This window comes from Ancylobacter sp. TW_SC_1 (assembly GCF_056836805.1).
In genome coordinates, this window is sequence record NZ_CM166365.1 from 2,314,595 (window position 1) to 2,428,343 (window position 113,749).

Consider the following 113,749-nt stretch of genomic DNA (forward strand, 5'->3'; position numbering starts at 1 on the left):
GATGCGCTTGTAGACCGGGCGCACGTCGAGGGCGCGGCGCTGGGCGGACACCTCGGCCTCGTGCAGGCGGGCGAGGCCGGCGAGACGCGAATCCGAGAAGCCCATGGCCTTCAGCTTGCGGAAGGCGCCGGCGGTCTTGGGCAGGCCGTGCGCGCGCACCTTGGCCTCAACATCGACGATCTCGCGGATCTGTTCGAGGAACCACGGGTCGATCTTGCAGCCGGCGTGGATCGCCGCGTCGTCGAGGCCCAGGCGCATGGCCTGGGCCACCTTCAGCAGCCGGTCCGGCGTCGGCGTGCCGAGGGCGGCGCGCACGGCGTTCTTGTCGTCGCCGAGGCCGAGGCCCTCGATCTCGATCTCGTCGAGGCCGGTGAGGCCGGTCTCCAGCGAGCGCAGCGCCTTCTGCAGCGATTCCTGGAAGGTGCGGCCGATCGCCATCGCCTCGCCCACCGACTTCATCGAGGTGGTGAGGATCGGCTCGGCGCCGGGGAACTTCTCGAAGGCGAAGCGCGGGATCTTGGTGACGACGTAGTCGATGGTCGGCTCGAACGAGGCCGGGGTGGCGCCGCCGGTGATGTCGTTGGCGATCTCGTCCAGCGTGTAGCCGACCGCCAGGCGCGCGGCGACCTTGGCGATCGGGAAGCCCGTCGCCTTCGACGCCAGCGCCGAGGAGCGCGAGACGCGCGGATTCATCTCGATGACGATCATCCGGCCGGTTTCCGGGTCGATCGCGAACTGCACGTTGGAGCCGCCGGTCTCGACGCCGATCTCGCGCAGCACGGCGAGCGAGGCGTCGCGCATGCGCTGATATTCCTTGTCGGTCAGCGTCAGCGCCGGGGCGACGGTGATGGAATCGCCGGTGTGGACGCCCATCGGGTCGATGTTCTCGATGGAGCAGATGATGATGCAGTTGTCCGCCTTGTCGCGGACGACCTCCATCTCGTACTCCTTCCAGCCCAGCACGCTTTCTTCCACCAGCACCTCGTTGGTGGGGGAGGCGTCGATGCCGCGCTCGATGATCTCGATGTATTCGGACTTGTTGTAGGCGATGCCGCCGCCCTGGCCGCCCATGGTGAAGGACGGGCGGATGATGGCCGGCAGGCCGATCTCGTCCAGCGCCTCCAGCGCCTGCGGCAGGGTCTTGATCTGGCGCGAGCGCGGCGTGTCGAGGCCGATCTTGGTCATCGCGTCGCGGAACAGCTCGCGGTCCTCGGCCTTGTCGATGGCTTCCGCCGTCGCGCCGATCATCTCGACGTCGTATTCGTCGAGCACGCCCATCTTGCGCAGCGACAGCGCGCAGTTGAGCGCGGTCTGGCCGCCCATGGTCGGCAGCAGCGCGAAGCCGCCGGGGAGGACGTGGCGCTCCTTGGCGATGATCTTGGCGACGATCTCGGGGGTGATCGGCTCGATATAGGTGGCGTCGGCCAGATCCGGGTCGGTCATGATCGTCGCCGGATTGGAATTGACGAGGACGACGCGGTAGCCCTCGGCCTTGAGCGTCTTGCACGCCTGGGTGCCGGAATAGTCGAACTCGCAGGCCTGGCCGATGACGATGGGGCCGGCGCCGACGATGAGGATGGTGGAGATGTCTGTGCGTTTCGGCATCGGATCCCGTGCGGCTCGCGCATTTGTCCGGGCACACGAAAAAGGACGCGTCGAGAACGCGTCCTTGGGCGGACCCGGATTGAACTTTCTGGGCGAGGGCGGCCCCCGCAATTGGGGGCTTCCCTTAAACCAGATTCCCTCGGGGGGGAAGGGCGCCCGGCGCGGGCGTCCGTCCCGGCGGCGGCAGGAGGCGGCTCAGGCCGCCTTCTTGGTGCGGGCGATCAGCTCGACGAAGCGGTCGAACAGATAGTGGCTGTCCTGCGGGCCGGGGCTGGCCTCGGGGTGGTACTGCACCGAGAAGACCGGCTTGTCGGTGAGCGCGATGCCGGCATTCGAGCCGTCGAACAGCGAGACATGGGTCTCCTGCGCGCGCACCGGCAGGCTGTCGCGGTCGACCGCGAAGCCGTGATTCATCGAGGTGATCTCGACCTTGCCGGTGGTCATGTCCTTCACCGGATGGTTCGCGCCGTGATGGCCCTGGTGCATCTTCACCGTGCGCCCGCCGACGGCGAGGCCGATCATCTGGTGGCCGAGGCAGATGCCGAAGGTCGGCACGCCGGCGTCGATGATCTCGCGGATCACCGGCACGGCATATTCGCCCGTCGCCGCCGGGTCGCCGGGGCCGTTGGAGAGGAACACGCCGTCCGGCGCCAGCGCGAGGATCTCCTGCGCCGAGGTGGTGGCCGGCACGACCGTGACCTTGCAGCCGGCGCGGGCGAGCAGGCGCAGGATGTTGCGCTTGATGCCGTAGTCGACGGCGACGACATGGTGCGCCGGCGCGGTCTGCTGGCCGTAGCCGTCCGGCCAGCTCCAGGTGGTCTCGTCCCAGTTGAAGCGCTGGGCGGAGGTGACCATCGGCACGAGGTCCATGCCGACGAGGCCGGGCCATGCGGCGGCTTCCTGCTTCAGCGCCGGCAGATCGAACTGGCCTTTCGCGGAATGGGCGATGACCGCGTTCGGCATGCCGCCGTCGCGGATCAGCGCGGTCAGCGCGCGGGTGTCGATGCCGGAAATGGCGATGATGCCGCGGGCCTTCAGCCAGGCATCGAAATGGCGGGTGGCGCGGTAGTTCGACGGATCGGTGATGGCCGAGTGCAGCACCACGCCGCGCACGCCGGAGGCGCCGGCCATCGAGACGGTCTCGACGTCTTCCTCATTGGTGCCGACATTGCCGATATGCGGGAAGGTGAAGGTGATGATCTGCCCGGCATAGGACGGATCGGTCAGCACTTCCTGATAGCCGGTCATGGCGGTGTTGAAGCACACCTCGCCGACGGCGTGGCCCGTCGCGCCGAGGCCGAAGCCTTCCAGCACCGTGCCGTCTGCCAGCACGAGAAGGGCGGTCGGGAGGGGCTCGGCCCACACGTCGTCGCCGGAATGCGGCTCAGCGCTACCGTTCATTGATCTTGTTCCCTGTCGTTGTGTGCCCTAATTAGTCGGTTGCCGCGCCGGATGCCAGCCTCCCCGCTGCGTATCTGTGCCTCGAATTGCGGATGGCTGTGCCGGAGGGACGGCGCGGTCCGCGCAGGCAGGCGCGACGACCCGCCAAAATGGGTGGGATCCCATGGGCGGACAATCATCGAAGCGCGAGCGGCGGTGCGGCCAGGAATTACGGCATTCCGGCGCGCCGTCTCGCGAACTGCAGGAAGGCATAACGAACGTGTTGCGCGACGAGATCAATACCTCGCTCAAAGAAGCCATGAAGGCACAGGACAAGCGGCGCCTCGGCACGCTGCGCCTCGTCAATGCCGCGATCAAGGACCGCGACATCGAGGCGCGCGGCCACGGCAAGGATCCGCTGTCCAACGACGAACTGCTCGGCCTGCTCGCCAAGATGATCAAGCAGCGCGAGGAATCCGCGAAGGTCTATGAGGAAGCCGGTCGCGTGGACCTCGCCACGCAGGAGCGCGAGGAAATCGCGGTCATCCAGTCCTTCCTGCCGGCGCAGATGAGCGAGGCCGAATCACAGGCCGCCATCGCCACCGTGATCGCCGAGATCGACGCGCACGGCCTCAAGGACATGGGCCGCACCATGGCGGCGCTGAAGGAGCGCTATACCGGCGTGATGGACTTCGGCAAGGCCAGCGGCACGGTGAAGGCGCTGCTGACCTTCGGCTGATCCATTTCCGCCGCGCCGCACACCACGTGTCGTCCTTCCATCCGCGTGTCCGCCATGCCGCCAGCTTCCGAACCACGCCCGCACGGGGCCACGCTGACCTGGGCAGGCTGCTGGCGCGGGGCGCGGGCGATTCTCGCCGTCCTCCCCCCGGTCTTCGTGTTCGGCGTCGCCTTCGGCATCGCCGCGCGCGGCGTCGGGCTTGAAGGCTGGGTCGCGGCGCTGATGAGCGTGGTGGTCTTCGCCGGCGCGTCGCAATTCGCCGTGCTGGACCTGTGGACGGCGCCGGTGCCGTGGCTGCCGCTGCTGGTGGCGACCTTCGCCATCAATGCGCGGCACATCCTGCTCGGCGCCTCCCTGCGGGCGCTGTGCCGGGGGCTGGCGCCGTGGAAGGTCTACGGCGCGATGACGCTGCTCAGCGATCTCAACTGGGCGGCGCTGATCGCTGCCGAGCGGCGTGGCGAGCGCGATCTCGGCTATCTCGTCGGCGGCGGCGCCATGATGTGGGCGACGTGGGTGGCGGCGACCGTGATCGGCGCGGTCGCCGGCGGCCTGACGCTCGACGACGTGAAGACCTATGCGCTCGACCTCGTGCTCGTGACCTTCTTCGCCACGACGCTGGTAGGCCTGCGGCGCGGGCGGATCGACGACCTGCCCTGGCTGGTGGCCGGGCTGGCGGCGATGGGCGCCGTCTGGTTCCTGCCGCCCAACTGGCACGTCATGGTCGGCGGGCTGGCCGGCGGCATCGCCGGTCTCGTGCGCGACGAGATGAAGCGGCCATGAGCACCACCGACGCCCTGCTCGTCATCTTCGCCATGGCGCTCGTCACCTATGCGACGCGGGCGGGCGGCATCTTCCTGGTCGGCTTCGTGCCGATGTCGGCGCGGACGGAGGCGTTCCTGCGCTACCTCGCCGGCTCGGTGCTGGTGGCGCTGGTGGTGCCGGCGACGGTGCGCGGCGGGCCCGAGGGCTATGTCGCGGTCGGCGTCGCGATCCTCGGCACGCTGGTGCTGCGCAAGGCTTTGCCGGCGATCGCGCTCGGCATCCTCGCCGCCGCGCTGTGGCGCGCCTATATGGGGGCGAGCTGAGGGCTGGGGACAGCGGGGACGACGCCGACCCCGGCATGCGATTCGCGGTCGGTGCGCCCGCGAGGCGCCGACGCCCTGCTATGATGCCCGACCGGCCTCTTACGGTGAGTCCACCCCGCCATGCGCTTCCCGCCCTCGTTCCTCGACGAGATTCGCACCCGCCTCCCGGTCTCGGAGGTGGTGGGAAAGCGCGTGCAGCTGAAGAAGCAGGGGCGGGAATGGCGCGGCCTGTCGCCGTTCAATCCCGAGAAGACGCCGTCCTTCTACGTCAACGACCAGAAGGGTTTCTATCACTGCTTCTCCTCCGGCAAGCACGGCGACCAGTTCGACTTCCTGATGGAGGTCGAGGGCCTGCCCTTCCCGGAGGCGGTGGAGCGCCTCGCCTCGATGGCGGGCGTGCCGATGCCGGTACAGTCGCGCGAGGAGGAGCAGCGCGAGACCCGGCGCAAGACGCTGCACGAGGTGATGGACCTGGCCGCGCGCTATTACGAGGCGGTGCTGCAGAGCCGCGCCGGCGCCAAGGGGCGCGGCTATCTCGCCGATCGCGGCCTCGGCCCGGCGACGCAGGGCCGCTTCCGTATCGGCTATGCGCTGCCCGAGCGTTTTGCGCTCAAGGAGGCGCTCGGCGGCAAGGGCGTGCCGGTCGAGGACATGGTCGAGGCGGGGCTGCTGATCGCCGCCGAGGACGTCGCGCTGCCCTATGACCGCTTCCGCGACCGGGTGATGTTTCCCATCACCGACCTGCGCGGGCGCGTCGTCGCCTTTGGCGGCCGGGCGCTGGAGAAGGACGTTCCGGCCAAGTACCTCAACTCGCCGGAGACCCCGCTCTTCCACAAGGGCGCGCTGCTCTACAACGCCTTCAACGCCCGCGCCGCCGCGCATAATGGCGCGCCGGTGATCGCCGCCGAGGGCTATGTCGACGTCATCGCGCTGGTCGAGGCCGGCTTTCCCGGCGCGGTGGCGCCGCTCGGCACGGCGCTGACCGAGGAGCAGCTCGCGCTTTTGTGGAAGATGGCGCCCGAGCCGGTGCTGCTGTTCGACGGCGACAAGGCCGGCCGGCGGGCGGCCTATCGCGCCATCGACCTCGCCCTGCCGCATCTCAAGCCGGGCGTCAGCCTGTCCTTCGGCGCGCTGCCCGAGGGGCAGGACCCGGACGACCTCGTGCGGGCCGGCGGGCGCGAGGCGGTCGACGCCGTGCTGGCGCAGGCCCGCCCGCTGGCGGACGTGCTGTGGGCGCGCGAGATGGAGACGGCGAGCGTCGACACGCCCGAGCGCCGCGCTGCGCTGGAGGCGCGCATCGGCGAGATCGTCCGCGTCATCGCCGACGAGACCGTGCGCAAGCACTACCGCGGCGAATTGATGGACCGTTTCCGCCGGCTGTTCGCGCCGGTGCCGGTGCAGGGCGACGCCCCGCGCCGCGCCTCCGGCGACTATCAGGGCCGCTTCCAGGGGCGCAACGGGCGCCGTCCCAGCAACGGAGCGCGCGGCCAGCCCGGCGCGGCGGCGGGCGAGGCGATGCGCCGCTCGGCGCTGGTGCGCGGCGCGGCGGCGGAAATTCCGCGCAACGAGGCGCTGCTGCTCTTCGCGGTGATCAACCATCCCTGGCTGCTCGACCAGTTCGCCGAGGAGCTGGCCGACATGCCGTTCCAGAACAAGGAAGCCGCCGAACTGCGCCGCGCGCTGCTCGACGCCCATATGGACGGCGACACCGAGGACGCGGCGCGTTTCGCCGCCCGGCTGGAGGCGCAGGGCCACGCCCCGTTCGCCGCCCGGCTCGCCCGCGCGGCCATCGCACGCTATGACTGGCCCGCCTTCGCCGATGCCGGGCGGGCGGATGTCGAGCTGTGGTGGCATCAGCGTCTGGTCTTGCACCGGCGCGGCCACGCCCTATCTAAGGACCTGAAAGAAGCCGAGAAACGCCTCGCCGAGGAGCCCACCGACATGAATTGGGCGCGCTTTCTCGACGTACAAAGACAGCTCGCGGCACTTGACGGAACCGAAGCTTTGGTAGAGGGGTTCGGCGCTGCGTCGGGTCGTCCGGCGCGGTCGATGTAGGAGTCCCCTGGGCTGCTCGCCCACGCGTTTCGTGCGCGTGGCGTGCGTAGCCCTGTTTGCGTCTCTCGCCCGTCGGTGCGAGGCGCACTGGGTTGAACGATCGAAGAGACGGCGCCGCAAGGACCGCCGTCGCACGCCGGGGCAACGAGCCGGACGGCGCTTGAGGAGCACACGCATGGCGAAGCAGGCAGCGGAAGCGACGGAAGCCCCCGAGAAGGATGGCGATACGCCGGACAGCCCGTTGCTCGACCTTTCGGACGCCGCCGTCCGGAAGTTGATCAAGCTCGCCAAGAAGCGCGGCTATGTGACCTATGACGAGCTGAACGAGGTTCTCCCCTCCGAGCAGAACACCTCGGACCAGATCGAGGACATCTACGCGATGCTCAACGAGATGGGCATCAACGTCGTCGAGTCCGAGGAGGCCGAGGCCGAGGCGGAAGCCGAGGAGAGCCCCGAGGCCAACGAGGAAGAGGAAGAGAGCGGCGGCGAGCTGGCCGAGGCGAGCCCGCGCGCGGTCATCCGCTCCGAGACCAAGTCGGAGCCGGGCGAGCGCACGGACGATCCCGTCCGCATGTATCTGCGCGAGATGGGTTCGGTCGAGCTGCTGTCCCGCGAGGGCGAGATCGCTATCGCCAAGCGCATCGAGGCCGGCCGCGAGGCGATGATCGCCGGGCTCTGCGAGAGCCCGCTGACCTTCCAGGCCATCATCATCTGGCGCGACGAGCTGGTGGAGGGCAAGGTGCTCCTCCGCGACATCATCGACCTCGAAGCGACCTATGCCGGCCCCGAGGCCAAGAACGGCCCGATCGTCGAAGGCGGCACGCTCGCCCCGGAAGCCGAGGAAGAGCGCGAGCCCACGATCGGCGAGAGCATCGCCAATGACGACGACGACGACATGGAGAACTCCCTGTCGCTCGCGGCGATGGAAGCCGAGATCAAGCCGAAGGTGCTCGAGACCTTCGACCGCATCGCCGACGCCTACAAGAAGCTGCGCCGCCTGCAGGACCAGAACGTCGAGTCCAAGCTGAAGAACGAGAGCCTCTCGCCCTCGCAGGACCGCAAGTACAAGAGCCTGAAGGACGCGCTGATCGTCGACGTGAAGTCGCTGTCGCTCAACCAGGCGCGCATCGACAACCTCGTCGAGCAGCTCTACGACATCAACAAGCGCCTCGTCTCGCTCGAAGGCCGGCTGATGCGCCTGGCCGAGAGCTTCGGCGTTTCCCGCGAGGACTTCCTCAAGCAGTATCAGGGCTCGGAGCTCGACCCGAAATGGGTCGCCCGGGTGAAGAACCTGACCTCGCGCGGCTGGAAGGGCTTCGTCGGTCAGGAACTCGACGGCATCAAGGATCTGCGCTCGGAAATCCACGCGCTGGCCACCGAGACCGGGCTGGAGATCCAGGAATTCCGCAAGATCGTCCAGATGGTGCAGAAGGGCGAGAAGGAAGCCCGTCAGGCCAAGAAGGAAATGGTCGAGGCGAACCTGCGCCTCGTCATCTCCATCGCCAAGAAGTACACGAACCGCGGCCTGCAGTTCCTCGACCTCATCCAGGAAGGCAATATCGGCCTGATGAAGGCGGTCGACAAGTTCGAGTACCGCCGCGGCTACAAGTTCTCGACCTATGCGACGTGGTGGATCCGGCAGGCGATCACCCGCAGCATCGCGGATCAGGCAAGGACCATCCGCATTCCCGTGCACATGATCGAGACGATCAACAAGATCGTGCGCACCTCGCGCCAGATGTTGCACGAGATCGGCCGCGAGCCGACGCCGGAGGAACTCGCCGAGAAGCTCGGCATGCCGCTGGAGAAGGTGCGCAAGGTCCTCAAGATCGCCAAGGAGCCGATCTCGCTGGAAACGCCGATCGGCGACGAGGAAGACAGCCATCTCGGCGACTTCATCGAGGACAAGAACGCCATCCTGCCGATCGACGCGGCGATCCAGTCCAATCTGCGCGAGACCACGACGCGTGTGCTGGCCTCGCTGACGCCGCGCGAAGAGCGCGTGCTGCGCATGCGCTTCGGCATCGGCATGAACACCGATCACACGCTGGAAGAGGTCGGCCAGCAGTTCTCGGTGACGCGCGAGCGCATCCGCCAGATCGAGGCCAAGGCGCTGCGCAAGCTCAAGCACCCCTCGCGCTCGCGCAAGCTGCGCTCGTTCCTCGACAACTGAGCGCACGCGCGAACGACATGCGAAAGGGCGGCCTGCGGGCCGCCCTTTTCTTTTGTCTCAGCGGCCGGGTCGACCTCTCGGACCCCTCTTCCGCACGGCCGGTGATCGCCTTGCGCGTATACGCCCGCCCGCCTGCGCGCACACAACTTAAATGATGCGTATGCGACGTATAAAATCTAGAGTTGTAAGAATGTAGATCGGTGTTAACCTTCCCAAAGGTAACTGGGGGGTCGGCATGTCACATCATGGCTGGGTTGACGTCATCAACCCGAAAACACTGGCCCCGGAGGGGCTGAAGGCGCCGTTCGGACGGCTCTTCGCGTCCGAGGATCATTCGTACAATTCGCTGGCCCTTGCCCTGTTCGCGGGACCCATGGGACCATTGCACAGGCTGACGCCGTTGCCGGCGGGCGGAAAGCCGGCCAACCTCTCCGGCTTCACCTTTCTCGGCCAGTTCATCGACCACGACGTCACCGAGTTCCGGGTGATCGGGTCCGAATTCGGCATCGTCCCGCAGAACCCGACCATCGGCCAGCGCCAGCATGTTCTGGAGGATGTGCGCGACCCGACGCAGGATCTGCCCTCCACGACGAATGGACGCTCGGGCCAGCTCGATCTGGATTCGGTCTATGGCCTGCTTGGTGCGCCGCAGCCCGAGCTCTACGACGCGGACGGGCTGTTCCTGCTGTACCAGCCCGGCGCCGGTACGACCGTGTCGAAATACCAGCACGATCCGAACGTCGTGCCCGACATCTGGCGCGGCAGCGGCTTTCGCAACAAGCGCCTGATCGCCGATCCGCGCAACGACGAGAACAAGCTGATCCTGCAAGTGCACATGCTGTTCCAGCGCCTGCACAACAAGATCCACGCCGCCCGGACGGACGTTCCCCGCGCCCCGAGCAGCGCCGCCTTCAAGGACACGCGCCGGCAGGTGGAGGAAGCCTATCGTCGCATCGTGCTGTTCGACTATCTGCCGCGCATCGTTCAGGCCGCGCATATCATCGCGGTACTGGAAAAGTTCCAGCAGCAGGCCACGCTGTTCCAGGCCATGAACGCGCGCAATGACGCGATCCTGCGCAGGCTCGGGGTCGGCGAGAAGGTCATCGCCGGGGCGGTGGCGATTCCGGTGGAGTTCTCGCACGCGGTGTTCCGGCTCGGGCACACGCAGTTGCGCAACGGCTATTTCCTCCGGGAGAATGAATCGGCGCCGCTCTTCGATACGTCGCGGCGGGGGTTCGACCTGCGCGGCGACCAGCCGCTGCTTTCCCATGTGGTCGACCCCACGACGGGCGCGCTGACCATTCGCGACTTCCATGTCGACTGGAGGCTGTTCTTCCAGACCGCCCCCCAGATGACGTTCACCGATCCCCAAGGCGTCGCGCACGACGTTCCCCAGCATGGCGAGCCGCTGGACGCCCACCTGCCGCCCGCCATCTTCCGCCTGCCGCCGCCGTCCATCGGCGAGCCGCCGCAATCGCTGGCCGAGCGCAACCTTCGTCGCGGCGTCGATTTCGGGCTGCCCTCCGGCCAGTCGGTCGCCGGCCAGCTTGCCGCCGTCTACGGCTTCATTCCGCCACTAGGCCGTGACGAACTGTTTCCGTCAGCCGATTTCCAGACGTTCGAGGAACTCTTCGCGCTGGAGCCGTCGCTGCTCTGGAACACGCCGCTCTGGTTCTACATGCTGCAGGACGCGGCGGTGTTAACCGAACACCCGCAGCTTGGCGCGGTCGGCGGCTATATCGTCGCCGAGACCTTGATCGGCGCGTTGCTGGAGGCGTCGGTCGACAAGGTGGACGATCCGTCGAACCCGCCCGTCCGCGCCCCGGCCATCGCTGCCGAGGCCGGCAAACGTCTGGGCCAGTTCAAGGAGCACCGGCCGACCGGCACGGATGTCACCGACGCGGCGTCGCAGCTCTACTGGGACAAGACGGTGACGACCTCGGACGACATCTTCACCATGAGCCAGCTCGTCCGCTTCGTGACGCAGGGCGAGGTGGCGCCAACTCCGCCGTCGCCTTGCCCGTAGGAACCCGCCCGTAGGAAGATGAACTCCCGCCGCTCCGGCAGGCGTCGCGGGGGACGAAGGCGGTGGCCGCCTCTGCCGCTCACTCGCCCGGGATCGGGTGGTTCTTGCGGCGGGTCTGCTTGGTGGACGCATCCACCCAGGCGATGGTGAGAGCCAGACCGCTGAAGGCGATCACGGTCGCGGCGACGAAAATGATGGTTTCGATCGGCATGGACATCCTCCTTCGTTTTCACGGGAGGCTAGTCCGATGGCGGAGGGGTGCCTTGCGCCATGTCAATGCAGGGTGCGAAACCGCGCCTCGGCGACGTCAGGGCATCGACACCGCCTGGTCGACCAGCATGGCGAGGCCGATCAGCAGCAGGAAGCCGAGAAAGAACAGGGCGAACAGCACCAGGGAGAGGGCGCGCGCCAGCTTCGAGACGTTGGTGAGGCCCACGGCCCCGGCGACGAGGGAGACGAGGAGGAAGAGGAGGGCGTATCTGAACATGCGCGGCGTGTCCCGTTATGCGGCCTCAACCGCCGGCCGGGCCGGCCGGTTCCATGGCGCCGGCCCACCTCGCGCGACGCCGCGTCTCAGGCGCCGTCCGAGCGCCCATCCTGCTCGTCCGGGAAGGGGGCGTCGGTCGTGTCCTTGCCGGCGCCGTCCTTGCCCGCCGGGGGCGGGGGAGCCGGCCGGGGCTGCGGCTTGACCGCCGGTGCCGCGCGGCGCCAGCGCCTGAGCCGCGAGACGGGCGGCTCCGGCTCGGGCCGGGGGAGGGTGCCCGTGGCCGCGGAGGCCATCGGTTCGCTCACCGGCTCGCTCGGGCGCGCGTCCGTTCGCATGGTCATGCGCCAGACCACGAAAAGCAGCAGGAACGCATAGGCGGCGGCGGTGAAGAAGAACAGCGCGCCCGGTCCGTAATGCTGCATGCCGAGGGAGGCGAGGGCGGGGCCCACCACCGAGCCGATGCCGTAGAGCAGCAGCAGGCCCGCCGCCGTCTCCACCGCGTCGGCGGCGTGGGTGCGGTCATAGGCATGGGCGGCGGCGAGCGAATAGGCGGGCAGCGACAGCGCGCCGTAGAACAGGCCCAGCACGCTGAGGCCGACGAGATCGAACTGCAGCGCCCCCAGCGCGAGGCCCGCGAGCATCGCGCCGACCATCAGCGCGCCGAGGATGCGCCGCCGGTCCATGCGGTCGGAGAGGAAGCCGATCGGCCATTGCGCCAGCGCGCCCGCCACGACCACGGCGCTCATGAAGGTCGCCGCGCCGTCGGCGGTCAGCCCCCGGCCGATGCCGAAGATCGGGCCAAGCGACCAGAGCGAGCCGTTGGTGATGCCGATCACGAAGCAGCCGACCATCGCCACCGGGGCGGCGCGGAACAGGCGCGGCAGCCGGATGCGGGCGGTCTCGATCGGCGCCGGCTGGCCGCTCGAGGTGATCGCCACCGGCAGGGTGGCGAGCGAGAACAGGATGGCGGCGAGCGCGAAAAGCTCGAAGCCGCGCACCGGGTAGAGCGTGATCATCATCTGGCCGGCCGTGAGCGCCGCGTAGTCGACGATGACATAGGCACTCATGACGAAGCCGCGCGTCTGGTTGGTGGCGCGGTCGTTCAGCCAGCTTTCGATGACGAGGTAGAGGCCGGCGAAGCAGAAGCCGGTGATGCCGCGCAGGGCGAACCAGAACAGCGGCTCGATGAAGAGCGGATGCGCGATCATCGTCGCCACGACGCACGAGGTCAGCGCCGCGAAGGCCCGGATATGGCCGGAGCGCCGCACCAGATGCGGCACGACCAGGCAACCGACGACGAAGCCGAGATAGTAGCTCGATCCCAGAATGCCGAGATTGATGGCGCTGAAGCCCTCGAAGGCGCCGCGCAGCGGCAGCAGCGTGTTCTGCAGGCCGCTGCCCGTCACCAGGAAGAAGACCCCCAGAAGGAGCGCGGCGACAGGGCCGAGAGTCTGGGACATGATGGGTCCGGGCGGCGAGAGGCTTCGGGGGACGGCTGACGCGGCAGAGTCTCGAATCCGCAAGGATTCGGTTAACCTTGATCGTGCGCGATGTCGAGACGGGGATTGGTATGGGCGACGCAGTGGTGAAACTGAAATCGGGCTTTCTCGCGGTGGAGATCGCGCCGCTCGGCGCCGAGATGGTGCGGCTGACCGACGAGAACGGCCGCGACCTGCTGTGGAACGGCGATGCCGCCTTCTGGACCGGGCACGCGCCGCTGCTCTTTCCCATCGTCGGCCGGCTTCCCAACGACCAGCTGGTGCACCGGGGCACGGTCTATCCGATGGCGCAGCACGGCATCGCCCGCCGCCGCGTCTTCACGCTGGAGGAGGCCACGGACTCGGGCGTCCGCTTCGCGCTGCACGCCGACGAGGAGACGCGCAAGCAATACCCGTTCGATTTCTCGCTGACCGTCACCTACACGCTGATCGAGGCGACGCTGACCATCGAGGCGGTGGTGAGCAATCCCGGCGCCGAGCCGCTGCCGGCGAGCTTCGGCTTCCACCCCGCCTTCCGCTGGCCGCTGCCCTATGGCGGCACGCGGGCCGACCACCGGCTGGTGTTCGAGAAGGCGGAGGTCGAGCCGGTGCACCGCCCGGTCGGCGGGCTGCTCTCCACGCAGACCGAGGCCAACCCGGCGGTGGATGCGATCATCGAGCCGACCGACGCGATGTTCGAGCGCGATGCGCTGATCTTCCTCGGCCTGCGTTCGCACCATGTGCGCTTCGGCGTGCCGGGCGAACCGGGGCTGGAGGTCGCCTTCCCCGGCATGCCGCAGCTCGGGCTCTGGTCGAAGCCGGGGGCGCCCTTCCTGTGCATCGAGCCGTGGTCGGGCTACGCGACGCCGCAGCAGGCGCCGGTCGAGTTCCTCGACAAGCCGGGCCTGTCGCTCATCGCGCCGGGCGGCGCGAAGAGCTTCGCCATGTCGCTGCGCTGGCTGCCGGATGTCGGGCGCCTGATCGGGCCGCACGAGGCCGGGCAGTAGAGGGGCGCCGGCGCCTTTTTCGCGAGAGTGGAGCGGCTTCCGCGCCTGGGGAATGCTGCGGATTGTTGAATCCCGCGCGCTTGCCTGTCGGTCGGGCGGGGCGCCGGCCGGGTGATGTCCGCCGCATCGGGATGCCCTGCGCGGACAAGGGCTCGTGCCGAGGCATCAGATATGACGGCTGCCCTTCTCGGGTCCGGTCGCATCCGCGAACTGGCCGACGCCGCTCGACAGTTCGGTAATGAAGTTCTCGCACCAGGTGTGGATGGTGTTGCTCTCAACCCTGCGCATGTTGGTTTGCCAGCGTTCGCGGCGCTCGTCGAGCGGCATGATCAGCGCGGCGTGGAAAGCCTCCGCCATGCCCTCGACGTCGTAGGGATTGACGATCAGCGCGCCGGTCAGCTCGTCCGCCGCACCGGCGAAGCGCGAGAGGACCAATACGCCGGGATCGTCGGGATCCTGCGCCGCGACATATTCCTTGGCGACGAGATTCATGCCGTCGCGCAGCGGCGTGACAATGCCGATCCGCGCCATGCGGTAGATGGCGGCGAGCGTCGCGCGCTGGAACGGCCGGTTGAGATAGCGCAGCGGCACCCAGTCGAACTCGGCGTATTCGCCGTTGATCGCGCCGCCCAGCTCCTCCAGCTCGCGCCGCAGCGCCCGGTATTCGGCGACCTCGCCGCGCGAGACCGGCGCGATCTGCATCATCGTCACCTGGGAGCGGTGCTCGGGATAGCGGCTGAGCAACTCGCCGAAGGCGGCGAACTTGCCGGGCAGCCCCTTGGAATAGTCGAGCCGGTCGACGCCGACGGCCAGCACGCGGCCGGCGAGGCTCTCCTGCAGCCGGCGCTCCTCGTCGCTGCCGACGGAGGCACGGGCGTCCCTGACGAAGGCGTCCACGTCGATGCCGATCGGGAAGGCGGCGACGCGGAAGCGCCGCTGGCGCAGCCCCACCACGCCGCCCGGCGCGATCCAGCCGCGCACCTCGGAGGAAATGTAGGTGAGCAGCGCGCGCACGTCGTTCTCGGTCTGCAGGCCGACGAGGTCGTAATGCGACAGATCGTGCACCAGCGCGGCGTGCGAGGGCAGGCTGAGGAACACTTCCGACGTCGGCCACGGTATGTGGTGGAAATAGCCGATCCGCCCCTCGAAGCCGAGCTTGCGCAGTTCCGCGGCGAGCGGGATGAAGTGGTAGTCGTGAACCCAGATGATGTCGTCGGGCTTCAGCAGCGGCAGCAGCGAGCGGGCGAAGTGTTCGTTGACCCGGCGGTAGCCTTCCCAGTCGGCGCGGCGGAAGGTGAGCAGGCCGAGCCGGTAATGGCACAGCGGCCAGAGCGTGCCGTTGGCGTAGCCCGCATAATGGGCGCGCTGGTCCTCCGGATCGAGCGTCTGCAGCGCGTAGGTCACGCGGCCGGAGCGGAAGACCTTCGGCGCATCGGGCGGGTTGATCTCGGTCTCGCCGCTCCAGCCGAACCACAGGCCGCCGCGCTTGCCGAGTGCCTCGCGCAGCGCGACCGCCAGCCCTCCCGCCTTGGCCGCCCGCTCCCGGGGCGACGCCACGCGGTTCGATACGACTACGAGCCTCGCCAGAACGCTTCCTCCCATGTCTTGGACAACCGCATCGCCGTGTCGATGAGTCCGACCATCGAGTAGGTCTGCGGGATGTTACCCCACAGCTCGAGGGTCTGGTTGTCGATGTCCTCGGAGAGCAGCCCGGCCTCGTTGCGGCGCTCGAGCAGGCTCGTGAACATCTCGCGCGCCTCGTCGCGGCGGCCGATCAGGTCGAGCGCTCCCGCGTACCAGAACGAGCAGATGGTGAAGGAGGTTTCCGGCAGGCCGAAATCATCCTCGCCGGCATAGCGCATCATGTAGCCGTTGCGCTTCAGCTCGCGGCCGATGGTCTCGACGGTGGCGACGTAGCGCGGGTCGTCCGGCCGCACGAAGCCGAGCTCGGCGAGCAGCAGCAGGCTGGCGTCGAGCTGGCCCTCCTCCTGCGCGTCGACGAAGCTGCCGAGCTTCTCGTCCCAGGCGAAGGCGAGGATGCGGGCGCGGATCTCGTTGGCATGCCCGGCCCAGAACTGGGCGCGGTCGGGAAGCTCCAGCACGCGGGCGATGCGCGCCAGCCGGTCGCAGGCGGCCCAGCTCATCACCGCCGAGAAGGTGTGCACGCGGCGCCGGCCGCGCAGCTCCCACAGCCCGGCATCGGGCTCGAAGGCGAACTCGACCGCCCGCGCGCCGACGCCTTCGAGCAGGTTGAACAGCGCCATGTCGCCGCGGTTCGGCAGCCGCTCGTCGAAGAACATCTGCGCGGCGGCGAGCACGACATGGCCATAGCCGTCATTCTGCACCTGCTCGGCGGCCTGGTTTCCCACCCGCACCGGCCCCATGCCGTGGAAGCCGGGCAGGGCGGCGGCGAAGCGCTCCTCCAGCGGCGTGCCGGGGACGATGGAATAGACCGGCGCCAGCCGCCCCGACGGCTCGGAGGCGATCACCGTCGTAAGGTAGCGGATATAGTCCTCCATCGTGCGCGTGGCGCCGAGCAGGTTCAGCGCGCGCACGGTGAAGTAGGAATCGCGCAGCCAGCAGTGCCGGTAGTCCCAGTTGCGAATCGAATGCGGCGCCTCCGGGATCGAGGTGGTGAGCGCCGCGACGATGCCGCCGGTTTCCTCGAAGGCGCACAGCTTCAGCGAGATGGCCGCGCGGATCACCGCGTCCTGCCATTCGAAGGGCACCGAGAGGTAGCGCACCCAGTCCTGCCAGTAGTCGCGGGTCTTCTCCTCGAAGCTGCGCGCGGTGTCGGTGATGCTGGCGGGGAAGGGCTCGTCCGGGCCGAGCACGATGGTCGCCGCCTTGCTGAGCACGAAGGGGCGCTCCTCCATCACATAGACGATGGGCAGGTCGGTGGTGGCGCGCAGGGTGAAGTCGTCGCCGGTGAAGCGCATGTGGTTCGAGCCGCGTACCGGGGTCGGGCGCTGCTCGCCCCAGGCGAAATGCGGGCGCAGCCGCAAGGTGACGCGGCACATGCCGTTCAGCGGCTCGATGCGGCGCACCAGCGTCGCCGGACGGTAGATGCGGTCATAGAGCTTGAAGCGCGGCGCGAAATCGGTGATCCGCAGCCTGGCGCCCTGGTCGTTCTCCAGAGTGGTTTCGATGATGGCGGTGTTGGGCTGGTAGCGCCGCGTCGCCTTGACCTGGCCGTCCAGCACCACGTCGAAGAAGCCGGCTTCCGGCTCGGTGCCGCCGAGCAGCGACGAGAACACCGGGTCGCCGTCGATGCGCGGCCAGCAGCACCAGGCGATGCGCCCGTTGCGGTCGATCAGCGCGGCGATGGTGCCGTTGCCGATCGCGGCGAGGTCGAGATTTGCCGTCACGAAGCCACGCCCTCCAGAGCCTTGGGAATATCGGCCAGCCAGCGGCGCACGTCGGCCGGCGTCGCCAGCCGCCAGTCCGCCTGCAGGGTCGGGCGCGGGCCGACGGCGACGGCGAGGCCACCGGCGGCGCGGACGGCGCGGAAGCCGTCCTCGTCGGTCACGTCGTCGCCGAGGAAGACCGGCCGGCGCCCGGCGAACAGGGCCGACTTCATCAGTTCCTCCACCGCGGTGCCCTTGTTGCGCCCGGCCTGCCGGACCTCGATGACGCAGCGGCCCTTGAGAAATTCGATGCCGGAGTCGAGCCCGGAGCCGATGTCGATCACCGTCTGCGTGATCTCCTCGCCGAATTGCGGCACGGCGCGGAAATGCACGGCCAGCGACAGCGGCTTGTGCTCGAGGAAGACGCCGGGCCAGCTCGCCAGCGCATGGTCGAGCGCGGTCTCCAGCGGCGCGCGCCATCTCGGCCGCGGGATGGGCACCGAGGGCAGGTCGGGCGCCAGACGGACCTCCGCGCCGTGCTGGCCCGAGGCGGCGAGCCGGGCGGGCGCGAAGCGCTTGTCCATCCATTCGATGGTGCGGCCGGAAACCAGCGCGACGGCGCCGTCGAGCGCCAGCTGGAGCTGTCCCAGCAGGTCGGGCATGTCGAGCGGGATGTCGACGCCCTCGGGATGGTCTGCGTGCTCGATCAGGGTGCCGTCAATATCGAGGAACAGGGCCCAGTCGGGTTCAGGTAGCGGGTGAATGCCGTTGCCTGATGCGGTTCGTGTTCTCGCCATACTGTCGGTATACCCGCCCCGTTCCGAATAACTGAGGTAATAGGGTAGCCATCATCGTCCGGCCGCCCGTTCCGGCATGCTCCTAACGCATGACTGCGGGAGGCGTTCCAATACCCCCGGGGAAATAATGACCGTCGGCGGGGGCAGGTGGAGCACGCTCCTCAACGTTCGGCGAGGCTCTCGTCGCGCTTGAACAGCTTCACGCCGTTGCGGCCTCCCTGCTTGACGGCGTAGAGCGCCTGGTCCGCCCCGTCGATCAGCTCGGTGCGAATCTGGGCGACGGGCATGGCGGGCGCGTCAGGCAGGCGGCTGGCCACGCCGATGCTCACGGTGAGGCGGCCGAGAAGGCTGTCCTCATGGGGAATGGCGATGGCCGCGATGGCCCTCTGGAGATTCGCCGCGACGACCATGGCGTCGTTCGGGCCGGTCGACGGCAGCACGACGAGGAATTCCTCGCCACCATAGCGCGCCACCATGTCGCCGGGGCGCTTCAGGGCCTCGCCCATGGCATGCGCGACGGCATGGAGCGCTTCGTCGCCGGCAAGGTGCCCGTAATGGTCGTTGTAGCGCTTGAAATGGTCGATATCGACCATCAGCACCGACAGCGGCGTGCGCTCGCGCAGGCTGCGGCCGATCTCCCAGGGCAGCAGTTCCTCAAGCGCGTGCCGGTTCCACAGGCCGGTCAGCGCATCGGTGCGCGCGGCCTCGGTGAGCTTGTGGTTGGCCTCGCTGAGCTGGCGGTTGGCGAGTTCGAGCTTCTCCTCCAGCAATTTGCGTTCGGTGATGTCGATCATCACGACATGAATGGCGAGGACGCGGCCGCCCGGTTCCCGCCGGTCGGGGCGCGTCGCCACGAGATAGGTCTTGCCGAGCGCCTCGAATTCGTGAGTGGGGACCGTTTCGCCGGCATCGAAGGCGGCGAAGTCGCGCGCGATATTCCGCTGTGCCTGCGGGCCGAACAGTTCGGCGGCCGCCCGGCCGATCATCTCGGCACCGGGGCTCCCGGTCAGGCGGGCCTCTTCCTCATTGACCGCGATGAAACAGCCATCCCAGCCGATGACGCAGGCCGGAGTCGGAAAGTTGACATAGAGGTTGCGCAGTTCGGCGTCTGAAATTCGGGACAGCATGCGAGGTCGGCTCTTCTGGCGGCGTGAGGACCGGCAACATGCTTCTACGCCTCCGGGTTGCGCAGGTTAACACGACACGTGACGTCAGGGTACCTGACTGAGGTGGGGCCGACCGCTGCGGCCTTGCCGCTGAACGGTGCAACCGCTACATAACGGCCAACCCCACACCCGCATCACGACCGGACTTTGCGGCCCGACCTTCGGCTCCGTCCGCACGCGCAGGAATTCGACATGGCTTCCTATCAGTACGTCTACCACATGCACGGCATGTCCAAGGCCTATCCGGGCGGCAAGAAGGTGCTCGACAACGTGCACCTCTCCTTCTACCCGGATGCCAAGATCGGCATTCTCGGCCCCAATGGCTCGGGCAAGTCCACCCTGCTCAAGATCATGGCGGGCCTCGACAAGGACTTCTCCGGCGAGGCCTGGGTCGCGGAAGGCGCGCGCGTGGGCTACCTGCCGCAGGAGCCGCTGCTCGACCCGAAGCTCTCCGTCCGCGAGAACGTGATGCTCGGCGTCGCCCGGCAGAAGGCGATCCTCGACCGCTACAACGAACTCGCCATGAACTACTCGGACGAGACCGCGGACGAGATGACCGCGCTGCAGGACGAGATCGAGGGCCAGGGCCTGTGGGATCTCGACAGCAAGGTCGACCAGGCGATGGACGCCCTCGGCTGCCCGGAAGAAGGCGCCGACGTCTCGAAGCTCTCCGGCGGCGAGCGCCGCCGCGTCGCGCTGTGCCAGCTGCTGCTCTCGCAGCCCGAGCTGCTGCTGCTCGACGAGCCGACCAACCATCTCGACGCCGAGACCACCAACTGGCTGGAAGGCCATCTGCGCAACTATCCGGGCGCGATCCTGATCGTCACCCATGACCGCTACTTCCTCGACAATGTGACCGGCTGGATCCTCGAGCTCGATCGCGGCCGCGGCATTCCTTATGAGGGCAACTATTCCTCCTGGCTGACGCAGAAGACCAAGCGGATGCAGCAGGAGAACCGCGAGGACGAAGCCCGCCAGCGCGCGCTCGCCTCCGAGCAGGAATGGATGGCGGCATCCCCGAAGGCGCGCCAGGCCAAGAACAAGGCGCGTATCCAGCGCTATGACGAACTGGTCAAGAAGGCCTCCGAGAAGGCGCCGACCACCGCCCAGATCGTCATCCCGGTGTCCGAGCGGCTCGGCAACAACGTCATCGCTTTCGAGGGCCTGTCGAAGTCGTTCGGCGACAAGCTGCTGATCGACAACCTGTCGTTCAAGCTGCCGCCGGGCGGCATCGTCGGCGTCATCGGGCCGAACGGCGCCGGCAAGACCACGCTGTTCCGCATGATCACCGGGCTGGAGAAGCCCGATGCCGGCACCATCACCATCGGCGACAGCGTGCAGCTCGGCTATGTCGACCAGAACCGCGACGCACTCGACGACAAGAAGACGGTGTGGGAGGAAATCTCCGGCGGCAACGAGATCCTCTATCTCGGCAAGCGCGAGATCAATTCGCGCGCCTATTGCGGCGCCTTCAACTTCAAGGGCGGCGACCAGCAGAAGAAGGTCGGCATGCTCTCGGGCGGCGAGCGCAACCGCGTCCACCTCGCCCGTATCCTCCAGCAGGGTGCCAACGTCCTGCTGCTCGACGAGCCGACCAACGACCTCGACGTCGAGACGCTGCGCGCGCTGGAAGAGGCGCTGGAGGATTTCGCCGGCTGCGCGGTCATCATCTCGCATGACCGCTTCTTCCTCGATCGCATCGCCACCCACATGCTCGCCTATGAGGATGAGGGCCATGTCGAATGGTTCGAGGGCAACTTCCACGACTACGAGGAAGACAAGAAGCGCCGCCTCGGCGTCGACGCCATCATCCCGCACCGGATGAAGCACAAGAAGCTGACGCGCTGAGCGACGCGCGTGCTCGATCACAAGAAGCCGGCCGGAGCGATCCGCGCCGGCTTCTTGTTTGGGCCGCGTCGCGCGCCACGCCGCGATGCGGGCGGCGGGGCCGTCGTTTCCGGGCTCTTGGCGTGGCCTCACCGATGCGGCATGGTCGCGCCCGCTCGATGAGGGAACGACCATGCGCAGTGTTTCGGAAGACTGGAACCCCGCCCTCTATCTGAAGTTCGAGGACGAGCGCACCCGACCGCCGCGCGAGCTGCTGGCGCGGGTGCCGCTGGAGCGTCCGCGCCGCGTCGTCGACCTCGGCTGCGGACCGGGCAACTCGACCGAGCTGCTGGCCGGGCGCTGGCCCGGGGCCGAGGTGATCGGCGTCGACAACTCGCCCGCCATGATCGAGCAGGCCCGCGCGCGCCTGCCCGCCGCGCGGTTCGAGCTGGGCGACCTCGCGACCTGGCAGCCGCCGGCGCAGACCGACCTTCTGTTCGGCAACGCCGTGTTCCAGTGGGTGCCGGACCATATCGACGTGCTGGCGCGGCTCGTGGAGGCGCTGCCCGAGGGCGGCGTCCTCGCGGTGCAGATGCCCGACAATGTCGAGGAGCCCTCGCACCGTCTGATGCGGGAGACGGCCGCGGCCGGCCCCTGGGCGGCGCAGCTCGCCGGCGCGGCGCGCGACGTGCTGCCTTCCGTCGGTGCGTATTACGACCGGTTGGCGCCGCTCGCCCGCCATGTCGACATCTGGCACACCTACTATAATCACCCGCTCGCCGGAGCGCCGGCCATCGCCGAGTGGTTCCGCTCCACCGGGCTGCGCACCTATCTCGCCCCGCTCGGCGAGGAAGAGCGCGCCGCCTTCCTCAAAGACTACACGGAGCGGCTCGCCCGCGCCTATCCGCCGCGCGTCGACGGCAAGGTGCTGCTGCGCTTTCCGCGACTTTTCATCGTCGCGGTGCGGTGAGGCTCAGGGCTTGAGGGCATAGGCCACGATGGCGTTCGGCGGCTGTCCGGGCGAAGTGAAGTCCTCCCAGAACTTCCCCATGAGCACCGACGGGTTCGTCGTCGCCATCAGGAAGAGGTTGCGGCCATTGGTGGTGAAGCTGAAGCCGCTTCCCACCGGCCGGGCATTCACCAGCCGGCAGTCGGCCTTGTAGCAGTAGACCAGCCGGTTCGGCCCGGTGAACTGGATGAAGCTGATATTCTTGGGATCCCGCTTGTTCTTGAGGGCGCCCTGCCAGACCCAGCGGCCCTGATAGTGCGCGACACCACGATTGATGGAGGGGCCTGCCTGTGCCGGCGCGGCCGAAATGGCGAGAACAAGGCTGGCTGCCGCCGCCATCAGCCCGACGAATTGCTTCGACATCATGGGATTGTCCCGGATGGGGATGCTTGGCGCGCCCCATGCGCGATGGCATCATGATACGGTACCGAGGTTCTGATTGCTGCGAAAGTCGAAATTTCCCTTCGTGCGGCCGGTGCCGCGGGAAAGCGCCGCCCCGGTTCACAGGCGGGCGCGATTTGGCTATCCCAAGGGGATGAACGCTTTCGCCGCCCGCCTGCTTCCGCCGTTGGCTGCCCTGATCGGGACGATGCTGGCGATTCTTCCCGCCGCCGCCGATGCCGGCTTCGATCGCTGGCTCGCTGCGCAATGGCCGGCGGCGCAGGCGATGGGCATCTCCCGCGCCACTTTCGAGCGCGAGACGCGGGGGCTGGAGCCGGACTATGCGCTGCCCGACCTCGCCATCCCCGGCAAGCCGAAGGCGCCGGACCGGCAGGCCGAGTTCGTGCAGACGCCCGCCGCCTATGTCTCCGACAAGGCCATCGCCACCTATGCCGCGCGCGGACGCAAGCTGGCGACGCAGTACCGCGCGGAACTCGCCGCGATTGAACAGCAGTTCGGCGTGCCGGGGCCGATCCTGCTCGCCATCTGGGCGCGCGAGACCTCCTATGGCGGCGCCAAGCTGAACCATGACGCGCTGCGCGTGCTGGCGACGCAGGCCTATGTCGGCCGCCGCAAGGACGATTTCCGCGCCGAGTTCCTCGCCGCGCTCAAGATCCTCGACGAGGGCCACGTCACCCGGGCGCAGATGAAGAGCTCCTGGGCCGGCGCCATGGGGCTGACGCAGTTCCTGCCGACCGGCTATCTCACCTATGGCGTCGACCTCGACGGCGACGGCACCGCCAATATCTGGACCGACGTGCCCGAGGCGCTGGCCGCCACCGCGAGCCTGCTGCGCGAGAAGGGCTGGCAGAAGGGCAAGCGCTGGGCCTACGAGGTCTCGCTCCCGGCGGGTTTCGACTGCAGCCGGGCCGAGCCCGAGGTGACGGCGCCGATCGGCGAATGGCTGAAGCGCGGGGTGAAGGTCATCGACGGGCGCCGCGTGCCGCCCTCGGCGATGAAGGACCCGGCCTCGATCATCATGCCGGCCGGTCCGTATGGTCCGGTTTTCCTTTTGCCGGCCAACTATTTCGTCCTCAAGAGCTACAATTTCGCCGACCTCTACGTGCTCTATGTCGGCCATCTCGCCGACCGCATCGAGGACGACCGGCCCTTCGCGCGCGGCTGGGCGGACATCGCGCTGGTGAAGACGCGCGACCTCGAATTCATGCAGAAGGTGCTGACGCGCGAGGGCTACTATGCCGACAAGATCGACGGCAAGGCCGGCATGAAGACCCGTGCGGCGCTCGGCGCCTATCAGAAGGCCAACGGTCTCGCCCTCGACTGCTGGCCCGACGCGCAGGTGCTGGAGCACATGAAGCGCGGCGGGTGAGGCCCGCCATCCTGGCCGGAGCGCCACGCAGAGCCGGGACGCCCGACCTTCAGGAGCGTGGGCAGCCGATCCCGGACACGGCCTGCGGCCGTTCCGGGACGACGGCACGCGATCACCGCGGCATGCGGCTGATGATGCGGATGTCGGCGCCGTTTCCGGCGAGGTCGGCGGCGGAGAGCCAGAACACCTCGCCCTCGCTGTCCTCGGTGTCGAGCCAGAGGAAGGGGAGGTTGGGATACTCGGCCTCCAATATCTCCTTGCCGGTGCCGATCTCGCAGATCAGCCCGCCCTGCGCCGAGAGATGCTTCGGCGCATCGGCCAGGATGCGGCGCACGATGTCGAGCCCGTCCGGCCCGCCGGCGAAGGCGAGGCTCGGCTCGTGGCGGTATTCCTCCGGCAGCGCCGCCATCGCCTCGGCATCGACATAGGGCGGGTTGGTGATGATGAGGTCGTAGACCTCGCCCGCCAGCGGGGCGAAGAGGTCGCCCTGCAGCAGCCGCACGGTGTCGCCCATCTCGTGTTCGGCGACGTTCTCGGCGGCGAGCGCCAGTGCCTCGGGCGACAGGTCGACCGCGTCGACGGTGGCGCTGGGGAAGGTCATCGCGGCGAGGATGGCGAGGCAGCCCGAGCCGGTGCACAGGTCGAGCACGCGGCCGACGGAGTGCGGGTCCGGCACCAGCGAGAAATCCTTGCCCTCGAACAGCTCGCCGGCCATCAGCTCGCCGACGAAGGAGCGCGGCACGATCGCCCGCCGGTCGGAGCGGAAGGGCACGCCGCGAATATAGGTTCGCCCCAGGAGATAGGCCGCCGGCTCGCGCGTCGCGCAGCGCCGGTCGATCAGCTCGGCGAGGCGGGTGCGCTCGGGCGCCGTCAGCTTCGCCTCGAGCCAGGGGGACAGCTCGTCGACCGGCAGGTGCAGGGCTTCCAGCACCATGAAGGCGGCCTCGTCCAGCGCCGTGGTGGTGCCGTGGCCGAAGACGAGCCCGGCCTCGTTGAAGCGGCTCACCGCGTAGCGCAGGAAATCCCTGACCGTGCTCAGCTCGTCCGCCGCTGCCATTGTGTCCTCCTCCGGCTCGCCGCAAGCGACAGCACGGTGCGCCGGGGAAAGCAAGCCGGCACGTCGGTGGCCGCTTGTAATCAGATCGTCACGGATCAATAGGATGGAGACCACTCACGCATGGGGAACGGCGCATGGCCGAGGCGGCGAACGACGAAATCAACCTGGTCATCGACCGCTCGGTCGCGGTGGTGCTGTTCGAGTTCCTCTCCCGCACCGTGGACGACGCGGATGGCGAGGCGCTGGCCGACTTCGTCGAGGACGAGGCGGAGATCCCCGCGCTGTGGGCGTTGCTCGCCGGGCTGGAGAGCGTGCTGACCGAGCCGATGGCCGAAGATTACGAGCGCCGCGTCCTCGCCGCCCGCGAGGCGGTGATGAAGCGCTTCGGCGGCGCCTTCTCGGGCAAGGGCGACGACTGAGCCGACGATGCATCAAGAGGCGGGGGCGATGACACAGAAACTGTGGACGGCGGTCGACGACTACATCGCCGACGCCCTCGTGCCGCCGGACGCGGCGCTCGACGGCGCCCTGGCGGCGAGCGAGGCGGCCGGCCTGCCGGCGATCAACGTCGCCCCCAACCAGGGCAAGCTGCTGATGCTGCTGGCCCGCATGGCCGGCGCGCGGCGCATTCTCGAAATCGGCACGCTGGGCGGCTATTCCACCATCTGGCTCGCCCGCGCGCTCCCGGCGGATGGGCGGCTGGTGACGCTGGAGCACGCGCCGGCCCATGCCGTCGTCGCCGGCCGCAACATCGCGGCGGCGGGGCTGGACGGGCTGGTCGAGATCCGCGTCGGGCCGGCCCTGGAGAGCCTCGCGGCGCTGCAGGTGCAAGGCGAGGCACCGTTCGACCTCGTCTTCATCGATGCCGACAAGCCCAACAACCCGCTTTATCTCGACTGGGCGCTGCGCCTGGCACGTGTCGGCACCGTCATCGTCGCGGACAATGTGGTGCGCGAGGGCGCGGTGATCGACGCCGCGCATCCCGATCCGCGCGTGCAGGGCGTGCGCGCCACCTATGACTGGTTCGCGCGCGAGCCGCGGGTGAGCGCGACGGCGGTGCAGACGGTCGGCGCCAAGGGCTATGACGGCTTGGCGGTCGGCCTCGTGACCGCGTGAGCCCGATCAGGGCAGGGCGGTCGTGACGGCGGTCGTGACGCCGGCCGGCGCTGCCGGAACAGCCTTCGCGGCCTTGCCGTTCGGGGTGACGTCGGCCGAACGCTGCTGCGCCTCGATATTGGCGATCACGCTGCGGCCGAGGTCGCGGGCGAAGCAGTTGTAGCCCCAGTCGTTCATGTGGAAGCGGTCCTTCCAGAGGAAGGACTCGAAGCCCATGCCGGCCTTCTCGTGCCATTCCCGCATCAGCGCGAAGCGGTGATAGACGCCGACGCCCTTCGCGGCGGCGACGGTGTCGATGAGGTTCACCATCGGGCCGGAATCGGCGTCGGCGAGCACGCGCGGGGCGTATTGCGGATCGACCAGCACGAGGTCGGCACCGATCGCCTGCACGCGGTCGATGGCCTCGACGAACAGGCGCTCGGCCGAGGCGAGGCCGTTGTCGCGGAACAGCGCGTTCACGCCCGACTGCCAGATCACCAGCGTCGGCTTGTAGGTGGCGACGTCGGTGTCGAAGCGCGCCAGCATCTCCGGCGCGTCCTGCCCGTTGACGCCGCGATTGACCACGGTGATGTCGGCGCCCGGGAAGCGCTCGCGCAGCATGGCCTGCAGCCGGTTGGGATAGGCCGCGTCGGGCGTGCTGGCGCCGGCGCCGGCGGTCGAGGAGGAGCCGATGGCGACGATCACCAGCGGTTCGCCGGCGCGCAGCTTCGCCGCGGTGCGGGCGAGCGGCACGCTGAGCCGGGCGAGCGATTTCGACGAGGGGCAGCCGGCGGGGATCAGCGTCTGGGCCATGGCCGGCAGGGGCGTCGATAGGCAGAGCGCGGCGAGGGCCAGGGAGCGGGCAAAGGGCAGATGGAGCATGTCAGCGGGAACCGAGGGCGCGCATTTCGACGCCGTCGACGATCATGCCGACCAGCAGCCGGCCGATGCATCGATGGACGTCGTCGAAAAGGGAGGGCGAGGGACGTGCGCTGTCGAAGTCGAAGATGCCTTCGTCTTCCCAGAAGCGCATGACGTTGTAGCGGTCGAAGAACGGCACGCCGGCCGAGCGCGCGGCCCAGTGCAGGGCATTGTTGTAGGGCGCGACGTCGAAGGCGAAGGCGGTGCGCGGGCTGTATTGCGGGCTGACGATGATCACGTCGGCACCGGCGTCGTGGGCGTAGCCGATGCCGGTATCCACCGCGTCCGAGAAGGCGGAGACGTCGGCGCCGAGGATGGCGTCATAGGTGCCGGTCTGCCAGATCATCAGCGCCGGCCTGGTCCGCTCCAGCGCCTCCGGCAACTCGTCGAGGATGGCCTCGGCGGTGGCGCGCGGCTCGTTGTGGGTGGTCACGACGACGCCGCCATCGGGGTAGCGGGCGCGCAGCGTCTCCTCGATGTAGCTCGGGAAGCTGCGCGGCATCGCGTCCTTCTCCGCCCCCGGCTTGGCCGCCTTCTTGGCCAGGGTGGAGCTGTTCAGCACCAGTATGGCGGTCGGCGTCTTCTTTTCCAGCGAGCGGGCGAGGCGCGGCAGCGGGAAGCCCGCCTTGGTGAGCGAGGAGGGGGCGGCGCACACGTTCGCGCTTTCGGCGAAGGCGCTGGACGCCACCGCCGAGGCAACAACCGTTGCGAGAATGACACCCCACATCCGCCGTATCACGATGAACCGTGCCGATCAGCCATCTTACGCGTCGCAATATCGCGCTCGACGCGAGCATACCACGACAGCAATGCCGAGAGAGTTACCATTAAGGCGATGCCGGCGACGCTGAGCGTCAACTGCATGGTCAGCGAGCCGGTCACCTCGTTCAGCACGAAATGTGCGGCAAAAGAGAGGAAGACTCCGAAGCAGAATACTTCGAGCGAATGCTGGCCGCACAAAATCAACGGCCACATCGCCCGCCAGCGCAGCATCAGCGAATCTATGGGTATCAACCGTACCACCACGACGGCGAGCGCCAGAAAATGCAGCAGGCGCAGCGGCGACAGGTCCGTCTTGCTGATCGGGTAGATGAACTCGCCGATTGCCTCGGGCACCAGCCCCTCGAGCGGGGGCCACCACCAGCTGATCACCACCAGCAGCGAGACGGCGAGGTAGAGCATCGCCACGACCAGGACGACCGGCGACTGGATGAGGCCGCCGAGCCGGTCGCTGCCGCCGAGACCGCACCAGCCGCCGAACACGAACAGGAACTGCCAGGCGAAGGGATTGAAGAACCACATCCGGTCCTCCGGATAGGCCGGCAGGTTGATGCCCCAGTGATTGGCGGCGCCCCACAGCAGCGCCGAGGCGGCGAGGGTGACGTCCGGCCGCCATTTCAGCGCGAACAGGATCGGCGGGAAGGTGGCGAGCAGGACGATGTAGAGCGGCAGCACGTCCATGTTGGCCGGGCGGAATTTCAGCAGCAGCGCCTCGACCAGCGCCACGTCCGGCTCGGCCAGGAACTGCAGCGCGCCCATCTCCTCGGCATAGAGCGGGTTTTCGAAACTGCCGACGACGTAGGAGATTTCCGCGAGATAGATGACGAAGAGAAAGATGAAGGCGACGTAGAGCTGCCAGGCGCGGCGCAATATGCGCGCCGAGGTGACGATCGACCCGCTGGTGTCGATCTGTCGGCCATAGACCATGGCGGCGGTGTAGCCGGAGATGAAGACGAAGATCTCGGTGGCGTCGGAGAAGCCGAAATTCCGGTTGGTGATCCAGTTCGCCACATTGTTGGGGACGTGGTTCAGGAAGATGAACCACAGCGCCAGCCCGCGGAACAGATCGAGCCGCAGGTCGCGGCCGGAGGCGGCGGATGGAGCCGGCCTTGCGGTCGGCTCCACAGCGTTGTCCGCCATGCCGGCGGGCGTCGCCGTCACTGCGAGAAGCTCACTTCTTCAGCCCGAAGCCGAGGAAGAGCACGGCGACGCCGTTGAAGATCAGGTCGATGCCGAGCAGCAGGCCGAGCACCCACAGGCCGCTCACCGGCCAGCCGGCGATGATCTCGATGCCGAGCAGGACGGCGATGACCGCCGAAAAGGCGATCCAGCCCCAGCCGTCGGCCGGACGGAGCTGGAAGGCCGCCACCAGACGGAACGCGCCGCCGATGATCAGCGAGATGCCCAGCAGCAGGGTCAGCATTTCGGCCGCGACCATCGGCACGACGATGGCGATGATGCCGGCGGCGAGGAACAGCAGGCCGTCCAGCAGCCAGAAGATGAAGGCGCCCCAGGTCTTCACCTGGAAGGCATGGACGATCTGCGCGCCGCCCGAGATCGCCATCAGCACGCCGATATAGAGCACCGAGACGACGGTGCTCAGCACGAGATTGCCGAGGGCAATCGCGCCGGCGATGATCATGAGCAGGCCGAGGGCGACGAACCACCCCCATTTGGCGCGCAGTTCGGAAAGATGTCCGGCGACCATGCCGCCGGGCGTCGGCGTCATCGAATCGGTGGGGAGAGACATGTGGTCGATCCTCTTCCTTGCTCGCCACGCCGGCAGCGCGGTAACGACTTCCCGCCCCCGGAGTTCCAGCGACTCGTCAGGCGACGAGCGGCCCATCGTATAGGGATGCCCGGCGTACCAGTAGTCGGGGAAAGACGGGATCGCGGTCTCGCGGCCCAGCCGGGTCCACAACGCACTGATTGACCAGCCACAGGTGCCCCATGCCAACCTCTTCCGACATGCCAACCTCTGCCGACATGCCGGTCGTTCCCGACACGGCGGCACACGCGCCGTCCGCCGACCTTTTCGGCGCGCCGGTGGCCGTGCCGGCGCAGCGTTTCGTCGCGCGCCTCGCCCGCACCCTCATCGCCGACGGCGCGGGTTTCGCCACGCGCGAGGTGCCGCAGCTTGCCGTGACGCTGGAAGGCGTGCCGGGCGACCGTCATGCCGGTCATGCCCGCGCGGCGGATGCGCGCGTGCCGTGGTATCGGCGCGGCACGCCGATCCGCAATGCGCGGCAGGTGTCCATCGTGGCGGCGGACGAACTCAGCGAGATCGCCCGCCGCCTCGGCGTGCCCGAGGTACGGCCGGAATGGATCGGCGCCAATCTGGTGATCGAGGGAGTGCGGTGCCTCACGCGGCTGCCGCCGGGGACGCGGCTGCATCTGGCCGGCGGGGCGGCGCTGGCGGTGGAAGGCGAGAACGCGCCCTGCCGCCATGCCGGCGCGGCGCTCGCCGCCCAGGTGCCGGGGCGGGAGGGGCTGGAACTGGACTTCGTGAAGATGGCGAAGGGGCTGCGCGGCCTCGTCGCCTGGGTCGAGTGCGCCGGCGATCTCGTCGCCGGCACGCCTATAGAGGTGCGGGTGCCCGAACAGCGGCCCTGGACCCGCTGACGCTCAGCGGACGGCGACGCCGGTATTGGCGACCGGCATGGCCGCGGTGGCGTCCGGCGCCGCGGCGGAGGCCGCGGTCGGCGGATTGCCCGGCAGCACCACGACCTTGGTGCCGACCTTCACCCGGTCGAACAGGTTCTCGACGTCCTCGTTCAGCATGCGGATGCAGCCCGACGACATGAACTGGCCGATGGTGGAGGGCTGGTTGGTGCCGTGGATGCGGTAGACCGTGCCGCCGAGATAGAGCGCGCGGGCGCCCATCGGGTTGCCGGGGCCGCCGGCCATGAAGCGCGGCAGGTAGGGCTGGCGCTCGATCATCTCCGCCGGCGGACGCCAGTCGGGCCATTCCGCCTTGCGGCTGATCTTCTCAGAGCCGGCCCAGGTGAAGCCCTCGCGGCCGACGCCGATGCCGTAGCGCTCGGCCTTGCCGCCGGGCAGCACGTAATAGAGGTAGGTGTTCGGCGTATCGATGACGAGCGTGCCGGGGGCTTCCTTCGTCACATAGTCGACGACCTGCCGCCTCAGATTCTCCGGCAGCGCCTTGGGCGGGCCCTCTTCGGGCTGATCTTCCGGCGGCAGCATGGCGACGCTGGAGCCATTTGCGCCGTAGCTGTTGCCGGTGCTCTGCGCCGTGCCGGCCGGGGGCTGGCTGTAGCTCGGCTGCGGCGCGACGGCGGCGGCATTGCCATAGGGCGAGGCCATGCCGGCCGGGGGCTGACCGGAATAGGCGCCAGCGGGATAGCCTTCCGGCTGCGTCGAGGGATGCGAATAGGGCGCGTTGGCGACCGGGGCGGCGCCAACGGGCGCACCCGGCACGCCGGCCGGCGGCTGCTGCGCCGCCACGCCCGGAGCAGGCTGGGCATAGGGGTCGCGCACGCCGGGCGGGGTCGCGCCATAGGTGGCGGCGGGCGCCGTGCCATTCGGCGAGGAGCCGTACGGATCGTAGGCGGCGGGCACCTCGACGTTCTCGTTCGCGCGGCTGCCTGTCGTGGCCTCATAGGCCGACTCGCCCTGCGCGGCGGGATCCTGCTCTTCGGCGGGATAATACTGGGCGCTGGCGGTGCCGACCGACGCCAGGACCGTGAAGGCGATAGCGGGAGCGAAGCCAAGGCGAACGACCATCATCAACCCTTAATCGAATCTGTCGACGCGGGAATGCGCCAGGAGTTTCGGCGAGGAAATGACGCAGGATCAAGGCAGGTTCAAGACCAGACTGGGTCACGAAATGGCGCATGGCCGGCCGATATGCGCGCCGCGCAGGGCCGATGCATTCGGGCCACACCTTACTCAGCGGTAGGCGGCTCCTGTCGCGCGGCGCGGTCGCGGTGCCAGCCCACCACGGCGTCCGGGTGGCAGTCGGTCGAGGCGAAATAGGGCTTGATGTCGAGCAGCGGCGTGCCGTCGAGGCAGTCCAGGCCGACCACGGAAAGGCGCCCGTCCTCGATGCCGAGCAGCCGCACGGCGCTCATCGCGATGGGGTTGGGCCGGGCCGGGCTGCGCAGCGCGAAGGTCCCGCGCCCCTCGCCATAGTGGCGCGGCGTCTGCACCACGAGATGGCGCGGCGCCCTGTCCATGAAATAGAGCAGCCAGAGATGGGTGGTGCCTTCCAGCCCCTTCAGGGCTGGCCGGTAGGCCGGATCGAGCTCGACCGTGCAGACCGCCGTCGATTCGTGGGAATTCTTCGGGCACTCGGCCCGGCTCTTCCACGGCGTGCGCAGGCGGCCGATGAAATAGAGCCCGGCATCGGGCGCCGCCGGCAGTTCGACCGTGACCTCGCCGGGCCGCACGCCGAAGCCGGTGCTGCCGTCCACGCCCGCCACTTCCGGGGATTGCGCCCCGCTTCGCGCCTCATCGTGCCGTGTCATGCCTGTGGTCATCCTGTGGTGGGCGTGGCGGTGCCGTCTCCGGCGTCATCGCGGCGGCGTCCGCCGCATGGGGAAAGCGGCGGGGAGGTGCCTCGGGGAGGTGCCTCTTGCGTCCTCTCGAAATAAGACATAAACATATCTTTATATCTTGTTTGGAGGTCTCGTGTCCGGTTCCCCGCTCGGCTTTGCGCTTCTGCTCGACGGCCTCAAGGCGGCCGGCGAGGACACGCGCCTGCGCCTGCTGGCGCTGATCGGCGAAGGCGAGCTGACCGTTTCCGAGCTTACCGAGATTCTGGGCCAGTCGCAGCCGCGAATCTCGCGCCACCTCAAGCTGCTGGCCGAGGCCGGGCTGGTCGAGCGGTTCCGCGAGGCGAGCTGGGTGTTCTACCGCCGCGCCGTCGACACGCCCGGCGCCGCGCTCACCGACGCCCTGCTGGAGCTGATGGCGCCGGACGACGACACTTTGCTGCGCGACCGCGAGCGGCTGGAGGCGGTGCGTGCCGCCCGCGCGGCCCATGCGCAGGACTATTTCCGCGCCCATGCCCATGAATGGGACGTCATTCGCCGGCTGCATGCGCCGGAGGACGAGGTCGAGGCGGCGATCCGGCAGGCGCTGGAGGGCCAGCCCGTCGGCAGCCTGCTCGATCTCGGCACCGGCACGGGGCGCATCCTCGAACTCTTCGCCGACGAGATGGAACGCGGGGTCGGCATCGACCAGTCGGCCGAGATGCTGGCCGTCGCCCGCGCCAATCTGGAGCGCACGGGCGTGCGCAACGCCACGGTGAGGCAGGGCGACATCTACAATCTCGCCTTGCCGCGTGACGCCTTCGACGTGGTGATCATCCACCAGGTGCTGCATTTCCTCGAAGACGCGCCGCGCGCCCTCAAGGAGGCCGCGCGCGTGCTGCGGCCCGGCGGGCGCCTGCTGGTGGTCGACTTCGACCCGCACGATCTCGAATTCCTGCGCGAGCAGCACGCCCACAGGCGGCTCGGCTTCGCACCGGAGATCATGGAAAACTGGCTCCATCAGGCTGGCCTGAACCCGCTGTCCCATCGCCTGCTCGCCCCGCATGGCGACGGCAAGCTCACCGTTTCGCTCTGGCTGGCCCGCGACCCGCGCGTCGCGCTGGCGAAGGCCCAACAGAACAAGGAGGTCGCCTGATGTCGTCGGATGTCGAGCGCCGCAGCCGCCGCGCCGGCGGGCGGCCGATTTCGGTCTCGTTCGAGTTCTTCCCGCCGAAGACGCCGGAAATGGAGGCCACGCTGTGGAACTCCATCACCCGGCTGGCGCCGCTGGCGCCGAAATTCGTCTCGGTGACCTATGGCGCCGGCGGCTCCACCCGCGAGCGCACCCATACGACGGTCGAGCGCATCGTGAAGGAAACCCGCCTCGCGCCCGCCGCCCATCTCACCTGCGTCTCCGCCACGCGGGGCGAGGTCGACGAGGTGGTGCGCGGCTACTGGGACGCCGGGGTGCGCCACATCGTGGCGCTGCGCGGCGATCCGCCGGGCGGCGTCGGCCACCAGTATGAGCCGCATGCGGAAGGCTACCGCAGCACGGCCGAGCTGGTCGCCGGCATCCGCCGCATCGCCAATTTCGAAGTGTCGGTTTCCGCCTATCCCGAGAAGCACCCCGAGAGCCCGTCCTTCGACACCGATCTCGACATCCTCGCCGCCAAGGTCGATGCCGGGGCGACGCGCGCCATCACCCAGTGCTTCTTCGATAACGACCTCTATTTCGACTATCTCGACAAGGTGCGGGCGCGCGGCATCGACGTGCCGGTGGTGCCGGGCATCCTGCCGGTCTCCAACTTCAAGCAGGCGAGGAACTTCTCGGAGAAGACCGGTACCTTCATGCCGGACTGGCTGGCGGCCCGCTTCGAGGGGCTCGACAACGATCCCGAGACGCGCAAGCTGATCGCCGCCGCGGTGGCGGCCGAGCAGGTCTTCGACCTCGTTGATCGCGGCGTCACCGAGTTCCACTTCTATACGCTCAACCGCGCCGACCTCGTCTACGCCGTCTGCCACCTGCTGGGCATCCGCCCGCCGCAGGAGGCCGATGGGGCCGGCGGGCAGGGAAACGGCCAGGCGGCCGCCTAGTATTCACGGGGGCGTGCTTAACCTCTCCCCGTCGGGGAGAGGTCGGCCCGCAGGGCCGGGTGAGGGGCCTTGGATGACCGGATTGAAAGAGCCCGACGTCTAAGGCGGGATCAAACAGAAGCTGAAAAGCTGCTCTGGTCCCGTCTCCGGGATCGGCGGCTGGATGGCTGGAAGTTTCGACGGCAAACACCAATTGACCGCTTCACGGTCGATTTCCTCTGCCCCGACGCCAAACTGGTGATTGAACTCGACGGTGGTCAGCACTCCGTCGAGGTTGATAGCGAGCGGACGCAGATGATCGAAGCCTGTGGCTACCTGGTCATCCGCTTCTGGAATAACGACGTGCTGATGAATCCAGACGGGGTCCTTCTGCGCATTCTTGAAACCTTGCGCAGCGGGGGCACCCCTCACCCCAACCCTCTCCCCAGCGGGGAGAGGGAGTAGAAAAACGGTTACGTGATGTCCAAGACGATAGCCAACGCCGACACCCTCAAGGCCCTGCGCGATGCCGCCACCCAGCGCATCCTCGTGCTCGACGGTGCCATGGGCACGATGATCCAGCAGCTCAAGCTGGACGAGGCCGGCTATCGCGGCGAGCGGTTCAAGAGCTGGAATCGCGACCTCAAGGGCAATAACGACCTGCTCAACCTGACGCTGCCGGACGCGGTGCGCGACATCCACCTGGCCTATTTCATGGCCGGGGCCGACATCGTCGAGACCAACACCTTCTCCGGCACCACCATCGCCATGGCCGATTACGGCATGGAGAGCCTAGTCTACGAGATCAATTTCGAGGGCGCGAAGCTCGCCAAGGAAGCGGCGCGTCTCGCGGAGCAGAAGGACGGCCGCCGCCGCTTCGTCGCCGGAGCCATCGGCCCGACCAACCGCACCGCCTCGATCTCGCCCGACGTCAACGACCCCGGCTTCCGCGCCACCTCCTTCGACGAACTGGCGACCGCCTATGGCGAGCAGGCCGCCGCGCTGGTCGACGGCGGGGCGGACCTGCTGCTGATCGAGACCATCTTCGACACGCTGAACGCCAAGGCGGCGATCTTCGCCATAGAGCGGCTGTTCGAGGAACGCGGCATCCGCCTGCCGGTGATGATCTCCGGCACCATCACGGATCTCTCCGGCCGCACGCTGTCGGGGCAGACGGCGGCGGCGTTCTGGTACGCGCTGCGCCATGCCGAGCCGTTCTCCATCGGCTTCAACTGCGCGCTCGGCGCCAAGGAGATGCGCGCCCATATCGACGATCTCTCGCGCCTCGCCGACACCTTCGTCTGCGCCTATCCCAATGCCGGCCTGCCCAACGAGTTCGGCCTGTATGACGAGAGCCCGGCGGCGATGGCCAAGCTGGTCGGCGAGTTCGCCGCCTCCGGCCTCGTCAACATCGTCGGCGGCTGCTGCGGCACGACGCCGGACCATATCCGCGCCATCGCCGAGGCGGTCGCCCCGCACAAGCCACGCACGGTGCAGGAGATCGAGCCGCGTCTGCGCCTGTCCGGCCTCGAGCCCTTCGAGCTGACGCCGCAGATCCCATTCGTGAACATCGGCGAGCGCACCAACGTCACCGGCTCGGCCCGCTTCCGCAAGCTCATCACCAATGGCGACTACACCGCCGCGCTGGCGGTGGCGCGCGACCAGGTGGAGAACGGCGCGCAGGTCATCGACATCAACATGGACGAGGGCCTGCTCGATTCCGAGAAGGCCATGGTCACCTTCCTCAACCTGCTCGCCGCCGAGCCGGACATCGCCCGCGTGCCGGTCATGGTCGACAGCTCCAAGTGGAGCGTCATCGAGGCCGGCCTGAAGTGCATCCAGGGCAAGGGCATCGTCAACTCGATCTCCATGAAGGAGGGCGAGGACGCCTTCCGCCACCATGCGCGGCTGGTGCGCGCCTATGGCGCCGCCGTCGTCGTCATGGCCTTCGACGAGCAGGGCCAGGCCGACACCTATGAGCGCAAGGTGGAGATCTGCTCGCGGGCCTACCGCATCCTCGTCGACGAGGTCGGCTTTCCGCCCGAGGACATCATCTTCGACCCCAACATCTTCGCGGTGGCGACCGGCATCGAGGAGCATGCGGGCTATGGCGTCGCCTTCATCGAGGCGACCCGCGCCATCCGCCAGCAACTGCCCTACGCGCATATCTCCGGCGGCGTGTCGAACCTCTCCTTCTCGTTCCGCGGCAACGAGCAGGTGCGCGAGGCGATGCACGCGGTGTTCCTGTATCACGCCATTTCGGCGGGCATGGACATGGGCATCGTCAATGCCGGCCAGCTCGCGCCCTATTCCGAGATCGAGCCGGAGCTGCGCGAGGCGTGCGAGGACGTGGTGCTGAACCGCCGCGACGACGCCACCGAGCGCCTGCTGGCGCTGGCCGAGCGCTTCAAGGGCGGCGGCCGCGAGAAGAAGGAGGCCGATCTCACCTGGCGCACCTGGCCGGTGGAGAAGCGCATCGCCCATGCGCTGATCAACGGCATCACCGAGTTCGTCGAGGTCGATACCGAGGAGGCACGCCAGTCCGTCGCCCGGCCGCTGCACGTCATCGAGGGGCCGCTGATGGCCGGCATGAACGTGGTCGGCGACCTGTTCGGCGCCGGCAAGATGTTCCTGCCGCAGGTGGTGAAGTCCGCCCGCGTGATGAAGCAGGCGGTGGCCTATCTCATGCCCTTCATGGAGCAGGAGAAGCTGGACAACGGCTCGACGGAGGATTCCTCGGCCGGCAAGATCCTGATGGCGACGGTGAAGGGCGACGTCCACGACATCGGCAAGAACATCGTCGGCGTCGTGCTCCAGTGCAACAATTACGAGGTGATCGACCTCGGCGTGATGGTGCCGGCGGCGAAGATCCTCGAAGTCGCCAAGGCCGAGAAGGTGGACGTGATCGGCCTGTCCGGCCTCATCACGCCGTCGCTCGACGAGATGGTGCATGTCGCCGCCGAGATGGAGCGCGAGGGCTTTGCCGTGCCGCTGCTGATCGGCGGGGCGACGACCTCGCGCGTCCACACGGCGGTGAAGATCGCCCCGCAATATGTGCGCGGGCAGGCGGTCTATGTGACCGATGCCAGCCGGGCGGTGGGCGTCGTCTCCAACCTGCTGAACGACAACACCCGGGACGACTATGTCGCGAACCTGCGCGCCGAATACACCAAGGTCGCCGACGCCCATGCCAAGTCCGACCGCAACAAGGTGCGGGTGAAGCTGGAGGATGCGCGCGCCAACCGGCTGGCGCTGGACTTCGATGCCTACCGGGCGCCGGTGCCGACCTTCCTCGGCACGCGGGTGTTCGACGACTACGATCTGGGCGAGCTGGTGCCCTATATCGACTGGACGCCGTTCTTCCAGTCCTGGGAGCTGACGGGGCAGTACCCGCGCATTCTCGACGACGAGAAGGTGGGGGTGGCGGCGCGCGCGCTCTATGACGATGCCCGCAAGATGCTGGACAAGATCGTCGCCGAGAAGTGGCTCACCGCCCGCGCGGTGGTCGGCTTCTGGCCGGCGAACGCGGTGGGCGACGACATCGTGCTGTTCGCCGATGACAGCCGCGCCACGGAGCGCGCCACGCTGCACACGCTGCGCCAGCAGATGGCCAAGCGCGAGGGGCGGACCAATCTCGCGCTCGCCGATTTCATCGCCCCGAAGTCGACCGCCGTGCCCGATTATGTCGGCGGATTCTGCGTGTCGACCGGTTTCGGCGAGCAGGAGCGCTCGGACGCCTTCAAGGCGGCGCATGACGACTATTCCGCGATTCTTCTCAAGGCGTTGGCCGACCGTCTTGCAGAAGCGTTCGCAGAGCGCATGCACCAGCGCGTGCGCACGGAATTCTGGGCTTATGCGCCGGATGAAGTCCTTGATAATGAGAATCTGATTCAAGAAGCCTATCGCGGCATCCGCCCGGCGCCGGGCTATCCGGCGCAGCCGGACCACACCGAAAAGGCGATTCTTTTCAATCTGCTCGACGCGACGGCTGAGATCGGAGTCGAGTTGACCGAGAGCTTCGCCATGTGGCCGGGGGCGGCGGTCTCGGGCCTCTACTTCGCCCATCCCGACGCTTCATATTTTGGTGTAGGACGGATCGAGCGCGACCAGGTCGAGGACTATGCCGCGCGCAAGGGCATGAGCGTCGAGGAGGCCGAGCGCTGGCTGGCGCCGGTGCTGAACTACGACCCGCTCAGCCACAAATCCGTGGCGGCCGAGTAAGGCGATGAGCGCGATCGACGAGGACACGCGGCGGGTGCTCCTGTGGGCCCTCGTCGCCGTGCTGGTCTGGGCGGCGCTCGCCTATGTGATGCTGCCGCGCCTGTGGAGGCATCACGAGCACCAGCCCGGCATCAAGCACATGCCGATGGTGACGCAGACCAAGCAGGGCATTCCCGGCGACCCGATCGATGTCGGGCTGGTCGGCACGCAGGACGACATCATCCACGCGATGATCGCCGCCGGCTGGATGCCGGCCAACCCGATCACCCTGAAATCGAGTATCGCCATCGTCGGCTCGGTGCTGCTGCGCCGGCCCGATCCGCAGGCGCCGGTGAGCCCGCTCTTCTATGACGGGCGGGTCGAGGACCTCGCCTTCGAGAAGGAGGTCGGCCGCAGCGCCGACCAGCGCGACCATGTGCGCTTCTGGAAGGTGCTCGACAATGGCAAGGATGGCGGGCCGGTCTGGCTGGGCTCGGCGACCTATGACCGGGGCGTCGGCCTCAGCCACTATACCGGCGCCGTCACCCATCACATCGGGCCGAATGTCGACAAGGTGCGCGACCTGCTGATCGGCGACCTCAAGGCCGCCGGCATGGTGCAGATGGTCTATCAGGTGACGGGCCTCGGCCCGACGCTGTTCGGCCGCAATGGCGGCGGCGATCCCTACTACACCGACGGCGAAATCTGGTTCGCCAAGCTGACGGCGGACGGCAAGAAGAACCCCAACCCGCCGACCCTCGTCGCCCCGCCGCCGGCAGTGGGCCTCAAGGACGCGATCTGGAGCGCGGCCGCGCAACTCGTCGGCGTGAACTGAAGAGGTCCGGCGACGGGTTGGCCCGTCGCCGGATTCCACGTCAGGGATGGCCGGCGATCACTGGCTGGCCGGTTGCCAGAGGGTGACGATGCTGGTGTCGACCTCGCGGGGCAGCAGCTTCTCGGTGAAGAAGGCGTTCGCGATGTTCTGCTGTTCCGCGAGGCCGGCCTTGGTCACGGCACCGACCTTGTAGCTGCGCCGGCCATTGGCGACCTCGATCGCCGCGGCGTCGATGTTCCACAGCTTGGCGAGCGCGGCGGCAGCCTCCTTCGGATTGGCCTTCACCCAGTCGCCCTTGGCCTTGAGCCGGTCGAACAGGATGGCGATGACCTTGTCACCATTCTTCGCGAACGGTTCCGACGCCAGGTAGTAGCGCTTGTAGCTGGCCAGCCCGCCCGTGCCGTCGGCGAGGATGCGCGCATTCGACTTGGCCTGCGTGGTGGCGAGGAAGGGATCCCACGCCACCCAGGCGTCGACATTGCCGCCGACGAAGGCGGCGCGCCCATCCGCCGGCGTCAGATAGGCGGCGTCGATGTCCTTGAAGGCGAGGCCGGATTTCGCCAGCGCGGCGAGCAGCAGATAGTGGCTGCCGGCCCCCTTGGTGACGGCGACCTTCTTGCCCGTGAGGTCGGCGACCCCGGCGATGGCGGAGCCGTCCGGCACGAGGATGGCCTGTGCGGACGGCGACGGTGCCTCCTCGGCGTAGAACACCAGCTTGGCGCCGGCCGCCTGGGCGAAGACCGGCACCGTGTCGGCGACGTCGGCGCTCAGGTCGATCTTGCCGAGATTGAGCGCTTCCAGGAGCGGCAGCCCGCTGGTGAATTCGTGCCAGCTCACCTTCACCCCGAGCGGTTCCAGCGCCTTCTCCAGCTCTCCATCGGCCTTGAGCAGGGCGACGAGGGTGGAGGAGCGCTGATAGCCGATGCGCACCGTGTCGGGCGTCTGGGCACCCAGGCGTCGGCTGGCGAGAGGACTGGCGGCGGCGAGCGCGCCGGCGGCGAGGCCGAGCAGCGCGCGGCGGGACGGGGAAGGGATCATGTTCATATCTCCATTAGTATATAGATTTAATATTCTATTGGAGATGATTGTCCAGAGCCTCGAGACATCCGGCTGTTGCGACAATGGAAGCCGGGCCGGAAACGACGAAACCCCGGGCGTCGCCGCCCGGGGTTTCGAAATGCGCGATCGCCGCGGCGATCAGAACTTGTAGTTGATGCCGGCCTTCACGGTCTGCAGCTTCACGTCGACATTGGTGCTGGCGTCGCTGTCCCAGTTGATGTCGCCGAGATCGGCGTAGAGATACTCGACCTTGACCGTCCAGTTGTCGGTGACGGCGTATTCGCCGCCCACGCCGACGGTCCAGCCCCACAGCGTGTCGCTGACCGAGGCGTTACCCGAGAAGCCCGGGCTGTAGACGCCGCCGAAATAATTGTCCCACTGCTCGGAGACCTTCACGTTGCCCCAGGCGAGACCGCCGGTGACGTAGGGCAGGAAGCGGTCGAAGGCGTAGCCGAGCCGGGCGCGGACGGTGCCGAACGACTCGATCTCGGTGCGGATGGAGCCGAAATCCTGCTCGGTGATGCCGCCGACGTCGTCGGTCGAGGTGTAGTTCAGCTTGTCGCTCAGCGAGCCGAACTGGGCGTCGGCTTCGATGCCGAGAACGACATTGTTGCTGAACTGGTAATTATAGCCGACCTGGACGCCACCGAACCAGCCGCTCGGATCCGAGCCGCCGGTGTAGGCGACCGAATCCCAGTTGTTATAATAGTAGTCGAGATAGCCGGCCCACGGCGCGGAGCCGTCGCCCCAGCCATAGCCGGCATTGCCGCCGAGGTAGAAGCCGGACCAGGAGAAGGCCGGGACGAAGGCGACGACCGGAGCCTTGACCGGATAGGAGAGATCGGCGGCGACGGCCGGAGCGGCGAGCGCGGCAACCGCGATGCCGCCGAGGAAAAGTGACCTGATACGCATGGATACGCCCCCAGAGAGGATAAGAGGGCGTTACCCTAGCGTTAACGTGCTTAACAAACCGTCACGTCCGGGCGTCCGGAGACCGGGCCGGCGCGGCTTAGACCCTCGCCGGCGCACAAAGTTCCGGGGTGTGGCTCTCAGGCCGCACCGATCGCCCGTTCGAGGAACCGCGCCACGTCTAGCATCTGCCTGTCGCGTCCGAAGCGGCCGACGAGCTGCACGCCGATCGGCAGACCGGTCGTGCCGGTGAGACCGGTGACGTTCACGCAGGGGGCCCCGCTGAGCGTCCACAGCCGGCAGAAGGCCGGCGAGCCGGTGGAGGCGAAGCCTTCCGGCGCCTCGCCGGTGCCGGCGAAGGTCAGCAGCGCGTCATATTCGGCGAACATGTCCGCCAGCGCATGGCGCGAGCGCCGGGCGAGCCGCCGCGCCGCGTCGTACTGGTCCGGGGTGATCGCCATCGCGGTTTCGAGATAGGCGGCCAGGGTCGGCGAGAGCTGCGCGCGATGGCGGTCCCATTCATCGGCGAAGGCGAGGGCGGCCTCGTAGCCCTGCATCGCGATGGTGGCCTCGTCGCCGCCTTCCACCGCCGCCGGCAGGTCGATCCGCGTCACGCGGGCGCCGGCCCGCTCGGCCGCGCGGGCGGCGGCATCCAGCGCCGCATGGGCGTCGTCGGCGGCGAGGTGGTCGCGCGGCGTCTTCACCAGCGCGATGCGTGGCGCCGGCGCCTCGGCGTCGAGCGTGAAGTCGCGGCCGGTGATCGCCCCGGCGGCGAAGGCGACGTCGGCGACATGGGCGCCGAACAGCCCGATCGTGTCGAGCGACCAGGCGAAGGGCTTCAGCCCGAGCACCGGCAGCAGCTTGAAGGAGGGCTTGTAGCCCGTCACGCCGCAATAGGAGGCGGGGCGGATGACGGAGCCGCCGGTCTGCGTGCCGATGGTGATCGGCAGCATGCCCGCCGCCACCGCCGCGGCCGAGCCGGCCGAGGAGCCGCCCGGCGAATGCGAGGTCCGGCGCGGGTTGCATGTCACGCTCGGCTGCATGAAGGCGAATTCGGTGGTCACGGTCTTGCCGGCGACGAGCCCGCCGGCGCGCGCGATCATCCGCACCACCGCCGCGTCGGCCACCGGGCGGTAGCCGGCATAGAGCGGGCTGCCGCGCTCGGTGGGGAAGTCCACGGTGTCGAGTATGTCCTTGATGCCGACCGGCAGGCCGGCGAGCGGCGTCTGGCCGAGGCCGGGCGCTCGCGAGCGGGCGAGCAGCGCGTCGAGATCGAGGCTGGCGAAGGCGTGGACCGCGTCCTCGCGGTCACGGATCGCCTCGATGCAGCGCTCGGCGACGTCGGTGGGGGTGAGGCGGCCGGCGCGGACGGCCTGGGCGAGGGCGGCAGCGGAGAGCATCTCTGTCATGGGGCAAAGCCTGTTGCACGTGCCCGGGCGGCGGGCAAGAGGGGCGAGGGCGATCCGGGAGCCCCTTTTGCGACCGGACGCCGGGAGCGCCGATTGACCGTTCGGACGCGCCAACGGCCGGCCCTTCGGAAAAATCTGGCATGCCGCATGCAATATGATCCCGGTGTCGATCCCCCGCGAGGATTTACGCCGATGCAGATCGTTCTCACCTGTTCCGCCGATCTCGCCCGCAAGCTGATGACATCGCCGCGCCCCAGCTACTGGGGCAATCTCCACGCCATTCTCATCAAGGCGCACGATCCGTCGGCGGGCGTCTATCACTGGCCCCGCGTGCCGGAAACCGACGAGATGAAGGGCATGGGCGGTCCTCGCTGAGCCGTCCTGCGGCCCGGTGGAACACGCCATCCCAAGGCGGGAAAACGTGAGTCGCCCGTAGGTTGCGTCCTTGCGGCGGTCTTGGCGCCGGAGCGCCGTCCTCGTTATGGTGAGGTGCGCAGCACGCCGCTGCCCAATGTCTGGCGGAAACGATGCGCGGCGCCACCTTTCTCCTCGTCATCAATTTCAGCATAGGTCTCGCCTTCGCCGCCGCCTTTCTCGGCCTGTCGTGGCGGGCGGGCATCGCCCTCGGCCGGTGGTGCGCGGCCGGTTTCCTGTGCGCGGCGGCGACGGCGGCGACGGAGGCGCTGGTTCCCCTGATTTCGCAGGAGCGGCTCGTCTCGCTGACCTCCTCCTCGCTGCTCATGCTGGCGCTCACCCTCATCGCGGTCGGTATCGCGCAGCACTACCGGCCCGGCGCTTCGGTCCGCTCCATCGTCGTTCTCTTCGTCGTCGCCGAGGCGCTCAACCTGACGATCCGCTACGATCTCCCGCGCGACACGCTGGCACACGGGTTGATCTATCAGGGTCCCTACGCCGCCGTGCTGGTCCTGGCCGCCGCCCACATGTTGCGCGCGCAGCGGCGCGGGCCGGCGGATCGCGTGCTTGCCGGCGTGCTCGTGGTCAGCGCGCTCTACTTCCTGGCCAAGGGAGCGCTGCCGCTCTTCGCCGGCTCGGGCATGCCGGGGGTGCGCGACTACCTGATGAGCATCTATGCCTACTATTCGCAGACGGTCGGTGCCGTGCTCTCGTTGCTGCTCGGCCTGTCCCTGCTGGGCGTCCTCCTCTCCGAGGTGGTGATGGAGACGGCCCGCCGGCTGCAGCACGATTCGCTCTCCGGCACGCTGAACCGCGCTGCCTTCATCGAGCGGGCGAGCGCGATGCTGGCGACGCCGGGACCACGGCGGCGGGCTTGCCTCATCATGAGCGACCTCGACCATTTCAAGTCGATCAACGACCGCTTCGGCCACGCGGCGGGCGACGAGGTGATCGGCACGTTCGGGCGGGTTCTGATGGAAGAGGCCGGCCGGGGCGGGCTGTGCGGGCGGCTCGGCGGCGAGGAGTTCTGCCTGCTGGTGCCGATCGGCGACGCCGAGGAGGCGCGCGAGCGGCTCGCGGCGCTCCGCCTGGCCTTTGCCGGGCAAACCTTCCGGCTGGTGCCGGAGGACGTGCGGGTCACCGCCAGCTTCGGCGCCGTGCTGGCCGGGGCGGGCGAGGCTTTCGAGGACATGTTGCGTCGGGCCGACATGGCGCTCTACGCGGCGAAGGCCGCCGGCCGCGACCGCTACGTGCTGGCCGACCCGCAACAGCGGCCGGCGGCCGTTCTCGCGCGGGCCGGCATGCGGGAGCCGTCGCGCTGAACGGGCCGGGCGGACGGTTCGGGCATCCATCGAAAACGCTTATGACATCCGCGCGGAATTTCGTTTGAGTGCTTGCGTTTAGCGCGCTAAGCGCGGATCGTTCGCAACGGGTCGGGGCGTTTAAGCATGAACATTCTGTCGATTCAGTCCTGGGTGGCCTATGGGCATGTGGGCAATGCCTCGGCCATGTTTCCGATGCAGCGCCTCGGTCACGAGGTGTGGGGCCTCCATACCGTCCAGTTCTCCAACCACACCGGCTATGGCGCCTGGCGCGGCGAGGTGTTCGGCGCGGACCTGATCCGCGAGCTGGTCGGCGGCCTGGAAGACCGCGACGTGCTGCCGCGCTGCGACGGCGTGCTCTCCGGCTATATGGGCTCGGCCGAGATCGGCGACGCCATCCTCGACACGGTCGGACGCGTCAAGGCGGCCAACGCGGCCGCGCATTATTGCTGCGATCCGGTGATCGGCGATGTCGGGCGCGGCATCTTCGTGCGGCCCGGCATTCCCGAATTCATCCGCGAGCGCGCGGTGCCGGCGGCCGACCTGATCACCCCGAACCAGTTCGAGCTGGACTATCTCTCCGGCCGAAGCTCCTCGACGCTCGACGAGGCGATCGCCGCCTGCGACGCGGTGCACGCCACCGGGCCGCGCGTCATCATGGTCACCAGCCTGCATACCGAGGACACGCCCGCCGATTCCATCGACCTGATGGCCTCCGGCCCGGACGGGCGCTTCCGCGTGCGCACGCCCAAGCTCGACATTTCGGTGAACGGCGCCGGCGACGCCATCGCGGCGCTGTTCTTCGTGCACTGGAAGGCGACGCACTCGACCGCCGAGGCGCTCTCCAAGGCGGCCTCCTCGGCCTATGGATTGCTTGCCCGGACGGCCGCCGCGGGATCGCGGGAGATCCTGACCGTCGCGGCCCAGGATGAATTCGTCACGCCGTCCCATATCTTCACGCCGGAGAAGATCTGACCGCCATGGCACGCCGCTTCGTCGTCCTCGACGTCTTCACCGACCGGACCCTGTCCGGCAACCCGCTGGCCGCCGTGCTCGACACCGAGGGGCTCGACGGCAACCACATGCAGGCCATCGCCCGCGAGTTCAACCTGTCCGAGACGGTCTTCATCCTGAAGCCGCAGGAAGAGGAGAGCCGGGCCAGGCTGCGCATCTTCACCATCAATCACGAGCTGCCCTTCGCCGGGCATCCCACCGTCGGGGCGGCGGTGCTGCTCGCCATCCGCGACGGCGTCGAGACCTCGACCGACTTCGTGCTGGAGGAGAATGTCGGGCCGGTGGCCTGCCATGTGACCGTGAAGCGCGAACGCTCCGGCAGCGCCACCTTCACCGTGCCGCGCATACCGGAGATCATCGACGCCGAGCCGATGAGCCGGGAGGACTGCGCCCAGGCGCTGGGCCTCGACACCTCCGACATCGGCTTCGACGACTATCGCCCGGTCGTCGCCTCGGCGGGGGTGCCCTTCGTCTGCGTGCCGCTGGCCTCGCGCTCGGCGCTGGCGCGCATCAGCCCGAGCGCCGCGCGGCTGATCTCGACCTTCGGCGGCGGGGCGGACTCGGTCTATGTGTTCTGCCGCGACGAGGACGGGGAGGGCGACTTCCGCGCCCGCATGTTCGCCGCCAATATGGGCATCGACGAGGACCCGGCCACCGGCTCCGCCGCCGCCTCGCTGGCGGCGGTGCTGCTCGCCGGCGAGAAGCCGGGCGACGGCTTCCACGCCTTTGACATCCTGCAGGGCGTCGAGATGGGCCGGCCGAGCCTCGTGCGCCTCGGCCTGCAGGTGGCCAGCGGCGAGCTGACCGACGTGACCATCGGCGGCGGCGCGGTGATCGTCTCGGAAGGCGTCATCCATGTCTGAGCGGCGGTGTGCGGCGGGACGGGCGGGCGCGTGACGCCCGGGTCGCCGACCGCGCCGGCGCTGATCGAACTCGACGAGGTCGAGGCGCGCTTCCTGCCGGAGCCTTACGTCTTTCCGGCCGAGGAGCGGGCGGCGATCGACGCCTATTATGCCCGGCGCCTCGCCGCCAATCCGCAACTGTGGAACGGCCGCATTCTCCTTCTGGCCGAGCATCGTTTCGAGGGACGCCGGCTCGTCAGCCGCTATGCCGAGAGCGACTACGCCTCCCTGCTCTGGCTGCTGGCGCAGGAGACCGCCCACCGGCAGGTGCGCGCCTGCTTCGCCATGGGCGCGCTGCGCGGCGCCGATGGCGGTTTCGTGCTGATCCGCATGGCCGGCTGGACCGCCAATGCCGGCCGCATCTATTTCGCCGCCGGCACGCCCGACCTCACCGACGTCACCGCCGACGGGCGGGTCGATCTCGAAGGCAATCTCCTGCGCGAATTGGCGGAGGAGACCGGCATTGCCGCCGCCGAGGTGGCGCTGGCGCCGCGCTGGACGGCGATCTGCGACGGGCGCCGCGTGGCGCTGATGCGCGAGATGTCCGCGCGCGAGGACGCGGCCGCGGTGGCCGCGCGCATCCGCCGCTTCGTCGCCGGCGAACACCGCTCGGAGATCGACGAGGTCATCGTGGTGCAGGGGCCGCAGGATGTCGACGCGGCGATCCCGCCGCTCGTTCGGCTCTATCTCGCCGAGGTCTGGGGAAAGGGTACAATGGGGCCGTGACTTTTCGGACCAGTCAGTTCGAAAATGGCACGGCACTCGCATGGACGGTGCCTAAGGAGGGCCGCGATGGGGCGGACCGCCGGTCCTTTTCGGGGAGATCAGGAAATGCTGCGCAAGTCGTCTGGGGGCCTGCCGCTTTTTTCGTCAGGCGTGCTCGATCGGCGGCAATTGCTCGCCCTCGGCGCGGGCGTCGTCGCTCTGACCGCTGCCGGTCGCGATGCCTTCGCCGCCAAGGCAAAGCCGATCAAGGTCGCGGCGATCTACACCGTGCCGGTCGAGCAGCAATGGGTGTCGCGCATCCACAAGGCGCTGAAGGCGGCCGAGGCGCGCGGCGACATCACCTACAAATTCTCCGAGAACGTCGCCAACACCGACTATGAGCGGGTGATGCGGCAGTACTCGCAGGAGGGCGCCGACCTCGTCGTCGGCGAGGTGTTCGCGGTCGAGCGCCCGGCGCGCAAGGTGGCGGCGGACTATCCCGACACCGCCTATCTCATGGGCTCGTCCTTCGGCCCGACCAAGCCGAACTTCTCGGTGTTCGACAATTTCATCCACGAGCCGTCCTTCCTGACCGGCATGGTGGCCGGCAAGATGACGAAGTCGGACGTCATCGGCCTGGTCGGCGGTTATGCGATCCCCGAGGTCAGCCGGCTGATGAACGCCTTCATGGAGGGCGCGCTGTCGGTGAACCCGAAGGTGAAGTTCATCGTCACCTTCATCAACTCCTGGTACGATCCGCCCAAGGCCAAGGAAGCCGCCTTCGCCCAGATCGACAAGGGGGCGGACGTCCTCTACGCCGAGCGCTTCGGCGTGTCGGATGCCGCCAAGGAGCGCGGCGTGAAGGCGATCGGCAACGTCATCGACACGTCGAGCCAGTATCCCGGCACGATCATCGCCTCCGCCCTGTGGCAGATGGAGCCGACCATCGACAAGGCGATCAGGCAGGTGATGGACGGCACCTTCGTCGCCGCCGATTACGGCCCCTACAGCTACATGGCGGAAGGCGGCGCGAGCCTCGCCCCGCTCGACCCCAAGCTGGTGCCGCCGGAGGTGATCGAGCTCGTCCTTCTCAAGGAGAAGGAGATCAAGGACGGCATGTTCCGCGTCAACGTGAACGACGCCGAGCCGAAGTCGACCTTGTGAGGGCCGGGTCGGCCGTCATCCCGGCCCCTCGGGTCTTGCCTCTGGCAAGCCCAAGAGCAAGCTCCGGCGACGCGCGCAGAGCCGGGATCGCGTGCCGAAGGAGCGTCCCACGATCCCGGATCGGCCTTGCGGCCGTCCGGGATGACGCCATGATGGGCCTTTGAAGGCATTTCCATGCACCCCGATCCCCGCCCGCTCGTCCTCTCGCTCACCGGCATCACCAAGCGGTTCGGACCGCTGACGGCGAACGACCACATCGACCTCGACGTGCGCGCGGGGGAGATCGTGGCGCTGCTCGGCGAGAACGGTGCCGGCAAGACGACGCTGATGAGCATCCTGTTCGGCCACTACGTCGCCGACGAGGGCACGGTCTATATCGCCGATGTCGCCGGCCAGCTCAGCCCCCTGCCGGGCGGCTCGGCCGAGGCGGCGCTGCAGGCCGGCATCGGCATGGTGCATCAGCATTTCGCGCTGGCCGAGAACCTCACCGGCTTCGAGAACATCGTGCTCGGCACGCAGCCGCTGTGGAGCTTCGGCCTCCACCGACGCGAGGCGCGCGCCAAGATCGAGCGGCTGATCGCTGGGAGCGGCCTCAATGTCGATCTCGACGTGCCGGTGGCGCGCCTCTCGGTCGGCGAGCAGCAGCGCATCGAGATCCTCAAGGCGCTCTATCGCGACGTGCGGGTGCTGATCCTCGACGAGCCGACCGCCGTGCTCACCCCGCAGGAGGCGGACGGCCTCGCCGCCACGGTGCGCACGCTGGCGGCCAAGGGGCTCGCCGTCATCTTCATCAGCCACAAGCTGCATGAGGTGCTGGCGCTGTGCGAGCGCGTGGTGGTGCTGCGCGGCGGTGCCAAGGTGGCCGACCGGCCGACCGCCGGAGCGGACCGCTCCACCCTGGCGGAACTGATGGTCGGCCGCGCCATTCCCGCGCGCGATCGCCCGCCCGCGACGCCCGGCGCGCCGGTGCTGAGCCTCAGGGGCGTCAGCGTCGGCAGCCCCGGCCAGCGCGACCGGCTGGAGCATGCCGATCTCGAGGTGCGGGCCGGCGAGATCGTCGGCATCGCCGGCGTGTCGGGCAACGGGCAGGGCGCGCTGGCGGCGCTGGTCGCCGGCCTCGCCGGTGCCCGCGCCGGCGAGGTGCTGCTGGAAGGCGCCCGCCTGACCGGCGCCGACCCGGCGGGGCGCGTCGCCGCCCATGTCGGGCGCATCCCCGAGGACCGGCATCGCGACGGCACCATCGGCGCGCTGTCGGTGGCCGAGAACTATGTGCTGGAGACCATTTCCGAGGCGGAGAACCAGCGCGGCGGGCTGATCCGGCGCGGCGATATCCGCGCCCGCGCGGCGGAGGCGATCAAGGCCTATGACGTGCGCTGCCCCGGCCCGGACGCGGCGATCCGCGCGCTGTCGGGCGGCAACATGCAGAAGGTGGTGCTCGCCCGGGTGCTGGAGCGCCAGCCCAGGCTCGTGCTGGCGCACCAGCCGACGCGCGGGCTCGACATCGGCGCCACCACCGACGTGCATCGCCGGCTGATCGCGGCGCGCGGGCGGGGGGCGGCGGTGCTGCTGATCTCCGAGGATCTCGACGAGCTGTTCGCGCTGTCCGACCGCATCGCCGTGGTGCATGCCGGGCATCTGTCGCCGGCGATGGAGGCCGAAGGGCTCGACGTGCGCACCGTCGGGCTGATGATGGCCGGCCATGCGGCGGGGGAGGCAGCGTGATGGGGGGCTCTCAGAACCATCCTTCGAGGCTCGCTGCGCTCGCTCCTCAGGATGACGTGGTTCTTTCGGATGAACGTCATCCCAAGGCGCCCGGCAGAGCCGGGCCTCGAAGGATGGGCGGTTCGGAGTGCCCCTCACCCCGGCCCTCTCCCCGACGGGGAGAGGGAGAAGACGCCGTGGCGGTGGAGCATACCCTCATTTACTTCTCCCCATTGGGGAGAGGTCGGCCCAAAGGGCCGGGTGAGGGGGCGCCGCCGCGCGGATTTTGTCGTCTCAGAACATCAGCCGTCATCCCCGGGCTTGACCCGGGGATGACGTCGCGAAGGCGGCTGGCATCGCAGTCCGGAGCCCGCGCATGATCCGTTTCGTTCCCCGCGAGCGCACGCCCGTCTGGCTCACGCTCGCCGTCTCCATCGGTTCGGGGCTGGCGGCGCTGCTGCTCACCGCCATTCCGCTGGCGATCTCCGGCGCGCCGGTTTTCGCCGCCTTCGCCCTGATGGCGCAGGGCGCGGCCGGCGACGGCTTCGCGCTGGCCGAGACGCTGACCCGCGCGACGCCGCTGATCTTCACTGGCCTCGCCGCCGCCGTCGCCTTCCGGGCGAAGCTGTGGAACATCGGCGCCGAGGGGCAGCTCTATGCCGGCGCGCTGGCGACCGTGGCGCTCGGCGCCGGGCTGATCGAGGCGCCGTCCTATGTGCTGGTGCCGCTGGTGCTGATCGGTGCGGCGGCGGCGGGGGCGGCGCTGCTGCTGGTGCCGGTGCTGTTCAAGACCCGCTTCGGCGCCGACGAGGTGGTGGTGACGCTGCTGATGAACTTCATCGTGCTGCTGTTCGTGCAGATGATGATCGAAGGGCCGATGAAGGACGAGATGGCGATGGGCTGGCCGCAGTCGGCGCCCGTGCTCGACCAGGCGACGCTGCCCAAGCTCGTCGCTGGGCTGCGCCTGCATTGGGGCCTCGTGCTCGCATTGGTGGCCGCCGTGGCGCTGCATGTCTTCATCACCCGCACCGTCTGGGGCTTCCGCATCCGGGCGGTGGGCGAGAACGCCCGCGCCGCGCGCTATGCCGGCCTGCCGGTCGGCAAGGCGATGGCGCTGGTCGGCATCCTCTCGGGCGGGCTCGCGGGGCTTGCCGGGGCGAGCGAAGTGGCGGGGCTCAAGGGCTATCTCACCGCCGACCTCTCACCCGGTTTCGGCTATGCCGGCATCGTCGTGGCGACCTTGGCCAACCTCTCGCCATTGGGCGTCATCCCTGCCGCGATCTTCGTCGCCGGCGTGTTCGTCGGTGCGGATTCGATGAGCCGGGCCATCGGCGTCTCGAACTACCTCGCCGACCTCGTCGTCGCCTTCGCCCTGCTCAGCGTGCTGGTCGGCGGCCTGCTGACGCGCTTCCGCATCGTTCTCGTGCGCCGGGGGACCGCCTGATGTGGGAGGCGCTCGACATCCTCCTCCAGGCCAATTTCTGGGCCGCCACCATCCGCATCGCCACGCCGCTGATCTTCGGCGTGCTCGGCGCGCTGCTGTGCGAGCGGGCCGGGGTGCTCAATCTCGGCATCGAGGGCATCTTCGTCATCGGCGCCATGTCCGGCTGGCTGGCGGTCTATCTCGGCCTGCCGCTGTGGGGCGGCGTGGCGGTGGCGGCGCTCACCGGCGCCGCCTTCGGCCTCATTCATGGCGTGCTGACCGTGCCGCTCGGCCTTTCGCAGCACGTCACCGGCATCGGGGTGACGCTGCTGGCGACCTCGGTGGCCTATTTCGGCTACCGCGTCGCCTTCCCCAATGTGGCGACGCCGCCGCGCATCGAGCCGTTCGCGCCGCTCGACGTGCCTCTGCTCGGCGACCTGCCGTTCATCGGGCCGATTCTGGGTCAGCAGACCGGCTTCACCGTGCTGGCCTTCGCCTGCGTCGGCATTCTCGCCTTCGTGCTCGGCCGCACGCCGCTCGGGCTGGCGATCCGCGCCGTCGGCGACAATCCGGAGGCGGTGGAGGCGCAGGGCCTTTCGGTCGTCGCGTTGCGCATCGGCGCGGTGATGGCGGGCTCGGCGCTGATGGCGCTGGGCGGGGCGTTCCTCACCCTCTCGGCCTTCAACGCCTTCTATTTCGGCATGATCAACGGGCGCGGCTGGGTGTGCATCGCGCTCACCGTCTTCGCCTCCTGGAGGCCCGGCAAGGCACTGCTCGGGGCGCTGCTGTTCGGCGCGCTCGACGCCTACCAGCTGCGCATCCAGACCATCGCCGGCGGCGTGGTGCCGAGCCAGATCTTCCTGATGCTGCCCTATATTTTCTCCATTGCCGCGCTTGTCTTGGTCGCCCGCCGCGCCGACTATCCGCGCGCGCTGATGAAGCCGTACTTCAAGGGCCAAAGGTGAGGCTGGATCCGCGATGAGTGTCGACCTGCTTGTGAAGAACGCCCGCCTGCCCGACGGGCGGACGGGGATGGACATCGCCTGCGCCGGCGGGCGCATCGTCGGCGTCGAGCCGGGCATCGAGGTCGAGGCCGGCCATGTCATCGATGCCGGCGGCAAGCTGGTGGCGCCGCCCTTCGTCGACGTGCATTTCCACATGGATGCGACGCTCTCGCTCGGCCTGCCGCGGCTCAATGAATCGGGCACGCTGCTCGAAGGCATCGCGCTGTGGGGCGAGCTCAAGCCGCTGCTGACGCACGACGCCGTGGTCGCGCGGGCGCTGCGCTATTGCGACCTCGCCGTCAGCCAGGGGCTGCTGGCCATCCGCAGCCATGTCGATGTGTGCGACGACCGGCTGCTGGCGGTGGAGGCGCTGCTCGACGTGCGCGAGAGGGTGAAGGACTATATCGACCTGCAACTCGTCGCCTTTCCGCAGGACGGCTATTTCCGCTCGCCGACGGCGGCGCGGAACCTGGAGCGGGCGCTCGACATGGGCGTCGACGTGGTCGGCGGCATTCCGCATTTCGAGCGCACCATGGCCGACGGCGCCGCCTCGCTGAAGGTGCTGTGCGAGATCGCCGCCGCGCGCGGCCTGCGCGTCGACATCCATTGCGACGAGAGCGACGATCCGCTGTCGCGCCATATCGAGGCGCTGGCCTATGAGACGCAGCGGCTCGGCCTGCAGGGCCGGGTGGCCGGCTCGCACCTCACCTCCATGCATTCCATGGACAATTACTACGTCTCCAAGCTCATCCCGCTGATCGCCGAGGCGGGGGTGCACGCCATCGCCAATCCGCTGATCAACATCACGCTGCAGGGCCGCCACGACACCTATCCCAAGCGCCGCGGCATGACCCGGGTGCCGGAGCTGCGCGCCGCCGGGATCAACGTCGCCTTCGGCCATGACTGCGTGATGGACCCCTGGTACTCGCTCGGCTCCGGCGACATGCTGGAAGTGGCGCACATGGCGCTGCATGTCGGCCAGATGACCTCGCGCGAGGCGATGAACTGGTGCTTCGAGGCGGTCACCGCCAATCCGGCGCGCATCATGGGGCTCGAGGGCTACGGCATCGCGCCCGGCTGCAACGCCGATTTCGTCGTGCTGCAGGCGGCCGATCCCATCGAGGCGATCCGGCTCAAGGCGGCGCGGCTGTTCGTGGTGCGGCGCGGGCGGATCATCGCCGAGGGCGCCCCGCGCGTCTCCGCCCTCGACCTGCCGGGCCGTCCCGCGCTGGTGGATCCGGCGGCCTACGCACCGGTGGCAGGCGTGTAGCCGTCATCCCGGACGGCCGGCACGGCCGATCGGGGAGCGCTCTCGGAGCTTCATCCTTCACGCGATCCCGGCTCCGCGCGTCGCTTCGGCCGGGATGACGTTGCCGCGTCAACGGAGCGGCGGCAGCACGATCACCGTCGGCTGTTTCGGCAGCATCTCGCGCGAGAGCACCAGTTCGGGGCTTTCGCGCCGCTCGATCAGGTAGTCCCTGCCGGCGAAGCGGGTGAGGAAGTTCTCCAGCGTGCCCTCGTTGAAATAGTGCATCGGGATGACGACGGGCGCTTCCAGCGATTTCAGCACCTCGATCATGCCGTCCATGTCGAGCGTGTAGCTGCCGTCCACGGGCGCGAGCACCACGTCGAGCCGGCCCAGCGCGCCGATATCCTCCTGCGTCAGCGTGTGGTGGAGATGGCCGAGATGGGCGATGCAGAGGTCGGCGGCACGGAAGACGAAGATCGAATTGCCGTTGCGGATGGTGTCGCCGCGCCAGTCGCGGATATTGGTCTGCAGGTTGCCGATCCAGAGATCGTCGATGTCGAGATCGTAATGGACGGGATCGCGATCCTCGCGCCAGCCCTTCAGCACATATTCGATGCCGGGGTCGGGGTTCAGCGAGTAATGCGTGGAGTGCGCGCGGTTCATGGTGGCGACGCGCGGCACCATGGCGGGGCGGACATAGTCGTTGTAGTCGGTGGCGACGGTGACGCCGCCGGCGGTCTCGATCAGGAAGGTCGAATGGCCGATATAGGTGAGGCCGACCTGCCGGGACGCGACATAGGCGGCGGGCAGGGCAGACGGGGCGGAGGGCCGGAGGAAGGGATTTTCCGCCACCAGCTTGGGGCAGCGGTCCGCCTGGGCGCTCGCGGGTGTCGCACCAAGGAAGAGTGCCACGCCGAGGAGAAGAGCGGACCAGACGAGTGAGATACGCTGCAAGGGGCGCTGCATGGGCGAGGCTCCGGACTGGCGTCCTCGGCATCATCGACGCTCCCTTGCGTCAGCGCGAGTAACAGTTTCGTGGCGGTGCGCCGTTTCAACCGTCCTCCCGGACGCGCCGTCGGCGCGGTCCGGGATCGGTGACATCGGCGAACGATCCCGGCTCTTCGCTGCGCGCCGGCCGGGATGACGACGGGCCGGAGCGCAGCGAAGAGCCGGGACGACGCGGGGACGGGCGAGGCCCCGTTCAGCGCAGGAACGGATTGGTCCGCTTCTCCAGCGCGATGTTGGTGGCGCTGCCATGGCCGGGCAGGACGGTGAAGCCGTCGCCGAGCGGCAGGATCTTCTCCTTGATGCCCTTGATGAGCAGCGGGCCGTCGCCATAGGGGAAGTCGGTGCGCCCCACCGAGCGCTGGAACAGCGTGTCGCCGACGATGGCGAGGCGGTTGTCGCGGTTCACCAGCACGATATGGCCCGGCGTGTGGCCGGGAACGTGCAGCACCTCGAACGGGACGCCGCCAATGTCGACCGTGTCGCCCTCGTCCAGCCAGCGGCCGGGGGTGACGGCGCGGCCGGGGATGCCGGTGCGCACGCCGTCGGAGGGCAAATTGTCGAGCAGGAACCTGTCGCCCTGATGCGGGCCTTCGATCGGGATGTTCAGCGTTTCCGCCAGTTCCGCCGCGCCGGCGGCATGGTCGATATGGCCGTGGGTGAGCACGATCTTCTCGACCGTCACCTCCAGTTCCTCCAGCGCCGCGAGGATGCGCGGAAGGTCGCCGCCCGGATCGATCACCGCCCCCCGCTTGGTGGTTTCGTCCCACACGATCGAGCAGTTCTGCTGGAACGGAGTGACGGGGACGACGGCGACCTTCAGTTCGGGCATGACGGCTCCTTGGGAATGGCGCCTGGAATGTGGTCGAACATATGCCGCCACGCAAGACGGCGTGCCTTGTGGCCTAACGGCGCCAATGCTATCCCGCCCGCCATGAGCACCGAGCCGATCGCCAACATCCGCAACTTCTCCATCGTCGCCCATATCGACCATGGGAAGTCGACCCTGGCCGACCGCCTGATCCAGATCACGGGCGGGCTGTCCGAGCGCGAGATGTCCGAGCAGGTGCTCGACAGCATGGATATCGAGCGCGAACGCGGCATCACCATCAAGGCGCAGACCGTGCGGCTGTCCTACAAGGCCAAGGACGGCAAGGAATACGTCCTCAACCTCATCGACACGCCCGGCCATGTCGACTTCGCCTATGAGGTGAACCGCTCGCTGGCCGCCGTGGAAGGCTCGCTGCTGGTGGTCGACGCCTCGCAGGGCGTCGAGGCGCAGACGCTGGCCAATGTCTACCAGGCCATCGACAACAATCACGAGATCGTCCCGGTCCTCAACAAGGTCGACCTGCCGGCCGCCGAGCCGGAAAAGGTCAAGGCGCAGATCGAGGACGTGATCGGCCTCGACGCCTCCGACGCCGTGCTGATCTCGGCCAAGACCGGCCTCGGCATTCCCGACGTGCTGGAGGCCATCGTCACCCGTCTGCCGCCGCCCAGGGGCGACCGCGAGGCGCCGCTGAAGGCGCTGCTGGTCGACTCTTGGTACGACGTCTATCTCGGCGTCGTGGTGCTGGTGCGCATCGTCGACGGGGTGATGAAGAAAGGCCAGCGCATCAAGATGATGCAGACCGGCGCCGCCTACGAGGTAGACCGCGTCGGCGTGTTCACCCCGAAGCTGACCGTGATGTCGGAACTCGGGCCGGGCGAGATCGGCTTCCTCACCGGCTCGATCAAGGAAGTCGCCGATACCCGCGTCGGCGACACCATCACCGAGGAGAAGCGCCCGACCGCCGAGGCACTGCCGGGTTTCAAGCCGGCGCAGCCGGTGGTGTTCTGCGGCCTGTTCCCGGTCGACGCCGCCGATTTCGAGGATCTGCGCGCCGCCATGGGCAAGCTGCGCCTCAACGACGCCTCCTTCTCCTTCGAGATGGAGACGAGCGCCGCGCTCGGCTTCGGCTTCCGCTGCGGCTTCCTCGGCCTGCTGCATCTGGAGATCATCCAGGAGCGGCTGGAGCGCGAGTTCAATCTCGACCTGATCGCCACCGCTCCCTCGGTCATCTACGAGATCGAGATGAACGACGGCACGGTGATCGACCTGCACAACCCGGCCGACATGCCGGACGTGGTGAAGATCAAGGAGATCCGCGAGCCGTGGATCCGCGCCACCATCCTGACGCCGGACGAGTATCTCGGCAGCGTGCTCAAGCTCTGCCAGGACCGGCGCGGCAACCAGATCGAGCTGACCTATGTCGGCTCGCGCGCCATGGTGACCTACGATCTGCCGCTCAACGAGGTGGTGTTCGACTTCTATGACCGTCTGAAGTCGATCTCCAAGGGCTACGCCTCCTTCGACTACCAGATCACCGATTACCGCCCCGGCGACCTGGTGAAGATGTCGATCCTGGTCAATGCCGAGCCGGTGGATGCGCTGTCCATGCTGGTGCACCGTACCCGCGCCGAATATCGCGGCCGGGCCATGTGCGAGAAGCTGAAGGATCTCATCCCGCAGCATCTGTTCCAGATCCCGATCCAGGCCTCGATCGGCGCCAAGATCATCGCCCGCGAGACCATCCGGGCGCTGCGCAAGGACGTGACCGCCAAGTGCTATGGCGGCGACATCTCGCGCAAGCGCAAGCTTCTGGACAAGCAGAAGGAAGGCAAGAAGAAGATGCGGCAGTTCGGCCGCGTCGAGATTCCGCAGGAGGCGTTCATCGCCGCCCTCAAGGTCGACGACTGAGCCGACCGGCTACCCAAGCCCGCCATTTCGTGCTGACATTGCCTTCCCTAGGCACTGAAGGGGAGGTTCGGGCATGTACAAGTTTGAAGTCTACAAGGACAAGGCTGGCGAGTTCCGCTTCCGATTCCGGGCGTCGAACGGTGAGAGCATGTTCTCGTCGGAGGGCTACAAGGCCAAGGCATCGGCGCTGAGCGCGATCGAATCGATCAAGAAGAACGCGCCGGGTGCCGAGACCGTCGACATGACCAAGGAAACGAGCTGAGCCCCGCCGGCCGCTTGCGGGGCCCCCGCCGCGCGCCGCAGGAATGAAAAAAGGCCGGGCGCGCGCCCGGCCTTGCCGTTTCAGGAGATCCGCCTTCAGGACGTCCGCCGCGTCAGATCACATAGGGCGGGACGTGGTAGTAGTCGTTGACCTTGCGGTCCCAGTCGCGGTCCTCCCACGTCCCCTCGTTGAGGGTCTTGTGGTGCGGGGCGCCGCGCAGCTGTTCCTCGGTGAGATCGACGACGTAGCCGTCCAGCGCCTCGTCATAATTCAGCAGCGACCACGGCAGCGGATAATAATCCTCGCCGAAGCCGAGAAAGCCGCCGAAGCTCATCACCGCATAGGCGGTCTGGCCGGTGAGCTTGTCGATCATCACCCGCTCGATGGAGCCGACGCGCTCGCCATCGGGGCGGTACACCGCCGTGCCTTCGACCTTGTCGCTGCCGATCAGCGTGCGGGTCTCGCGCGCCTCGAGATTCCGGTGCGTGGTCTGCATCTCATGCCTCCCTTTCTGTCAGCCGTCTGTCGCGGGGGAAACGTCGGCGGCGCCGTCCCGGTTCCCATGCGGCGGCGATTGCGCGCCCGAGGCCGGCTCGGAGGCGCGGGAGAGGCGGGTGGCGCGGGGCGGCGGTGCCCGATATCGTCGCGCCGACATCGAGGGAGAATCACGTCATGTCCGACGAGGCGCGCCATTTCTCCGCGGATCGCCGCACGGTCCTGCGCCTTGCGGGCACGGCCGCGGCGCTGACCGTGACCGGGCTGCTTTCCGCCGCGGCGCAGGAGGCGGAGCTCACCGAGGTCGATGCCCTCAGGCCCGGCCAGTATGTCTGGTATCCCGACCGTGCGCCGGAGGGCTTCGTCGCCATCATCGTCTCGCTGCCGGACCAGCGCTGCTACGTCTACCGCAACGGCGTGCGCATCGGAGCGTCCACCTGCTCCACCGGCAAGGCCGGGCACGAGACGCCGGCCGGCGTGTTCATCATCCTGCAGAAGGACGTGGACCACCACTCCTCGCTCTATAACGACGCGTCCATGCCCTACACCGAGCGCCTCACCTGGTCGGGCGTGGCGCTGCACGCCGGCGGCCTGCCGGGCTACCCGTCCTCGCATGGCTGCGTGCACCTGCCGCTGGAGTTCTCCAAGCTGCTCTTCGCGACCACCCATTTCGGCACGCCGGTGATCATCGCGGACGCGCATTCCCAGCCGGTCGACGTGCTGCATCCCGGCCTCGTGCTGCCGGCCGACGCCAGCGCGGCGATCCAGAAGGACGACCCGAAGAACGCCGACGGCACGCCCGACAAGCAGGCGGCGCCCGACCCGGCGGCGGACGCCGTCACCATGCTCATCAGCGGGGCGGACAAGCAGCTCACCGTCATCAAGGACGGCGTCGTGGCGTTCACCGCGCCGGCCACGATCCGCGATCCGCAGACCCCGCTCGGCAATGTGGTCTACGTGCTGAAGAGCGTCGGCGGCGAGGTGTCGTGGACGGCGCTGTCCTTCGAGGGCAACGGCGCGGCCGGCGGCAAGGCGGCGAGCGCCATCGACCGCGTGACCGTCTCGGCGAGCGCGAACCAGCAGCTCGCCAAGCTGCTGGTGCCCGGCTCGACGCTGTTCATCACCGAGCTGTCGGCCACGCCGGAGAGCCGCTCGGACAAGGATTTCGTCATTCTCTCGCAAGCCACGAGCTGAGGAGCGCGCCATGGCGGGATGGAAGACGGCGCTGGTCGGGCTGGGGCTGATGCTCGCCGGCGCCGCGTCGGCGCAGACGGTCAACCCGGCCAGGCTCGACAGCACGCCGGCCAAGCAGATCTTCGGCGCCGCCCGCGAGCCCGCCTCCTTCGAGGCGCGCGCCATCGGCTTCTATTCCAAGGGCTGCCTCGCCGGCGCCGAGGCGCTGCCGGTGAACGGCGAGACCTGGCAGGCGATGCGGCTGTCGCGCAACCGCAACTGGGGGCATCCCGGCCTGATCGCCTTCCTCGAACGCTTCTCGGCCAAGGTGCCCGGCGTGTCGGACTGGCCGGGCATCCTCGTCGGCGACATGGCGCAGCCGCGCGGCGGGCCGATGCTGAGCGGCCATGCCTCGCACCAGATCGGCCTCGACGCCGACATCTGGCTCACCCCGATGCCGAAGCGCGAATTCACCCGCGAGGAGCGCGAGAAGATCTCCGCCACCATGGTCGTGCGGCCGGACCGGCTCGACGTCGACACCAAGGTGTGGACGCCCTCTCATGTCGCGGTGATCAAGGCGGCGGCGCAGGATGCGTCGGTCGAGCGCGTGCTGGTCAACGCGGCGATCAAGAAGGCGCTGTGCCGCGACGCCAGGGGCGAGCGCGCCTGGCTGCGGAAGGTGCGGCCCTATTGGGGGCACGACTACCACATGCATGTGCGCATCTCCTGTCCCGCCGACAGCCCCGACTGCCGGCCGCAGGACCCGGTGCCCGCGGGCGAGGGATGCGACAGCGCGCTCGACTGGTGGTTCTCCGAGGGAAACCTCCACCCCCAGCCGCCCAAGGTGCCGCCCAAGCCCAAGCCGCCGATGATGATGAAGGACCTGCCCGACGCCTGCCGCCAGGTGGTGCTGGCGCCCTGAGATCCGTCGCTGGTCGTCGTCCCGGCCGAAGGCGAAGCCGTAGAGCCGGGATCGCTCTCCAAGCGTCACGCGATCCCGTATCGGCCTCCGGCCGTCCGGGATGACCTCCGGCCGTCCGGGATGACGATGTGGCGGTTTAACCCCGCCCGTCCTCCAGGATCATCCCGGCGGCCTTCTCGGCGATCATGATGGTCGGCGAGTTGGTGTTGCCGGAGACGATGGTCGGCATGATCGAGGCGTCGGCAACGCGCAGCCCCTGGATGCCGAACACCCGCAGCCGCGCGTCGACCACCGCCGTCGGGTCGGAGGCAAGGCCCATCTTCGCGGTGCCGACGGGGTGGAAGATGGTGGTGCCGATGTCGCCGGCGGCGCGCGCCAGCGCCTCGTCGCTGTCGTCATAGGCCGGTCCGGGCAGGAATTCGTCGGGCGCGAAGGGCGCCAGTGCCGGCTGGCCGACGATGCGGCGGCCGACGCGGATGCTGTCGGCGGCGACGCGGCGGTCCTCCTCGGTCGACAGATAATTGGGCTGGATGCGCGGGGCGCTGGCGCTGTCCGCGCTGGCCAGCGTCAGGGCGCCCCGGCTGGTCGGACGCAGATTGCACACGCTCATGGTGAAGGCGGGGAACTTGTGCAGCGGCTCGCCGAACTTGCCGAGCGAGAGCGGCTGAACGTGGAATTCGAGGTCGGCCCGCTCCTTCTCCTCCCGCGAGCGCGTGAAGATGCCGAGCTGCGAGGGCGCCATGGTGAGCGGCCCGCGCTGGAACAGCGCGAAATCGAGCCCCATCTTCGCCCGGCCGAACAGCGAATGGTACTGCTCGTTCAGCGTCGGCACGCCGGAGACCTTGTAGATCATCCGCAGCTGTAGATGGTCCTGCAGGTTGGCGCCGACGCCCGGCCTGTCGAGCACGACCGGAATGCCGTGCGCGGACAGCTCCGCGCCCGGGCCGACGCCGGAGAGCTTCAACAGGTGAGGGGAGCCGATGGCGCCGGCCGCCAGCACCACCTCGCCGCGCGCATGGGCGGTGCGGGTGACGCCGTTCTGCCGGTAGACCACGCCCGTGGCGCGGCCATTCTCGATGACGAGGCGCTCGGAACGGCAGCCGGTCTCCAGCCGGAGGTTGGGGCGGGACAGTACGGGCTTGAGGAAGCCGCGCGCCGCGCTCCAGCGGAAGCCGCGCTTCTGGTTCACCTGGAAATAGGACGAGCCGTCATTGTCGCCGGTGTTGAAGTCGGGGATCGAGGCGATGCCGGCCTGCCGCGCCGCCTCGCGCACCGTGTCGAGCAGCTTCCAGGTGAGGCGGGGCGCCTCGACGCGCCATTCGCCGCCCGCCCCATGGAATTCGCCGCCGCCGAGATAATGGTCCTCGTGGCGCTTGAAGACGGGCAGGACGTCGTCCCAGCCCCAGCCTTCAAGCCCGAGCTGGCGCCAGTGGTCGTAGTCGGCGGCCTGGCCGCGCATGTAGATCATGGCGTTGATGGCCGAGGAGCCGCCGATGGTCTTGCCGCGCGGATAGTTGAGCGCGCGCCCGTTCAGCCCGGCTTCTGCCTCGGTCTTGAAGCACCAGTCGGCGCGCGGATTGCCGATGGCGAAGAGGTAGCCGACCGGGATGTGGAACCAGATCCAGTTGTCGCGCCCGCCCGCCTCCAGCACCAGCACCCGGTTCTTCGGATCGGCCGAGAGCCGGTTGGCCAGCACGCAGCCCGCCGAGCCGGCGCCGACCACGATGTAGTCATAGGTCTCGGCGTCGGTCATGGCGGGCACCTGTGGGTCGAGGAGAGTGCCCGATAACTGCCGGTCGCGTCCCGCTCCGGCAAGCCGAAATCGCGCGCATGCGTTGTTCGCAAACGCCCGGTCCGGTGCGCGGCGCGGACGCTACTGGCGAAGCTTGCTGGCGAACAGCCCGATGGTCCGGGCATAGACCTCGGCCTTGTTCCAGCCGAGCAGGGCGGAGTAGTTGGCGCTGCCCGGCCCCCAGCCGCCGCCGGCGCGCCAGCCATAGCCGCGCAGGTAGTTGGCGGTGGAAGCCAGCACGTCCGGCACGCTGCGGATCAGGTCGGCGCGGCCATTGCCGTCGAAGTCGACGGCGAACTTCACATAGGAGCTCGCCATGAACTGGGTCTGGCCGAGCTCGCCGGCCCAGGCGCCGCGCATCTCGCCGACGGAGAGATCGCCGCGCTGGACGATGCGCAGCGCATCGAGAAGCTGGGCGGTGAAGAAGGCGGAGCGCCGGCAGTCATAGGACAGCGTCGCCAGCGAGCGGAACACCGGCATCTTGCCCTGGTTGACGCCGTAATCGGTCTCCAGCCCCCAGATCGCCACGACGATCTCGCCCGGCACGCCGAAGCGCTGCTCGATGCGCTGGAGCGTCGCGGCATGCTGCTTGAGCAGGGCGCGGCCCTTGGAGATGCGGCCGGAACTGATGCGGTTCGCCGCGAACTGCTCGAAGCTCTGCTTGAAGTGCTTCTGGTTGCGGTCGAGGCGGATCACCTGGGTGTCGTAGGTCAGCCCGTCGAGCGCCCGCAGCGCGCCGGGCGAGAGGCCCTGCGCCGCCGCCGCGCCGCGAAAGTCGCGCAGCCATGCGTTGAAGCCCGCGCCGTCATTGCCGCAGGGCGCCGCCATGGCCGGCAGCGCCGCCAAGGGTGTGAGAAGGGCGAGGGCGAAGCCGCCGCGCCGCAGACGCCTGAAGATGCTCTCGATCATCGCCGTCCCCCGTTGAGGCCAGTTTTCCGCAGCATGGCCGAGGCAGATGAAGAGACGGTATCCGCATCGCGTCAACCGCCGGTTTCAGATGCCGATGCGTCCGAAGCCCGGCAGCTTGATGCCCGGCTGGCGGAGGTCGAGGCCGAGGACGGCGCCGAGGAGGCTGATCTCGATGCCCTCCACCCAGGCCAGCGTCAGCCCGGCATAGCCGTCGAGCGTCAGGCGCAGGCCGGTGCGCGACGGCGCGAGGCCGATCCAGTCGCCGTCGACGGGAAAATCCTTGCCGATGGCGGTCGGGGGCAGGGCGGTCGCCATGTCCGGCACCTGCGCCAGCACATGGGCGACGAAGCTGTTGGAGTTCGGCCCCGGCCAGACGTGATAGTCGCCGGCGCCGTCATAGGGATAGGACGCGATGGCCGCGCGCAGCTGCGGGATCAGCCGTGCCGCCTCCTCGCCGGTGGCCTCGAACACCACGTCCGGCGCGTGGCCGTACCAGCGCCCGTCCGGCGCGTAGCCATTGTGGCGGATCGGGCGGCCCCAGCCGACCTTGTCGTAGCGTTCATAGGCGCCCGCGCCCGCTTCCTTGAACACGATCCAGCTATGGACGGCGAAGATGGAGCGCCAGCGGCCGACGCGGGCGGCGTAGATGCGCACCATGGCCGATGGGTTCCGCGCGGCGGCGGGCAGGGTGCCGGTGCTCGACCAGTCGGCCTCGTGCCAGCTGCGCGTCCAGTCGGCCTGCCGCCACTGCACGAGCGCGTGCGCGCCCAACGGCAGGGCGAACAGCAGGAGGAAGCCGAGGAGGAGGAAGCGGGCAGCGCGCGGCATTTCCCGCATGATGGCAGGAAAGCCCGCCATTCCAAGGCCGGACGGCGCCCGCGCGCGCAATCGTGTCCTGTCTGGCCGATAAGCACGGCGGACTAGTTGCGATTGGCTCGCAATTGGATTGACAGGCGCTGTGCGCCGCACCATCTTGAATGCAACTAATTCGCAATAGCGGACTATAACTCATGCTCGACAAGCTGCAGGCGGAAGGTCCGGGGTGGCGGCGCGCGCGCGGCGACGCGGCGCTCGCCGAGGTGCATGGCAGCATCGCCGTGCCGAAGAAATCCGGACTCTGGCGGTTCTTCGCCTTCATGGGGCCGGGCTATCTCGTCGCCACCGGCTACATGGACCCCGGCAACTGGGCGACCTCGCTCGCCGGCGGCTCGAAGTTCGGCTACAGCCTGCTGACCGTCGCGCTGCTCTCCAACATGATCGCGATCCTGCTGCAGGCGCTGTGCTCGCGGCTCGGCGTCGCCTCGGGCCGCGATCTCGCCCAGGCCTGCCGCGACGCCTTCCCGCGCCCGGTCGCGTTCGTGCTGTGGATCCTCGCCGAAGCCGCCATCTGCGCCACCGACCTCGCCGAGGTGATCGGCACCGCCATCGGCCTCAACCTTTTGTTCGGCATTCCGCTGGAGATCGGCGTCGTGCTGACCGCGCTCGACGTGTTCCTGATCCTGTGGCTGCAGAATCTCGGATTCCGCTGGATCGAGGCGCTGGTCGTCGCGCTGCTTCTCGTCATCGCCGCCTGCTTCGGCATCCAGATCGCCATGGCCGACCCCGATTGGGGCCAGGTCATCCGCGGCTTTGCGCCGACCATCGAGATCGTGCGCAATCCCGACATGCTCTATCTCGCGCTCGGCATCCTCGGCGCGACGGTGATGCCGCACAATCTCTACCTGCACTCGGCCATCGTGCAGACGCGGCGCCATGACGACACGCTGGAGGGCAAGCGCGACGCCATCCGTCTCGCCACCTGGGATTCGACGCTGGCGCTGATGTTCGCGCTGACCATCAACGCCTCGATCCTGATCCTCGCCGCCTCGGCCTTCCACTATGGCGGCACGGGGGAGGTCGCCGATCTCGGCAAGGCGCACGAGCTGCTCAACCCGCTGCTCGGCAGCGCCTGGGCGCCGACGCTGTTCGCCATCGCGCTGCTGTGCTGCGGCCTCAACTCCACCGTCACCGCCACCATTGCCGGGCAGGCGGTGATGGAGGGGTTCCTGGACATCCGCCTGGCGCCGTGGCTGCGCCGGCTGATCACCCGCGCCATCGCCATCGTGCCGGCGGCGTCGGTGACGATCGCCTATGGCGAGAGCGGGGCGGGCTCGCTGCTCATCCTGAGCCAAGTGATCCTGAGTCTCCAGCTGCCCTTCGCCATCGTGCCGCTGATCATGTTCACCGCCGACCGGCGCAAGATGGGCACGCTGGTCGCGCCGCGCTGGCAGATCGTGCTGGCCGCGCTCGCGGCGACGCTGGTCATCGCGCTCAACATGAAGCTTCTTTTCGACTTCGTCACCGGCGGCTGAGCGACCGCCCGGCCGCCCGAAAATCCTCCGGTCAGAATCCGTCGACCAACGTCCGTCTTGCGCCCTTCATCAGGTCGAGGCCACACTCGTGCCGGGCTCGGCCACGACGGAGGGCGACCATGGACGGCGGTACCAGTTTCTTCGGCGAGCTGCTCGGCTCGATCGCCGACCGCGGCCGTTCGCTGCTCGACCTCGGGCGCGAACGCCGTCCGTCCGGCGCGGTGCGCGCGGCCGGCGTCGCCGAGCTGTGCGAGCGCCTGCTCTCGGGGCGGGGCGAGGCCTCCGGCGTGGCGCTGGCGCAGGAGATCGCCGCTGCCTATCGCGGCCTGCGCACCGGCGAGCGCGTCGCCTTCTTCGAGACGCTGGCCGTCTCCTTCGGCCCCGACGCGGCCCGGCTGGAAAAGGCCATCGCCGCCCACATGGCCGCGCCGGGCGGGCGCAGCGTGGCGGAGCTCCACGCGGCGAGCGAACCGCGCCGTCAGGAGCTGATCCGCCGGCTCAACCTCGCGCCCGGCGGCACCGGCCGGCTGGTGGCGATGCGCGCCGACCTGCTCGAACATCTGCCCCGTCGCCCCGATCTCGCCGAGGTCGACCGCGACTTTAGCCATCTCTTTGCTTCCTGGTTCAATCGGGGGTTCCTCGTGCTGCGCCGGATCGACTGGTCGACGCCCGCCAATGTTCTCGAAAAGATCATCCGCTACGAGGCGGTGCACGAGATTCGCGACTGGAACGATCTGCGCGCGCGCGTCGACAGTCCCGACCGGCGCTGCTACGCCTTCTTCCACCCGGCGCTGGTCGACGAGCCGCTGATCTTCGTGGAAGTGGCACTCACCCGCGACGTGCCGGACGCCATCGCCCCGATCCTCGACGTCAAGCGCACCCCGCTCGCCCCGGAGAGCGCGCGCACGGCGGTGTTCTATTCGATCTCCAACTGCCAGAAGGGGCTCGGCGGGGTCAGCTTCGGCAATTTCCTGATCAAGCAGGTGGTGGCGGAAATCTCCCGCGAATTCCCGGGCCTGCGCAGCTTCGTCACGCTCTCGCCGGTGCCGGGCTTCCGCGCCTGGCTGGAGGCGGAGGTCGCCGATCCGGCGTCGGCGGCGGTGACGGCGGCGGATCGCGCCGCGCTGTCGGCGCTATCGACGGATGGCGTGCCGGACGAGGCGGCGCGCGCCGCCCTGCGCCCGGTGATCGAGGCGCTGGCGGCGCATTATTTCCTGATCGCACGCACAGCGAAGGGCAAGCCCATCGACCCGGTGGCGCGCTTCCATCTCGGCAACGGCGCGCGGCTGGAGCGCATCAATCCGTTCGGCGACCTCTCAAAGCGCGGCATGGCGCAGGCGTTCGGGCTGATGGTGAACTACCGCTACCTGACCGAGGACATCGAGAAGAACCACGAGGCCTTCTTCGATCGCGGCACCATCGTGGCGAGCCCGGCGGTGCGCAAGCTCCTGCGGGCCGACGCTCCGCCGGGCCTGCCGGCGCTGCGGGAGGCGGCGGGCTAGGCGGCGGGAGCCTGCTCCCCATGCCCGCACCACGGGCACGGCGCCGGCCTTGACACGGCGGCCGGGCCTGTGCCCGATGCCCGGCAGGTGTCCGGGGCAGGAGAATAAGGCGTTCCATGCGGTTTCTACCTCATCTCCTGAAGCGTTTCGTCCACAAGGGCCGGCTGACCGTCATCGAGCCGGACGGCACGCGCACCGCCTTCGGCACCGGCCAGGACGGCCCCGACGTCGTGATGCGCCTCAACGACGACAATCTCGACCGCGAGCTGTTCTTCAATCCCGAGCTGCTGTCGGCCGAGGCCTATATGGATGGCCGGCTCACCTTCGAGGACGGCTCGACCGTCTACGATTTCCTCTATCTGTTCTCGATCAACCGGCGCGGCCTGGCCGCCCATCCGGTGCAGCAGGCGCTGCGCCGGAGCTGGCGCGCGCTCAAACGCTGGCACCAGTCCAACCCGCTCGGCCGCTCGGCGAAGAACGCCCAGAGCCATTACGACCATCCGCCCGACTTCTACCGGCTCTGGCTGGACTCGCGGATGATCTATTCCTGCGCCTATTTCCCCACCCCCGACGCCTCGCTGGAGGAGGCGCAGGAGGCCAAGCTGCGCCACATCGCCGCCAAGCTGAAGCTGCAGCCGGGCATGCGGGTGGCGGAGATCGGCTCGGGCTGGGGCGCGCTCGCCATCTATCTCGCCCAGCTCGGCGTGCACGTCACCGCCATCAACGTCGCCACCGAGCAACTGGCCGAATCGAAGAAGCGCGCCGAGGCGGCCGGGGTTGCCGACCGCATCACCTTCTTCGAGCGCGACTATCGCGAGCTGAGCGGCAGCTTTGACCGCATCGTCTCCGTCGGCATGATGGAGCATGTCGGCGTCAATCATTTCGACGAGTACTTTGGTACCATCAAGCGGCTGCTGGCGCCGGGCGGCTTCGCCATGATCCATGCCATCGGCCGCATGTCGCCGCCCGGCACGACGGCGCCCTTCATCCGCAAATACATCTTCCCCGGCGGCTATGTGCCGGCGATGTCGGAGGTGTTCACCTCGCTGGAGCGGGTCGGGCTGTGGACCGGCGACTGCGAGATCCTGCGCCTGCACTATTACTGGACCATCCGCCACTGGCGGGTGAACTTCGAGGCGAAGCGGGCGGAAGTGGTGGCGATGATGGGCGAGCGCTTCGCCCGGATGTGGGAGTTCTACCTCGTCGCCGTCGAGCTCGGCTTCCTGCACGGCTCGAACATGGTCTACCAGCTGCTGCTGTCGAACGAGCGCGACGACGTGCCGGTGATCCGCGACTTCATCGTCGACGAGGAGCGGGCGCTGGCGAAGATGCCGATGGGCTGAGCCGGCAGAGGCTCAGGCCCCGGCCCGCGTGCCGTAGTAGGACAGGAACACCCGCACCGCGCGATCGACGGTTTCCTCGATCTGCTCCTGGGTCGGCTGGTCGCCGATGCCGAAGAGCAGTCCCTTCACCCTGTTGCTCTGGCACAGGTTGAAGAACTCGTAGGCCGCGGCGAGATCGTCGTCGATGACGAGCCGGCCGAGATCGGCCTGCCGGCGCAGCAGATCGGCGAGGCGCTGGCCGCCATGGCAGGGGCCCGCGTCGAAGAAGGCGCGGCCGACGCGCGGGAACTTCTCGGCGACGGCGATGACCATGCGCACCAGCCGGATGTGGTCCGGCTGCACCATCATGGTCATGAAGGAGATGCCGATGCGGCGCAGCAGGCTCTCCACATTGTCGACGGAGGGGTCGACGACGAACAGGTGCTCCGCCGAACGCGCGCGGTCGTTGAGGACCAGCGCCTCGAACAGCTCCTCCTTGCTGGAGAAGTAGACATAGATCGTCGCCTTGGAGACGCTGGCCGCCTTGGCCACCTCGTCCATGCTGGCGCCGTCGAAGCCCTTTTCGAAAAACACACGGCGGGCGCCGTCGATGATGTCGCGGCGTTTTGACGATTCCGGCTCGACGCGCGCGGCGACGGCGGATTCTTCCTTGTCGATCATGTTCATGGCTACCTCGCCTCCGTGATAGGGCGCGCACGGCAGGCTTGTCAAAGCTCTTGACTAAACTGTTTAGTTTGATATGTAAAGAAATAAGTGAACTAAACGGTTTAGTTATGGCCTGGAGGGCGAAGATGGCTCAAGCGGAGATCAAGTCGCCGCCGAATACCGACGCGGACCGCCCGCGCGGCGGCGAGCCTATTCCGATCACCGGCCGCAAGCCCGCGCAGGAAGCGGGGGCGCCGGCCCAGGCCGATGCGGACGTCCCTGCGCGGCCGCCGCGCTCGCGCAGGAAGCTGGTTGTCGGCGCGATTCTCGTCGCCGCGCTGGCGGGCGGAGCCTATTACGGCGCCGAGTGGTGGCAGGTGGGACGCTTCCTCGTCGCGACCGACGATGCCTATGTCGGCGCCGATACCTCGATCCTCGCCGCCAAGGTGGCCGGGCATATCGTCTCGATCGACGTCGAGACCAACCAGCCGGTGAAGGCCGGCGACGTCATCGCCCGCATCGATGACGGTGATTACCGCCTCGCGCTGAGGGCGGCCGGGGACAAGATCGCCACCCAGCAGGCGGCGATCGACCGCTACGGCCAGCAGATCACCGCCGCCGGCACGCAGGTCGATCAGGCGAAGGCGCAGCTCGTCGCCGACGAGGCGGAACTCAACCGCACCCAGCTCGAGCTGGGCCGCCAGTCGGAACTGGTGCGGTCGCAATTCTCCAGCCGCGCGACGCTCGACAATGCCCGCGCCGACCGCGACAAGGCGCAGGCCTCCGTCGACGCCGCCAAGGCGGCCATCGCCTCGGCCAAGGCCAATGTCGACGTACTCGCGGCGCAGCGCACCGAGGCGGCGCGCACGCTCGACGAGCTGACGACGGCGCGCGACCAGGCGCAGCGCGACCTCGACTTCACCGTCGTGCGGGCGCCCTTCGACGGCATCGTCGGCAATCGCGCCGTGCAGGTCGGCCAGCTCGTGCAGGCCGGCACGAGGCTCGTCGCGCTGGTGCCGATCACCCGGGTCTATGTCGACGCCAACTTCAAGGAGACGCAGCTCGGCCGGCTGCAGGCCGGGCAGAAGGTCGACATCGAGGTCGACGCCTATCCCGACGAGGACTTCCACGGCCGCGTGGTCAGCGTCGCGCCGGCCTCCGGCTCGGTGTTCAGCCTGCTGCCGCCGGAGAACGCCACCGGCAATTTCACCAAGATCGTCCAGCGCGTGCCGGTGCGCATCGAGCTCGACGCGGCCACCCGCGACAAGGCGGAGCTGCGTCCCGGCATGTCGGTGATCGCCACCGTCCACACGCGCGGCGGCGCCTGAGGCCGGGCGGGAGGTCGTCATGAGCGACATAGCGGCCGGCACGGCAGGGCAGGGGCGCGCCGTCTCCTCCGAGGGACGGCGCATGTTCGCCTTCCTCTGCATGGTGTTCGGCATGTTCATGGCGATCCTGGACATCCAGATCGTCTCGGCCTCGCTCGCCGAGATCCAGGCCGGCCTCGCCGCCTCGTCGGACGAAATCTCCTGGGTGCAGACCAGCTACCTCATCGCCGAGGTGGTGATGATCCCGCTGTCGGGCTTCCTGTCGCGGGCGCTGTCGACGCGCTGGCTGTTCGCCGCCTCGGCGGTCGGCTTCACCTTCATGAGCTTCATGTGCGCGACGGCGACCTCGATCGACCAGATGATCGTCTACCGCGCCCTGCAGGGCTTTCTCGGCGGCGGCATGATCCCGACCGTCTTCGCCGCGGCCTATTCGGTCTTCCCGCGCGAGAAGCAGTCCGTCGTCGCGCCGCTGATCGGCCTCGTGGCGACGCTCGCCCCGACCATCGGCCCGACCATCGGCGGCTACCTCACCGACCTGTTCTCCTGGCACTGGCTTTTTCTCGTCAACATCATCCCCGGCATCTTCGTCGTCATAACGACCGTGACGCTGGTGGATTTCGACGAGCCCGACCTCGCCCTGCTCGACCGCTTCGACTGGTGGGGCCTGCTGTTCATGGCCGGCTTCCTCGGCAGTCTCGAATTCGTGCTGGAGGAGGGGCCGACCAATGACTGGTTCGAGGACGAGGCGATCGTCATCTTCGCCGTCATCGGCGTGACCTCGGCGGTGGCGTTCTTCGCCCGCGTCTTCATGGCCCGCGAGCCGGTGGTGGATTTGCGCGCCTTCGCCAACCGGAACTTCTCCGTCGGCTCGGCCTTCAGCTTCGTGGTCGGCATCGGGCTTTACGGGCTGACCTATCTCTACCCGCTCTATCTGGCCCGGGTGCGCGGCTACTCGGCGCTGATGATCGGCGAGACCATGTTCGTCTCCGGCCTCGCCATGTTCCTGTGCGCGCCCATCGCCGGCCGGCTGATGGGCAAGGTCGACCCGCGCGCGATGATCGCCTTCGGCTTCGGCGCCTTCGCGGTGGGTACGTGGCAAGTCACCGGCCTCACTAAGGACTGGGACTTCCAGGAGCTTCTGGTGCCGCAGATCCTGCGCGGCGTCGGCATCATGATGGCGATGATCCCGATCAACAACATCTCGCTCGGCACGCTGCCGCCGGCGCAGCTCAAGAACGCCTCCGGCCTGTTCAACCTGATGCGCAACCTCGGCGGCGCGGTCGGGCTGGCGCTGATCAACACGGTGCTCAACGACCGCTGGGACCTGCATCTCGCCCGGCTGCACGAGAACGTGCAATGGGCCAATGCGGCCGCCGTCGAGCGGCTCGACGCGATGACGCAGGCGTTCGGCACGCTCGGCTCCGACGCCGAGGCGGCGGCGCTGAAGACGATGGCCGGCCAGGTGCGCATCCAGGCCGAGGTGATGGCGTTCTCGGATGTCTTCCTGGTGCTTACCGTGCTGTTCGTCGCGCTGTTCTTCGCCGCGCCGCTCATGCGCAAGCCGACGCACAAGGTGGAAGGCGGGCATTGAGTTTATCGCTTCCCCGTCAGGTCCGGCGCGTCCGGGCGTGATGGGGTGGAGCGTCATGGCCGGGCTTGCCCGGTTCTCCGCGCCGTTCGGGAGGCTGCCCCCCCGCCCGGATGCGTGGATGCCCGGCCCCCGCCCGGCCATGACGTCACTCCCTCCGCCCCGACCCTTGCCGTTTTACCCGCTCTCGGCTAAACAGCGTCTCACTAGAGCAACCTCGCGAGAGCCGAGCCGTGACGCCTTCGTCCGTCCGCCGCTATTCCGCGACCCCGACCGCCCTGCGGTTTTCGGGGAAGGTTCTCATTGCGTCTGCGCTTCTTCTTCTTAGCCGCCCCTGAGGGCCGGCCGGGCCGCGTGCCTGGGCGCTCAGGGGATGACGCCTCCACCATCCGCCGAACCGTCAGATTTGTGCCGGACGATGCCCCAAGGGAACGATGCTCCCGATGCGGCACCCGGCGCCGGAGTTGAGAAGGAAGTCCCTGCCATGTCCAACGACAATAATCGCGTCGTCATCTTCGACACCACCTTGCGCGACGGCGAGCAGTGCCCCGGCGCCTCGATGACGCTGGAGGAGAAGCTGGAAGTCGCCGATGTGCTCGACACCATGGGCGTCGACGTGATCGAGGCGGGCTTCCCCATCGCCTCCAATGGCGATTTCGAGAGCGTCGCCGAGATCGCCCGCCGCACCCGCAACGCGGTGATCGCCGGCCTCGCCCGCGCCATCCCCGCCGACATCGCCCGCGCCGGCGAGGCGGTGAAGTTCGCCAAGCGCCCGCGCATCCACACCTTCGTCTCGACCTCGCCGATCCATCTCGAACACCAGATGCGCAAGACGCAGGATCAGGTGATCGACATCATCGCCGGCACGGTGGCGCAGGCGCGCAACCTCGTCGACGACATCGAATGGTCGGCGATGGACGCCACCCGCACGCCGATCGACTATCTCTCGCGCTGCGTGGAGACGGCGATCAAGGCCGGCGCCACCACCATCAACCTGCCCGACACGGTCGGCTACGCCACACCGTCCGAATATGAGGCGATGTTCCGTCAGGTGCGCGCCCACATCCTCGACCGGGTGCCCAATGGCGTGCAGATCATCTTCTCCGCCCATTGCCATGACGATCTGGGCCTGGCGGTCGCCAATTCGCTGGCGGCGCTGGCGGGCGGCGCGCGGCAGATCGAATGCACCATCAACGGCCTCGGCGAGCGCGCCGGCAACGCCGCGCTGGAAGAGGTGGTGATGGCGATCAAGACGCGCGGCGACGTGCTGCCCTTCGTCACCGGCATCGAATCCACCATGCTGACCCGCGCCTCCAAGCTGGTCTCGGCGGTCACCTCCTTCCCGGTGCAGTACAACAAGGCCATCGTCGGGCGGAACGCCTTCGCCCATGAGAGCGGCATCCATCAGGACGGCATGCTCAAGAACAACACCACCTACGAGATCATGACCCCCGACAGCGTCGGCGTGTCCAAGACCTCGCTGGTGATGGGCAAGCATTCCGGTCGCGCCGCTTTCCGTGACAAGCTGAAGGCGCTGGGCTACGAGCTGGGCGAGAACGCGCTGAACGACGCTTTCAGCCGGTTCAAGGAACTCGCCGACCGCAAGAAGGTGGTCTATGACGAGGACATCGAGGCGCTGGTCGATCACGAGATCGCCGCCGCCCATGACCGCATGAAGCTGGTTTCGCTCAGCGTCATCGCCGGCAGCCACGGCCCGCAGCGCGCCACCATGAAGATGGCGGTGGACGGCGTCGTCATCACCGAGGAGTGCGAGGGCAACGGGCCGGTGGATGCGGTGTTCAACTGCATCCAGGCCATCGTCCCGCACGCCGCCAAGCTGGCGCTCTATCAGGTCCACGCCGTCACCGAGGGCACGGACGCGCAGGCGGAAGTGTCGGTGCGGCTGGAGGATGGCGACAAGGCAGTGACCGGGCGCGGTTCCGACCCCGACACGCTGGTCGCCTCGGCGCAGGCCTACATCATCGCCCTCAACAAGCTGGCCACCAAGCGCGACAGCCTGAACGCCCAGGCCCAGCCGGCGGCGGAGTGAGGCAGGGCGCCGCAACGGCGCGCCGATCGTCCGTCGGGCGATCGCGGAGACCCGCCGCGTCGCTTCCGGCGCGGCGGCCTCGCACGGGGGCTTCCGTCGGCGGAAGAACAGTCCGGCCATAATGCTGCCGGGACCGTCGGCAATGGCTGTCGGCTCCGCCGGAGGCCTCCCATGCTGCCGTGTCCCGCATGACGCTCGTTCCGTCCGCGCCGAGCGTCGAGCTGGGCACGCCGGACGCCGTGGAGCGCCGGCGGAACGCCGCGCGCGCCGGTGCCGAGGCCATGCGGCTGGCCGCGTCGCTGGTGCTGCATCTCGCCTTGTTCGCGGCCGCGCTGCTGGCGGGGGTTCGGACCTTCCGGGAGCCGGCCGACGCGCCGGCTCTTGAGACGGAGATCATCAGCCCCCGCGACTTTGCCGCGCTGCGCGCCGCAACCCAGCGGCTTCCGCCACCGCCTCCGCCTTCCGCAGACGCGACGCTGCCCTCCGGCACGGCTTCTGCCCCGGCATCCGCGGCACCGCCCGGCCTCGCGGCGAAGCCGGCCGGTCCGCCCGACATGGTGCGACCCTCGCAGATGCTCTCCGAGCAGGCGCTCGGCAATCCGCGCAGCCGCGGCCTGCGGCGCGAACTTGGCCGCCTCGTCGAAGAAGACCGCATCGCCCAGCTGTGCAATCTCGAGGCAATGGAGCAGATTCACGCCTGGCGGGGAGACTTCCAGCCCGACCGCCTGGTGGACTACGCACGGTCCGATACGCGGATGGACGGCCGCACGCTCATCGCCCAAGGCGGAGCCTTCCGCAGCGCACGCAACTGGTATGAAGTATCGTATCGGTGCGAGCTGGATCCGGAGCTGCGCAAGGTGGTCGGGTTCGCCTTCCATGTCGGTGCGGCGATCCCGCGCGAGGAATGGGCGGCGGACAATCTGCCGGCCCTGCACTGAGGCTCAGGCGAGGGGGAGCGGCGTCCCGCATTCCTTGCCGACCTGCGCCGACAACGCCTTCATCAGCGCGGCGACCGCCTTGTCCTGCGCCAGCAATATGCTGTCCAGCGCCCGCACCGGGCGCAGGAAGCGCACCGAATTGGTGAGGAACACCGCGTCGGCGCCGGCGAGCGCCTCGGGCGCCAGCGGGCGCTCCTCGACGCTGAGCCCCAGCGCCGGTGCCGCCTCGATCACCAGCGCGCGGACGATGCCGGGCAGGCAGCCCTCCGCCAGCGAGGGCGTGATCAGCCGTCCGGCGATCAGCGCGAACACATTGGCGATGGTGGTGCAGGCGACGCGGCCCCGCGTGTTGAGGATCAGCGCATCGTCGACGCCCGCTGCGGCGGCCTCGCGCGCGGCGAGGATGTGGTCGAGATAGCCCAGCGTCTTGAGACTGGCGGTGGGCGAGAACTCGTTGCGCCGGCCCGTGGCGGTGGCGAGCCGGGCCGGCTGGCCGAGCAGCGCCGGGCTCCACGGCGCGGCCGTCACCACGATCGTCGGCTCGCCCGCGCTCGCCGGCCACAGGCCGCGCGCCGCGGTGCCGCGCGTCACCGTGGTGCGGAGGATCGTCGGTTCGGCGGTTAGGGCGGCATCGATGGCGGCGTCCACGCGGGCGCGCTCGGCCGCTATGCCGAGCTGGTGCGCCGCCGCCATGAGCCGGCCGACATGGCGCTCGCGGGCGAAGACGACGCCGCCCAGCGCCAGCGCGGTGTCGAACACGCCGTCGCCAAGGGTGAAGCCGCGGTCCTCGCTGCTTATCGCTGCGCTCACGCCGCTCTCTCCCGGGTCCGCGCCAGCTTGAGGAAATTCGCCATCAGGTCGTAGCCGTGGCCGGTGAGCACCGATTCCGGATGGAACTGCACGCCATAGGTCGGGTGCGCGCGATGGGCGAGGCCCATGATCTCGCCATCCTCGCTCCAGGCGGTGGCAAGCAGCGGGGAACCTTCGTCCAGTTCCACGGCGAGCGAATGGTAGCGCCCGGCCGGGAAGGGGGAGGGCAGGCCGGCGAACACGTCCGAGCCGCCATGGCGCACCTGCGAGGCGCGCCCGTGCATCGGCTCCCTGGCGCGCACCACCCGGCCGCCAAAGGCCTGGCCGATGCACTGGTGGCCGAGGCAGATGCCGAGAATGGGCAGCCGGCCCGACAGCGCGCGCACCGCCTCCAGCGAAATGCCGGCCTCGTTCGGCGAGCAGGGGCCGGGCGAGATCACCAGCGCCTCCGGGCGCAGCCGTTCGATGGCGGCGAGGTCGAGCGCGTCGTTGCGCGCCACCTCGACCTCCTCGCCGAGTTCGGTGAGATAGCGCGCCACGTTGAAGACGAAGCTGTCGTAATTGTCGATCAGCAGGATCATGGCGCCGCCTCCGGCGTGAAGGCGCGGAAAAGCCGCTCGGCCTTGGTCAGGCTCTCGGCATGCTCGGCGGCCGGGTCCGACAGGGTGGTGATGCCGCCGCCGACCCCGAAGCTCGCCACCCCGTCCTCCACCGTCACGGTGCGGATGGCGATGTTGAAATCCATCGTGCCGTCGAATCCGACATAGCCGACGGAGCCGCAATAGACGCCGCGCGGCCGACCTTCCAGTTCGCGGATGATCTCCATGGCGCGGATCTTCGGCGCGCCGGTGATCGAGCCGCCGGGGAAGGAGGCGGCCATCAGGTCGAGCCCGTCGGCGCCTTCCCTGAGCGTGCCCGTCACCACCGAGACGAGGTGGTGCACGTTGGCATAGGTTTCCAGCCCGCACAGGCGCGGCACCTGCACCGTGCCGGGGCGGCAGACGCGCGAGAGATCGTTGCGCAGCAGGTCGACGATCATCACGTTCTCGGCGCGGTCCTTCTCGCTGGCGGTGAGTTCGCGGCCGCGGAAGGCGTCGAGCGTCGGCTCCACCGAGCGCGGCACCGTACCCTTGATCGGACGCGTCTCCACCTCGCCGCCGACCAGCTTCACGAAGCGCTCCGGCGAGGAGGAGGCGATGATGCGGTCCTCGTTGGCGATCAGCGCCGCGAAGGTCGCCGGGTTGGCGCGGCGCAGCTGATCGTAGAGCGCCAGCGGGTCGATCTTCCCGACCATTGCCTCGAAACGCTGGGTGAAATTCGCCTGGAAGATGTCGCCAGCGCGGATGTAGTCGATCACCCGCGCGACGGCTCTGCGGTAGCCCTCGGCGTCGAAATCGGAGCGCCAGCCCTCGACCATGACCGGCGCGCCGAGCGGGGCCTCGGGCGCCGCCAGCCGCGCGCTCGCCTCGGCCAGCCGCTCGCGGGCGCGCCGGGTGCGGCGGGCGGGGTCACTCTCGGGCCAGCCGGTGGAGATGAGGAAGGCGCGCTCGGCGACGACGTCGAAGGCGGCGACGAGGTCGTAGAAGCCGAGATCGACTTCCGGCCCCTCGCCGGCCTCCGGCGCGGGCGTCGGGAAGCGGTCGAACAGGCGCCCGGCCTCATAGGCGATGTAGCCGGCGGCGCCGGCCTGGAAGCCGGCCTCGCCCGGCAGGCGCGGCTGCGCATAGGCGGCGAGCCGCGCGCGCAGGGCCTCGATGGGGGCGCCGGGCTCGCGCGCGCCGTCCCAGCGCGCCACGCCGGCCTCGACGCGAAAGCGGCCGAAGGGCTCGGCCATGACATAGGACCAGCGCCCGAGCAGCGGGTGGCGCATCGCGCTGTCGAGAAAGGTCAGCCCGGGCACGGCGTCGCCGTCCCGGCGGCCGAGGCGGCGCGCGGCCTGCCATGGGTCCTGCCAGGCGATTTCGACGACGAGGGGCAGCGGCTCCTGAATCATGAACCGAATATGGAGCGTCGCGGCGCGCCTTCCTAGAGCGTCTTCCGAAACCGCGCGGCGCGAAGCCGCCCGGCGGCATGCGCGGCCGGACGGTCCTGCGACGCGAAGCGGTGTGGGCCGTCAGCGGATCGACGAGGGTGCGCAATAGGTGTCGTGAATATTGCAGCCTTCCGCGCCGGTCGCCGCGCATTCCCGCATCGCGCCATTCTGCGATTCCGCGCGCGAGGCGCCCGACGCCAGACCCAGCCGGTCCCTGCTCGTTGCGCGCGCCAGCGAGATGCACATATTCGCGCCGGCGAAGGCGATCGCGCAGTCACTGGCGCCGCCGGTCTGGCATTCCGACATCGCCTTGTCTCGAACGCCCGCGTCCGAACCACCATCGGCGAAGCCGACGGTGCCAGTCGTCTTGCTGAAGGCGGCCGCCACATAGGAAGCCTCCTGTGCAAACGCCGACCCGCCGAGGACGAGGGTCGAAGCGATCAGGGCGGCGCCAAATCCAATTCGCATGCAAAAGCCTCCAGCTGGATTCTCCGCCGGCCGCGTGGGTTCGCAAGAGGGGCCGGCTCCAGAGAGCATGGCACTCTAGTGTGGCACTTGTCTGTACCTTCCAGACAGGACCATGGCCCGCGCCGGCCGCTTCGGGCGGTGGCGGTCGCGTGGCGGCGTCACGCCCGGTCGGCGGGGATTCCGGGTGCCTCGAACCCTTGAACCAAAGCGTCACTTGACGCCCCGTTATGCGGATGATCGCTTACCAGATCTCACAATGGCGTTTCGCGAATGGAGCGCCGTTACATAAAAACGCTGCGATCCATAGTCTCGGGAGGGACGCATGACGAAACTGAAGGGGGTCGCTGCCGGTCTGGCAGCGCTGGCGCTCACCGCTCTGCCGCTCGCGGCGGCGAAGGCGCAGGATTTTCCTAGCCGGCCGGTGACGATGGTCGTGCCGTTTTCGGCCGGCGGTCCCACCGATACGGTGGCGCGCCTCATCGCCGAATCGATGTCGCGCACGCTCGGTCAGCAGGTGGTGGTGGAGAATGTCGGCGGCGCCGGCGGCACCCGCGGCGCCGGACAGGTGGCGAAGGCGGCGCCCGACGGCTACACCGTCCTGCTGCACCATATCGGCCAGGCGACCTCGGCCACGCTGTATCGCAAGCTGCCCTACAACGTGCTGACCGACTTCGAGGAGGTCGGCCTCGTCACCGACGTGCCGATGACCATGATCGCCAAGGGCGATTTCGCGCCCAAGGACGGCGCCGAGCTCATCGCCTACGTCAAGGAGAACAAGGACGGGGTGATCTACGGCAATGCCGGCGTCGGCTCGGCCTCACATCTATGCGGCATGCTGTTCATGTCGGCGCTGGGCACCCAGATGACCACCGTTCCCTATCAGGGCACGGGACCGGCGATGAACGACCTCGTCGGCGGCCAGATCGACCTGATGTGCGACCAGACCACCAACACCACCGGCCAGATCAAGGCCGGCAAGGTGAAGGCCTACGGCGTCACCACCAAGAATCGCGTCAAGTCGCTATCCGACCTGCCGACCTTCGGGGAAGTCGGCCTTCCGGGCTTCGAGGTCGCGGTGTGGCACGGCATGTATGCGCCGAAGGGCACGCCGAAGGCGGAGATCGACAAGCTCAACGCGGCCCTCGTGGCGGCGCTGCAGGACCCCAAGGTGATCGCCCGCTTCGCCGATCTCGGCACCGAGCCGGTCGCCCTCGAGCGCGCCAAGCCGGAGGTGCACAAGCAGTTCCTCGAGGCGGAAGTCGCCAAGTGGAAGCCGGTCATCGAGCAGGCCGGCGTCTTCGCCGACTGACCAAGATCGCGTCCGTTCCCGTCCGCGCGCCGGCGCCGCCCGGCCTGCGGACGGGTTCGCGCATTCACCGCCCGGGAAAGCCGTCATGACGCGTTTCGTCAAGAGTCCGAAAGAGGTCGCCAGCGGCCTGCTCCTCGTCACGCTGGCGGCGTTCTTCGCCTGGCAGGCGATGGAACTGCCGATGGGCCGCGCGATCCGCATGGGGCCCGGCTATTTCCCGATGATCCTCGCCGGGCTGCTGGGCTTTCTCGGGTTCGTGGTGCTGCTCTCGGGCCTGACGCTGCGGCCGGTGGAGGAAGAGGACGAGACGCAGAAGATCGGCTTCGCCCGCTGGCCCTGGGTGCCGCTCGGGCTGGTCACGCTGGCGGTGGTGGTGTTCGGGCTCGGCATACGCCCGCTGGGGCTTGGTCCCTCCATGGGGCTGGCGGTGTTCCTCTCCACACTGGCGAGCCGGCGCTTCAAGCTGACGACCGCGCTCCTGTCCTCCTTCATCATGGTCGCCTTTTCCTGGGCGGTGTTCATCAAGGGACTCGGCCTGCCTCTGCCCATGCTGGGGCCCTGGCTCGGCGGCTACTGATCAGGAGCGGGACCATTGGAAATCTTCGATAATCTCGCGCTCGGCTTCTCCGTCGCCGTCACCTTCCAGAACATCTTCTACTGTTTCATCGGCGTGCTGCTGGGCACGCTGATCGGCGTGCTGCCCGGCCTCGGCCCGGTGCCGACCATCGCCATGCTGCTGCCGATCACCTTCGGCCTGCCGCCGGTCTCGGCGCTGATCATGCTGTCGGGCATCTATTACGGCGCGCAGTATGGCGGCTCGACCACCGCCATCCTGATCAACCTGCCGGGCGAGAGCTCCTCCGTCGTCACCGCCATCGACGGCTACCAGATGGCGCGCAAGGGCCGCGCCGGCACCGCGCTCGCCACGGCGGCGCTCGGCTCCTTCTTCGCCGGCTCGGTGGCGACCTTCCTGCTCGCCGTGTTCGCCCCGCCGCTGGCCGATCTGGCGCTCAAATTCGGCCCGCCGGAATATTTCGCGCTGATGGTGCTCGGCCTCATCGCCTCGGTGGCGCTGGCCGCCGGCTCGGTGGTGAAGGCGCTGGCGATGGTGGTGCTCGGCATCCTGCTCGGCCTGTCGGGGCAGGACGTCTACACCGGCACGCCGCGCTTCACCTTCGACATGCTGGAACTGGCCGACGGCATCGAGTTCGTGGCGCTGGCCATGGGCGTGTTCGGCATCGGCGAGATCGTGCGCAATCTGGAGGACGAGCACACCCGCACCGTCATGGTGCAGAAGGTGAAGGGCCTGCTGCTCTCGAAGGACGACATCAAGCGCATCATCGGCCCGATCCTGCGCGGCACCTTCATCGGCTCCTTCCTCGGCATCCTGCCGGGCGGTGGCGCGATCCTCTCCTCCTTCTCGGCCTATTCGATCGAGAAGAAGATCTCCCGCCACCCCGAGCAGTTCGGCAAGGGTGCGATCGAGGGCGTGGCGGGGCCCGAAGCCGCCAACAATGCCGGCGCGCAGACCTCCTTCATCCCGATGCTCACCCTCGGCATTCCTTCCAACCCGGTGATGGCGCTGATGATCGGCGCGCTGATCATCCAGGGCATCGTGCCGGGGCCGAACGTGGTGAACGAGCAGCCGAACCTGTTCTGGGGCATCATCGCCTCGATGTGGATCGGCAATCTGATGCTGGTGGTGCTGAACCTGCCGCTGATCGGCATCTGGGTGCGGCTGCTCACCGTGCCCTACCACATCCTGTTTCCGCTCATCGTCGGCTTCTGCTGCATCGGCGTCTACAGCGTCAACAACAACGCCATCGACGTGTTCACCATGGCGCTGTTCGGGGTGGTCGGCTACGTGCTGGTCAAGCTCGACTGCGAGCCGGCGCCGCTGCTGCTGGGCTTCATCATCGGGCCGATGCTGGAGGAGTATCTGCGCCGGGCCATGCTGATCTCGCGCGGCGACCCGACCGTGTTCTTCACCCGGCCGATCTCCGCCACCATGCTGGGGCTGGCGGCCCTCGCCCTCATCGTCGTGCTGCTGCCCTCCATCCGCAAGAAGCGGGAGGAGGCATTCAAAGAATGAGGACAAGGGCAGGGACGGTATGGACAGGCCCGAATCCCTCTGCTACACGACCCCCCGTTCGAGGCGCTGCGGCGCTTCGATACCCGGTTCGGGCGCATAGCTCAGTTGGTAGAGCAGCTGACTCTTAATCAGCGGGTCCTAGGTTCGAGCCCTAGTGCGCCCACCAAACTCCAGGCATTCGGAGTTTTGGCGGAAATGAAGGGCAAGGTTATCCTTGCTTGTGCCGGCCGTGATTACCAACCGGCTGGCGGTTGCGTTCGAAGAAAAGCGTCCCCCGCGCCGATCCGACTTCTCGTTAAAGCGTGGTTTATGGCTGAAGGCCGTCCGAGTGGCGAGGCGGCCGCTCGAAGATCGACGACCTCAATGAACGTCTTGCGGTGTTTGGATTGGGTGAAGCCTTCGGCGTGGGCGACGCCTCGTGCGTCGATCTTCATCTGTGGATGCGGTCACAGCGGCACCACGCTCATGGCCAACATGTTCGCTGCGCACCCCCGGGTCTTCATTCCTCTGCGCGAGACCGATGCGTTTCGCTGGGCGGGCGAGGCGAAGGACAGGCGCCGCCAGCTTCTCGCCGAGTTTCGCCTCTCCGGGAAAGAGTTCCTCGCCGAGAAGACCCCGCGCCACATTGCCAATCTCGACCGCATTCGCGCGCTCATGCGCGCTCCCAAATTCGTTCTGATGGTGCGCTGTGGCCGGGACGTCGCGGCCTCCTTCATCAAGCGCTTCGGAAGTTCCGAAGAGGGCATTTCGCGCTGGATGGAGGCGGGCGAGATCATTCTCTCGCAAGCCGGCCGTCCTGACGTCATCGTCGTGCGGTACGAGGATCTGATCACGGCCCCGCAGCCGCAGCTGGAACGCGTGTGCGCCTTCGCAGGGCTCCCCTTCGACGACGCCATGCTGCGCTATCATGAATCGCAACGCCTCTGGTTCGGCAGGACCGAGGTGGGGAAAGGCAGCGGCGAACAGGGCGGGGAACATGCGGCGCTGCGCAACTGGCAGGTCAACCAGCCCATCTTCGACGGCCGCCATATGTGGGTCGGCAAGCTTTCCGATGCGGAACTGGAAGTGTTCGGCACGGGGCGTGGCCGGGAGCTGATGACGGCGTTCGGCTACGGTCCCGAGGACTGACGCCGGGCACTGCGGGTGCCGCTTGCGCCCGGCGCCGCCGAGGAAGGGGGACGCCGGACCGGCGCGCTGCTATCCTGCGTCAGACCAGTCCGCCCGGGGAGGGCGATATCATCGACCAGACAACCATGTTTTGCGCCCATTGCCCGCGTTGCGGGCGCCGTTCGGCGCTCGGCCGTGCGGATACCGCGACGCTGACCGCCTCTGTACCGGGCGAGCCGCCGCCGCGCCTGCGCTGCGACATGTGCGGCGGGCGGCAGGTGAAGCTGTTCCGTGCAAACGGCCCGGTGGAGATGCTGGCCTTCCTCAACGGCCGCATCTGACGTCGGCCGGCCCGCCGGCGAACGAATGACCGCCTTCGCGCGTTAGCCGACATCAGGCGGCGCGAACAGCGAGGTTCCCGGCGATGGCGAAGGCGAAGAGTTCCAACACGGTGCCCAGGGGGCCTGTCCGGCGGGCCGTGGCGGCCCGCACGGCGCGGGCGGGCGCAGAGCGGGCGATCATCGTTCGTCCGCCCGAGCGCAGATATAGCTTCCGCATGCTTGCCGTCGTCGGCATGCTGGGTTTCGCCCTCGGCCGCCTCCTCCCAAGATGAGCGCCACGCCGGGGGCGCGTTTCGCGACGCCGATAGCCCAGATCTGGAATATGCCATGCAGACCCTGACCGTCCGCCACGTCACCCGGTACCACTATGCCAATCCGGTGGTGTTCCAGCCGCACCGGCTGATGCTGCGCCCGCGCGACAGCCACGATCTCCGGCTCGTCGGCGCCGAACTGACGCTCTGGCCGCATGGCCATGTGCGCTGGATGCACGACGTGTTCGGCAATTCGGTCGCCATCGTCGATTTTCTCGAACCGTCGGACGAACTGAAGATCGAGAGCGTCCTGACGCTCGAACGCTACGGGCTGGGCAACCCGGTCTTCGAGATCGAGGAGGCGGCGGCATCCTACCCCTTCGTCTACTCGCCCGACGACCGCATCGACCTCGGCCGCATGCGCGATCCCCATTATCCGGATCCCAATGGCGAGCTGGAAGCGTGGGCCAAGGGCTTCGTCGCCGCCCGGCCGACCGACACGCTGGCACTGCTCACCGACCTCAACAACGGCATCTTCAAGGGCTTCACCTACAATCTGCGCCATGAGCAGGGGACGCAGGCGCCGCTGGAGACCTTGAAGCTCGGCACCGGCTCCTGCCGCGATTTCGCGCTGCTGCTGATCGAGGCGGCGCGCGCGCTCGGCTTCGGTGCCCGCTTCGTGACCGGCTATCTCTACGACCCCGCCCTCGACGGCGACGGCGCCTCGGTGGTCGGTGCCGGCGCCACCCATGCGTGGGCGGACGTCTACCTGCCGGGCGCCGGCTGGATCGAGTTCGACCCGACCAACGGCACCATCGCCGCCGACAACCTGATCCGCGTCGCGGTGACGCGCGATCCGAGCCAGGCGGTGCCGGTGGGCGGCGGCTTCACCGGCAATGTCGGCGACTACACCGGCATGACCGTCGAGGTCTCGGTGCACGCGGTCGATCCGGAGCCACTGGCGGCCTAGCCGCGGGTCGCCTAGCATCCTACCGCCGGGTGCGGGGAGGAGGCGCTATGACGATGAGCTTCGAGGCGTGGGCGTGGCTGGGGCTGCTCGCCTACACGCTGCACATCATGGAGGAATATTCCTTCGACTGGCGGAACTGGGCGCGGGCCGTCATCGGGCTGCCGGTCGAATGGGCGGATTTCTACATCACCAACGCCGCGGTGGTGGTGCTCGGCTTCGCCCAGGCCGAGATGGTGCAGCTGCTGCCGCTCGCGCCGCTCGTCTTCGCCGCGCTGATGCTGATCAACGCGACCTTCTTCCATGTGCTGCCGATGATCCTCACGCGCGGGCGCTTCTCGCCCGGCACGGTAACGGCCGTCGTGCTGTTCTACCCGGTGGGGCTAGGCACCTATTTCGCCGCCGCCGCCGAGGGACTTCTGACGACCGGCCTGCTGGTCGGTTCCCTCGTCGGCGGGGCGCTGCTGATGGCCTATCCGGTGGTGATGATCCGCCTCAGGGGGCGGGCCTATTTCCGGCAGGCCCCCTGAGATCGCGGCAGTCGCTCAGGCGCCGGCGCTCGCCAGCGTCGGGTAGTCGGTGTAGCCCGTGGCGCCGCCGCCATAGAGATGGTCGCGGTCGATCTCGTTGAAGGCGGCGCCGCGGCGCAGGCGCTCCACCGCGTCCGGCGAGGAGACGAAGGCCTTGCCGAAGGCGACGAGGTCCGCCTTGCCGTTGGCGACGGCGGCCTCGGCCATGGCCTTGTCGTAGCCGTTGTTGACCATCCAGGTGCCGCTGTAGCGCTTGTGCAACGCTTCGAAGTCGAAGCCCGGCACGACGTCGCGCGGCCCGCCGGTGGCGCCCTCGATCATGTGCACATAGACCGGGTGGAAGCTCTCCACCACATCCATCACATGCGCGAACAGCGCCTGCGGCTGGCTGTCGGAGAGGTCGTTTGCCGGCGTGACCGGCGAAAGCCGCAGCCCGGTGCGCGTGGCGCCGATCTCAGCCGTCACGGCCTCCAGCACCTCCTTCAGGAAGCGCGCGCGGTTCTCGATCGAGCCGCCATAGGCGTCGGTGCGCTTGTTGGCGCCGTCGCGCAGGAACTGGTCGATGAGATAGCCATTGGCACCGTGCAGCTCGACGCCGTCGAAGCCGGCGCGGATCGCGTTCGCCGCCGCCTTGCGGAAGTCGTCGACGATGCCGGGAATCTCCTCCAGCGTCAGCGCGCGCGGCTCGTCCACCTCGGCGAAGCCGTTGTTCACAAAGGTCTTGGTGTTCGCTCGCACGGCCGAGGGGGCGAGGGGGGCGGCACCGCCCGGCTGCAGCGAGCGGTGCGAGACGCGCCCGACATGCCAGAGCTGCACGAACATGTGGCCGCCCTCGGCGCGGACGGCATCGGTCACGCGCTTCCAGCCCTCGACCTGCGCGTCGGTGTAGATGCCGGGAGTGTCCTGATAGCCCTGGGCGGTGTCGGAAATCTGCGTCGCCTCGGTGACGATGAGGCCGGCGCTGGCGCGCTGGCGGTAGTACTCGACGGCAAGCGGCGAGGGGACGAGGCCGGCCGCCGCGCGGTTGCGGGTGAGCGGGGCCATGACGACGCGGCTGGAGAGCGTGACGTCGCCGAGCTGGTAGGGGTCGAAAAGGCTGGGGGTCGTGGACATGGGTGAAATCCTGATCGATTGAGGGTCGCGTTACCTCTCACCTAAGCATTGCCCCCCGGTCCGTGAGAGATCGCGAAAACGCGTGGCCGCCATGCAACAGCACCATGGGTCGGCGCCGGTGCGGCGCTTTATGCGGGCTTTATGTCCGGGCCTTCCGACCCACATCGAAATCCAATGTCGGCATGTCTAGCCTCCATGACGCGGCGCACACATCGCGCCGTTCATCATCGATGGAACCCATGCGCACTCTCGAAAAGCGCCTGTTGAACCCGCAGCCCCACATTCCGGCGTCGTCCCGCGGCCCGGGCCGCATCGCCAGACTGGCGGCGCAGAAGATCTCGGTCGCCGTCAGCCATCTGCGCTTCCTTGTCGGCCAGGACAGGGAAGGCCACTGGCTGGCCGTCGAGCGGCACGGCCTCGCCGGCGGCATCTTCGCCACCAGGGAGGCTGCGCTGCGCTACGCGACGGATGAAAGCCGCCGCCGCCCCGGTGCCGTTCGCCTGACACGCCGCGCCATCGCCTTCCGCATCTGAAGCCCGGGCCGGCGGGCGTCGTCGCGGGCGCCCGCCGGCCGCTGCACTGCGCTGATTGGAGGAGAACCCGATGTTCAGCGGAATACTCACCACGCTCCTGACGCCCTTCGATGGCGCGGAAATCGACGAGAACGCCTTCGCCGCGCTCGCGGACTGGCAGGTCGCCCTGGGGGTCGACGGGCTGGTGACCGGCACCATCGCCGGCGAGGGGCCCACGCTCTCGCCCGCCGAGCGCTACCGCCTCGCCCGCGTCGCCGTCGAGGTGTCCGGCCGGCGCGTGCCGGTGCTGGCGGCGACGGGCACCAACTGCACGGCCACGACGATCGAGCTGACGCGCGCCGCGCGCACCGCCGGCGCGTCGGCCGCCATCCTGGTGACGCCCTATTACAACAAGCCCTCGCAGGAGGGCATCTTCCGGCATGTCGAGGCGGTCGCGCGGGCCGTCGACCTGCCGCTGATCGTCGAGAACGCGCCGACGCGCACCAACCTCGTCCTCGCGCCGTCGACGATCGAGCGGCTGGCGCGTCTGCCGTCGGTCGTCGGGTTCATCGACGCGGCGGTCGATCCGCAGCAATTGCGGGACAATGCCGCCGCCTGCGGCGACCGGCTGGTGCCGCTCGCCCCGCGCGAAGGCATCGCTATGGTCGGCCACACGATGCGCGGATGCCTGTCGGTCGCGGCGAATGTCGCGCCCTCGCTGTGCCGCGCCGCCTGGGATGGCGCCGGCGTCTGCGCGTACACCGATCCGGACGCGCCGGCCGCCCGGCTGCGCCAGCTCTACCGCGCGCTGGATATGGAACCCGAGCCGATCGCGGCGAAATATGCCGCCTCGCTGCTGTGGCCGGGCTTCGCCCCCCGGTTGCGGCTGCCGCTGACCTCGGCCCGCGAGGAAACCTGCGCGCAGGTGCGCGTGACGCTTGCCCGCCTCGCCGGCGTCCTCGACGCGGTGCCGCCCGATGCCGCCGAGAGCGATCCGGCGCGGGCCGGCCGCCGCGCGGCCTCCATCAGCGCGCCGCTGGCTGCCGGCCTGCCGGTATCGCTGCCATGAAAGCCTTCGTCTGGAGCTCCCTCATGACCCGTCCCACATCCCGCCATGTCCATGGACGGGCCGTCATCGCGCGACTCGCGGCCACGCTCGGCCTGGTCTTCGCCGCGGCGTTGCTGCTCTCCTGGATCGGCCGGAGCTGAGGGGATGCCGCACGTTCCCGGTTCCCGGAAATCCCGCCATCCCGGCGACCTGCAATTTCGGGCCGCATGCTCTAGAAGGGAGGCCGGGAACTGGGGTCTCTTGCATGATCGACATCGCGACGCGCGTCTACAACCACACCTGGAAGATCGATCCGATCGTGCGTTCCGTGCTCGATACCGACTTCTACAAGCTGCTGATGGCGCAGACGATCTACCGGCGGCATTTCCATACCCGCGTCACCTTCGGCATCATCAACCGCACCCGAAGCGTGCGCATCGCCGATTTCGTCGACGAGGGGGAACTGCGCGAGCAGCTCGACCATGTGCGCACGCTGTCGCTGACGCGCGGAGAGTCGACCTGGCTGCGCGGCAACATGTTCTACGGCAAGCGGCAGATGTTCTCGCCCGACTTCATCGCCTGGTTCGAGAATTTCCGCTTCCCCGCCTATCACCTGGAAAAGCGCGACGGCCAGTACGAGCTGACCTTCGAGGGACCGTGGATCGAGACCACCATGTGGGAGATCCCGGCGCTCGCCGTCATCAACGAGCTGCGTTCGCGCGCCGTGCTGCGCAGCATGGGCCGTTTCGAGCTGCAGGTGCTCTATGCCCGCGCGATGACGCGGGTCTGGGAGAAGGTCGAACGGCTCAAGGCGCTCGGCGGCGCCAGCGTGGCGGATTTCGGCACGCGCCGCCGCCACGGCTTCCTGTGGCAGGACTGGTGCGTGCAGGCGGTGATGGAGGGGCTGGGCGAACGCTTCCTGGGCACCTCCAACTGCCTCATCGCCATGCGCCGCGAGGTCGAGGCGACCGGCACCAACGCCCACGAACTGCCGATGGTCTATGCCGCTCTCGCCGAGACCGACGCGGAGCTGGCGCAGGCGCCCTACAAGGTGCTCGCCGACTGGCAGAAGGACTATGAGGGCAATCTCCTGGTCCTGCTGCCCGACACGTTCGGCACGACGCATTTCCTGGAGAACGCTCCGGACTGGGTCGCCGGCTGGACCGGCATCCGCATCGACAGCAAGGAGCCGATCGAGGGCGGCGAGGAGGCCATCGGCTGGTGGCGCGCGCGCGGGCAGGACCCGACGCAGAAGCTCGCCATCTTCTCCGACGCGCTCGACATCGACGACATCGCCCGCATCTACCGGCATTTCCGCGGACGCATGCGCATGGGCTTCGGCTGGGGCACCCTGCTCACCAATGATTTCCGCGGCTTCGCCCCGGAGGGACGGCTCGACCCCATCTCGATCGTCTGCAAGGTGATCTCGGCGGACGGCCGCCCGACCGTCAAGCTGTCCGACAACCCGACCAAGGCGATGGGTCCGCCCGAAGAGGTCGCCCGCTATCGGCGAATCTTCGGTGCGGCGGACCAGCCGGCGAGGGCGGTGCTGGTGTAGGGGCGGCGGGCCTGCGTTCGCCAACTCTTTGTAGGCATTGAAATAAATTGATGTGCTCGGCCCGCTCCGGGGCCAAGAGTTGCCGCATTCTTTGTTCATAAGGAAATTTCCGGCCTGTGGCTTTCTTGCATCAAGTGGCCACTTGTCGGTAGTGTGTCACCCGTCGCATTCGAAAACGGGTTACGGAACTCGGCCGAACGCCTCTGCAGGCGCCGGCCCGAACGGACTGGAAGCAACGCATGCGAAGTGGTCAGCAACGCGCCAACGACCCGGCCGCCAGTGTCTCAGGATGCTGCCGGCGCAAGTCCCGTGCCGATGCCGACGCCTTTCCGGTGGTTGTATCCCCCGTCCGTTGCCTCCATCCCGTAGCGTAGAGTCCCCGCGCCATGCCAACCTCATCGCAAGAGCCGCGCGGAACTGGGCTCTCCTCTTCGCTCGTGACCGATTTCCGGGCGATCCTCAATTCCCTCGAGCAGGAAAAGGCGACGCGGCCGGCCGATCCGTCCGACGCCCCGGTGGCCGGGGACGGGCCGGCGCCCGGCACGCCCCTGCGTGCGCCGCTGGCCTCGGCCGCCGCCCGCCCGTCGCGTCCCGCCGGTCTCGGAGAGGCAGCCTCGCCGCGTTCCCTGGGCGAGGTGCGCGAGCGCATCGCGGCGCTGGGCGATGTCAGCGACATACTGAGCAAACGCGCCTCGGCCGGTCCCGCGGCGAAGGCGCCGCCCGGCGCCGGCGCGGCGGCGGATGCCGGTCTGGCGCGTCGCCGCGGTTTCGGCACCGCGCCGCGTGCGCCGGGCGAGGCGGACGCACGGCGCAAACGCGGCGCGTCGACGGACGTCATCACCTGGCAGCGCATGGGCGTGCTCGCCGTCTTCATGGCGGTGGTCGGCGGCGGCGCCATGCTGCTGCAGTCGCTGGCCGCACGCGAGGAAGCGAAGGTCGCGCCGGAAGTCATCGGCAATGCCGCCGTTGCCAGCGTCGCGCCCTCGACGCCGATGCCGGTAGTCACGGCGGTCGGTTCCGTCGCGCCGGCGGCGCCGGTTCGCGACGTCGCGGAGGCTCCCGCACCGACACCCACCGCCTCGTCCGCGCTGGCGGCCAGCCTGCCGCCCGTCCTGCGCGATGTCGCGCCTCCCTTCGACGCGACCTCCGAACCGGTCGCCGTGACCGCCTTCGCCGCACCGACGCCGCCGCCGGTGGTGGAGACCGCGGCGGCTGCCGAGACCGCGCCGCCCGCCGCCGAGACCGCGGCGGTATCCCTGCCGAAGGAGGCCCCGCTGCCGCCGCCGCGCGCACCGGAGCGTCAGGTGGCGGCCGCCTCGCCCACCGCTCCGGCCGAGGCCGCCGAGTCGTCCGAGGCGACGGGCGAGGGCATGGATGAGGGTGAGTCGCATGCGGGCTTCGGCGGCGAGCCGGTCGGCACCGTCGTCACGCGTCGCCCCGTGACCATGCGCGCGGCGCCGAAGAAGGGCGCGGCGGCCATCGGCAACCTGCCGGCGGGCCAGAAGGTCGACCTCGTGGCCTGTCACCAGTGGTGCGAGGTCATCGTCGAAGGCAAGCGCGGCTTCATCTACAAGAGCTTCGTCGACCCGAGCAGCATGTCGAACGCCGAGGGCGCGAAGGAAAGCGCCGCCGCCGCCGAGTGACGGACGTCGGTAACACGTTGAAGCAATTATTGAAGCTTTTGGCCGGGCTTTGGGAATCCCCCTCCCTCGCCACACCCCGAGGCGCGTGTTAGACCCCGGGCGACGAATTGAGACTGAAGGATAATCGAATGGTTCAGGGCCCGAGCGGGGCGGAGAAGCCCGTTCGCGTCGGCGTCGTCGGCGTCGGCATCATGGGTTACAACCATGCCCGTGTGCTCACCGATCTGCCGGGCGCCGAGCTGGTTGGCATCGCTGATCCCGATGCGGGCCAGCGCGAGAAGGTCGCGGCCCTGCTCGGTTGCACGGCAGTGGCGAGCCTGGAGGAACTGGTCGCGCGTGGCGCCGAAGCGTTCGTCATCTCCGCGCCGACCCATCTGCACCATGATGTCGCGCTCGCCGCCATCGACCTCGGCATGCATGTACTGGTCGAGAAGCCGATCGCTCCGAGCGTCGTCGAGGCCGAGGCGATCGTCGCCGCCGCCCGCGCCAAGGGCGTGGCGCTCATGGTCGGCCATGTCGAGCGCTTCAATCCGGCGGTCGAGGCGGTGAAGAGCGCCATTCGCGGCGAGGAAATCCTCTCCATCGGCATCACCCGCGTCGGACCGTTCCCGCCGCGCATGTCGAATGTCGGCGTGGTGATCGACCTCGCCGTGCACGACATCGACCTGATCTGCCACCTGACCGGCTCGCACATCACCGAGGTGCAGCCGCAGGTGAAGGCGGCGGTGGCGGAGCGCGAGGACATCGCGCTGCTGCAGTTCCGCACCGCCAACGGCGTGCTGGCGCACATCAACACCAACTGGCTGACGCCCTTCAAGGCGCGCACCGTGCATGTCGCGACGCGCAAGAAGTATGTGATCGGCGATCTCCTGACCCGTCAGGTCACCGAGTATTTCGACTACAAGCCGGATGGCAGCTACTCGATGCGCCATCTCCCCGTCGCCTATGGCGAGCCGCTGCGTCTCGAGCTGACGCGCTTCGTCGAGGCGGTGCGCGGCGAGGGTGTTCCGGCCGTCACCGGCGAGGACGGCGTCGCCGCCATCGCCACCGCCATGCGCTGCTTGGCGTCCCTTGAACCGACGTCCGCCGATCCGGTGCCGCTGCGCGCCTCCGCCGCCGGCTGAGAGGAAGATCGATGAATTCGCACGTGAAGACCGAGCTGGCGCCGATTCCCTTCATCGACGTGGCGGCGCAGCGCGCGCGCCTCGGCTCGCGCATCGACGCGGCGGTCGGCCGGGTGCTCGACCATTGCCGCTTCATCAACGGGCCGGAGGTCGTCGAGTTCGAGCGCCAGCTCGCGGACTTCGCCGGTGCCCGGCATGCGGTGTCCTGCTCCAGCGGCACGGACGCGCTCGCCATGATCCTCATGGCCTGGGGCGTGAAGCCCGGCGACGCGGTGTTCTGCCCGGCCTTCACCTTCTGCGCCACCGCCGAGGTGGTGCCGTGGGTCGGCGCGACGCCGGTCTTCGTCGATATCCTCGAAGACACCTTCAACATGGACCCGGCGAGCCTCGAAGCGGCGATCGCGGTGGCGAAGCAGAAGGGGCTCACCCCGCGCGTCGTCGTCCCGGTCGACCTGTTCGGCCAGCCGGCCGACATGGACGCCATCGGCGCCATCGCCGAGGCGCATGGCCTCAAGGTGCTGTGCGATACGGCGCAGGGCTTCGGCGGCACCTGGAACGGCCAGCGCACCGGCTCGTTCGGCGACGCCACCGCCACCAGCTTCTTCCCCGCCAAGCCGCTCGGCTGCTTCGGCGACGGCGGCGCGGTGCTGACCGACGACGACGACCTCGTGCCGGTGCTCAAGAGCGTGCGCGAGCACGGCCAGGGCGTCGACAAATACGAGAACGTGCGCATCGGCATGACCGGCCGGCTCGACACCATCCAGGCCGCCATCCTGCTGGAAAAGCTGACCATCTTCGAGGACGAGATCGCCGCCCGCCAGCGCGCCGCCGAGCGCTACAACGAGGCGCTGAAGGATGTCTGCGTGGTGCCGGCGGTGGACCCGCGCGCGAGCTCGGTCTGGGCGCAGTACACGATCCGCCTGCCGCACGGCGTGCGCGACGGCCTCGCGAGCGCCCTGCAGAAGGAAGGCGTGCCGACCGCCGTCTATTACCGCATCCCGATGCACCGCCAGCCCGCCTATGCGCATTATCCCGCCGCCGGCAACGGCCTGCCGGTGTGCGAGCGGCTCGCGGGCGAGGTCATCAGCCTGCCGATCCACGGCTATCTCGACGCGGCGAGCCAGGACCGCGTCATCGGCGCGGTGCGCCGCGCGCTCGGCGCCTGAGCACGGCGGCGCACGGCACACCCGGGCTGGCGGGGCGGCGGCGGGACGGCTAGCTTTCCCGCCGGTGCGTGATTCCGCGCACCCGAGCCTCGCGGTCCCTTTGGCGATACATGATACGCAGCATCTTCACCGTCGGCGGCTGGACGCTGCTTTCGCGCCTGACGGGCTTCGCGCGCGACATCACCATGGCGGCCATTCTCGGCGCCGGCCCGATCGCCGATGCCTTCTACATCGCCTTCCGGCTTCCCAACCATTTCCGCGCCATCTTCGCCGAAGGCGCCTTCAACACCGCCTTCATCCCGGCCTATGCGCGGGTGAAGACGGTCGAGGGCGATACGCGCGCGCGGCATTTCGCCAACGGCATCCTCACTGCGGTGGTGCTGGTGCAGCTCGCCATCCTCGCCCTCGCGCTGACGGCCACCGGCTGGGTGGTGGCGACGCTGGCGCCGGGCCTGTCGGGCGATCCGGAACGCTTCGCGCTCACCGTCGACTTCACCCGCATCACCTTTCCCTATCTCGGCCTGATCGCGGTGGTGACCCTGGTCGGCGGGGTGCTCAACGCCAATGACCGCTTCTGGGCGGCGGCCGCCGCCTCGATCCTGCTCAATGTCGCGATGGTCGGAACGCTCAGCGTCGCCGGGCTGTTTCCCACCGCCGGGCACGCGGCGGCGTGGGGCGTGCTCATCTCCGGTTTCCTGCAGCTTGCCCTTCTGGTCTTCGACGCCGAGCGGCACGGGCTCGGCGTGCGCTTCGGCCGGCCGCGCCTTGATCCGGAGATGCGCGCCTTCCTGATCGCGCTGGGGCCGGCCATCATCGGTTCGGCGGGCACGCAACTCGCCTTCTTCGCCGATACGATCATCGCCTCGTTTCTTCCTCAGGGGGCGATCGCGGCGCTGTTCTACGCCGACCGCATCAACCAGCTTCCCATCGGCGTGGTCGGCATCGCCGCCGGCATCGTGCTGCTGCCGGAGATGTCGCGGCGGATCGCGGCGGAGGATTTCGACGGCGCGCGCTACGCGCAGTCGCGGGCGATCGAGTTGACCCTGCTGCTGGTGCTGCCCTTCCTCGCCGCGGCGCTGACGATCCCGGAGATCATCATGCGCGGGCTGTTCCTGCGCGGCGCGTTCACCGGCGAGGCCGCCGCCGCCGCCGGCGCGACGCTCGCCGCCTATGGCATCGGCCTCGCGCCCTTCGTGGTGGTGCGCGCCTTCATGTCGCCCTTCTATGCGCGCGGCGACACGCGCACGCCGGTGATGGCCACGCTCGGCGCGGCGAGCATCAACATCCTGCTTAAGGTGCTGCTGATGGACAGCCTTGCCCAGGTGGGCCTCGCCTTCGCGACCTCGGTGGGCGGCTGGCTCACCGTCACCCTCTTGGCCTTCCTGGCATGGCGGCGCGGCTATGAATGCGGCGACGCGCAATTGCTGCGCATCCTGCCCCGGCTGGCGCTGATCGCCGCCGCCGTCGCGGCCGCGCTGTTCGCCGCCGCGACCTTCGCCGGGCCGTGGGTGGCCGGCCTCGCGCATGGGCGCGACGAGGCGCTGCTGGCCTTGTGCATCGCGGCGGGAGGGGCCGTCTACGGCGCGCTGGTGCTGCTTTTTCTGGGACCGCGCTACCTGCGCGCGCTGCTGCGCGGACGCCCGGGGCCGGCACCGCGCTGACAAGTTTTATTGCTTACGCGGTGCAGCAAAATTGTGCTAGTTGCCAGCGGCGCATGCATCCCGAGGCGGGGCGGGGCATGTTGAAATGACTCCGGGCGGATGCCCTGAAGCCGCCTTGAATGCCCATCTCGGAGACGGATGCATGAACACCGCGTTGTCGCGTCTTTCCCTCGCCGCGCTCACGCTGGCCGCTCTCGCGCTGGCCGGGTGCTCCGACCAGAAGCAGGCGCCGCAGGCTCCGCCGCCCCCGAGCGTCACGGTCGCCAAGCCGACCACGCGCATGATCACGGATTTCGACGACTATGTCGGCCGCTTCGAGGCGGTCGATCTGGTGAACGTTTATGCCCGCGTGTCCGGCTATCTCGAGAAGATCGCCTTCACCGACGGTCAGCTGGTGAAGCAGGGCGACCTGCTGTTCTCCATCGACAAGCGTCCGTTCCAGGTGGCGCTCGATCAGGCGCAGGCCAATCTCGCCCGCACCCAGGCCGATCTCGATTTCGCGCAGTCGGACCTGCAGCGCGCCCAGACGCTGATCGACGACAAGACCTCGAACGCCATCTCCAAGCAGGCCTACGACCAGCGCCTGCAGAGCGAGCGTTCCGCCCGCGCCAGTTTCGCTGCGGCTCAGGCGGCGGTGCAGGCCGCCAAGCTCGACGTCGAGTTCACCGAGCTGCGCTCGCCCGTCACCGGCCGCATCGGCGACCGCCGGGTCTCCGTCGGCAACCTCGTCACCGGCGGCTCGGGCGGCACCAACACCAACACGCTGCTCGCCACCATCGTCTCGCTGGACCCGATCTATTTCGAGTTCACTTATGACGAGGCCTCGTTCCTGCGCTACCAGCGCATGTCCAAGGAACTGGGCGACGAGGGGCAGTCCATCCCGGTCAAGCTGCAGCTCATCGACGAGAAGGGCTTCACCCACAAGGGAACGCTGGACTTCGTCGACAACCGGATCAGCGAGGAGACCGGCACCATTCGCGGCCGCGCCACGGTCGCCAATCCCGACGGGATCTTCACGCCGGGCATGTTCGGCCGCATCGAGGTGCCGTCCTCGGCGCCCTACGAGGCGCTGCTGGTGCCCGACGTCGCCATCGGCACCGAGCAGACCCGCAAATTCGTCTATGTGATGGAGCCGGGCGACAAGCCGCAGGCGCCGAAGATGAAGTACGTCACCCTCGGCCGCGTCTATGACGGTCAGCGGGTGATCGTCAGCGGCATCGCGAAGGATGACCTCGTGGTGGTCAACGGGCTGATGCGCATCCGTCCGGGTGCGCAGGTGGTGGGCAAGCCGGCCCCGCCGGCCCCTCCTGCCGCCGGCACGGCGACCGACGGAACCGCGGCGACCGGCACCCCCGCCAAGACGCCGGCGAACTGAGCGCGGAGCTGGCCTGATGAAGATTTCACACTTCTTTATCGACCGCCCGATCTTCGCCTCGGTGGTTTCCATCGTGGTGATGATCCTGGGCGCGGTCGCCTATGTGTCGCTGCCGGTCGCGCAATATCCCGACATCGCGCCGCCGGTGGTCAATGTCACCGGCCAGTATCCGGGCGCGAGCGCCGAGACGGTCGCCGACACCGTGGTCGCGCCCATCGAGCAGCAGATCAACGGCGTGGAGGGGATGCTCTACATCTCCTCCAACTCGACGGCGGACGGGCGCTTCTCCATCGCCGTCACCTTCGACATCGGCACCGATCTCGACATCGCGCAGGTGCAGGTGCAGAACCGCGTCGCAACCGCGACGCCGCGCCTGCCGCAGGAAGTGCAGCAGATCGGCGTGACGGTCGCCAAGTCGTCGCCCGACATCCTGATGGTGGTGAGCCTGTTCTCGCCCGACGACACGCGCGACTCGCTGTTCATCTCCAACTACGCCAACCTGCAGATCAAGGATCAGCTCCAGCGCGTGCCGGGCGTCGGCTCGATCACCGTGTTCGGCTCGCGCGACTATGCCATGCAGGTCTGGCTCGACCCGACCAAGCTGCAGGCGCTGAACCTGACCGCGACGGACGTGACCGCCGCGCTTCAGGCGCAGAACCTGCAGGTCGCCTCGGGCGTGCTGAATGCCCCGCCGGTGCCCGAGCAGCTTGCCTTCCAGGTCGCGGTGCGCACGCTCGGGCGCCTGTCGACGCCGGAGGAGTTCGGCAACATCGTCGTGCGCGAGAGCGGCACCGCCGTGGTGCGCCTGCGCGACGTCGCGCGCATCGACATCGAGGCGCAGGACAATTCCTCGATCTCCTATTTCGACTCCAAGCCCTCCGTGGCGCTCGGCATCTTCCAGCTTCCGGGCTCGAACGCGCTGGCGACCGGCGAGGCGATCGAGGCCGCGATCAAGGAGATCGCCAAGGGCTTCCCTCCGGGCATCGCCTATTCGACCGCCTACAACCCGACGCAGTTCATCGCCGAGTCGGTGCGCGCGGTGCAGGACACCATCCTGGAAGCGGTGGTGCTGGTCGTGATCGTGGTGTTGCTGTTCCTGCAGACCTGGCGCGCGGCGATCATTCCGATCCTCGCCATTCCGGTCTCGCTGATCGGCACCTTCTTCGTCATGAGCCTGTTCGGCTTCTCGCTGAACAACCTCTCGCTGTTCGGCCTGGTGCTGGCCATCGGCATCGTGGTCGACGACGCCATCGTCGTGGTGGAGAGCGTGGAGCACAACATCTCCACCGGTCTCAGCCCGCGCGATGCCGCCTACAAGACCATGGACGAGGTCGGCGGCGCGCTGGTGGCGATCTCGCTGGTGCTGGCGTCGGTGTTCATCCCGTCCGCCTTCATCACCGGCATCTCCGGCGAGTTCTACCGCCAGTTCGCCCTGACCATCGCCGGCTCGACGCTGATCTCGCTGCTGGTGTCGCTGACGCTGTCGCCGGCGATGTGCGCGCTGCTGCTGAAGCCGCACAAGGGGCCCGACCACAAGCCGGCCTGGTATGCGCGGCCGATCACCGGCTTCTTCCACTATTTCAACAAGGGCTTCGACGGCCTCTCGCGCGGCTATGGCTGGCTCACGAGCCGGCTGGTGCGCATCGCGGTGGTGGTGCTGCTGGTCTATCTCGGCATTCTCGCCGGTGGCTTCCAGATCTTCCGCTCGACGCCGCAGGGCTTCATCCCGGCGCAGGATCGCGGCTATCTCATCGTCGCGGCCCAGCTGCCCGGCGGCGCCGCGCTGGCGCGCACCAACGAGGTGATGACCAAGGCGGCGAAGGGCGTGCTGGCGACGCCGGGCGTGGCGCATGTGGTCAACATCGTCGGCTTCTCCGGCGCGACGTTCACCAACGCGCCGAATGCCGGCGCCATGTTCGTCATCCTCGCCCCCGCCGCCGAGCGCGCCGCCCATCCCGAGCAGTCGGCGGCGGCGATCCAGGGCATCCTCTTCGGCAAGCTCGCCTCGGTCGAGGAAGCGCAGATGATCGTCGTCATGCCGCCGCCGGTGGCGGGCATCGGCAATGCCGGCGGCTATCGCATGATGATCGAGGATCGCGGCGGGCGCGGCTATGAGGCGCTGCAGGGCGCGGTCTACGCCATGATGGGCCGGGCCAACCAGACGCCGGGGCTCAAGCAGGTCTATTCGCTGTTCGAGACCTCGACGCCGCAGCTCTTCCTCGACATCGACCGCACCAAGGCGCAGCTGCTCGGCGTCAACATCGCCGACGTCTTCGCCACGCTGCAGACCTATATCGGCTCGTCCTATGTCAACGACTTCAACCTGTTCGGCCGCACCTACCGCGTGCAGGCGCAGGCCGACGCGCCCTACCGCCTGACGCCGGACGACCTGCTGCGGCTCCGGGTGAAGAACGCCAGCGGCCAGACCGTGCCGCTCGGCTCCTTCACCACCGTGCGCGACATTTCCGGTCCGTACCGCGTGCCGCGCTACAACCTCTATCCGGCGGCCGAGCTCGACGGCGACACCATGCCCGGCACCTCGCAGGGGCAGGCGATCCAGATAATGCAGCAGCTCGCCGCCGAGACGCTGCCGGACGGCTTCGCCTTCGAGTGGACGGCGCTGGCCTATCAGCAGGTGCGTGCCGGCAACACGGCGGTCTTCGCCTTCGCGCTGGGCGTGGTGTTCGTCTTCCTCGTGCTGGCGGCGCAGTACGAGAGCCTGACGCTGCCGCTCGCGGTCATTCTCATCGTGCCGATGTGTCTGATCGCGGCGGTGGTCGGCATCCAGCTGCGCGGGCAGGACAACAACATCCTCAGCCAGGTGGGATTCATCGTGCTCATCGGCCTGGCGGCGAAGAACGCGATCCTGATCGTGGAATTCGCCAAGCAGCTCGAGGATCGCGGCGAGGACCGCTTCACCGCCGCCACCCACGCCGCGCAGCTCCGCCTGCGGCCGATCATCATGACCTCGCTCGCCTTCATCTTCGGCGTGGTGCCGCTGGTGATCGCCAAGGGCGCCGGCGCCGAACTGCGGCAGGCGCTGGGCACGGCGGTGTTCTCCGGCATGATCGGCGTGACCGTTTTCGGCCTGCTGTTCACGCCGACCTTCTATGTGATCTGCCGCTGGCTCGCCGGGTTCGGCGAGCGCCGCCGCGCCCGCAAGCAGGCGGCGGCGGCCGCGCCGCACTGACGGCGCCGCCTCGGGCGGTTTCAGGCGAACCGAAGACCCCAGCCCCGCAGCCTCGTGCTGCGGGGCTTTTCGTTGCGGGAATCGTGCGCTCACGATCCCGCGCGGGAGGCGGCCTTTCCCGACCCCGCCGCGGCGGGGATCGATGAACGGCGGAGCGTCAGCCCTGGGAGCGGGACCGGTGAGGCACGGGACCGGTGAGGCGTGGGATGGCGGGGAGGAGGGCAGTCGTCCGGCTGCCGGTGTTCCACGTCCGGCTGCCGGTGCTCCACTCGCTGGGCGGCAGCTTTGGCCGTCGTCTGCGCCGTCACGCACACTACGCCACCCTGGCGCCGCGCCGCCTTGCGCCAACGCCGTCTCGCACCCACGCCGCCTCGCTCAGGGGGCGTCGTTAGGCACCGGTCCCTGCTTCGCCCACGCCGCCAGCGAGCGCGCATCAGCAAACAAAAACCCCCGCGCGAGGCGGGGGCTTTCGTGTCGGTCGTCGCAGCGCCCCGGGGCGCGGCCGGTCAGTCGAAGCGGCCGGCTGCGTGGGCGAGCAGGGTGTAGACCTTGCCCGTGTCCGAGGTCAGGTAGGTCTTGGTCATCGCCTGGCCGCGCTCGTCGCGCGAGACCTGTTCGAGCAGGCGCTCGAACTCGCCGATATAGCGGTCGACCGTGTCGCGGAATTCGAGGTCGCGGCGGTACTTGCGGCGGATTTCCTCGAAGGTCTGCTGGCCCTGCATCGTGTAGAGGCGCCGGGTGAAGACGTTGCGCTCACCCTTCTTGTAGCGCTCCCACAGGTCGACGGCCGCCTCGTGGTCGATCATCCGGGCGATGTCGACGGAGAGCGAGTCGAGCGACTCGATGGTGTGGTGCACCGGCCGCTCGGGCTGGCTCTGGCGGTTGTCGAAGCCACGCTGGTTGCCGCGCGGCGAGGAACCGCCGATGGCGGGGCCACCGGCCGAGGGGCCGCCGTCGCCGTCCGAGGCGCGCGCCAGCAGCTCGGAGAGCCAGCCGCCCTTGTCGGTGGCGCCGCGCTCCGGTTGAGCGGGCGCCGGGCGACGGGCGTTGCCGGCATTGCCGCCGATGCCCGTGTTGCGCGGGGCCTCGAAATAGGACGGCGAGCTGGAGCGGGCCGGTTCGGCGCGCGGCGCGGCCGGCTGGCTGCGGGTGATGGCGGCCGGCACCGACGGTGCGATGGATGCGGCCGGAGCCACCGGCGCCGGGGCGATCGGAGCGGGGGCGCGCATCCGCGAGCCGTTGTCGACGTCGAGGGTGCGGCCGTGGCGCGAGACGATCTCGTTGAGCTCGGCCAGCGCCTTGATCTGCTCGGCGACGGTGCGGCGCATGGCCGAGGCGTTCGCCTCGGTCTCCTCGGGCAGCTCCATGATGCCGCGCTTGAGCTCCTCGCGGGTGGTCTCCAGCAGGCGCTGGATGTCCGCAACCGAGGCGCGCAGCGCCTGGGCGGCGCCGGAGAAGCCCTGATTGGCCTGGCGCATCAGCGAGTCGACCTCGCGGACCGCCTGCCCGTAGGTCTCGTGCAGCGAGGCGACGGTACGCGCACGCTCGGCCTCGGTGGTCGAGCGGATCTCCTCCTGCTGGCGCACCAGCGCCTCGGTGGAGCTGCTGGCGGTGGTGAGGATCGACTTGGAGATGTCGGCCACGCGCTCCTCGGCGCGGCTGAAGGTGCCCTCGATCGCGCCGGTGTACTGGGCGAGGCGGGCGTCGAGGTCGGCGGTGCGCTCATTGACCTGCTGGGCGAGCGCGATCAGCGCGTCGTGACGGCCGCCGAGCGTGTCGTCGAGATTCTCGTGCGCGTTGCCGAGGGCGGTCGCCACATGGGTGATGAGGCCGGCCTGCTCGCTGAACGACTGGCTGAGCTTGGCGACGTCCTGCAGCACGTCGGTCGAGACCGAGCGCAGGTCGCGGATCTGCTCGTCCATGCGGGTCGAGGCGAGGCGGCTGGCTTCCTCCACATTGGTGACGGTGCCGCGGAACGCGCTGAGGCGCTCGGAGATGGTCTTCTCGATCTCCGCGAGGTTGCCGACCGAGCTGGCCAGCACGTCCTGAAGCTGGACATTGACCTCGCCCAGCCGCTCGAGCAGGCCGGTCACGTCGCCCTGCAGGGCTTCGTTGGTGGCGGCGATCTCGGCGACGGCCGAGCGGCCGCTCTCCGCGATGGCGGCGATCAGGCCGCTGCCGCGGTCTTCCAGCGAGGCGGCGAACTCGTCGGCGAGGCGGGTGAATTCCTCCGAGGCGACGCCGGTGGCCTGGCGGGCGCTCGCCACCAGCTGCGAGCCGCGCCCGTCGATCTCCTCGACCAGGCGGGAGAACTCTTCCGAGGCGACGCCGGCGGCCTGGCGGGCGCTTTCCACGAGCTGCGAGCCGTGCCCGTCGATCTCCAGGACGAGACGGGAGAACTCGCTCGAGGCGGTGCCGGTGGCCTGGCGGGCGCTTTCCACGAGCTGCATGCCGCGGCCGTCGAACTCGTCGACGAGGCGGGAGAACTCGTTGGACGCCAGCTCGGTGGCCTGGCGGGCGCTCTCGACGAACTGCGCGCCACGTCCGTCGAACTCGGTGAGCAGCGAATTGCCGGCCCGGGCGATCTCCTGCGTGACCTGGCCGCCGATCTGCTGCAGCGAGGTCGATACTTCGCCGGTGATCTGCTGCAGCGAGTTGTTGACGTCGCCGCTGACCGCCTGGATCGAGGTGGTGACCTCGCCGCCGACGGCCTGCAGCGAGGCGGAGACCTCGCCGCTGATCTGCTGCAGCGAGGAAACGACCTCGCCGCTCATCTGCATGAGCTGGTCGGCACGGCCGGTGGTGGCGGTCTCGAACGCCGAGACGATGGCGTCCGAGCGCACTTCCAGCGTGTTCAGCAGCTCGTCGCTGGCGCGCATGATGTCGGACACCGCGCCGTTGCGGGTGTTGTCGAGCGCGTTGACGAGGCTCTCGCGGTGATCGTCGATCGCCGAGAGCAGTTCGGTGCTGGCGCGGGAGATCTCGCTGGTGATCGAGATGCTGCGGTCTTCCAGCGCCGTGAGCAGGCCGTTGCCGCGCTCCTCGACGATGCGGGCGATCTCGTCCGTGCGGCTGTCGAACAGCGAGGTGACCTCGCCGGCGCGGTCGACCAGCGTGCGGCTGACATTGTCGACCAGCGTGGTCAGGCTGTTCTCGATCTCCGTCGCCTCGTTGCGAAGCTGGCCGGCGACGGCGCCGATGCGCTGGCCGAGCAGGTCGGCCATCGCCGCGCCGCGCACCTCGACCGAGGTCGCGACATTGTCGATGCGGCCGACGACGGTCTCCTCGAAGTGGCTGACGCGATCGTCGAGCGAGGAGGCGATCTCCTGGGCGCGGGCGGCGAGGGTGCGGTCGGCCTGTTCGATATGCTGCGAGAGCTGCTCGGTGATCGTGCCGGCGCGGTCGTCGAAGAAGCCGCTCAGCATCTCCAGCGAGTGGCTCATCGCCTCGTTGGCCTGGCGGGCGCCTTCCGAGAGGGTCTGGGCGAATTCCACGGTACGGCTGCCGAGGGTCTCGTTGAGGCCTTCGACGCCGCGGTCGAGCACGCCCTCGATATTGGCGATGCGCATGTCGAGCGAGGCGGCGACCTGCTCGGCCTTGGTCGAGACCTGGTCGTCGAAGCCGGACAGGTTGGTGTCGATGGCGCGGGTCACGGCCTCGGCACGGTCGGCGATGCGCTGGACCATGTCGCCGCCCTGGGTCTGCAAGACATGGTCGAAGTCGCGCAAGCCGTCGACGATCTGGCGGCCCAGCGTGGAGCTGTCGGTGGAGATACGGTCGGCGAGCTCGCCGCCGCGCACGGTGACGATGTCCTCGATGTTGCGGAACTGCTGTTCGAGCTGGTCGCGCACGTTCTCGCTGCGCGCGGCAAGGTCGGAGGCGAGGAATTCCGCGGCATCGCGGAACTGCTCGGCGACCCGGACGCCGTTGTCGGCGAGGGTCTGCGCCGCCTCGGCGCCGACATGGGCAAGCTGCTGGGTCAGCGCCTGGCCGCGATAGTCGATGTCCTGCGAGACGCGGCCCGCCGCTTCGGCGAGGGCGTCGTGGATGCCGGTGCCGGCCTGCGAGAGCTGGTGCACGACGCGCTGGCCGGTTTCGCCGAGCAGGCGCTCCAGCTCGGCGCCGCGCACGGCGACGGCGTCATAGATGCGGTTGCCGGTATCGGCGATGCGGTCGGCGAGGTCGTCGCCGCGCACGGTGATGGTATCGGCCACCCGGTTGCCGGTTTCCTCCAGCTTGCGCACGACTTCGCCGCCGCGCACCGAGAGGTCGAGCACCAGCGCGTCGCCGGTGCTCTTCAGCGTCTGGTTGACCTCGCTGGCGCGGATCGCGATCTCGTCGGCGAGGCGCGTGCCGGTGCTGACCAGCGCGTCGGTGATCTCGTCCGAGCGGACCGACAGCGTGCTGGTGAGGTTGTGGGTGGTCGCGGCCAGCTTGTCGCCCATCTCCTCGGTGCGCAGGTTGACCACGTGCGACAGTTCCGAGGCGGTACGCAGCAGCCGGTCGCCGATCTCGTCGGTGCGGTTGGCCAGCGTGTCGGTCAGGTTCTCGGTGATGCCGGACAGCTGGCGGCTGATCTCGTCGGTGCGGCTGGCCAGCGTGTCGGTGAGGTTCTCGGCGACGCCGGACAGGCGACGGCTGATCTCGTCGGTGCGGGTGGCGAGCGTGTTCGAGAGGGTTTCGGTGACGCCGGAGAGCCGCTGGCTGATCTCGTCGGTACGGGTGGCGAGCGTGTCCGAGAGGGTTTCGGTGACGCCGGAGAGCCGCTGGCTGATCTCGTCGGTGCGGGTGGCGAGCGTATCCGAGAGGGTTTCGGTGGCGCCCGAGAGCTGGGTGCTGATCTCGTCGGTGCGGGTGGCGAGGGTGTCGGTGAGGTTGGAGGTGACGCCGGACAGCCGCTTGCTGATGTCGTCGGCCTGCGCCGACAGCGTCGAGATCAGGTGCTCGCTGGCGTCGGACAGGTTGGTGTTGACCTCCGAGCCCGTGGCCTGCAGGCGGTCGATGAGGTCGCCGCCCTTCTCGCTCAGCGCCTCGATGATGGTGTCGCCGACGCGGCCGAGGGCGAGGGTGATGTGCTCGCCCTTGTCCGAAAGCGTATTGGCCACCCGATCGGCGGCCAGCATGACGGTCTCGTTGATGCGCTCGCTGGCGCCGCCGACTTCCTCGGCGAAGGCGTAATGCGACGTCGCGATGGTCTCGCGGATGTGCTCGGTCTGCGTCAGGATGGCATCGCGTTCGAGCTGGAGACGCTCGACGAGCTGGTGCATGCGGCGGTTGTTCTCGTCATAGGCCTGCGCGAGGGCGGCCACCTCGCCGCGCACGAAGGCTTCGGCCTCGCTGGCGCGGGTGACGGCCTGCTCCAGCTCGGCATATTGCATCAGGGGCTCGCCGGGAAGCGGGGCGGCCACCGGCAGGGCCGGGGCGGCGGCGACCGGCGCCGCCGGTGCCGGGCTGGGGGCGGGAGCCGGCGCGGGCTCGGCCAGGCGGATGGCCACCTGCGCCATGGAATGGGCGACGATCCGCATTTCCTGCATGCGGCTGACCATCGCGGCCAGCACGAAGAAGAAGATCGGCGGGACGATGGTCGCCGCGGCGCCGGTGAGCAGGCCGGGGGTGTTGATGATCGACTGCAGGCTGCCGCCCAGTCCGCCGAACTGGCCATAGAGCAGCGCCCCGCCGGCGCCGAGCCAGGCGAGGGAAGCGAAGGTCGCGATGAAATAGGGCGCGGGCGAGGGCCGGCGCTGCAGCGAGGACAGAAGCTGGCCGATGCTCTGGCGGTCGTCATTGGCCGCGCGGCGGCCCTGCTGCGCGGCCGGACGGGAAGCCTCCTGGCGGGCTTCCGGATAGTTTTCGGCGCGCGAAGCCTCGAAGCGGCCGGACTCGAAGCGGGCGGACTCGGAGCGCGGCTCGCCCGACGACAGCGCGGCGGCGGTGCCGAAGGCGGCGGCACCGGCGGCGAGGCCGGCCGAGGCGGCGGTCCGTCCAGAGGTGAAGTCGTCATGCGTGGAGAAGTCGAAGCTCGGCTCGCTGGAGCTGTCGGGAGCGGAGGTTTCGCCGAATTCGGAGGCCGAGAGGTCGAACCCTTCATCGTCGAGCGTCGGCGGCTCGAAGGCGCCGGGCGCTTCCGGATCGCCGAACAGGTCGATGTCGTCGAGATAGAGCGAGGTTTCGGACTCGCTGGCGTCGTTGGAGCCGGCGCGGCTCTCGATGCGCGGGCCGTCCGGCTCGCGGGCAGGCAGCAAGCCGTAGTCGTCATGCGCCTCCTCGTCCGAAGCGGCGTACCCGTCATCGCTCGTGAGGTCGAGACTCAGAGCCTCCTCGATGGCCGACAGTGCGGCCTCCGCGGGATCCAGCTGAACCTTCTTCGTATTCGTCGACATAGGCGCCTGCCTCCGGTCCGTACGCTACTCCGACCGGCTTGCGCCGTCGGGCCGGGGTTTCGCGGAGTTGTGACGCTCCCGTCCACCGGGATAAGTCCGGCACTTGACGAGAGGAACGTCAGTCCCCCGCACTGTTATCCTACGCTCTAGACCATAAAAAATGGAACCGGGGTTAATGCGTCGATTGCAGTTATCGTTAACGGCCTGTTTACCATGCCCGTAAACCTCTGATTCATAGACTCCGCCGCAACCCGCGCAAACACGGAAAACGCGTGCCGGCGGCCGGATGATTCGATGGTGGCCGGTGCCCGCGGCGCGCTGGCATTCCATGCCGCCGGCAGCTATCTAGGGCGGGCTGCCTGTAATCCTTCGAAATCACCGAAATCACATCCCATGCCCAAGATCACCTTCATCGACTCCGCCGGTACCGAGCGCACCGTGGATGCCCAGACGGGCGCCACCGTGATGGAGGCCGCGATCCGCAACGGCGTGCCGGGTATCGACGCTGAATGCGGCGGCGCCTGCGCCTGTGCGACTTGTCACGTCTATGTGGACGAAGCATGGCAGGGCGCGACCGGCGAGCCCGGGCCGATGGAAGAGGACATGCTCGACTTCGCGTCGGACGTGCAGCCCAATTCGCGCCTGTCCTGCCAGATCAAGGTCACCGACGCGCTCGACGGGCTGATCGTCCGCACCCCCGAGCATCAGGGCTGAGGCCCGCTCAGGGCTCCTTCGGCGTCTCGCGGGTGATGAGCCCGGACGCCACGTCGGTCAGTGCCGGTGCCGGCAGGGCGGCGAAGGGCAGGGGACGCGTCACCTCGATGGCGGCGAGGCCGAGCCGGGCGGTGAGCAGCCCGTTCACCACACCCTCGCCCAGCCGCGCCGAGAGCTTGGCGGCGATGCCGTGGCCGACCACCTGCTGGATCAGCGAATCCCCCGCCGCCATGCCGCCGGTGACGGCGAGGTGGGCGACGACCTGCCGGAACAGCCGCACCATGCCCAGCGCGCCGGGCCGTCCGCCATAGAGCAGGGCGAGCTGGCGCACGAGCCCGACCGCCGTCATCAACACGAAGAGGAGGTCCACCGCCGCGCGCGGCGAGACCGCCGTGACGACGGAGACGCGCTTGGCGGCGCTGGAGACCAGCCGCGTCGCTTCCGCGTCGAGCGGCGTCATGAGCTGGCGCTCGGTGAGGCGGATCAGGTCGGCGCCGTCGATGATGGCGTCGAGATGCCCGAGAAGCTCGGTCCGGGCGCGGAACAGGCGCGGCGACGTCGCGGCGATGGCGAGCAGTTCCCTGGTCACCGTCTCGGCCAGGCGCCGGTCGTCCTTCTGCAGCGCCGTCGCCGCCTGCTCGCGCAGATGGTTGAGCGTACGCAGGCGCATCAGCCCGAACGCCTCGCGCGCCAGTATGGCGAGGCTCGCCAGCACCAGCGCCGCGGCGAAACCCAGGCCGACATAGCCGAGCCAGTCGGCGCGGGCGAACAGGTCCTCCACCAGCTTGGTGACGGCCAGCCCCACGCCGAGGCTCACCAGCCCGCCGAGCCCGGTCCAGAACAGCGCGCCCCAGCGCGAGGTCTTCGCCGGCGGCGGGGGCAGCAGGGCGACGTCCTCGCCGGAATCCGCCGGCGCCGGGGTGACGACGACGGCACCGGGCGGCGTGCTTCGCGGGGCGGCATGGCCTTCCTCGGCCAGGACGACGCCGGGGTCGTCGAGCCGGAAGGCCTGCGGGCGGCGAGGGGTGCGGTCGCTCATGGGATCCTATTTCAACCGGTCGCCAAGGAGGAATTCCAGCGCGCGATCGAGACGTATGTGCGGCAGCGGCAAGGCGAGGCCCTCGGCGTTGCGCTCGACCAGCGGCGGGCGGAAGCGCAGGAAGCGGAAATCCCCGCCGGCCGCGTCCGACAGCCCGTTGAAGCCGTGCGCGGGGTCGAACAGCGCCGCCGGGCTCTCCGGCAGGTCGCCGGGAAAGACGGCGGCTTCCGCCAGCCCGTCGAACTGGTCGGCGCCGTGCTGGCCGGCTTCCGGCACGCCGACGATGGCCGGCAGATGCGCCCGCCCGCGCTTCACCATGGCCTCGCGCGTCGCCCGCACGGCGGCCAGCGCGACGACGTCGATGTCGGCCCCTGCACCCTCGGCGCGCGCCAGCGCCCGCTCGACGAGCCGGCGCAGGATCGCCTCCAGCGGGTCGTGGCTGGTGTGGTGCAGGTGGTCGGCCTTGGTGGCGGCGAACAGCACCTTGCCGATGCGGTGGCGGAACAGCGCCGAGAGCCAGGAGTTCCGGCCGGTGCGGAAGGCGGCGAGGATGCCGTCGAGCGCGGCTTCCAGATCGCCCAGCGCGGCAGGGCCGGCATTGAGCGCGGAGAGCACGTCGATCAGCACGATCTGCCGGTCGAGCCGGGCGAAATGGTCGCGGAAGAACGGGCGGACGATGCGGTCCTTATAGGCCTCGAAGCGCCGCGCCATCATGGCGTGCAGCGAGCCGGCGGGTGCCTCGGTCGCCTCCGAGAGGTCGAGCGGGGCGAAGGTGAGGGCGGGCGAGCCTTCCAGATCGCCCGGCATGAGGAAGCGGCCGGGCGGCAGCAGGCTCATCGACACCGTCTCGGCCCGGCAGGCGGCGAGATAGTCGGTGAACAGCGCGGCGAGCCTTCGCGCCGCCGTCTCGTCGGCCGGGGCGGCGGCATCCGTCGCGTGGAGCGCGGCGAGGAACGGCCCGGCGAGCGGGCGGCGGGCCGGCGCACGGGCCAGCGACAGGCTTTTCGCCGCGAAATCGGCATAGGACTGGTCGAGCAGCGGCAGGTCGAGCAGCCACTCGCCGGGATAGTCGACGATGTCGAGGGTGAGGGTGCGCCGGCCCCCGCGCGCCGGGGCGTAGTCGATGGCGAGGCGCAGCTCGCTGATGCGCCGGGTCGAATCCGGCCAGCGCCGCTCGTCGACCAGCGTCGCCAGATGGCCTTCATAGTCGAAGCGCGGCACGCCGTCGTCGGGCTGCGGCTCCAGCCGCGCCGCGGCGATGCGCCCCTCATGCATGGCGCGGAAGACCGGCAGGCGGCCGCCGCGCATCAGCGCGTGGATCAATGCCGTGGTGAACACGGTCTTGCCCGCCCGCGACAGGCCGGTGATGCCGAGGCGCAGCGTCGGGCTGGCCAGTTCCTCGGCGCGGTCGATCAGGGTCTGCGCGGTGAGGCGCGCCTCGTCGATCAGCCATTCGAAGCGGGACGGCACGGCTACTCCCTGTCCTTCTGTACGCCGAGCGCGCGCGGGGTCACGAATCGCTCCAGCGTTCCCGTACCGGGCTGCGCCTGTGCCCAGCGATCGACCGGAAGGTCGATCACGGCGAGCGCGCCGGTCGGGTATTTCGGCAGCACCCTGGCGCGCTGTTCGCGCCGCAGCAGCTGTGCGGCGACCTCCTCCATGCCGGGATTGTGCCCCACCAGCATCAGCGGCGAGACGTCGTCCTGCGCGCGCAGCAGTTCCAGCAGGCGGGCGGCCGGCGCCTCGTAGAGGGCGCGCTCATAGGCCGGTGGCGCATGGGGCGGCCAGTCGCGGGTGGCGACCTCCCAGGTCTCGATGGTCCGCCGTGCCGGCGAGACCAGCGCCCGCGCCGGCAGCAGGCCTTCCGCCGCCATATAGGCGCCCATCGCCGCCGCGCCGCGCAGGCCGCGCGGGGCGAGCGGGCGATCGATATCGGGCACGCCGTCGGGCCAGGCGGACTTGGCATGGCGGAGCAGGATGAGGCGCAGCATGGCGTGGGATCGTCCAGGTGACAGGTTGCCGTCAACATATAGGCATGCCGGCGCCCGGCGCGAGCCGGCCCCGCGCGGCGCTGCCCAAAAGATTGACGTCGCGTTAAGTGACTTTTCAGCAACCACAGGCACGTTATGTTGCTGTAATGAAGCGTGACGTAGTTCACAGGATGGTAGCAATGCGGGCAGTCAGCTGGGCGAGCGTCATGGTCGTCGCGGGGACGATGGGTCTGTCGGCCACGACGGCGTTGGCTGCCGATATCGCGTACCAGACCGATCCGGCCTATGCGAAGGCCGAGGCGGTGGACCGCCAGTGGACGCTGACCCTCGGCGGTTATGCCATGGCGATGCCCAACTGGATGGGCTCGGACGAGTACGAGTTCGGCTTCAAGCCGATCATCAGCATCAGCCGCGCCGACCGTCTGAGCCGCTTCTCCAGCTTCAACGACAATCCCAGCATCGCGCTGTGGGACACCGGCGTGTTCGAGGCCGGTATCGTCGGCAAGCTCGACTGGAAGCGCGATGCCTCCAGCGCCAATGCCCTGCGCGGCATGTCCGATATCGACTATGCCTTCGAGGCCGGCGGCTACGCCCAGTGGTTCCCGGTCGACTGGCTGCGCCTGCGCGGCGAACTGCGCTACGGCTTCGGCGGCTTCGAGGGCGTGGTGGCGGATCTCGCGGTCGACGCGATCCATTTCAGCCCGGAACTGTGGGGCGTCACCATCTCGGCCGGCCCGCGCATGACGCTGGCGAGCTCGGGCTATATCGACACCTATTTCGGCGTCACCCCGGCCGAATCGGTGATGGCCAACGCTCTCGGTAACCCGCTGACGCCCTATCAGGCCGGCGGCGGCATCTATTCGGTGGGCTTCGGCGGCCAGGTTCTCAAGCGTTTCACCGAGAACATCACCGGTTCGGTGTTCGCCGAGTACAAGTATCTGATGGACGATGCGGCGGACAGCCCGCTCGTTGTGCAGAACGGCGACCGCAACCAGTTCCAGGCGGGCGTCTCGCTCTCCTACACTTTCTTCCTGGGTTTCGAATAGTTTCGGCGGCTTCCGGCGTCGGTACCTCGCCCGACGCCCGCCCGGCGCGCACCGCTATTCCTGCATTTGCCTCGTTTCGGCGCGCAAGCTGCTGAAAAATCCGGCATTTTGTGTCGTCTCGATGACGCTGACAGGTGTTGTCTGGGGCGTGGCGTGGCGATATAAGCAGCGCCCGATAGGGGTGCCCCCGGAAAACGAGGACCAAGGCCGATGTCGGTTGAGATCGACCAGGAGTATCGCCCCCGCGAGGACGAGCCTTTCATGAACGAGCGGCAGCGGGAGTATTTCCGCCAGAAGCTGCTGCAGTGGAAGGAAGACATCCTGCGCGAGGCGAAAGAGACGCTGCAGCACCTTCAGGACGAAAACCAGAATCACCCGGACATAGCCGACCGGGCTTCTTCCGAAACGGATCGCGCGATCGAACTCAGGGCCCGCGACCGCCAGCGCAAGCTGATCGCCAAGATCGACGCCGCGCTCGACCGAATCGACGACGGTTCCTACGGCTATTGCGAAGAGACCGGCGAGCCCATTTCGCTGAAGCGGCTCGAGGCCCGGCCGATCGCCACCCTGTCGATCGAGGCGCAGGAGCGGCATGAGCGCCGCGAGCGCGTCTATCGCGACGACTGAGCGGCATCCGCCTCGGAACGTCGGGGAACATGAAGCAAAACGGCGATCCGCAGGGCGGGTCGCCGTTTTTCGTTTCAGGGGTGGCCGGGGGACGGGCGCACGGCAGGCCGCCACCCGTCCGGTTCGATCACGGGCGGCGGGCGCGACCCAGCAGATTGGCCATCTCTTCCTCGAAGGGGTCCCCGCCGACTTCCGCCGCATCCACGGCGCGGGGCTCGGGCGCCTGAACCTGGAGCACCTGAACCTGGGGAGCCTGGATCTCGGGCACCTGGACCTCAGGCGCGCGGGCTTCTGGCGCATGGACCTGCGGCACGGGAACCGCGGGGGCGGCGGGCTCCGGGGCGGCGATATCCGGCGCGTGGATCTCCGGCGTGCGAATCTCGGGCGCACGGAACTCCGGGGTGCGCGGCTCGGGCACCCGGAAATCGGAACGCTCGGGCACGCGCGGGGGGACGCGCGGCGGTACGACGAACGGCCCGGCCACCGGCGCCGCGGCGGGCGCGTGCGGCTCGTCGATCTTCGGCTCGGCCGCCATGCGATAGGGCGGCAGCGGCGCGGCGGGGCGCTCGACCGGCCGCTCGGGCGCGCGCTCGGCAGCGGTGCGCTCGGCGGGTGGGGTCGCCGGGGCGGTCGCGACATGCGTGGCTCGACGGATCGGCTCGATCTCGGGCGTCGCCGGGCGGCGCAGCGATTCCTCGAGTTGGTCGACCATGCCGGCGAAGAGCGGGTCGACCTTCACCGCGACGCGCGGTGACGGTTCTTCCGGCGCGGGCGGCTCGATCACGGGCTCGGCCCGCATCGGAATGGACGGCGGCGCGTGGGCCGGCTCCTCCATCTCGGTCAGCCGGGCCGGCGGCGCTCGGCGCGGCGGCGGCGCGACGGGCGCGTGGCGCGGCTCGGGCGGGCGCGTCGGCCGCGCGATGGGGGCTGGAGCCGCTTCGCGCGGCGCGCGCGGCGTTTCGGCCATCGGCTCGGGAATACGGGCCGGCTCCGCGACGCGCGCCGGCTCGTGGGCGCGGACCGCCTCGGGCGAACGCACCGTCTCATGGGCGCGCTCATGGGCACGGATTGCGCCGATGCCGCTCTCCACCAGCAGGTCGCTGCCGCCGCCGAGGATGACGAGGTGCTGTATGTCGTCGCGCTGGATCAGCACGAGGCGCCGGGCGTCGTCGATCTGCACCTGGTCGATGACGGCGAGCCGATGGCCGGCGACGAGTCCGTGATTGCGGCGCCTGCGCGCGCGACGGCCGAGGAAGACGACGAGGATCGCCAGCAGCACCAGCCCGGCGAATGCCAGGAGCGGTACGCCGACCGATCCGAGATCCGACAGAACATCCATCATGAACCACATCTCCACGCTACGCAGGCCGGCGCGGACGAAGTTGCGGCCGCGCGCCGGAAACAATCCGTCCTTTGTGTCGCGGAAGGGGGCATCCGGCAAGCCCCGGCGCTCGCCGGCCGGCGGCGGCCGATCCACCGCTTGCGGCGGAAAGGGCCAATCGGCGCTTGCCCCGGGACAGCGGGTCAGGCACCAAGAGGGACAGGTTGAATCGCCTTGACGCGCCGCGTCGGCAGCGGTGGCGGAAGGCTTCTGGCTTGGACATGGCGGATAGCGGACCCGACGATTCCACGATCGACAGACCCGAGATCGGCGGAAGCATCCGGCTGGTGCTGCTGGTCGCGCTGGCGCTCGTCGGCGCCGTCGTCTCGCTGCTCCTGCTCGGCCGCGACCGGGCCGATCCCTGGATCATCGGCCTGCTGACGGTCCTCGCCGTGGTCGGCGTCTTCGCGCTGTTCGCCTATGCCGCCGGCCTGCTGCGCTTCGGCGTGCCCGACATGCGCGACGAGCTGGCCCGCCGCATCGTCGACAGTGCGCCGGAGGGCGTGAGCATCGTCGATGCGCTGGGCCGCGTGCTCCATGCCAATCCGCGCTATTGCGAGATCACCGGCGCCGCCTCGCCGCAGGAGGCGCGGCCGGTGGAGCGCCTGTTCACCAGCGATCCCGACGCTTCGGAGGCCATCTACCGGCTGGCGCAGGGCGTGCGCGAGGGCAAGGCGCTGACCGAGGAGGTGCGCATCGCCGGCCCCGGCCAGCCGGTGCGCTGGCTCAAGCTCGGCGCGCGGCCGGCCGGCGCCGGCGGGCGCGGGCCGAAGACGGCGGTCTGGACGGTGAGCGACCTGACGCGCGAGCGCGAGCGGCAGGAGACGGCCTTCCTGGAGCTGCAGCACGCCATCGACTATCTCGACCACGCCCCGGCCGGCTTCTTCTCGGCCGCCGGCGGCGCCATCCACTACATCAACGCGACGCTGGTCGACTGGCTCGGCTACGACCTCGCCGAGTTCGGCCCCGGCGGCCTCACCGTGGCCGACATCGTGCCCGGCCCGGCGGCGACCCTGCTCACCGGCATGGCGCCGCTGCCCGGCGGGGTGCGCACCGAGGTGCTCGACCTCGACCTGCGGCGCAAGAACGGCCAGCCGCTGCCGGTGCGCATCTGGCACCGCGTCGCCTATGCCTCGGACGGCACGCCGGGCGCCTCGCGCACCCTCGTCGTCAACCGCTCGCGCGAGGACAACGCCGCCGATCCCGCCCGCGCGGCCGAGGTGCGCTTCGCCCGCTTCTTCCACAATTCGCCCATCGCCATCGCCGAGGTGGACGCGGAAGGGCGCATCGTGCGCGCCAACGCCATGTTCTCGCGCCTGTTCGGCGGCCGCGAGGGCGAGCGGCGGCGCATCGTCGACGTGGTGCCGGAAGCGGCGCGCGGCCCGCTGGAGATCGCGGTGACGGCGGCGGCGCACGGCCAGGCGTCGGCGACCCCGGTCGATGTCGGTCTCGACCGCGACGGCGCGCGTTCCGCCCGCTTCTACTTCGCCTCCGTCGAGGATGGCGGGGACGAGCGCGAGGCGGCCATCGTCTATGTCTTCGAGACCACC

96 protein-coding genes and 1 tRNA gene (2 of these 97 cut by a window edge) are annotated in these 113,749 nt (G+C 68.9%); 60 read left to right on the forward strand and 37 right to left on the reverse strand.

Going from position 1 to position 113,749, the window contains the following annotated elements; all coding sequences use genetic code 11:
* Positions 1 to 1,605, reverse strand: the 5' portion of a protein-coding gene (gene carB, locus AC1PZ7_RS10700; protein ID WP_482359448.1) for a carbamoyl-phosphate synthase large subunit. The gene continues 1,731 nt to the left of window position 1, outside the view; the window shows 1,605 of its 3,336 coding nt (coding positions 1-1,605); its start codon is at positions 1,603 to 1,605; the stop codon falls past the left edge of the window.
* A gap of 195 nt (positions 1,606 to 1,800) precedes the next feature.
* Positions 1,801 to 3,006, reverse strand: coding sequence for a glutamine-hydrolyzing carbamoyl-phosphate synthase small subunit (gene carA / locus AC1PZ7_RS10705; RefSeq protein ID WP_482359449.1), 1,206 nt, complete (start codon positions 3,004 to 3,006; stop codon positions 1,801 to 1,803).
* A gap of 259 nt (positions 3,007 to 3,265) precedes the next feature.
* Here carA and AC1PZ7_RS10710 point away from each other — a divergent pair, with 259 nt between their 5' ends.
* The 6 genes from AC1PZ7_RS10710 to AC1PZ7_RS10735 all read left to right on the forward strand — a co-directional run bounded on the left by AC1PZ7_RS10710 (position 3,266) and on the right by AC1PZ7_RS10735 (position 11,063).
* On the forward strand, positions 3,266 to 3,724 hold the full coding sequence (locus AC1PZ7_RS10710) for a GatB/YqeY domain-containing protein (RefSeq protein WP_482359450.1): 459 nt from the start codon (positions 3,266 to 3,268) through the stop codon (positions 3,722 to 3,724).
* A 54-nt stretch (positions 3,725 to 3,778) separates the two neighbouring features.
* Entirely contained in the window at positions 3,779 to 4,504 is a 726-nt protein-coding gene (locus tag AC1PZ7_RS10715) for an AzlC family ABC transporter permease (protein ID WP_482359451.1), read from the forward strand.
* Complete coding sequence (locus AC1PZ7_RS10720) at positions 4,501 to 4,809, forward strand: AzlD family protein (protein ID WP_482359452.1); 309 nt, start codon at positions 4,501 to 4,503, stop codon at positions 4,807 to 4,809. Before AC1PZ7_RS10715 ends, AC1PZ7_RS10720 begins: the two co-directional genes overlap by 4 nt.
* 120 nt (positions 4,810 to 4,929) lie before the next feature.
* Positions 4,930 to 6,864 carry a DNA primase gene (dnaG, locus tag AC1PZ7_RS10725; RefSeq protein ID WP_482359453.1) on the forward strand — a complete coding sequence of 645 codons (1,935 nt, stop codon included), beginning with the start codon at positions 4,930 to 4,932 and terminating at the stop codon, positions 6,862 to 6,864.
* A 175-nt stretch (positions 6,865 to 7,039) separates the two neighbouring features.
* On the forward strand, positions 7,040 to 9,037 hold the full coding sequence (gene rpoD, locus AC1PZ7_RS10730) for an RNA polymerase sigma factor RpoD (RefSeq protein WP_482359454.1): 1,998 nt from the start codon (positions 7,040 to 7,042) through the stop codon (positions 9,035 to 9,037).
* A gap of 235 nt (positions 9,038 to 9,272) precedes the next feature.
* Positions 9,273 to 11,063 (forward strand): peroxidase family protein, encoded by a 1,791-nt coding sequence (locus AC1PZ7_RS10735; protein WP_482359455.1) that lies wholly within the window; start codon positions 9,273 to 9,275, stop codon positions 11,061 to 11,063.
* A 79-nt stretch (positions 11,064 to 11,142) separates the two neighbouring features.
* Here the strand turns inward: AC1PZ7_RS10735 and AC1PZ7_RS10740 are convergent, their stop codons facing one another.
* The 3 genes from AC1PZ7_RS10740 to AC1PZ7_RS10750 form a co-directional block, all read right to left on the reverse strand.
* Positions 11,143 to 11,274, reverse strand: a complete 132-nt coding sequence (locus AC1PZ7_RS10740; protein WP_482359456.1) for a hypothetical protein — start codon at positions 11,272 to 11,274, stop codon at positions 11,143 to 11,145.
* A gap of 96 nt (positions 11,275 to 11,370) precedes the next feature.
* Positions 11,371 to 11,550 (reverse strand): DUF1328 domain-containing protein, encoded by a 180-nt coding sequence (locus AC1PZ7_RS10745; RefSeq protein ID WP_482359457.1) that lies wholly within the window; start codon positions 11,548 to 11,550, stop codon positions 11,371 to 11,373.
* An 86-nt stretch (positions 11,551 to 11,636) separates the two neighbouring features.
* Positions 11,637 to 13,010, reverse strand: a complete 1,374-nt coding sequence (locus tag AC1PZ7_RS10750) for an MFS transporter (protein WP_482359458.1) — start codon at positions 13,008 to 13,010, stop codon at positions 11,637 to 11,639.
* 83 nt (positions 13,011 to 13,093) lie between these two features.
* Between AC1PZ7_RS10750 and AC1PZ7_RS10755 the strand changes: the two genes are divergently transcribed.
* Positions 13,094 to 14,035 carry an aldose 1-epimerase family protein gene (locus tag AC1PZ7_RS10755; protein WP_482359616.1) on the forward strand — a complete coding sequence of 314 codons (942 nt, stop codon included), beginning with the start codon at positions 13,094 to 13,096 and terminating at the stop codon, positions 14,033 to 14,035.
* A gap of 165 nt (positions 14,036 to 14,200) precedes the next feature.
* Here AC1PZ7_RS10755 and AC1PZ7_RS10760 read toward each other — a convergent pair whose 3' ends face one another.
* The 4 genes from AC1PZ7_RS10760 to AC1PZ7_RS10775 form a co-directional block, all read right to left on the reverse strand.
* The gene (locus AC1PZ7_RS10760; protein WP_482359617.1) at positions 14,201 to 15,622 is read right to left on the reverse strand and encodes an alpha,alpha-trehalose-phosphate synthase (UDP-forming); all 1,422 of its coding nucleotides are present in this window, start codon (positions 15,620 to 15,622) and stop codon (positions 14,201 to 14,203) included.
* Complete coding sequence (locus AC1PZ7_RS10765; RefSeq protein WP_482359459.1) at positions 15,607 to 17,403, reverse strand: glycoside hydrolase family 15 protein; 1,797 nt, start codon at positions 17,401 to 17,403, stop codon at positions 15,607 to 15,609. The genes AC1PZ7_RS10760 and AC1PZ7_RS10765 overlap by 16 nt, the downstream gene beginning before the upstream one ends.
* A complete protein-coding gene (gene otsB, locus AC1PZ7_RS10770) occupies positions 17,400 to 18,179 on the reverse strand; it encodes a trehalose-phosphatase (protein WP_482359460.1) in 780 nt (259 codons plus the stop codon). Before otsB ends, AC1PZ7_RS10765 begins: the two co-directional genes overlap by 4 nt.
* Positions 18,180 to 18,340: 161 nt before the next feature.
* The gene (locus AC1PZ7_RS10775; RefSeq protein ID WP_482359461.1) at positions 18,341 to 19,306 is read right to left on the reverse strand and encodes a GGDEF domain-containing protein; all 966 of its coding nucleotides are present in this window, start codon (positions 19,304 to 19,306) and stop codon (positions 18,341 to 18,343) included.
* 231 nt (positions 19,307 to 19,537) lie between these two features.
* On the opposite strand from AC1PZ7_RS10775, the gene ettA reads away from it, so the two are divergent.
* Both ettA and tam read left to right on the forward strand, forming a co-directional pair.
* Positions 19,538 to 21,193 (forward strand): energy-dependent translational throttle protein EttA, encoded by a 1,656-nt coding sequence (gene ettA, locus AC1PZ7_RS10780; RefSeq protein WP_482359462.1) that lies wholly within the window; start codon positions 19,538 to 19,540, stop codon positions 21,191 to 21,193.
* A gap of 172 nt (positions 21,194 to 21,365) precedes the next feature.
* Positions 21,366 to 22,142, forward strand: a complete 777-nt coding sequence (tam, locus tag AC1PZ7_RS10785) for a trans-aconitate 2-methyltransferase (protein WP_482359463.1) — start codon at positions 21,366 to 21,368, stop codon at positions 22,140 to 22,142.
* Between the two features lie 3 nt (positions 22,143 to 22,145).
* Here the strand turns inward: tam and AC1PZ7_RS10790 are convergent, their stop codons facing one another.
* Positions 22,146 to 22,547, reverse strand: a complete 402-nt coding sequence (locus AC1PZ7_RS10790) for a hypothetical protein (protein ID WP_482359464.1) — start codon at positions 22,545 to 22,547, stop codon at positions 22,146 to 22,148.
* A 223-nt stretch (positions 22,548 to 22,770) separates the two neighbouring features.
* On the opposite strand from AC1PZ7_RS10790, the gene AC1PZ7_RS10795 reads away from it, so the two are divergent.
* Positions 22,771 to 23,952 carry a lytic murein transglycosylase gene (locus tag AC1PZ7_RS10795; protein ID WP_482359465.1) on the forward strand — a complete coding sequence of 394 codons (1,182 nt, stop codon included), beginning with the start codon at positions 22,771 to 22,773 and terminating at the stop codon, positions 23,950 to 23,952.
* 112 nt (positions 23,953 to 24,064) lie between these two features.
* Here the strand turns inward: AC1PZ7_RS10795 and prmB are convergent, their stop codons facing one another.
* Entirely contained in the window at positions 24,065 to 25,009 is a 945-nt protein-coding gene (prmB, locus tag AC1PZ7_RS10800; protein WP_482359466.1) for a 50S ribosomal protein L3 N(5)-glutamine methyltransferase, read from the reverse strand.
* Positions 25,010 to 25,143: 134 nt separating this feature from the next.
* Between prmB and AC1PZ7_RS10805 the strand changes: the two genes are divergently transcribed.
* Both AC1PZ7_RS10805 and AC1PZ7_RS10810 read left to right on the forward strand, forming a co-directional pair.
* Positions 25,144 to 25,428: a hypothetical protein gene (locus tag AC1PZ7_RS10805; RefSeq protein ID WP_482359467.1), complete on the forward strand. Its 285-nt coding sequence runs from the start codon at positions 25,144 to 25,146 to the stop codon at positions 25,426 to 25,428.
* A 28-nt stretch (positions 25,429 to 25,456) separates the two neighbouring features.
* Positions 25,457 to 26,125, forward strand: coding sequence for an O-methyltransferase (locus tag AC1PZ7_RS10810; protein ID WP_482359468.1), 669 nt, complete (start codon positions 25,457 to 25,459; stop codon positions 26,123 to 26,125).
* A gap of 6 nt (positions 26,126 to 26,131) precedes the next feature.
* On the opposite strand, the gene AC1PZ7_RS10815 is transcribed toward AC1PZ7_RS10810, so the two are convergent.
* Genes AC1PZ7_RS10815 through AC1PZ7_RS10830 form a run of 4 tightly spaced genes read right to left on the reverse strand, consistent with a single transcriptional unit; the run spans position 26,132 to position 29,534 of the window.
* Complete coding sequence (locus tag AC1PZ7_RS10815; protein WP_482359469.1) at positions 26,132 to 26,986, reverse strand: SGNH/GDSL hydrolase family protein; 855 nt, start codon at positions 26,984 to 26,986, stop codon at positions 26,132 to 26,134.
* 1 nt (position 26,987) lies between these two features.
* Complete coding sequence (locus AC1PZ7_RS10820; protein WP_482359470.1) at positions 26,988 to 27,752, reverse strand: GDSL-type esterase/lipase family protein; 765 nt, start codon at positions 27,750 to 27,752, stop codon at positions 26,988 to 26,990.
* 8 nt (positions 27,753 to 27,760) lie between these two features.
* Positions 27,761 to 28,945, reverse strand: a complete 1,185-nt coding sequence (locus AC1PZ7_RS10825) for an OpgC family protein (protein ID WP_482359471.1) — start codon at positions 28,943 to 28,945, stop codon at positions 27,761 to 27,763.
* A 31-nt stretch (positions 28,946 to 28,976) separates the two neighbouring features.
* Positions 28,977 to 29,534: an HdeD family acid-resistance protein gene (locus AC1PZ7_RS10830; RefSeq protein ID WP_482359618.1), complete on the reverse strand. Its 558-nt coding sequence runs from the start codon at positions 29,532 to 29,534 to the stop codon at positions 28,977 to 28,979.
* 221 nt (positions 29,535 to 29,755) lie between these two features.
* Here AC1PZ7_RS10830 and AC1PZ7_RS10835 point away from each other — a divergent pair, with 221 nt between their 5' ends.
* Complete coding sequence (locus AC1PZ7_RS10835; protein WP_482359472.1) at positions 29,756 to 30,427, forward strand: MOSC domain-containing protein; 672 nt, start codon at positions 29,756 to 29,758, stop codon at positions 30,425 to 30,427.
* A gap of 3 nt (positions 30,428 to 30,430) precedes the next feature.
* Here the strand turns inward: AC1PZ7_RS10835 and AC1PZ7_RS10840 are convergent, their stop codons facing one another.
* Complete coding sequence (locus tag AC1PZ7_RS10840; protein ID WP_482359473.1) at positions 30,431 to 31,552, reverse strand: L,D-transpeptidase; 1,122 nt, start codon at positions 31,550 to 31,552, stop codon at positions 30,431 to 30,433.
* A gap of 158 nt (positions 31,553 to 31,710) precedes the next feature.
* On the reverse strand, positions 31,711 to 32,292 hold the full coding sequence (tsaA, locus tag AC1PZ7_RS10845) for a tRNA (N6-threonylcarbamoyladenosine(37)-N6)-methyltransferase TrmO (protein WP_482359474.1): 582 nt from the start codon (positions 32,290 to 32,292) through the stop codon (positions 31,711 to 31,713).
* A gap of 163 nt (positions 32,293 to 32,455) precedes the next feature.
* On the opposite strand from tsaA, the gene AC1PZ7_RS10850 reads away from it, so the two are divergent.
* The 5 genes from AC1PZ7_RS10850 (at position 32,456) to AC1PZ7_RS10870 (ending at position 39,406) form a co-directional block, all read left to right on the forward strand.
* A complete protein-coding gene (locus AC1PZ7_RS10850; RefSeq protein ID WP_482359475.1) occupies positions 32,456 to 33,454 on the forward strand; it encodes an ArsR/SmtB family transcription factor in 999 nt (332 codons plus the stop codon).
* Positions 33,454 to 34,392 carry a methylenetetrahydrofolate reductase [NAD(P)H] gene (gene metF / locus AC1PZ7_RS10855; protein ID WP_482359476.1) on the forward strand — a complete coding sequence of 313 codons (939 nt, stop codon included), beginning with the start codon at positions 33,454 to 33,456 and terminating at the stop codon, positions 34,390 to 34,392. The genes AC1PZ7_RS10850 and metF overlap by 1 nt, the downstream gene beginning before the upstream one ends.
* Before the next feature lie 69 nt (positions 34,393 to 34,461).
* Positions 34,462 to 34,836: an endonuclease domain-containing protein gene (locus AC1PZ7_RS10860; RefSeq protein WP_482359477.1), complete on the forward strand. Its 375-nt coding sequence runs from the start codon at positions 34,462 to 34,464 to the stop codon at positions 34,834 to 34,836.
* A gap of 15 nt (positions 34,837 to 34,851) precedes the next feature.
* The gene (gene metH / locus AC1PZ7_RS10865) at positions 34,852 to 38,592 is read left to right on the forward strand and encodes a methionine synthase (protein ID WP_482359478.1); all 3,741 of its coding nucleotides are present in this window, start codon (positions 34,852 to 34,854) and stop codon (positions 38,590 to 38,592) included.
* A 4-nt stretch (positions 38,593 to 38,596) separates the two neighbouring features.
* Entirely contained in the window at positions 38,597 to 39,406 is an 810-nt protein-coding gene (locus AC1PZ7_RS10870; protein WP_482359479.1) for an LssY C-terminal domain-containing protein, read from the forward strand.
* A 57-nt stretch (positions 39,407 to 39,463) separates the two neighbouring features.
* Here AC1PZ7_RS10870 and AC1PZ7_RS10875 read toward each other — a convergent pair whose 3' ends face one another.
* From AC1PZ7_RS10875 to AC1PZ7_RS10885, 3 genes are all read right to left on the reverse strand, one after another.
* Positions 39,464 to 40,444 carry an aliphatic sulfonate ABC transporter substrate-binding protein gene (locus tag AC1PZ7_RS10875; protein ID WP_482359480.1) on the reverse strand — a complete coding sequence of 327 codons (981 nt, stop codon included), beginning with the start codon at positions 40,442 to 40,444 and terminating at the stop codon, positions 39,464 to 39,466.
* A 159-nt stretch (positions 40,445 to 40,603) separates the two neighbouring features.
* Positions 40,604 to 41,377, reverse strand: a complete 774-nt coding sequence (locus AC1PZ7_RS10880) for an outer membrane protein (protein ID WP_482359481.1) — start codon at positions 41,375 to 41,377, stop codon at positions 40,604 to 40,606.
* 137 nt (positions 41,378 to 41,514) lie between these two features.
* Positions 41,515 to 42,783, reverse strand: coding sequence for an amidase (locus AC1PZ7_RS10885; RefSeq protein ID WP_482359482.1), 1,269 nt, complete (start codon positions 42,781 to 42,783; stop codon positions 41,515 to 41,517).
* Between the two features lie 192 nt (positions 42,784 to 42,975).
* On the opposite strand from AC1PZ7_RS10885, the gene AC1PZ7_RS10890 reads away from it, so the two are divergent.
* The 10 genes from AC1PZ7_RS10890 (at position 42,976) to AC1PZ7_RS10935 (ending at position 53,702) form a co-directional block, all read left to right on the forward strand.
* Positions 42,976 to 43,158 (forward strand): hypothetical protein, encoded by a 183-nt coding sequence (locus AC1PZ7_RS10890; RefSeq protein WP_482359483.1) that lies wholly within the window; start codon positions 42,976 to 42,978, stop codon positions 43,156 to 43,158.
* Positions 43,159 to 43,310: 152 nt separating this feature from the next.
* Positions 43,311 to 44,519, forward strand: a complete 1,209-nt coding sequence (locus AC1PZ7_RS10895) for a GGDEF domain-containing protein (protein ID WP_482359484.1) — start codon at positions 43,311 to 43,313, stop codon at positions 44,517 to 44,519.
* Between the two features lie 126 nt (positions 44,520 to 44,645).
* Entirely contained in the window at positions 44,646 to 45,494 is an 849-nt protein-coding gene (gene pdxY / locus AC1PZ7_RS10900) for a pyridoxal kinase PdxY (protein ID WP_482359485.1), read from the forward strand.
* Between the two features lie 5 nt (positions 45,495 to 45,499).
* The gene (locus AC1PZ7_RS10905) at positions 45,500 to 46,396 is read left to right on the forward strand and encodes a PhzF family phenazine biosynthesis protein (protein ID WP_482359486.1); all 897 of its coding nucleotides are present in this window, start codon (positions 45,500 to 45,502) and stop codon (positions 46,394 to 46,396) included.
* Positions 46,397 to 46,426: 30 nt separating this feature from the next.
* A complete protein-coding gene (locus tag AC1PZ7_RS10910; protein WP_482359487.1) occupies positions 46,427 to 47,161 on the forward strand; it encodes an NUDIX hydrolase in 735 nt (244 codons plus the stop codon).
* Between the two features lie 105 nt (positions 47,162 to 47,266).
* The gene (locus AC1PZ7_RS10915) at positions 47,267 to 48,304 is read left to right on the forward strand and encodes a BMP family protein (protein ID WP_482359488.1); all 1,038 of its coding nucleotides are present in this window, start codon (positions 47,267 to 47,269) and stop codon (positions 48,302 to 48,304) included.
* A gap of 174 nt (positions 48,305 to 48,478) precedes the next feature.
* Positions 48,479 to 50,026 carry an ABC transporter ATP-binding protein gene (locus AC1PZ7_RS10920; protein ID WP_482359489.1) on the forward strand — a complete coding sequence of 516 codons (1,548 nt, stop codon included), beginning with the start codon at positions 48,479 to 48,481 and terminating at the stop codon, positions 50,024 to 50,026.
* A 355-nt stretch (positions 50,027 to 50,381) separates the two neighbouring features.
* Positions 50,382 to 51,449, forward strand: a complete 1,068-nt coding sequence (locus AC1PZ7_RS10925) for an ABC transporter permease (protein ID WP_482359490.1) — start codon at positions 50,382 to 50,384, stop codon at positions 51,447 to 51,449.
* A complete protein-coding gene (locus AC1PZ7_RS10930) occupies positions 51,449 to 52,393 on the forward strand; it encodes an ABC transporter permease (RefSeq protein ID WP_482359491.1) in 945 nt (314 codons plus the stop codon). Before AC1PZ7_RS10925 ends, AC1PZ7_RS10930 begins: the two co-directional genes overlap by 1 nt.
* A gap of 13 nt (positions 52,394 to 52,406) precedes the next feature.
* Entirely contained in the window at positions 52,407 to 53,702 is a 1,296-nt protein-coding gene (locus AC1PZ7_RS10935) for an amidohydrolase family protein (RefSeq protein WP_482359492.1), read from the forward strand.
* A 108-nt stretch (positions 53,703 to 53,810) separates the two neighbouring features.
* On the opposite strand, the gene AC1PZ7_RS10940 is transcribed toward AC1PZ7_RS10935, so the two are convergent.
* Both AC1PZ7_RS10940 and AC1PZ7_RS10945 read right to left on the reverse strand, forming a co-directional pair.
* Positions 53,811 to 54,647 carry an MBL fold metallo-hydrolase gene (locus AC1PZ7_RS10940; protein ID WP_482359493.1) on the reverse strand — a complete coding sequence of 279 codons (837 nt, stop codon included), beginning with the start codon at positions 54,645 to 54,647 and terminating at the stop codon, positions 53,811 to 53,813.
* A gap of 235 nt (positions 54,648 to 54,882) precedes the next feature.
* Complete coding sequence (locus tag AC1PZ7_RS10945) at positions 54,883 to 55,518, reverse strand: MBL fold metallo-hydrolase (protein ID WP_482359494.1); 636 nt, start codon at positions 55,516 to 55,518, stop codon at positions 54,883 to 54,885.
* Between the two features lie 102 nt (positions 55,519 to 55,620).
* Here AC1PZ7_RS10945 and lepA point away from each other — a divergent pair, with 102 nt between their 5' ends.
* Together lepA and AC1PZ7_RS10955 are read left to right on the forward strand one after the other, a co-directional pair.
* On the forward strand, positions 55,621 to 57,426 hold the full coding sequence (gene lepA / locus AC1PZ7_RS10950; RefSeq protein WP_482359495.1) for a translation elongation factor 4: 1,806 nt from the start codon (positions 55,621 to 55,623) through the stop codon (positions 57,424 to 57,426).
* Positions 57,427 to 57,499: 73 nt separating this feature from the next.
* Positions 57,500 to 57,688 (forward strand): YegP family protein, encoded by a 189-nt coding sequence (locus tag AC1PZ7_RS10955; RefSeq protein WP_482359496.1) that lies wholly within the window; start codon positions 57,500 to 57,502, stop codon positions 57,686 to 57,688.
* Between the two features lie 112 nt (positions 57,689 to 57,800).
* On the opposite strand, the gene AC1PZ7_RS10960 is transcribed toward AC1PZ7_RS10955, so the two are convergent.
* The gene (locus tag AC1PZ7_RS10960; RefSeq protein WP_482359497.1) at positions 57,801 to 58,184 is read right to left on the reverse strand and encodes a PRC-barrel domain-containing protein; all 384 of its coding nucleotides are present in this window, start codon (positions 58,182 to 58,184) and stop codon (positions 57,801 to 57,803) included.
* A 176-nt stretch (positions 58,185 to 58,360) separates the two neighbouring features.
* Here AC1PZ7_RS10960 and AC1PZ7_RS10965 point away from each other — a divergent pair, with 176 nt between their 5' ends.
* Together AC1PZ7_RS10965 and mepA are read left to right on the forward strand one after the other, a co-directional pair.
* Positions 58,361 to 59,377, forward strand: a complete 1,017-nt coding sequence (locus tag AC1PZ7_RS10965) for a L,D-transpeptidase (RefSeq protein WP_482359498.1) — start codon at positions 58,361 to 58,363, stop codon at positions 59,375 to 59,377.
* A 10-nt stretch (positions 59,378 to 59,387) separates the two neighbouring features.
* A complete protein-coding gene (gene mepA, locus AC1PZ7_RS10970) occupies positions 59,388 to 60,278 on the forward strand; it encodes a penicillin-insensitive murein endopeptidase (RefSeq protein ID WP_482359499.1) in 891 nt (296 codons plus the stop codon).
* Between the two features lie 136 nt (positions 60,279 to 60,414).
* Here the strand turns inward: mepA and AC1PZ7_RS10975 are convergent, their stop codons facing one another.
* The 3 genes from AC1PZ7_RS10975 to AC1PZ7_RS10985 all read right to left on the reverse strand — a co-directional run bounded on the left by AC1PZ7_RS10975 (position 60,415) and on the right by AC1PZ7_RS10985 (position 63,837).
* Positions 60,415 to 62,031, reverse strand: a complete 1,617-nt coding sequence (locus tag AC1PZ7_RS10975; RefSeq protein ID WP_482359500.1) for a GMC family oxidoreductase — start codon at positions 62,029 to 62,031, stop codon at positions 60,415 to 60,417.
* A 120-nt stretch (positions 62,032 to 62,151) separates the two neighbouring features.
* A complete protein-coding gene (locus AC1PZ7_RS10980) occupies positions 62,152 to 62,979 on the reverse strand; it encodes a lytic murein transglycosylase (RefSeq protein WP_482359501.1) in 828 nt (275 codons plus the stop codon).
* Positions 62,980 to 63,063: 84 nt separating this feature from the next.
* The gene (locus tag AC1PZ7_RS10985; protein ID WP_482359502.1) at positions 63,064 to 63,837 is read right to left on the reverse strand and encodes a DUF3750 domain-containing protein; all 774 of its coding nucleotides are present in this window, start codon (positions 63,835 to 63,837) and stop codon (positions 63,064 to 63,066) included.
* A 152-nt stretch (positions 63,838 to 63,989) separates the two neighbouring features.
* On the opposite strand from AC1PZ7_RS10985, the gene AC1PZ7_RS10990 reads away from it, so the two are divergent.
* From AC1PZ7_RS10990 to AC1PZ7_RS11000, 3 genes are all read left to right on the forward strand, one after another.
* On the forward strand, positions 63,990 to 65,330 hold the full coding sequence (locus AC1PZ7_RS10990; RefSeq protein WP_482359503.1) for an Nramp family divalent metal transporter: 1,341 nt from the start codon (positions 63,990 to 63,992) through the stop codon (positions 65,328 to 65,330).
* Between the two features lie 119 nt (positions 65,331 to 65,449).
* Positions 65,450 to 66,832, forward strand: a complete 1,383-nt coding sequence (locus tag AC1PZ7_RS10995) for a malonyl-CoA decarboxylase (RefSeq protein WP_482359504.1) — start codon at positions 65,450 to 65,452, stop codon at positions 66,830 to 66,832.
* Positions 66,833 to 66,948: 116 nt separating this feature from the next.
* Positions 66,949 to 68,175 carry a class I SAM-dependent methyltransferase gene (locus tag AC1PZ7_RS11000; RefSeq protein WP_482359505.1) on the forward strand — a complete coding sequence of 409 codons (1,227 nt, stop codon included), beginning with the start codon at positions 66,949 to 66,951 and terminating at the stop codon, positions 68,173 to 68,175.
* Between the two features lie 12 nt (positions 68,176 to 68,187).
* On the opposite strand, the gene AC1PZ7_RS11005 is transcribed toward AC1PZ7_RS11000, so the two are convergent.
* On the reverse strand, positions 68,188 to 68,841 hold the full coding sequence (locus AC1PZ7_RS11005; RefSeq protein WP_482359506.1) for a TetR/AcrR family transcriptional regulator: 654 nt from the start codon (positions 68,839 to 68,841) through the stop codon (positions 68,188 to 68,190).
* A 125-nt stretch (positions 68,842 to 68,966) separates the two neighbouring features.
* Here AC1PZ7_RS11005 and AC1PZ7_RS11010 point away from each other — a divergent pair, with 125 nt between their 5' ends.
* The 4 genes from AC1PZ7_RS11010 to AC1PZ7_RS11025 all read left to right on the forward strand — a co-directional run bounded on the left by AC1PZ7_RS11010 (position 68,967) and on the right by AC1PZ7_RS11025 (position 74,724).
* Positions 68,967 to 70,148, forward strand: a complete 1,182-nt coding sequence (locus tag AC1PZ7_RS11010) for an HlyD family secretion protein (protein ID WP_482359507.1) — start codon at positions 68,967 to 68,969, stop codon at positions 70,146 to 70,148.
* A 19-nt stretch (positions 70,149 to 70,167) separates the two neighbouring features.
* On the forward strand, positions 70,168 to 71,739 hold the full coding sequence (locus AC1PZ7_RS11015) for a DHA2 family efflux MFS transporter permease subunit (protein WP_482359508.1): 1,572 nt from the start codon (positions 70,168 to 70,170) through the stop codon (positions 71,737 to 71,739).
* 481 nt (positions 71,740 to 72,220) lie between these two features.
* Positions 72,221 to 73,786 carry a 2-isopropylmalate synthase gene (locus AC1PZ7_RS11020; RefSeq protein WP_482359509.1) on the forward strand — a complete coding sequence of 522 codons (1,566 nt, stop codon included), beginning with the start codon at positions 72,221 to 72,223 and terminating at the stop codon, positions 73,784 to 73,786.
* Between the two features lie 188 nt (positions 73,787 to 73,974).
* Entirely contained in the window at positions 73,975 to 74,724 is a 750-nt protein-coding gene (locus AC1PZ7_RS11025) for a DUF930 domain-containing protein (RefSeq protein WP_482359510.1), read from the forward strand.
* 3 nt (positions 74,725 to 74,727) lie between these two features.
* Here the strand turns inward: AC1PZ7_RS11025 and AC1PZ7_RS11030 are convergent, their stop codons facing one another.
* From AC1PZ7_RS11030 to AC1PZ7_RS11045, 4 genes are all read right to left on the reverse strand, one after another.
* On the reverse strand, positions 74,728 to 75,534 hold the full coding sequence (locus AC1PZ7_RS11030; RefSeq protein WP_482359511.1) for an aminotransferase class IV: 807 nt from the start codon (positions 75,532 to 75,534) through the stop codon (positions 74,728 to 74,730).
* On the reverse strand, positions 75,531 to 76,115 hold the full coding sequence (locus AC1PZ7_RS11035; RefSeq protein ID WP_482359512.1) for an anthranilate synthase component II: 585 nt from the start codon (positions 76,113 to 76,115) through the stop codon (positions 75,531 to 75,533). The genes AC1PZ7_RS11030 and AC1PZ7_RS11035 overlap by 4 nt, the downstream gene beginning before the upstream one ends.
* Entirely contained in the window at positions 76,112 to 77,527 is a 1,416-nt protein-coding gene (gene pabB / locus AC1PZ7_RS11040; protein ID WP_482359513.1) for an aminodeoxychorismate synthase component I, read from the reverse strand. The genes AC1PZ7_RS11035 and pabB overlap by 4 nt, the downstream gene beginning before the upstream one ends.
* 120 nt (positions 77,528 to 77,647) lie before the next feature.
* Complete coding sequence (locus AC1PZ7_RS11045; RefSeq protein WP_482359514.1) at positions 77,648 to 77,953, reverse strand: DUF4189 domain-containing protein; 306 nt, start codon at positions 77,951 to 77,953, stop codon at positions 77,648 to 77,650.
* A gap of 403 nt (positions 77,954 to 78,356) precedes the next feature.
* Here AC1PZ7_RS11045 and AC1PZ7_RS11050 point away from each other — a divergent pair, with 403 nt between their 5' ends.
* The 8 genes from AC1PZ7_RS11050 (at position 78,357) to AC1PZ7_RS11085 (ending at position 84,631) form a co-directional block, all read left to right on the forward strand.
* A complete protein-coding gene (locus AC1PZ7_RS11050) occupies positions 78,357 to 79,343 on the forward strand; it encodes a tripartite tricarboxylate transporter substrate binding protein BugD (RefSeq protein WP_482359515.1) in 987 nt (328 codons plus the stop codon).
* Between the two features lie 85 nt (positions 79,344 to 79,428).
* A complete protein-coding gene (locus AC1PZ7_RS11055; protein WP_482359516.1) occupies positions 79,429 to 79,920 on the forward strand; it encodes a tripartite tricarboxylate transporter TctB family protein in 492 nt (163 codons plus the stop codon).
* Positions 79,921 to 79,935: 15 nt separating this feature from the next.
* The gene (locus AC1PZ7_RS11060; RefSeq protein WP_482359517.1) at positions 79,936 to 81,435 is read left to right on the forward strand and encodes a tripartite tricarboxylate transporter permease; all 1,500 of its coding nucleotides are present in this window, start codon (positions 79,936 to 79,938) and stop codon (positions 81,433 to 81,435) included.
* A gap of 90 nt (positions 81,436 to 81,525) precedes the next feature.
* Positions 81,526 to 81,601: transfer RNA gene (locus AC1PZ7_RS11065), tRNA-Lys, on the forward strand.
* A 197-nt stretch (positions 81,602 to 81,798) separates the two neighbouring features.
* Entirely contained in the window at positions 81,799 to 82,563 is a 765-nt protein-coding gene (locus tag AC1PZ7_RS11070; RefSeq protein WP_482359619.1) for a sulfotransferase family protein, read from the forward strand.
* Between the two features lie 125 nt (positions 82,564 to 82,688).
* The gene (locus AC1PZ7_RS11075) at positions 82,689 to 82,883 is read left to right on the forward strand and encodes a hypothetical protein (RefSeq protein ID WP_482359518.1); all 195 of its coding nucleotides are present in this window, start codon (positions 82,689 to 82,691) and stop codon (positions 82,881 to 82,883) included.
* Positions 82,884 to 83,210: 327 nt separating this feature from the next.
* The gene (locus AC1PZ7_RS11080; protein ID WP_482359519.1) at positions 83,211 to 84,104 is read left to right on the forward strand and encodes a transglutaminase family protein; all 894 of its coding nucleotides are present in this window, start codon (positions 83,211 to 83,213) and stop codon (positions 84,102 to 84,104) included.
* 47 nt (positions 84,105 to 84,151) lie between these two features.
* Positions 84,152 to 84,631 (forward strand): HXXEE domain-containing protein, encoded by a 480-nt coding sequence (locus tag AC1PZ7_RS11085; protein ID WP_482359520.1) that lies wholly within the window; start codon positions 84,152 to 84,154, stop codon positions 84,629 to 84,631.
* Between the two features lie 15 nt (positions 84,632 to 84,646).
* Here AC1PZ7_RS11085 and AC1PZ7_RS11090 read toward each other — a convergent pair whose 3' ends face one another.
* Entirely contained in the window at positions 84,647 to 85,744 is a 1,098-nt protein-coding gene (locus AC1PZ7_RS11090; protein WP_482359521.1) for an alkene reductase, read from the reverse strand.
* Between the two features lie 239 nt (positions 85,745 to 85,983).
* On the opposite strand from AC1PZ7_RS11090, the gene AC1PZ7_RS11095 reads away from it, so the two are divergent.
* The 9 genes from AC1PZ7_RS11095 to AC1PZ7_RS11135 all read left to right on the forward strand — a co-directional run bounded on the left by AC1PZ7_RS11095 (position 85,984) and on the right by AC1PZ7_RS11135 (position 99,021).
* Complete coding sequence (locus tag AC1PZ7_RS11095; RefSeq protein WP_482359522.1) at positions 85,984 to 86,277, forward strand: RAG2 PHD domain containing protein; 294 nt, start codon at positions 85,984 to 85,986, stop codon at positions 86,275 to 86,277.
* 70 nt (positions 86,278 to 86,347) lie between these two features.
* On the forward strand, positions 86,348 to 87,325 hold the full coding sequence (locus AC1PZ7_RS11100; protein WP_482359523.1) for a dihydrodipicolinate synthase family protein: 978 nt from the start codon (positions 86,348 to 86,350) through the stop codon (positions 87,323 to 87,325).
* A 244-nt stretch (positions 87,326 to 87,569) separates the two neighbouring features.
* Positions 87,570 to 88,862, forward strand: coding sequence for a nicotinate phosphoribosyltransferase (gene pncB, locus AC1PZ7_RS11105; RefSeq protein ID WP_482359524.1), 1,293 nt, complete (start codon positions 87,570 to 87,572; stop codon positions 88,860 to 88,862).
* Between the two features lie 437 nt (positions 88,863 to 89,299).
* A complete protein-coding gene (locus AC1PZ7_RS11110; protein ID WP_482359525.1) occupies positions 89,300 to 90,505 on the forward strand; it encodes an SH3 domain-containing protein in 1,206 nt (401 codons plus the stop codon).
* Positions 90,506 to 90,633: 128 nt separating this feature from the next.
* Positions 90,634 to 91,629 carry a Gfo/Idh/MocA family oxidoreductase gene (locus tag AC1PZ7_RS11115; protein ID WP_482359526.1) on the forward strand — a complete coding sequence of 332 codons (996 nt, stop codon included), beginning with the start codon at positions 90,634 to 90,636 and terminating at the stop codon, positions 91,627 to 91,629.
* A gap of 11 nt (positions 91,630 to 91,640) precedes the next feature.
* The gene (locus tag AC1PZ7_RS11120; protein WP_482359527.1) at positions 91,641 to 92,795 is read left to right on the forward strand and encodes a DegT/DnrJ/EryC1/StrS family aminotransferase; all 1,155 of its coding nucleotides are present in this window, start codon (positions 91,641 to 91,643) and stop codon (positions 92,793 to 92,795) included.
* A 110-nt stretch (positions 92,796 to 92,905) separates the two neighbouring features.
* Positions 92,906 to 94,456 (forward strand): murein biosynthesis integral membrane protein MurJ, encoded by a 1,551-nt coding sequence (murJ, locus tag AC1PZ7_RS11125; protein WP_482359528.1) that lies wholly within the window; start codon positions 92,906 to 92,908, stop codon positions 94,454 to 94,456.
* A gap of 142 nt (positions 94,457 to 94,598) precedes the next feature.
* Entirely contained in the window at positions 94,599 to 95,831 is a 1,233-nt protein-coding gene (locus AC1PZ7_RS11130) for an efflux RND transporter periplasmic adaptor subunit (RefSeq protein ID WP_482359529.1), read from the forward strand.
* 16 nt (positions 95,832 to 95,847) lie between these two features.
* Positions 95,848 to 99,021 carry an efflux RND transporter permease subunit gene (locus tag AC1PZ7_RS11135; protein WP_482359530.1) on the forward strand — a complete coding sequence of 1,058 codons (3,174 nt, stop codon included), beginning with the start codon at positions 95,848 to 95,850 and terminating at the stop codon, positions 99,019 to 99,021.
* 506 nt (positions 99,022 to 99,527) lie between these two features.
* Here AC1PZ7_RS11135 and AC1PZ7_RS11140 read toward each other — a convergent pair.
* Entirely contained in the window at positions 99,528 to 105,401 is a 5,874-nt protein-coding gene (locus AC1PZ7_RS11140) for an apolipoprotein A-IV repeat region-like domain-containing protein (protein ID WP_482359531.1), read from the reverse strand.
* A gap of 393 nt (positions 105,402 to 105,794) precedes the next feature.
* Here AC1PZ7_RS11140 and AC1PZ7_RS11145 point away from each other — a divergent pair, with 393 nt between their 5' ends.
* Entirely contained in the window at positions 105,795 to 106,115 is a 321-nt protein-coding gene (locus AC1PZ7_RS11145; protein WP_482355302.1) for a 2Fe-2S iron-sulfur cluster-binding protein, read from the forward strand.
* Between the two features lie 7 nt (positions 106,116 to 106,122).
* Here AC1PZ7_RS11145 and AC1PZ7_RS11150 read toward each other — a convergent pair whose 3' ends face one another.
* The 3 genes from AC1PZ7_RS11150 to AC1PZ7_RS11160 are packed head-to-tail and all read right to left on the reverse strand — an operon-like array spanning position 106,123 to position 109,145.
* Positions 106,123 to 107,154, reverse strand: a complete 1,032-nt coding sequence (locus AC1PZ7_RS11150; RefSeq protein WP_482355303.1) for a YcjF family protein — start codon at positions 107,152 to 107,154, stop codon at positions 106,123 to 106,125.
* Between the two features lie 6 nt (positions 107,155 to 107,160).
* On the reverse strand, positions 107,161 to 108,624 hold the full coding sequence (locus tag AC1PZ7_RS11155; protein ID WP_482355304.1) for a YcjX family GTP-binding protein: 1,464 nt from the start codon (positions 108,622 to 108,624) through the stop codon (positions 107,161 to 107,163).
* A 2-nt stretch (positions 108,625 to 108,626) separates the two neighbouring features.
* Complete coding sequence (locus AC1PZ7_RS11160; protein ID WP_482355305.1) at positions 108,627 to 109,145, reverse strand: SixA phosphatase family protein; 519 nt, start codon at positions 109,143 to 109,145, stop codon at positions 108,627 to 108,629.
* Positions 109,146 to 109,324: 179 nt separating this feature from the next.
* Between AC1PZ7_RS11160 and AC1PZ7_RS11165 the strand changes: the two genes are divergently transcribed.
* Positions 109,325 to 110,191, forward strand: a complete 867-nt coding sequence (locus AC1PZ7_RS11165) for a MipA/OmpV family protein (protein ID WP_482355306.1) — start codon at positions 109,325 to 109,327, stop codon at positions 110,189 to 110,191.
* Between the two features lie 210 nt (positions 110,192 to 110,401).
* A complete protein-coding gene (gene dksA / locus AC1PZ7_RS11170; protein WP_482355307.1) occupies positions 110,402 to 110,818 on the forward strand; it encodes an RNA polymerase-binding protein DksA in 417 nt (138 codons plus the stop codon).
* A gap of 127 nt (positions 110,819 to 110,945) precedes the next feature.
* Here the strand turns inward: dksA and AC1PZ7_RS11175 are convergent, their stop codons facing one another.
* The gene (locus tag AC1PZ7_RS11175) at positions 110,946 to 112,160 is read right to left on the reverse strand and encodes a hypothetical protein (protein ID WP_482355308.1); all 1,215 of its coding nucleotides are present in this window, start codon (positions 112,158 to 112,160) and stop codon (positions 110,946 to 110,948) included.
* Between the two features lie 260 nt (positions 112,161 to 112,420).
* On the opposite strand from AC1PZ7_RS11175, the gene cckA reads away from it, so the two are divergent.
* Positions 112,421 to 113,749, forward strand: partial view of a cell cycle histidine kinase CckA gene (cckA, locus tag AC1PZ7_RS11180; RefSeq protein WP_482355309.1) — the 5' portion only. Its footprint extends 1,185 nt past the window's final position; the window shows 1,329 of its 2,514 coding nt (coding positions 1-1,329); it begins with the start codon at positions 112,421 to 112,423; its stop codon lies off the right edge, out of view.

Coding starts and splice junctions, on each gene's coding strand:
- AC1PZ7_RS10990 (WP_482359503.1), top strand. CDS start 63,990: ATGCTCGACAAGCTGCAGGCGGAAGGTCCGGGGTGGCGGCGCGCGCGC.
- AC1PZ7_RS10985 (WP_482359502.1), bottom strand. CDS start 63,837: ATGGCGGGCTTTCCTGCCATCATGCGGGAAATGCCGCGCGCTGCCCGC.
- AC1PZ7_RS10965 (WP_482359498.1), top strand. CDS start 58,361: ATGTCCGACGAGGCGCGCCATTTCTCCGCGGATCGCCGCACGGTCCTG.
- AC1PZ7_RS11130 (WP_482359529.1), top strand. CDS start 94,599: ATGAACACCGCGTTGTCGCGTCTTTCCCTCGCCGCGCTCACGCTGGCC.
- AC1PZ7_RS10895 (WP_482359484.1), top strand. CDS start 43,311: ATGCGCGGCGCCACCTTTCTCCTCGTCATCAATTTCAGCATAGGTCTC.
- pncB (WP_482359524.1), top strand. CDS start 87,570: ATGATCGACATCGCGACGCGCGTCTACAACCACACCTGGAAGATCGAT.
- AC1PZ7_RS11035 (WP_482359512.1), bottom strand. CDS start 76,115: ATGATCCTGCTGATCGACAATTACGACAGCTTCGTCTTCAACGTGGCG.
- AC1PZ7_RS11135 (WP_482359530.1), top strand. CDS start 95,848: ATGAAGATTTCACACTTCTTTATCGACCGCCCGATCTTCGCCTCGGTG.
- metH (WP_482359478.1), top strand. CDS start 34,852: ATGTCCAAGACGATAGCCAACGCCGACACCCTCAAGGCCCTGCGCGAT.
- AC1PZ7_RS10805 (WP_482359467.1), top strand. CDS start 25,144: ATGGCCGAGGCGGCGAACGACGAAATCAACCTGGTCATCGACCGCTCG.
- AC1PZ7_RS10960 (WP_482359497.1), bottom strand. CDS start 58,184: ATGCAGACCACGCACCGGAATCTCGAGGCGCGCGAGACCCGCACGCTG.
- pdxY (WP_482359485.1), top strand. CDS start 44,646: ATGAACATTCTGTCGATTCAGTCCTGGGTGGCCTATGGGCATGTGGGC.
- otsB (WP_482359460.1), bottom strand. CDS start 18,179: ATGGCGAGAACACGAACCGCATCAGGCAACGGCATTCACCCGCTACCT.
- AC1PZ7_RS10840 (WP_482359473.1), bottom strand. CDS start 31,552: ATGATGGTCGTTCGCCTTGGCTTCGCTCCCGCTATCGCCTTCACGGTC.
- AC1PZ7_RS11140 (WP_482359531.1), bottom strand. CDS start 105,401: ATGTCGACGAATACGAAGAAGGTTCAGCTGGATCCCGCGGAGGCCGCA.
- AC1PZ7_RS10740 (WP_482359456.1), bottom strand. CDS start 11,274: ATGCCGATCGAAACCATCATTTTCGTCGCCGCGACCGTGATCGCCTTC.
- AC1PZ7_RS11050 (WP_482359515.1), top strand. CDS start 78,357: ATGACGAAACTGAAGGGGGTCGCTGCCGGTCTGGCAGCGCTGGCGCTC.
- AC1PZ7_RS10935 (WP_482359492.1), top strand. CDS start 52,407: ATGAGTGTCGACCTGCTTGTGAAGAACGCCCGCCTGCCCGACGGGCGG.
- AC1PZ7_RS11000 (WP_482359505.1), top strand. CDS start 66,949: ATGCGGTTTCTACCTCATCTCCTGAAGCGTTTCGTCCACAAGGGCCGG.
- AC1PZ7_RS11095 (WP_482359522.1), top strand. CDS start 85,984: ATGCGCACTCTCGAAAAGCGCCTGTTGAACCCGCAGCCCCACATTCCG.
- AC1PZ7_RS10905 (WP_482359486.1), top strand. CDS start 45,500: ATGGCACGCCGCTTCGTCGTCCTCGACGTCTTCACCGACCGGACCCTG.
- AC1PZ7_RS10820 (WP_482359470.1), bottom strand. CDS start 27,752: ATGTGGGGTGTCATTCTCGCAACGGTTGTTGCCTCGGCGGTGGCGTCC.
- AC1PZ7_RS10835 (WP_482359472.1), top strand. CDS start 29,756: ATGCCAACCTCTTCCGACATGCCAACCTCTGCCGACATGCCGGTCGTT.
- AC1PZ7_RS10775 (WP_482359461.1), bottom strand. CDS start 19,306: ATGCTGTCCCGAATTTCAGACGCCGAACTGCGCAACCTCTATGTCAAC.
- AC1PZ7_RS10945 (WP_482359494.1), bottom strand. CDS start 55,518: ATGCCCGAACTGAAGGTCGCCGTCGTCCCCGTCACTCCGTTCCAGCAG.
- AC1PZ7_RS10975 (WP_482359500.1), bottom strand. CDS start 62,031: ATGACCGACGCCGAGACCTATGACTACATCGTGGTCGGCGCCGGCTCG.
- rpoD (WP_482359454.1), top strand. CDS start 7,040: ATGGCGAAGCAGGCAGCGGAAGCGACGGAAGCCCCCGAGAAGGATGGC.
- carA (WP_482359449.1), bottom strand. CDS start 3,006: ATGAACGGTAGCGCTGAGCCGCATTCCGGCGACGACGTGTGGGCCGAG.
- mepA (WP_482359499.1), top strand. CDS start 59,388: ATGGCGGGATGGAAGACGGCGCTGGTCGGGCTGGGGCTGATGCTCGCC.
- lepA (WP_482359495.1), top strand. CDS start 55,621: ATGAGCACCGAGCCGATCGCCAACATCCGCAACTTCTCCATCGTCGCC.
- AC1PZ7_RS10930 (WP_482359491.1), top strand. CDS start 51,449: ATGTGGGAGGCGCTCGACATCCTCCTCCAGGCCAATTTCTGGGCCGCC.
- murJ (WP_482359528.1), top strand. CDS start 92,906: ATGATACGCAGCATCTTCACCGTCGGCGGCTGGACGCTGCTTTCGCGC.
- AC1PZ7_RS10720 (WP_482359452.1), top strand. CDS start 4,501: ATGAGCACCACCGACGCCCTGCTCGTCATCTTCGCCATGGCGCTCGTC.
- AC1PZ7_RS10715 (WP_482359451.1), top strand. CDS start 3,779: ATGCCGCCAGCTTCCGAACCACGCCCGCACGGGGCCACGCTGACCTGG.
- AC1PZ7_RS11075 (WP_482359518.1), top strand. CDS start 82,689: ATGTTTTGCGCCCATTGCCCGCGTTGCGGGCGCCGTTCGGCGCTCGGC.
- tam (WP_482359463.1), top strand. CDS start 21,366: ATGCGCAGTGTTTCGGAAGACTGGAACCCCGCCCTCTATCTGAAGTTC.
- AC1PZ7_RS10955 (WP_482359496.1), top strand. CDS start 57,500: ATGTACAAGTTTGAAGTCTACAAGGACAAGGCTGGCGAGTTCCGCTTC.
- AC1PZ7_RS10790 (WP_482359464.1), bottom strand. CDS start 22,547: ATGATGTCGAAGCAATTCGTCGGGCTGATGGCGGCGGCAGCCAGCCTT.
- AC1PZ7_RS11025 (WP_482359510.1), top strand. CDS start 73,975: ATGACGCTCGTTCCGTCCGCGCCGAGCGTCGAGCTGGGCACGCCGGAC.
- AC1PZ7_RS11085 (WP_482359520.1), top strand. CDS start 84,152: ATGACGATGAGCTTCGAGGCGTGGGCGTGGCTGGGGCTGCTCGCCTAC.
- AC1PZ7_RS10870 (WP_482359479.1), top strand. CDS start 38,597: ATGAGCGCGATCGACGAGGACACGCGGCGGGTGCTCCTGTGGGCCCTC.
- AC1PZ7_RS10880 (WP_482359481.1), bottom strand. CDS start 41,377: ATGCGTATCAGGTCACTTTTCCTCGGCGGCATCGCGGTTGCCGCGCTC.
- dnaG (WP_482359453.1), top strand. CDS start 4,930: ATGCGCTTCCCGCCCTCGTTCCTCGACGAGATTCGCACCCGCCTCCCG.
- dksA (WP_482355307.1), top strand. CDS start 110,402: ATGTCGGTTGAGATCGACCAGGAGTATCGCCCCCGCGAGGACGAGCCT.
- AC1PZ7_RS11070 (WP_482359619.1), top strand. CDS start 81,799: ATGAACGTCTTGCGGTGTTTGGATTGGGTGAAGCCTTCGGCGTGGGCG.
- AC1PZ7_RS11145 (WP_482355302.1), top strand. CDS start 105,795: ATGCCCAAGATCACCTTCATCGACTCCGCCGGTACCGAGCGCACCGTG.
- AC1PZ7_RS10890 (WP_482359483.1), top strand. CDS start 42,976: ATGCAGATCGTTCTCACCTGTTCCGCCGATCTCGCCCGCAAGCTGATG.
- AC1PZ7_RS11015 (WP_482359508.1), top strand. CDS start 70,168: ATGAGCGACATAGCGGCCGGCACGGCAGGGCAGGGGCGCGCCGTCTCC.
- AC1PZ7_RS11005 (WP_482359506.1), bottom strand. CDS start 68,841: ATGAACATGATCGACAAGGAAGAATCCGCCGTCGCCGCGCGCGTCGAG.
- AC1PZ7_RS10920 (WP_482359489.1), top strand. CDS start 48,479: ATGCACCCCGATCCCCGCCCGCTCGTCCTCTCGCTCACCGGCATCACC.
- AC1PZ7_RS10815 (WP_482359469.1), bottom strand. CDS start 26,986: ATGCTCCATCTGCCCTTTGCCCGCTCCCTGGCCCTCGCCGCGCTCTGC.
- AC1PZ7_RS11120 (WP_482359527.1), top strand. CDS start 91,641: ATGAATTCGCACGTGAAGACCGAGCTGGCGCCGATTCCCTTCATCGAC.
- AC1PZ7_RS10745 (WP_482359457.1), bottom strand. CDS start 11,550: ATGTTCAGATACGCCCTCCTCTTCCTCCTCGTCTCCCTCGTCGCCGGG.
- AC1PZ7_RS10885 (WP_482359482.1), bottom strand. CDS start 42,783: ATGACAGAGATGCTCTCCGCTGCCGCCCTCGCCCAGGCCGTCCGCGCC.
- metF (WP_482359476.1), top strand. CDS start 33,454: ATGTCGTCGGATGTCGAGCGCCGCAGCCGCCGCGCCGGCGGGCGGCCG.
- AC1PZ7_RS11010 (WP_482359507.1), top strand. CDS start 68,967: ATGGCTCAAGCGGAGATCAAGTCGCCGCCGAATACCGACGCGGACCGC.
- AC1PZ7_RS11115 (WP_482359526.1), top strand. CDS start 90,634: ATGGTTCAGGGCCCGAGCGGGGCGGAGAAGCCCGTTCGCGTCGGCGTC.
- AC1PZ7_RS10750 (WP_482359458.1), bottom strand. CDS start 13,010: ATGTCCCAGACTCTCGGCCCTGTCGCCGCGCTCCTTCTGGGGGTCTTC.
- ettA (WP_482359462.1), top strand. CDS start 19,538: ATGGCTTCCTATCAGTACGTCTACCACATGCACGGCATGTCCAAGGCC.
- pabB (WP_482359513.1), bottom strand. CDS start 77,527: ATGATTCAGGAGCCGCTGCCCCTCGTCGTCGAAATCGCCTGGCAGGAC.
- prmB (WP_482359466.1), bottom strand. CDS start 25,009: ATGGCAGCGGCGGACGAGCTGAGCACGGTCAGGGATTTCCTGCGCTAC.
- AC1PZ7_RS11055 (WP_482359516.1), top strand. CDS start 79,429: ATGACGCGTTTCGTCAAGAGTCCGAAAGAGGTCGCCAGCGGCCTGCTC.
- AC1PZ7_RS11020 (WP_482359509.1), top strand. CDS start 72,221: ATGTCCAACGACAATAATCGCGTCGTCATCTTCGACACCACCTTGCGC.
- tsaA (WP_482359474.1), bottom strand. CDS start 32,292: ATGACACGGCACGATGAGGCGCGAAGCGGGGCGCAATCCCCGGAAGTG.
- AC1PZ7_RS10995 (WP_482359504.1), top strand. CDS start 65,450: ATGGACGGCGGTACCAGTTTCTTCGGCGAGCTGCTCGGCTCGATCGCC.
- AC1PZ7_RS10830 (WP_482359618.1), bottom strand. CDS start 29,534: ATGACGCCGACGCCCGGCGGCATGGTCGCCGGACATCTTTCCGAACTG.
- AC1PZ7_RS10735 (WP_482359455.1), top strand. CDS start 9,273: ATGTCACATCATGGCTGGGTTGACGTCATCAACCCGAAAACACTGGCC.
- AC1PZ7_RS11090 (WP_482359521.1), bottom strand. CDS start 85,744: ATGTCCACGACCCCCAGCCTTTTCGACCCCTACCAGCTCGGCGACGTC.
- AC1PZ7_RS11100 (WP_482359523.1), top strand. CDS start 86,348: ATGTTCAGCGGAATACTCACCACGCTCCTGACGCCCTTCGATGGCGCG.
- AC1PZ7_RS10810 (WP_482359468.1), top strand. CDS start 25,457: ATGACACAGAAACTGTGGACGGCGGTCGACGACTACATCGCCGACGCC.
- AC1PZ7_RS10940 (WP_482359493.1), bottom strand. CDS start 54,647: ATGCAGCGCCCCTTGCAGCGTATCTCACTCGTCTGGTCCGCTCTTCTC.
- AC1PZ7_RS11160 (WP_482355305.1), bottom strand. CDS start 109,145: ATGCTGCGCCTCATCCTGCTCCGCCATGCCAAGTCCGCCTGGCCCGAC.
- AC1PZ7_RS11175 (WP_482355308.1), bottom strand. CDS start 112,160: ATGATGGATGTTCTGTCGGATCTCGGATCGGTCGGCGTACCGCTCCTG.
- AC1PZ7_RS10925 (WP_482359490.1), top strand. CDS start 50,382: ATGATCCGTTTCGTTCCCCGCGAGCGCACGCCCGTCTGGCTCACGCTC.
- AC1PZ7_RS10875 (WP_482359480.1), bottom strand. CDS start 40,444: ATGATCCCTTCCCCGTCCCGCCGCGCGCTGCTCGGCCTCGCCGCCGGC.
- AC1PZ7_RS11165 (WP_482355306.1), top strand. CDS start 109,325: ATGCGGGCAGTCAGCTGGGCGAGCGTCATGGTCGTCGCGGGGACGATG.
- AC1PZ7_RS10915 (WP_482359488.1), top strand. CDS start 47,267: ATGCTGCGCAAGTCGTCTGGGGGCCTGCCGCTTTTTTCGTCAGGCGTG.
- AC1PZ7_RS11080 (WP_482359519.1), top strand. CDS start 83,211: ATGCAGACCCTGACCGTCCGCCACGTCACCCGGTACCACTATGCCAAT.
- AC1PZ7_RS10825 (WP_482359471.1), bottom strand. CDS start 28,945: ATGGCGGACAACGCTGTGGAGCCGACCGCAAGGCCGGCTCCATCCGCC.
- AC1PZ7_RS10795 (WP_482359465.1), top strand. CDS start 22,771: ATGCTGGCGATTCTTCCCGCCGCCGCCGATGCCGGCTTCGATCGCTGG.
- AC1PZ7_RS10980 (WP_482359501.1), bottom strand. CDS start 62,979: ATGATCGAGAGCATCTTCAGGCGTCTGCGGCGCGGCGGCTTCGCCCTC.
- AC1PZ7_RS11150 (WP_482355303.1), bottom strand. CDS start 107,154: ATGAGCGACCGCACCCCTCGCCGCCCGCAGGCCTTCCGGCTCGACGAC.